Source organism: Streptomyces sp. NPDC028298, from assembly GCF_055565895.1.
Genome location: NZ_JBVHTL010000001.1, coordinates 1,231,528 through 1,325,661, shown reverse-complemented (window position 1 = coordinate 1,325,661; position 94,134 = coordinate 1,231,528). Strand labels below are relative to the sequence as shown.

The following is a 94,134-nucleotide window of genomic DNA, read 5'->3' as shown; positions in this document are numbered from 1 at the left end:
AGCCCCCCCCCCCCTTCTCCCCCCCCCTCCCCCCCCCCCCCCCCCCCCCCACCCCCCCCCTCCCCCCCCCCCCCCCCTCCCCCCCCCCCCCCCCACGGCCGGGGACTTCGGGGAGGTCGCGAGCGGCTACGCGGTACGGGCGGCGTCCCGGCCGGCTCCGACGCACAGCGCCCAGATGACGAAGGCGTCGATGGCGATCAGCACGCTGGCCCACACCGGGGAGTACGGCAGCCACATGAAGTTGGCGACCATGGCCAGTCCCGCCAGGGTGATGCCGACGACGCGGGCCCACAGCATGCCGCGGAACACGGCGATGCCGGCGAGGACGACGAGGACGCCGAGGGTGAGGTGGATCCATCCCCAGCTCGTGAGGTTGAAGGTGTAGACGTAGTTGCCGGTGGTGACGAACACGTCGTCCTGCGCGATGGCGGCGATGCCCTGGAATATCGCCATCGCCCCTCCGAAGATCATCATGACTCCGGCGAAGGCGGTCCAGCCGGACACCCAGGCCCCGGAACCGCCGGCGGATTCCTGTCGGTGGTGCATACCCGTCGTAGCCATTGCGAGCTCCTCGTGCGTAGACCTCGCCACTGACCGGGCGACGGCCGGTGGCCCACATTTCAGCTTGCCACGGGAATGACGGACCGGCAGATCGTCGAAAAGCGCGCCCGGCCGGGACGAGATCGACGTGCGGGTGAATGGGTTCGGTGCTCCAATGGTTCTGCCCGGTGCGCCGAGTCGAATTCGGCGCCGGTTCCGTATGCACTCGTGCCCGGAAAGGAAACCACCGTGCCAGGTCTCCTCCGCGGGGTCGCCCGCACCGCCGTGGTGGCCGGTACGGCCACCGCCGTCTCGAACCGTGTGTCACGTCGTCAGCAGGGACGATGGGCGCAGCAGGAAGCACAGCAGCAGTACCAGTACCAGGAGCAGCAGGCTCCGCCGCCGCCTCCGCCCCCCGCGCCGGGCGACGAGATGACCAGCAAGATCGATCAGCTCAAGCAACTGGGGGACCTCAAGGCCCAGGGCGTGCTGACCGAGGCCGAGTTCGAGGCGCAGAAGGCCCGGATCCTCGGCTGACCCGTGAACGCCCGGTCGAGGCGCCCCGTCGAGGTCCCCTGACAACCCGGCGAGGAACCCCGGCTGGGACCGGCTTCGCGAACACCGGCCCCTGGCCGGTGTTCGCGGGCCCCTGCCTTCAGCGGCCCGCCGGGTGACCGTCCTCGGACCCCTGCCGTCCCGCCGCGTCGCCACGCCAGGCCGCCGCGTCGCCACGCCAGGCCGCCGCGTCGCCACGGCAGGCCGCCGCGTCGCCACCGTCAGGCCGCCTCGACGGCCGTCGCCGGCCACCTTCGCCGGCAGCCGCCTCCGCCGCCGACGTCAGCCCACCCGCCGGCCGTTCTCCAGTTCCGCCGTGCCCGAGCCCTCCGCCAGGACGTCGAGCGCCGCGAGGACCCGGCGGCCCGTCGCGCCCGACAGATGGCTCGGCACGTCCTCACGCGGCACCAGCCGCCAGGACAGCAGCTCCTCCTCCTGCAGCCGGATCGACTTGAGCTCCCGGTCGTCCAGCACCCCGCCGTCGTACAGATAGGCCACCAGCGGCGGTCGCTCCGGTCCGAGGATCCAGTCGACCGCCAGCAGCCGTCCGAGCTCCACGTCCAGCCCGATCTCCTCGGCCGTCTCGCGGCGCGCCCCCTGCCGAGGGCTCTCGCCGTCGTCCGACTCCACGGTCCCGCCCGGAAGCGTCCAGCCGTCGCGGTAGTTCGGTTCGACGAGCAGCACCCGCCCCTCTGCGTCACGGAAGAGCGCGGCGGCCCCGAGGAGGACACGGGGCAGGCCGGCGATATAGGCGGCATAGTCCGAAGTGCTCACCCCGGAAGCGTAACGAGAAGCCCGCTCAGGCCTCGACCAGCGCGACCGTGCGTGACGCGAGCTCGGTGATCCGCACCCCGTCGAAGCCGAACACCGCGCTGCGGACGGTGTCCTCCAGCGGGTCCTTCCACTGCGGCGGAATCGCCCGGGCACCGCACAGGACGCCCGCGACGGAGCCGGCGGTCGCGCCGTTCGAGTCGGTGTCGAGGCCGCCGCGGACCGTCAGCGTGATGGTGCGGGTGAAGTCGCCGTCGCCGTACAGCAGCCCGGCGGTCAGCACGGCCGCGTTCGGGACCGTGTGGATCCAGCCCATCCCCGCGGTCTCCTCGGACACGGCGGTCAGCGTGTCCTCCCAGGACATCCGCGTCTCGTGGAGCGCGAGCACCCGGCGGACGGTGCGGGACAGCCGGCTGCTCGCGGGGATCACGGTGAGCGCCGTCTCCAGCGCGCCCCGCACGGAGGGGGTGGTGAAGGCGGCGGAGATCAGCGCCGCCGCCCACATCGCGCCGTACACGCCGTTGCCGGTGTGGGACAGGACGGCGTCACGGCGGGCCAGGGAGGCCGCGCGCAGCGGCATCCCCGGTGACGTCCAGCCGTAGACGTCGGCGCGGATCAGCGCGCCGATCCACTCCTGGTACGGATTCTCGTACGTGGCCGTCACCGGCGGCTTCAGGCCCTGGGCGAGGTTGCGGTAGGCGGCGCGCTCCGCCGTGAACGTCTGGAGGTACGGAAGCCGCGTCAGCCACAGATCACCGACCTGCTCGGTGCTGAACGAGAAGCCGTACGTCTCCAGCAGGTCGAGTCCGAGGATCGCGTAGTCCACGTCGTCGTCGCGGCAACTGCCGTGGATGCGGCCGCGTACGCACTCGCGCCACTCGGGCCGCAGCTCGAACTCGCCCCACCCGCTGTCGCCGTCGCCGTCGTCGGCGGGTCCGGGGAGATAGTCGGTCAGCGGCAGGGCCGCCGTCCGCCGCAGATAGCGGTCGATCCGGTCCCGCGTCCAGTGGTCGCCCTGCTCGACCGGCTTGCCGAGCATGTTGCCCGCGATCCGGCCGAGCCAGCCCCCGAGGACGCGGTCGGCGAGGTCGGTGCCCACAGGGGTCATGGCTCAGGTCTACCCAATCGCGGGCGGTCCCGCAGGCTGGGCAGGGGCATGACGGCGAGGGGCCGCTCCGGTTATGGTCGCAGCGGCGCGACTGCCTTGACGTGTGCAAGGCCCGGAAGCAAGGGGAATGCAAGGTGGCGGACGCTGCTGTGGATCGGACCCCGCGTGTGCTCATCGCGGCGGACAAGTTCAAGGGATCACTGACGGCCGTACAGGTCGCGGAGCGGGTGACGGCCGGACTGCGCAGGGTCGCGCCGCACGTCCGGGTCGAGTCGCTGCCCGTGGCCGACGGAGGCGACGGCACCGTCGACGCCGCCGTCGCGGCCGGGTTCGAGCGCCACGAGGTGCGCGTCGCCGGACCGCTGGGCGACGAGGTGACCGCCGCGTTCGCCCTGCGCGGGCGGACCGCGGTCGTGGAGATGGCCGAGGCGAGCGGGCTCCAGCGGCTGCCCCGGGGGGTCCTCGCGCCGCTCTCGTCCTCGACGTACGGCACCGGGGAACTGCTGCGCGCAGCGCTCGACGCCGGTGTCGACACCGTCGTCTTCGGCGTGGGCGGCAGCGCGACGACGGACGGCGGCGCGGGCATGCTCTCGGCGCTCGGCGCGCGCTTCCTCGACGCGCGGGGTGAGCCGGTGGCTCCCGGCGGCGCCGCGCTGGCCGACGTGCAGAGCGCCGATCTGTCCGGCCTCGACGACCGGCTCGCCGGGGTCGACCTCGTTCTCGCCAGCGACGTGGACAACCCGCTGACCGGACCGAAGGGCGCCCCCGCCGTCTACGGTCCCCAGAAGGGCGCCGGTCCCGACGACGTGGCGGTGCTGGACATCGCCCTCGGTCACTTCGCCGGTGTCCTGGAGAAGGAGATCGGACCGAAGGCCGCCGGGTACGCGACCGCGCCCGGCGCCGGTGCCGCGGGAGGGGTCGGCTACGGGGCGCTGGTCCTCGGCGCCCGCTTCCGGCCCGGCATCGAGGTGATGCTCGACGTGCTCGGTTTCGCGCCCGCGCTGGAGCGCGCCACGCTGGTGATCACCGGTGAGGGCTCGCTGGACGAGCAGACCCTGCACGGCAAGGCGCCGGCCGGGGTCGCGGCGGCCGCCCGTGCGGCGGGCAAGGAGGTCGTCGCGGTCTGCGGCCGCCTCGCGCTCCCGCCCGAGGCGCTCGGCAGGGCCGGCATCCGGCGCGCCTACCCGCTGACGGAGGCCGAGCCCGACATCGCCCGGTGCCTCTCCGAGGCCGGACCGATCCTGGAACGGGTGGCGGAGAACATCGGCCGCGACTTCCTGCTCTGACCCGCGCACACCCGACGCCTCAGACGCTCGACGTCTCAGACGCTCGACGTCTCAGACGCTCGACGTCTCAGACGCTCGACGTCTCAGACGCTCGACGCCCCGCACGCCCGACGCCCCGCACATCCGGCGGCACGCACCCGACTCCCCGTGCACCCGATTCCCCGGCGGCCGGCGCTCCGGTTCTCGGACCCGGCCGGTGGCCCGGCAGCCCCGCGGCACGGGTGCCCCCGGGGCGTCGGTGCCCGGGGCGTCGGTGCCCGGGGCGCCGGGTGCTCCCGGCTCACCGTCCCGGGGTCGCGCCCGCGGCCGTCGTCGCGCCCGCCAGCCGGTAGGCGTCCAGGGCCAGTGTCATCTCGATCAGGTCGCGGGGGCGGGCCAGTGAGCGCGAGGTGAGCTGCTCCAGCCGGCGCAGGCGGTTGAAGACGGTGTTGCGGTGGCAGTACAGGCGTCCGGCCGCGCGCCCGGCGGAGCCCTCGCAGGCCAGCCACATGTCCAGCGTCTCGATCAGCACCGCCCGGTCCCCGGGTTCGAGCTCCAGCACCGTGCCGAACACCTCCGACACCAGCCGGCCCGCCAGCTCCGGCTGGCTCACGACGAGCGCCGTCGGCATCCGCTGATCGAGGCGTACGACACCGGTCGCGTCCGGCGGACAGGTGCGCAGCGCCAGTTCGGCCCACCGCCGGGCCCGCCCCAGTTCGCCCAGACCCGACACCACGGGACTGATGCCGCCCGGACCCGACCGCCGGCCGTCCAGCAGCCGGGCCACTCCGTCCAGGCCCTGCCCCGCGTCCAGCGCCACCACGGCGATCTCGCAGTCGGCCCGCATCCGCCAGATGAACCGCAGCCCGGCGCCCAGCACCGGCCGGACGCAGGCGTCCCGTCCGTCGTGGCGTTCCGTCCGCAGCACGACGACGGCGTACGGCCCGTGCTCGGGCAGATCGAGACCGGCCGCCGCCCTGGCCGCGAGCCCCGGGGCCTGATGACCCTCCAGCAGCGCGTCGAGCAGGGCCTGCAACTGCTCGTCCGTGCGCCGCCGCAGCTCCCGTTCCGTGGCCAGGTAGGACTCCGAGGCGGTCGCGGCCTGCGCGTCCACCGCCGACCACACCATCGTGGCGCACCGCATGAGCACCGCGAGCCGCTCGGGCTCACGGCTCGCCGCGCTCTCCATCAGCGCGTCCCACACCAGATAGCCCGCGGCACGGTAGGCGTGCACGAGGAGTTCGAGCGGCAGCCCCTGCTGGGCCCGCCTGCGCCCCGCCTCCTCGGCGTGCTCCAGATCGCGGCGCGGTGAGTCCCGCGGCGCGGAGATCGCCTTGATGCCGATGCGCATCGCGGTCTCCGCCTCCCGCCACTGCTGGTCGTACGGCAGCACCTGTCCGTAGACGGGGGAGTACTCGGTGAGCTGCCTGACGTGCTCGTCGACGAGCTCGGGCAGCCGTTCCAGCAGAGCCCCACACGACTCCGCGAGCAGCTTCCAGTCATGACCGGTCCGCGGTCTGCGCCCTCCCATGGCCGGAGGATGCCACCGCGACCCGGGGTCGCACAGGCCCCTGACACGCGGTGTTGTGCGCGTGCACAACGGGCGGGCGCCACCGGTGGGCTCCCGCCGCGTATCGGCCGCGGCCCGTGGACGGGGGTGCCCGCCGGTGCTGAGGTGAGCGCCACACCGAGCGAGGACAAGGGAGATGCCATGGGCGGTTCCGCTCTGCACGTGCGGGATCTGTCGGTCGGATACGGCCCCGTACGCGCACTGCGTCATGTGTCGTTGGAGGTGCCCGAGGCGGCCGTGGTGACGGTCCTCGGCGGCAACGGCGCGGGCAAGTCGACGCTGCTGCGGGCGGTGTGCCGAACCCTCTCCTTCCACGGGGGCGCGGTCACCGGCGGCACGGTCACGCTGGGCGGGCGCCCGCTCGACCGGCTGCCGCCGGACCGGGTGGTGGCCGCCGGGGTGTCCCAAGTGCCCGAAGGGCGGCGGGTGTTCAGCCGCATGACGGTCGCGGACAATCTGCGCGCCGGAGCCCTCGGCGGCACCGGCGGCCGCGTCGGCAGAAGCCGCGCCCTGCGACGGGTGCACGAACTCTTCCCGGTCCTCGCCGACCGCGCGGGCCAGCGGGCGGGACTGCTGTCCGGCGGTGAGCAGCAGATGCTCGCGGTCGGGCGGGCGCTCATGGGAGCCCCGAAGGTGCTGCTGCTCGACGAACCCTCCCTCGGGCTCGCCCCGTTGATGGCCGCGCGGATCGCCGACACCGTGCGGGAGATCAACGAGCAGGGCACCTCCGTCCTGCTCGTGGAACAGAACGCCGCCCTCGCCCTGCGGCTCGCCTCCACCGCCTACGTCCTGGAGGTCGGCGAGGTCACCCTGTCCGGTCCCGCCGACGAACTCGCCGCCTCGGACGAGGTGCGCCGCCGCTACCTCGGCGTGGTCGACGAGGACGCCGCCGCCGACGGCGCGGCCTCCTCCGCCGGCCTTCCGTCCCTGTCCCGCTGGAAGGGGTGAACCCACCGTGGAAGAACACGACGACACGGCGGCCGTGCCCTCCGGCATCCCGCCGCTCGTGGTCCGGGACGTGACCGTCCGCTTCGCCGGGCTGACCGCGCTCGACACGGTGGGCTTCACCGTGCGGCCGGGCACCGTGCACGCCCTCATAGGACCGAACGGCGCCGGGAAGTCCACCTGCTTCAACGTGCTGTCCGGTGTGTGCCGGCCCGCCTCCGGAAGCGTCCGTCTGGGGGAGCACGAGCTCACCGGACTGCCGCCCCACAGGATCGCCGGGCTCGGCGTGGCCCGGATCTTCCAGAACCTGGCCCTGCCCCCGCACGCCACCGTCGAGGACTGTCTGCTGCTCGGCCGGCACCGGCTGACCCGCGCCGGATTCCTCGCCGCCGGTCTGCGGCTGCCCTCGGCGGCCCGCGAGGACCGGCGCCACCGCGAACGCGTCCGCGAGATCGCCGCGTTCGTGGGCCTGGAGCGGCAGCTCGGCCGGCCCGCGGGTTCGCTCCCGTACGGACAGCAGAAGCTCGCCGAGCTCGCCCGGGCGCTGTGCATGGAACCCCGGGTCCTCCTGCTGGACGAACCCGTCGCTGGCATGACCGCCGACGAACGGCGCCGTACCGCCGCGGTCGTCGCGGGGGTCCGCGACAGCCTCGGCATCTCGATCGTGCTCGTGGAACACGACATGGGGGTGGTGATGCGGCTCGCGGACGCGGTGACCGTACTCGACTTCGGGCGCCGGATCGCCGACGGCGCCCCCGCCGACGTACAGAACGATCCGGCCGTCGTCCGCGCGTACCTGGGCGAGCACGCCGAACCGGAGGAGACCGCGTCATGAGCACCTTTGCCGAACTCCTGCTCAACGGACTGTCGTTGGGCTCCGTCTACGCGCTCATCGCGCTCGGATTCGTCGTCATCTTCCGGGCCACCGAGGTCGTCAACTTCGCGCACGCCTCCCTGCTCCTGGCGGGCGGCTACGTCACCGCGACGCTCCACGACGACATCGGTTTCTGGCCCGCCCTGCTCGCCGGGGTCGCGGGCGCCGCGGCGGTGGGCGCCGCCGTCGAGTTCCTGGTCATGCGCCGCTACCGGGGCTCCGACCAGAGCGTCCTCGCGATCGTCACCATCGGCGTCGACATCCTGCTCACCACCGAACTCACCCGCCGCATCGGCACCGACGTCCTGGCGCTCGGCGACCCCTGGGGCGACGCCGTCCTCACCGTCGGCCCCGTCTCCGTCGCCCACACCCGGATCGCGGCCTTCGTCACCGCGTCCCTGCTCATCACGGCCTTCCTGCTGGCATTCCGGTACACGTCCTGGGGCGTGGCCACGCGCGCCGCGGCCGAGAGCCCGGAGACCGCGGCCCTGATGGGCGTCCGGCTCGGCCGGGTGTCGCTGGGGGCCTGGGCGGTGGCCGGTGGCCTCGCGGCCGTCGCCGCGCTGTTCCTGACCGTCTTCCCGACACCCGGGCTGGAACGGGCCACCTCGCTCGCCGCGCTCAAGGCCTTCCCCGCGGCCATCCTCGGCGGCCTCGACTCGACGACCGGCGCGCTGGTCGGCGGACTCCTCGTCGGCGTCACCGAGTCCCTGGCCACCGGCTACCAGAGCGACCTCACCTTCCTCGGGCGCGGTCTCGGCGACCTCGCGCCCTACCTGGTGATGGTCGCGATCCTGCTCATCCGGCCCGCCGGGCTGTTCGGCACGAAGGAGCTCGCCCGTGTCTGAGGTCCTCACCCACGACGAGGCGGGCAGCGCGCCCCGCCCCGCCCGCCGCCGCACCGTCCGGCTGCCCGCGGCCCGTACCGCGGGCGGCGCCGCCGGAGCCGTCCTGCTGCTCGCCCTGCCCTTCTACGTCGACCGCTTCTGGCTGCAGGCCGGACTGTTCGCGATGGCCGCCGCGATCGGCGCCATCGGCCTGAACCTCCTGACCGGCGCGACCGGGCAGCTCTCCATGGGGCACGCGTTCTTCCTCGCGGTCGGCGCGTACGGCTACTGCGTGTTCGCCGCCGACGGGGGCGACGGGCTGACCGGGCTCGGCCTGCCCGCCTGGCTCGCCGCCGTCCTCGCCGTGGCCGTCTCCGGGATCGCCGGAGGCCTGTTCAGCCCGATCGCGGGACGGCTGCGCGGCGCCTACCTCGGCATCGCCACGCTCGCCCTGATCTTCATCGGCCAGCACGTCCTGTTCAACGCCCGGGATCTGACGGGCGGCTTCAACGGCCGCGACGTGCCGCCGCTGAGCCTCTTCGGCCTCACCTTCGACGACCGCGAGCTGGTCGTCGCGAACGTGCCCTTCGGCTCGGCCGAGAAGCTCTGGTACGTGGGGCTGCTGCTGCTCCTCGGCTGCGGACTGTTCGCCCGCGGGGTGCTGCGCGGCCGGCCCGGACGGGCGATGAACGCGATCCGCGACCACCGGATCGCGGCCGGGGTGATCGGCGTGCCCGTCGCCCGCTACCGCGCCGGGGTCTTCGTCCTGTCCTCGATGTACGCGGGCCTGGCCGGGGTGCTGCTCGCCCTGGTCTTCCAGCGCACGGTGCCCGACTACTTCGGGATCACCCTCTCGCTCGACTACCTCGCCATGATCGTCATCGGCGGGCTCGGCTCGGTGACGGGAGCGGTGGCCGGGGCCGTGTTCGTCTCGCTGCTGCCCCAGGTGCTGACCCGCTACAGCGACACCCTCCCCCTGGTCTCCGACCCGGGCACGGGCGGCATCGCGCCGGGCGAGGCGGCCCGGTACCTGTACGGCGCCGCCGTCGTGGCGGTGGTGCTCTTTCTTCCGGGCGGCCTGGTCAGGGTGGCCGCCCGGCTTCGCGTCACGCCCCGTCCCGGGGTCACTGAAGGGGAGGAACGATGAGAACGACACACACCGCGAGGCTGGCCGCGGGGGCGCTGGCCGCCCTGCTCGTGCTGGCCGGATGCAGTTCCAAGGCCAAGAGCGGAGACGACGGCGAGAAGGCCGCCGGCGGGGTGAAGACCGGCGAGGGGATCTCCGGGAAGACGATCAGCCTCGGCGTGCTCACCGACATGAGCGGTGTCTACGCCACGCTCGGCAAGAGCGTCACCCAGGCCCAGCAGCTCTATGTGAAGCAGACCAACGCCGCCGGCGGCGTCTGCGGCTACAAGCTGGCGCTGACGGTCCGCGACCACGGCTACGACCCGCAGAAGGCCGTCTCCGGCTACACGGAGCTGGCACCGAAGGTGCTGGGCTTCACCCAGTTCATCGGCTCGCCGTTCGTCGCGGCCGTCAAGCAGCGCATCGACGGCCAGGACAAGGCCCTGGTCCTGCCGCAGGCCTGGTCGGCCACCTTGCTGGGCAGCCCGTACATCCGGCCCATCGGCTCCACGTACGACATCGAGACGATCAACGCGATCGACTTCCTGATGAAGGAGAAGGGGCTGAAGAAGGGCGACAGCATCGGCCATGTGTACTTCGAGGGCGACTACGGCGAGAACGCGCTGACGGGCTCCCGGTACATGGCGAAGCAGGCGGGGCTCAAGGTCGTCGAGCAGAAGATCAAGCCGACCGACAACGACATGACCGGCCAGGTCGTCGCCCTGAAGAAGGCAGGGGTGAAGGCCGTCGTGATCAGCGCGGGCCCGCGGCAGGCGGCCTCGCTCGTCGGGGTCGCGGCGGCCGTCAAGTTCGACGTGCCGGTGATCGGCAACAACTCGGCGTTCGCCCCGCAGCTCCTGGCCACCGCGGCCGCCCCTGCCCTGGAGGCGAACTACTACGTCGCGAACCCCTCGCTGCCGATCGGCGCGGACACCCCGAAGGCCAAGAAGCTGGTCGCGGACTACCGGGCGGCCTATCCGAAGGACTCCCTGGACAACGGCGTGGTGGCGGGCTGGACGGCCGCGTCGGCGTTCGGCGAGGCGCTGAAGAAGGCCTGCGCCGCCAAGGACCTCACCCGTGAGGGTGTCGACAAGGCCCTGCTGACGATCAAGGGCTTCGACCCGGGGTTCGGCATCCCGCAGGACTTCACCGACCCGAAGGCGGCCTCGTCGAAGGAGAGCGTCATCCTGCAGCCCGACAAGAACGCCGTGGGCGGGATGAAGGTCGTCCGTGAGGCGGAGGCCTCGTCCGTGGCACAGGGGTACACACCCGGCGCCTGACCCCGGCGCACGCCCGGCGCGTGATTCCCCGCGCCCCGGCGCGCGGGGCGCGGGGCGCACGGAGCCGGAGGAGTCCGGGCAAGCGGAAGGGCCCCGAACCGAGTGGTTCGGGGCCCTTCCGTGTCGTTCAGGGTGTTACGGGAGCTGTGCGGCTCGCGCCTCACGGCGGTTGCCCCGGAAGTTGTTCACCCGGCGGGCCGTGGCGAACAGCGGGATGACCGCGCCCATGACGAGCTGCAGCGCGCAGCCGGTCTGGAGGAGGAGCTGGCCACCGGGAGCGTCGAACGCCCAGGCCGCCAGGAGCGCCATCGAGAGCACGATCCACGAGAGCATCGCCACCGCGAGGCGGCCCCGCGGCTTGGGGTACTCGACCCGGCTCACCATCAGCCAGGCGGTGCCCATGATCGCCAGGAGCGTGGCGACGAAGGGCAGCTCCAGCAGGATGATCGAGACCACCGTCAGCGCGCCGAACGGGCTCGGCATGCCCTGGAACGTGCCGTCCTTCACCGTGACGCAGGAGAATCTCGCGAGCCTCAGCACCACGGCCAGGAGCACCACGATCGCCCCGACCGCCGCCACCTTCTGGTAGGCGTCGTCCGCGACCATGCCGTAGACCAGCACGAAGTACGCCGGCGCGAGGCCGAAGCTGATCAGGTCGGACAGGTTGTCCAGCTCGGCGCCCATGGGGGAGGAGCGCAGCTTGCGGGCCACCAGGCCGTCGAACAGGTCGAAGACCGCGGCGCAGAGCATGAGGATCACGGCCGTGGCGGCGGAGTGACGGGCCATGCCCGACTCGTCGCTGCCCGTGAGGTGCGGGATCAGGATGCCGGTGGTGGTGTAGTACACCGCCATGAAGCCGCAGGTGGCGTTGCCGAGGGTGAGCGTGTCCGCTATCGACAGGCGGAGCGAGAGAGGCATCTCCTCCTCGTCGTCCACCTCATCGGCCTCCGGCACCCAGCCGGCCTGTGTCTCGGGATCAATCACGGTCAATTCGAGTCACCCCAGCCACGGTCTTCTGACCGACCTCCACGTCGACCTCGACACCCTCGGGGAGGTAGATGTCCACGCGCGAGCCGAAGCGGATCAGACCGATCCGGTCACCCTGCTCGACCTTCGTCCCCTGCGGGATGTAGGGCACGATGCGGCGGGCGACGGCGCCGGCGATCTGGATCATCTCGATGTCACCGAGCTCGGTGTCGAAGTGCCAGACGACGCGCTCGTTGTTCTCGCTCTCCTTGTTGAACGCCGGAACGAACCCACCGGGGATGTGCTCGACCGACGTCACCGTGCCGGAGAGTGGCGCGCGGTTGACGTGGACGTTGAGCGGGCTCATGAAGATCGCGACGCGGGTGCGTCCGTCCTTCCACGGCATGATGCTCTGCACCACACCGTCGGCGGGCGAGATGACACGGCCCTGCGTGATCTCGCGCTCGGGGTCGCGGAAGAACCACAGCATCCCGGCCGCGAGTGCGGTGACGGGTACGGCCACGGCCTTGGCCGCGCCGGAGCGGCGCGAACGGGCCAGGCTGAGTGCTGCGGTGGCAACGGTCGGGAGAAGCCACGGCGATGCTCCGCGCGCGAGGCGGACCCGGCCGCGAGGTGCAGAGGTTTGGCTGTGGGGCATGGATGACCTTCGTAGCGGATGATGCCGCGCTCGAACGGGGGACGGCGGCTTTCACGCGATCGTACCGGTCGCAGACCGCAACTGGGCAAGCCAAGATGCGGAGTCGACGGCTGAGGAGAGCTGACGGGGTGTGATCTTCTTCGCGAAGAAAACACCCCGAACCCGGACATCTAGCCCTGGAGTCGATACTCTTCGAGCAGTCGGCGCCCGATGATCATTTTCTGGATCTCGGCGGTACCTTCGCCGATCAGCAGCATCGGTGCCTCACGGTAGAGGCGCTCGATCTCGTACTCCTTGGAGAAGCCGTAGCCGCCGTGGATCCGGAAAGCGTCCTCAACGACCTCTTTGCAGTACTCGGAGGCGAGGTACTTCGCCATCCCTGCTTCGAGGTCGTTTCGTTCCCCGGAGTCCTTTTTGCGAGCCGCGTTCACCATCATTGCATGGGCGGCCTCGACCTTGGTAGCCATCTCGGCCAACTTGAACTGGATCGCCTGGTGCTGGGCGATCGCCTTGCCGAAAGTGTGACGTTGCTGGGCATATGAGACGCCGAGCTCAAATGCACGCTGTGCGACACCGCAGCCACGAGCCGCGACATTGACGCGGCCGACCTCGACTCCGTCCATCATTTGGTAAAACCCTCGGCCGGTGGTGCCGCCGAGCACCCGATTGGCCGGAATGCGCAGTCCGTCCATGATGAGTTCGGTGGTGTCGACCCCCTTGTAACCCATCTTGTCGATCTTCCCGGGGATGGTGAGGCCCGGACGGACCTCTCCGAAGCCCGGCTCCTTCTCCACGAGGAAGGTCGTCATCGACTTGTGGGGCGCCGTGCCCTCGGGGTGTCCTTCGTCACTTCTGACCAGAACGGCCACCAGGGTCGAGGATCCGCCGTTCGTCAGCCACATCTTCTGGCCGTTCAGGACGTACTCGTCGCCGTCCTTGACCGCCTTGGACGTGATGGCCGACACATCCGAGCCGAGCCCCGGCTCCGACATCGAGAAGGCGCCGCGCACCTCGCCGAGCGCCATACGGGGCAGGAAGTGGTCCTTCTGCTCCTGCGTCCCGTGCTGCTTGAGCATGTACGCCACGATGAAGTGGGTGTTGATGATGCCGGAGACCGACATCCAGCCGCGGGCGATCTCCTCCACGCACAGCGCGTAGGTGAGCAGCGACTCGCCCAGGCCCCCGTACTCCTCGGGGATCATCAGACCGAACAGACCCAGCTCCTTGAGTCCGTCGACGATCTGCTGGGGGTACTCGTCGCGGTGCTCCAGCTCGGTGGCGACCGGGATGATCTCCTTGTCCACGAAATCGCGGACCGTGGAGAGGATCTCCTGCTGCACATCGGTCAGACCGGCGGTCTGGGCGAGTCGCGCCATGACTACTTCTCCGTCTTCTTCTCCGCCGGGGCGGTGAGTTCGGGCCGGCCGGGCTGCTCGCCGCCGCGCTCCTTGATGTACGTCTCGGTGGGGACCATCACCTTGCGGCGGAACACGCAGACGAGCGTGCCGTCCTGCTTGTAGCCCTTGGTCTCCACGTAGACGATCCCGCGGTCCGACTTGGACCGGGAGGGCGTCTTGTCGAGGACCGTGGTCTCGCCGTAGATCGTGTCGCCGTGGAAGGTCGGCGCCACGTGCTTGAGCGACTCGATCTCCAGGTTGGCGATCGCCTTGCCCGAGACGTCCGGCACGGACATGCCCAGCAGCAGCGAGTAGATGTAGTTGCCGACGACGACGTTCTTGCCGAAATCGGTGGTTTTCTCCGCGTAGTTGCTGTCCATGTGGAGCGGGTGGTGGTTCATGGTCAGCAGACAGAAGAGGTGGTCGTCGTACTCCGTGACCGTTTTTCCGGGCCAGTGCTTGTAGACCGCCCCGACCTCGAACTCTTCGTAGGTGCGTCCGAACTGCATGGTGCTCAGGCCTCCGGGGCTTCGAACGAGGTGGTGCGCTGCATGCCGGCGGCCCGGCCCTTGCCCGAGATGACGAGCGCCATCTTGCGGCTGGCCTCGTCGATCATCTCGTCGCCGAGCATCGCGGAGCCCTTCTTGCCGCCCGCCTCGGACGTGTAGTAGTCGTACGCGTCCAGGATGAGCTCGGCGTGGTCGAAGTCCTCCTGCGAGGGGGAGAAGATCTCGTTCGAGGCCTCCACCTGACCCGGGTGCAGCACCCACTTGCCGTCGAAGCCGAGCGCGGCGGCGCGCTGGGCGACCGCGCGGTAGCCGTCGATGTTGCGGATCTGGAGGTAGGGACCGTCGATCGCCTGGAGGTTGTTGGCGCGCGCGGCCATCAGGATCTTCATCAGGATGTAGTGGTAGGCGTCCGCCGGGTAGCCGGGCGGCTGCTCACCCACGACGAGCGACTTCATGTTGATCGACGCCATGAAGTCGGCCGGGCCGAAGATGATGGTCTCCACACGCTGCGAGGCGGTGGCGATCTCGTTGACGTTGTTCAGGCCCTGGGCGTTCTCGATCTGCGCCTCGATGCCGATCTTGCCGACCTCGAAGCCCATCGTCTTCTCGATCTGCGTCAGCAGGAGGTCGAGCGCGACGACCTGCTGAGCCGTCTGGACCTTCGGCAGCATGATGCAGTCGAGGTTCTGCCCCGCGCCCTCGACGACCGTGACGACGTCGCGGTACGTCCACTCGGTCGTCCAGTCGTTGACGCGCACGACCCGCGTCTTGCCGGTCCAGTCACCCTCGTTGAGGAACTTGACGATGGTGTGCCGGGCGTCGGGCTTGGCCAGCGGCGCGCACGCGTCCTCCAGGTCCAGGAACACCTGGTCCGCGGGCAGCCCCTGGGCCTTCTCCAGGAAGCGCGGGTTGCTGCCCGGCACGGCGAGGCAGGAGCGCCTGGGACGCAGACGGTTCACGGGCGTGGTCATGCGGGGACCTCCAGGGGGTCGAGCTTGTTCGCTTTCCGGATCTCGTCGACGATACGGCCGATGATTCCGGTGATGTCGAAGTCCTTCGGTGTGAAGACCGCGGCCACTCCCGCGGCCCTGAGCTGTTCGGCGTCGGCGTTCGGGATGATCCCGCCCGCGATCACCGGAATGTCGGCCGCACCGGCCGCGCGCAGCTTCTCCAGGACGTCCGGCACGAGCTGGGCGTGCGAGCCGGACAGGATGGACAGGCCCACGGCGTGCACGTCCTCGGCCACGGCCGCGTCCACGATCTGCTCGGGGGTGAGCCGGATGCCCTGGTAGACCACCTCGAAGCCGGCGTCACGCGCCCGCACGGCGATCTGCTCGGCGCCGTTGGAGTGTCCGTCCAGGCCCGGCTTGCCCACCAGGAAGCGCAGGTTGCCGGCGCCGAGGTCCTTGGCGGTCAGCTCCACCTTGCGGCGCACCAGCGCCAGCGCGGTGCCCTCCTCGGCGGTCACCGCGACGGGCGCGGACGAGACACCGGTCGGGGCGCGGAACTCGCCGAACACCTCGCGCAGGGCCCCGGCCCACTCGCCGGTGGTGACACCGGCGCGGGCGCACTCCAGGGTGGCCTCCATGAGGTTGGCGGTGCCCTTCGCGGCCTCCTTCAGCCGCTCCAGCGCCTTGCACGGGCGCGGGTGGTTGAAGGGCGGCTGGTAGCGCGTGTCGCGCCAGGTCCCGAGCGCGGAGATCACCCGGGCCTCGACCGCCGGGTCGACCGTCATGATCGCCGCGTCCAGGTCGGCCGTGAGCGGGTTCGGCTCGGTCGACTGGAAGACGTTGACGCCGACGATCTTGTCGGTGCCGCCCTCGATCCGGCCCCGGCGCTCGGCGTGCGAGGAGACGAGCTGGGACTTGAGGTAGCCGGACTCGACGGCGGCCATCGCGCCGCCCATCTCCTCGATCCGCGCGATCTCGGCCAGCGACTCCTCGACGAGGGCGGTCACCTTGGCCTCGATGACGTGCGAGCCCTCGAAGATGTCCTCGTACTCCAGCAGGTCGCTCTCGTGCGCCAGGACCTGCTGGATGCGCAGCGACCACTGCTGGTCCCACGGGCGGGGCAGGCCCAGCGCCTCGTTCCAGGCGGGCAGTTGGACGGCACGCGCGCGGGCGTCCTTGGACAGGGTGACGGCCAGCATCTCCAGCACGATGCGCTGGACGTTGTTCTCCGGCTGCGCCTCGGTCAGACCGAGGGAGTTGACCTGGACGCCGTACCGGAAGCGCCGCTGCTTGGGGTTCTCGATGCCGTACCGCTCACGCGTGATCTTGTCCCAGATCCGCCCGAACGCCCGCATCTTGCACATCTCCTCGATGAAGCGGACACCCGCGTTCACGAAGAAGGAGATGCGGGCCACGACATCGCCCTTGCGGTCCTCGGCGATCTGCCCGGACGCGAACACCGCGTCCAGGACGGCGATCGCGGTGGACATCGCGTACGCGATCTCCTGGACCGGCGTGGCGCCCGCTTCCTGCAGGTGGTAGCTGCAGATGTTGATCGGGTTCCACTTGGGGATGTGGTTGACCGTGTACGTGATCATGTCCGTCGTCAGACGGAGCGAGGGCACCGGCGGGAAGACGTGCGTCCCCCGCGAGAGGTACTCCTTCACGATGTCGTTCTGGGTCGTGCCCTGGAGCTGCGTGATGTCCGCGCCCTGCTCCTCGGCGACGACCTGATAGAGCGCCAGCAGCCACATGGCGGTGGCGTTGATGGTCATCGAGGTGTTCATCTGCTCCAGGGGGATGTCCTGGAACAGCCGGCGCATGTCACCGAGGTGCGAGACGGGGACACCGACCCGGCCGACCTCGCCGCGGGCGAGGATGTGGTCGGGGTCGTAGCCGGTCTGCGTCGGCAGGTCGAAGGCCACGGAGAGCCCTGTCTGCCCCTTGGCGAGGTTGCGCCGGTACAACTCGTTGGACGCCTCGGCCGTGGAGTGGCCGGCGTACGTGCGCATGAGCCACGGCCGGTCCTTCACCCTCTGCCCGTCGGCTGTCTGACGCTCTGTCATGGTGGACCTCAGACGTTCCGGAAGCGGTTGATGGCGTCGATGTGCTGGGCGCGCTTCTCGTGGTCGCGGACCCCCAGGCCCTCCTCGGGCGCCAGCGCGAGGACGCCGACCTTGCCCTGGTGGAGGTTGCGGTGCACGTCGTAGGCGGCCTGCCCGGTCTCGTCCAGGGAGTAGACCTTGGAGAGCGTCGGGTGGATCTTGCCCTTGGCGACGAGCCGGTTGGCCTCCCAGGCCTCGCGGTAGTTCGCGAAGTGCGAGCCGATGATCCGCTTCAGCGACATCCACAGGTAGCGGTTGTCGTACTCGTGCATGTAGCCCGAGGTCGAGGCGCAGGTGGTGATGGTGCCGCCCTTGCGGGTGACGTAGACCGAGGCGCCGAAGGTCTCGCGGCCGGGGTGCTCGAAGACGATGTCGATGTCCTCGCCGCCGGTGAACTCGCGGATGCGCTTGCCGAAGCGCTTCCACTCCTTCGGGTCCTGGGTGCTCTCGTCCTTCCAGAACTTGTAGCCCTCGGCGCTGCGGTCGATGATCGCCTCGGCGCCCATCGAGCGGCAGATGTCCGCCTTCTGCTCGCTGGAGACGACACAGATCGGGTTGGCGCCACCGGCGAGCGCGAACTGCGTGGCGTACGAGCCCAGTCCGCCGCTCGCGCCCCAGATGAGCACGTTGTCGCCCTGCTTCATGCCGGCGCCGTTGCGGGAGACGAGCTGCCGGTAGGCGGTGGAGTTCACCAGTCCGGGCGCCGCGGCCTCCTCCCAGCTCAGGTGGTCCGGCTTCGGCATGAGCTGGTTGGACTTGACGAGCGCGATCTCGGCGAGGCCGCCGAAGTTGGTCTCGAAGCCCCAGATGCGCTGCTCGGGGTCGAGCATCGTGTCGTTGTGGCCGTCCGAGGACTCCAGCTCGACCGACAGGCAGTGCGCGACGACCTCGTCACCGGGCTTCCAGGAGTTGACTCCCGGGCCGGTGCGCAGGACGACGCCCGCGAGGTCCGAACCGATGATGTGGTACGGCAGGTCGTGGCGCTTGCTGAGGTCGCTGAGCCGCCCGTAGCGCTCCAGGAAGCTGAAGGTCGACACCGGCTCGAAGATCGACGTCCAGACCGAGTTGTAGTTCACGGAGGACGCCATCACGGCGACCAGGGCCTCGCCCGGGCCGAGTTCCGGCACCGGCACGTCGTCCAGGTGGATCGACTTGCGGGGGTCCTTGTCGCGGCTGCTGAGGCCGGCGAACATCTCCGTCTCGTCCTTGTGCACGGTGATCGCGCGGTAGGAGTCGGGGAGCGGAAGAGCGGCGAAGTCGGCGGACGTGGCCGTCTGCGACTGAATCGCGTCCAGGATTTCCTTCACGGTGTTGCCTCCGGCGAGATGGGGTCTCCCCTGGTCGAGCGAAGTCGAGAGCTTGGGGATGTTCCGAGGGAGAACGCTGAGGGGTACGTCGGTGCTGCTGCTGAGGGGTGTGCCGTCGGTCCGGCGGAGGTGGTGCTGTGGCAGCGCTGTGGTTGGCGCAGGAGGTTGCCTGTGACGCAGGCGTCCGGGCGCGCAGGCCATGGGGCTTGCGGGGACAGCCGGCGTACGAATGGTCTCTGCACGCCGGCCGCCCGGACACATTCAACGTATGGCACGCCGTGTCACCTGACAAGGCACGGAGTGCCAGAAGTTGCGCTCAGGTGAAATCTTTACGTAACACGTGAGCGATGATCGATCAGATCGGGCCGCAAAACACTCAAACCAGGGCACAAAAAACGCCGGACGCGCTCGAAGTGAGCGTGTCCGGCGCGTGGTCGGAGAAAGGGGCCGCCCTGGGGCGGCGGGTCGCTACGACCGTTCCTTGAGGGCCTGCTCGATGGTGCGCATCACCTGGTCCAGCGGGGCGTCGACACGGGCGACGGTCACCAGGACGTCCCCCTCGGTGAAGGACGACGCCGGTGCCGGTCGCGGCGCGGTCTCCCGTCCCGCGCCGATCCCGGTGCCGAAGGTCTTGCGGACGATGGCGAAGGCGTGGTCGAGCTGGGACTCCACGTCGCCCTGCCCGCCGGCCCGCAGCCACCGCCGCAGGACGTGGTTGTGGGCCGTGACCACGGCCGACGCGGCGACCTCCGCGAGCAGCGGATCGTCGTTGGCGTCGTCGTCGTGCGCGTGCTCGTCGAAGTGGCCGAGGAGATAGCGGGTGAAGAGCCGCTCGTAGCGGGCCACCGAGGCGATCTCGGCCTCGCGGAGCGTCGGCACCTCGCGCGTCAGCTTGTAGCGGGAGACGGAGATCTCCGGCTGGGCCGCGTACATCTTCATGACTTCCTTGATGCCGCGGCACACGGTGTCGAGCGGATGCTCGTGCGCGGGGGCCGCGTTGAGCACCGCCTCGGCCCGGATCAGGGTGTCGTCGTGGTCGGGGAAGATCGCCTCTTCCTTGGAGCGGAAGTGGCGGAAGAACGTCCGGCGGGCCACTCCGGCCTGGGCCGCGATCTCGTCGACGGTGGTCGCCTCGTACCCCTTGGCGGCGAACAGCTCCATGGCCGCGGCCGCCAGTTCCCGGCGCATCTTGAGGCGTTGGGCCGCCGCGCGACTGCCCGCGGCGCTCTCCGGCGCGTCGGGCGTGGCTGGTGTACGTGAGGACCTGGCGGGCTGGGACATGCCCCGAACGTACTGCATGTGCGCAGGAGAGCGCTCATGACCGGGGATCCCCCCGCCCGGGAAGGGCGGGGGGTGTCCGGCGTGGCCCAGCAGTCCGCCCCAGTCGGCGTCGTCCGCGAACCGGTCGCCCGGAACCTCAGCGGCGGGCATATTCGCGGAAGCCGCGGCCCGTCTTGCGGCCGAGGCAGCCCGCGGCCACCAGGTGCTCCAGAAGCGGGGCGGGGGCCAGCCCCGGGTCCCGGAACTCGCGGTGCAGGACCTTCTCGATGGCCAGCGAGACATCGAGCCCGACCACGTCGAGCAGTTCGAACGGCCCCATCGGGTAGCCGCCGCCCAGCTTCATCGCCGCGTCGATGTCGTCCAGCGTGGCGTAGTGCTCCTGCACCATCTTGATCGCGTTGTTCAGGTACGGGAAGAGCAGCGCGTTCACGATGAAGCCGGCCCGGTCGCCGCAGTCCACCGGGTGCTTGCGGATCTTCGCGCAGACCTCGCGCACGGTGGCGTGCACGTCGTCCGCGGTCAGCACGGTCCGCACGACCTCGACGAGCTTCATCGCCGGGGCCGGGTTGAAGAAGTGCATGCCGATGACGTCCTGCGGGCGCGAGGTGGCGCGGGCGCAGGCGACGACGGGCAGCGAGGAGGTGGTGGTGGCGAGGATCGCGCCGGGCTTGCAGACCTTGTCGAACGTGCCGAAGAGCTGCTGCTTGATCTCCAGGTCCTCGGCGACCGCCTCCAGGGCCAGGTCCACGTCGGCGAAGTCGTCGTAGCTGCCGGTCGGCGTGATCAGCTCCAGGGTCTTCGCCGCCGCCTCGGCCGTCATGCGGCCCTTGTCGACGGAACGGGAGAGCGACTTGCCGATGCGGGCCTTGGCGGTCTGCGCCTTCTCCTCCGTACGGGCGGCGAGGACGACCTCGTACCCGGCCTTGGCGAAGACCTCGGCGATGCCGGAGGCCATCGTGCCGGAGCCGGCGACACCCACCGAGCGGATCGTGCGGCCCTCCGCCAGGACGGAGCCCTCCAGCGGCGTCAGCGCGTCCCGCACGACGGCGTCGCTGCCCGGGGCCTCGTACGAGTAGAAGCCGCGGCCGGACTTGCGCCCGGTCAGGCCCGCCTCGCTGAGCTGCTTGAGGATGGGCGCGGGGGCGTGCAGCCGGTCGCGCGACTCGGAGTACATCGCCTCCAGGACGGTCCGCGCGGTGTCCACGCCGATCAGGTCGAGCAGCGCGAGCGGGCCCATGGGCAGTCCGCAGCCGAGCTTCATCGCCGCGTCGATGTCCTCGCGGGAGGCGTACTTCGCCTCGTACATCGCGGCGGCCTGGTTGAGGTAGCCGAAGAGCAGTCCGTCGGCGACGAAACCGGGGCGGTCGCCCACCGCGACCGGCTCCTTGCCGAGCTCCAGGGCCAGATCGGTCACCGCGGCCACGGCGGTCGGCGCGGTGAGCACCGAGGAGACGACCTCGACGAGCTTCATCGCGGGCGCCGGGTTGAAGAAGTGCAGACCGAGCACGCGCTCGGGGTGCGCCGAGTCGGCGGCGAGACGGGTCACGGACAGGGCGTTGGTGCCCGTCGCGAGGATCGCCTCACGGCGCACGATGCCGTCGAGCGCCCGGAAGACCTGCTGCTTGATGTCGTACGACTCCGGGGTCACCTCGATGACGAGGTCGGCGTCGGCCGCGGCCGCGAGGTCGGTGAAGGTGCGGAAGCGGGCGAGGGCGTCCGTGCGCTCCGCGTCGCTCAGGTGCTCGCGGCGCACGGCGCGGGCGGTGGAGGCTTCGAGGGTGGCCACGGCCTGTGCTGCGGCGGCTTCGCTGATGTCGATGCCGATCACGTCACGGCCGGCCCGGACCAGGACCTCGGCGATGCCGGTTCCCATGGTGCCGAGGCCGACGACGGCGACGGTCTTGAGCGGGGACAGAGGGGTGTCGGACAGGGGAGTGGCCATCGCGGGACTCCTGGGAGAGGTGACGACTGAGGAGCGCACGCGGGTACGCCGACAGGCGCACACCGTGCGGAGGTTGCGGGTGTTTCCGGGCTGACGAGCGCACACGCCCGGTGCCGTCCCGGGGGTGCCGACGAACGGGCGCCCACGGGCGGTGAAAGCCGACCGGCCCTGTCCCGGAGCCATGTCGTACTGAGAGGTACCTGAAGTACCGAACCGACTGCGCTCACGGTGGCTGCGTCACCAGGCCACCGAGAGGTGAGACACGAGTGGGTAACTCGCTCGTCTGAGCTTAACCCGCCGGTAACGAGCGCGCCAGCCCCCGACTTTGTGATGTACGTCCCCGCACGTCACCCGCTTGCCTAAGCTCGCCCCATGGACGAAGCGTTGCGATCGCTCACGGAGCGTCTGCGGACCGAGGCCGGGTCCGGCGCATCGGCGGCCTACGAACGTCTGGCCGGGACGGGGGATCCCGAGGTGCTCGCCGCGGCGCTGACCGAGCCGGGACAGCCGCTCTGGGCGCGGGAGTTGGTCGCCTTCCGGCTCGGCACGGCAGGGGACCGGCGGGCCTTCGAGGCACTCGTCCTGCTGCTCAACCACCGCGATCCGCAGCGCTGCGCGTCCGCCGCCCACGCCCTGGCCCGGCTCGGCGACCCGCGCACCGCCCGCGCCGCCGCGGCGCTGGCCACCAACGAGCTGCGGGTCGCGTACGCGCTCCAGCCGGTGCGGCTCCTGGTCGAACTGCGCGCGCCCGAGGCCGTACCCGCGCTGATCACCACCCTGGAGCGCAGGCTGCGCCCGCACGACCCCTACCGCAAGGTCGCCCTCGCCTGCGCGGAGGGCCTGGGCGTCCTCGGCGACGCGCGGGCCAGACGGGTCCTGAACGAGGCGCTGGCCCACCCGGCGCTCGCGGAGACGGCCGTGCGCGCGCTGGCCCGGCTGCCCGACGGGCAGGTCTAGGACCCTTCAGAGGGTGACTCCGCCGGTGTCCGCGCCCGGGCGGGGCCGGTGCCGGTCAGTACGCGGGCGTAGCGCACCTCGGGCACCGCGACCCCGGCCGCCTCGAAGGGTTCCTCGGCGCCGTCGGGGCCGAAGCCGGCTCTCTCGTAGAAGCGGCGGGCCGGGGCGTTCTCCTTGAGGACCCACAGCAGCATGCGCTCGCGCCCGGCCGCCGTGCAGCGCTCCACCGACTCCCGCAGCAGGGCGTGCCCGATCCCCTGGCCCAGCACATCCGGGTGTACGTAGATGGCGTACAACTCGACGTCCTGGGACCGGACTTCGTCGTCGCGGTGCGGTCCGTGGCAGGCCCAGCCGACCACGGATCCGGCGCGCTCCGCGACCAGGTTCACGACGGACCCGTCGCCCTGTTCGAGGCGGGCGCGCCGGCGTGCCGCGTCCTCGGTCACGCTGAGTCCGTCCAGGTACGACTGCGGGATCAGGCCCTTGTACGCGTGCTGCCAGCCGCGCACCCGGATCTCGGCCACGCGCGCGCAGTCGTCGAGGGTCATCTCGCGGACCCGGGGCCCGTCGGGGGCGAAGGCGGTCGTCGGCTCGTTCATGGGTCCATCGTGGACCACGGGTCCGACAGCGCCCCCGACGGGCTTGCGGGTCAGGGAGGGTCAGCCCCGGTGACCGAGCATCCGGTGCAGGGTCGAGCCCTGGGACGAGGAGGACAGGGCCTTCGCGGCCAGCGGCTTCGGGTCGGGCAGCGCCTTGCACACCGCGTCGGCCTCGCCGCCGCCGCGCGGCACCTTGCCGTCGGTCAGATAGGCCGCGAGGTACTTGTCGAGGCAGGCGTTGCCGCTCAGCGTGATGCCGTGGTTGCCGCCGCCCTGCTCGACCACGAGGCTGGAGCCGCGCAACTGGTGATGGACGGTCACCCCTCCCTCGTAGGGAGTGGCCGCGTCGTCGGTCGCCTGGAACAGCAGCGTCGGAGGCAGCTTGCGGTTGGAGATGTCCACCGGCCGCAGCGAGTCCGTGGACCAGAACGCGCACGGCGCGTTGTACCAGGCGTTGTTCCAGGCCATGAACGGCGCCTTGTCGTACACCGCCCAGTTGTCCTTGCGCCACTGGCTCCAGTCGCGCGGCCAGGACGCGTCACGGCACTGGACCGCCGTGTAGACGCTGTAGCCGTTGTCGCCCGAGGCGTCGACGGCGCCGAAGTTCTCGTACGCCTCGACCAGCGCGTCCGACTTCTTGTCGTTCACGTAGGACGCGAACGCCTCGGCTAGGTAGGGCCAGTAGCCGTTGTAGTAGCCGCCCGGGATGAAGGTGTCCTCCAGCTCGGAGGCGCCCACCTTGTTCTCGGCGGGTTCCTTGGCGAGCGCCGCGCGCATCGCGTACCACTTGGTCTCGACGGCGGCCGGGTCGGTGCCGAGCTTGTAGACGGCGTCGTTCTTCGCGACCCACGCCAGGAACGCCAGGTGACGGTCGTTGAAGGCGTAGTCCTGGCTGATGTTGTCGTCGTACCACACCCCGGTGGGGTCGACGATGGAGTCGAGGACCAGCCGGCGCACCCGCTGGGGGTAGAGCTTGGCGTACACGGCGCCCAGGTAGGTGCCGTACGAGTAGCCGAAGTAGTTGATCTTCTTGGCGCCGAGGGCGGCCCGGATCGCGTCCATGTCGCGGACCGCGCTCACCGTGTCGAGGTACGGCAGCAGGTTCTCGTACTTCTTCGCGCACGCCACGGCGAAGTTCCTCGCGCGGGCGAGGTTCGCCTTCTCGAGGGCCCGGGTGCTCGGGACGGTGTCGGGGCGGACGGGCTTGAAGTGTCCGGGCTCGCAGTCGAGGGCCGGCTTGCTCTTGCCGACACCGCGCGGGTCGAAGCCGATGACGTCGTACTGCGCCGCCACGGCCTCGGGCAGCGCGGAGGCGACGAAACCGGCCAGCGTGAGTCCGCTGCCGCCGGGACCGCCCGGGTTCACCAGCAGCGGTCCCTGGTACGTCTTGGCGGTGTGCGGGACACGGGACAGGGCGAGGGTGATCCGCTCGCTGTAGGGGTTCGAGTGGTCCAGCGGCACCTTCACGGACGCGCACTGGAGCGTCGGATAGTCGCTGGTGCCGCACTTCTTCCAGACGGGCTCGGCGGTCCGGGTGGTGGGTGGCGCGGCGCCGGGGCCGGTGCTCGCGTCGGCGGGGATCGACGTGATCATCCCGGCCAGCACGACGGCCGCCCCGCACAGCGCGGCTGCGTGTTTCTTCACAAGGCCTCCCAGGACGGAGGAATCTGAGCCGTGCACGCCACGGCCTTCGCCGTATCGTGCCGGGCGGTGGTCCTGGAAGAACGTGTTCCGGCGAGACTCGACCCGATTGGATGGCCCGATGCGCTCGGATGCCGTCACGGGCCGTACCGGCGGCCCTTGGGGGAGGCGGTCGGGCGGGGGCGCGCGACAGTGCGCCGTGACGGATCGTCATCGGCCCTCAGAGCAGGGTCAACTGCGTCGGTTCCGGGGTGACGGGAGCCGGGGCTTCCACGGGCCCGGGCGGGGTGATCCGGCGGGGCATTCCCGCGCGCGAGGGGCCGATGCCGTACTCCTGCGCCAGCTCGTGGACCTGACGGGTGATCCGGCGCTGGTACCACTTCGGGGCGTACGCGCCCTCCGCGTACAGCCGCTCGTACCGCCGTACGAGATGCGGGTGGTGGTGCTCCAGCCAGGCCATGAACCATTCGCGGGCGCCGGGCCGCAGATGCAGCACCAGAGGGGTCACCGAGGTGGCTCCCGAGGCGGCGATGGCCCGCACCGTGGCGCGGAGCTGGGCGGGGTGGTCGCCCAGGAAGGGGATGACGGGGGCCATGAGGACACCGCAGCCGATGCCGTTCTCCGTCAGGGCGCGGACGACGTCCAGGCGGCGCTCGGGGGCCGGTGTGCCCGGCTCCACGGTGCGCCACAGCTCGCCGTCCGTGAAGCCGACGGAGACCGAGATCCCGACGTCGGTGACCTCGGAGGCCTGTTTCAGCAGGTCGAGGTCGCGCAGGATGAGTGTGCCCTTCGTCAGGATCGAGAAGGGGTTCGCGTGGTCGCGCAGGGCCGCGATGATGCCCGGCATGAGCCGGTAGCGGCCCTCGGCGCGCTGGTAGCAGTCGACGTTGGTGCCCATGGCGATGTGCTCGCCGTGCCAGCGGCGCGAGGCGAGCTGGCGGCGCAGCAGTTCCGGAGCGTTGACCTTCACCACGATCTGCGAGTCGAAGCCGAGGCCGGTGTCGAGGTCCAGATAGCTGTGCGTCTTGCGGGCGAAACAGTAGACGCAGGCGTGTGAGCAGCCTCGATAGGGGTTGACGGTCCACTCGAACGGCATCCGGGAGGCCCCCGGCACCCGGTTCACGATCGACCGTGCCCGGATCTCGTGGAACGTGATCCCCCGGAACTCGGGCGTGTCGAACGTCCTCGTCGTGACCGCGTCCGCGCCGAACAGGGCGGCGTCCCGGGCGGGGCCCCCGGCGGGGTCCGCTGTCAGGTTCTCCCAGCGCATGGCGCCTCCTAGGTAGTACTGGACAGAGAATAGAACACATGTTCCCTTGATCGTGCGACCTGATTCCCGACGCGTTCCGCGCGCGCCCACGGGCACCCCGATTTGGGCGGCCGGGGCACCGGGTGGTTGGCTGGCCGCACATCCCGGGAACCAAGTGCTGGAGGAAGTGCCATGGCGCAGGTCGAGGCCACGACGGAGCGGGTCATCGCGGCGGACGCGGAGGCGGTGTTCGACGCCCTGGCCGACTACAGCGGCACGCGGCCGAAGCTGCTGTCCGAGCACTTCAGCGAGTACGAGGTCCGCGAGGGCGGCGACGGCGAGGGCACCCTGGTGCACTGGAAGCTCCAGGCCACCAGCAAGCGGGTCCGTGACTGCCTGCTGGAGGTGAGCGAGCCCACCGACGGCGAGCTCGTCGAGAAGGACCGCAACTCCTCCATGGTCACCACCTGGCGTGTCACCCCGGCCGGCGAGGGGAAGTCGCGCGTCGTGGTCACCAGCGTCTGGAACGGCGCGGGCGGCATCGGCGGCTTCTTCGAGCGGACCTTCGCGCCCAAGGGCCTCGGCCGCATCTACGACACCCTGCTCGCCAACCTCGCCACGCACACCGAGAAGTGAGCCCCGCCCTCCGGGGCGAAGCGGTTCCCGGAGGCTCAGGTACGGCCTCCGGGCGGCGACTTGACGGTCGAGACCGCCAAGAGGCCGCCCCCGAAAGCGTGTTGTGCCCTCACCGTTTCGGGTGGATCTCCCTCCTGTGCGGCGCTATGCCGTAACTCGTCACGCTTGCCGGAAGTTGTCGCGATTGGCGGCAATTGTGCGGCGGGCGCGACGAGGGGAGCGGACACATGGGCGGGATCACTTCGGTGCGGGACGAACCGGCCCTCGCACCCCCGCGCGACCCGGCTCCGCCCGCCGCCGAGCCCGTCGGGCCGACCCCGCGCCAGGTACGGCTGATCTTCTGCGGACTGATCCCGGCCCTGCTCCTCGCCGCGCTCGAGCAGATGATCGTGGCCACCGCGCTCCCGAGGATCGTCGGAGAACTGCACGGCCTCGACCGGATGTCCTGGGCGATCACCGCCTACCTGCTCACCTCCACCGTCGGACTCCCCGTCTACGGAAAACTCGGCGACCTCTACGGCCGCAAGGGCGTCTTCCAGTTCGCCATCGCGGTCTTCGTCATCGGCTCCGCGCTCGCCGGACGGGCCCGGACCATGGACCAGTTGATCGCCTTCCGCGCGGTCCAGGGCGTCGGTGCCGGCGGGCTCATGATCGGCGTGCAGGCGATCATCGCGGACATCGTGCCGCCGCGCCGCCGCGGCCGGTTCATGGGCCTGATCGGCGCCGCCTTCGGGCTCGCCTCGGTCGCGGGACCCCTGCTCGGCGGCTACTTCACCGACCATCTGTCCTGGCGGTGGTGCTTCTACGTCAACGTGCCCTTCGGCCTGCTCACCCTGGCCGTCGTCACCGTCGTCCTCAAGCTGCCGAAGCCCGCCGTCCGCGGGCGGGTCGACGTCCTCGGCGTCCTGCTCCTCGCCGCCGCCTCCACCTGCCTCGTCCTGCTGACCAGTTGGGGCGGCACCCAGTACGCGTGGAGCTCACGGACCGTCCTCGCGCTGGCGGCCGGCGCGGTCGCGACGACGGCGCTCTTCCTCGTCGTCGAGCATTTCGCGGTCGAACCCCTCATCCCGCTCAGGCTGTTCAAGGACCCCGTCTTCAACGTCACCGCGCTCGTCGGCCTGGTCGTCGGCGCCGCGCTCTTCGGCGCCGCCGGCTACCTCCCCACGTTCCTGCAGATGGCGGACGGCGCCGGCGCCACGGAGTCCGGGCTCCTGATGCTCCCCATGATGGGCGGCATCGTCGTCGCCTCCGTCGTCTCCGGGCAGATCGTCAGCCGCACCGGCCGCCACAAGGTGTTCCCGGCCCTCGGCTGCGCCCTGGCGGCCGCCGGCATGGGGCTCCTCTCTCGCCTCGACGCCGACACGCCCCGGCCGCAGTACAGCCTCTGGATGGCGGTCCTCGGTGTCGGCATCGGCATGGTGATGCCCGTGCTGGTGGTCGCCGTGCAGAACTCCGTACGGCCCGCCGACCTCGGCACCGCCACCAGCGCCAACACCTACTTCCGGCAGATCGGCGGCAGCGTCGGCGCCGCCGTCTTCGGCACGCTCTTCGCCCACCGGCTGGCCGACGCGCTCGCCCACCGCCTGCCCCCGCGCGCGGGGAGGGCGGCCCCGGACCCCGAGTCCATCACCCCGCAGGCCGTCCACGCGATGCCCGCCGCCCTGCGCGCCCCCTACATCGGCGCCTACGTCGAGGCGATGCCGAGGATCTTCCTCTACCTCGTCCCCGTCCTCGTCCTCGGCCTGCTCATCGCCTGCTTCCTCAAGGAGAGACCGCTGGTGTCCCACAACGCATCCGCCGCAGACCCGGCCGCCGCGCGGACGAACGACCGGATCCCCCAGGCCCGTTCGGGGTACGCCGCCGGGCTCCCCGTCTGCGGCACCGTGCAGCACCCCGACGGAACCGCCGTGGCACGCGCCGCGCTCACCCTCATCGACATCGGCGGACAGCAGATCGGCCGGGGCGCCAGCGCGGAGGACGGCCGGTACGCGCTGTCCACGCCCGGGGCGGGCTCGTACGTGCTGATCGCCGCGGCAGGCGGGCACCAGCCGCAGGCCGTCTCGGTCACGGTCGGCGAGCGGCCGGTCGAGCTCGACGTCGTGCTGGGCGGCGCCGGACGGCTCACCGGCAGCGTCCTGACCGCGGACGGCACCCCCGTGCGCGAGGCCACCGTCACCCTCACCAACGTCCACGGCGAGGTGGTCGCCACCACCCGCAGCGGACGCGAGGGCGGCTACGTCATCACGGAACTGGTGGCCGGCGAGTACACCCTCGCCGCCGGCGCGCCCGCGTTCCGGCCCGCGGCCCTCCCGGTGACCGTCCACGCGGCCCACGAGACCCGCCAGGACGTCGAACTCGCCGGTGGCGCCGTGCTGCGCGGTACCGTCCGGGCGGGCGGGGGACGGCCCGTGGAGGACGCGCGCGTGACCCTGCTGGACGCCGCGGGCAACGTCGTCGACACCCTCACCACCGGCCCGGACGGGACGTTCCGGTTCATCGACCTGTCGTCCGGCGAGTACACCGTCATCGCGGCCGGCTACCCGCCCGTGGCCACCGTGCTCCAGGTCGCCGGAGGCGGCCGCACGGAGCACGACCTGCTGGTGGGACACGAGGACTGACGCGCGCCCCCGCCCGCCGGCCGGGCCCGACAGGCGCCCGGGCGGGCACCCCGCGCGCCGGAGCCGCCGCTGCCGACGCCAATTCCCGCGTTGTCGCACATCGCGACGAGCCGCCGCCGTACGGTGGTGGAGGCCGACCAGATCATGCGGAGCCGTGGGGAGAGAGGGCCTGGGCCATGGACCGTGGCACCGAAGCGGGCGCGACTCCCGGCCCCGGAGCCGGGAACGGCGTGGCGGAGCACGCCGACGCCGGACGCATCCCGCTGGCCGTGGTGGTCGTGGACCGTGACGGACTCGTCTCGCACTGGAGCAGCGGCGCACGACGCCTTTTCGGCGCCCCCAAGGAAGAGGCGCTGGGCCGCCACGCGGCGGACCTGCTCCCGGTCTCCGGGGCGCTCCCCGAGGACGCGGGCGCGACTCCCCTGGGGAGCCGCGCCACGTACGACGGACTCGGCCCCGGCCTGGAGTCCTCCCTGGACGGACATCTCTCCTATCCCGCCGCCGGACGCGCCCGGCTCACCACCGCCCGTCCCGAGCGGATCGACGTCCTGTGGTGGGCCTACCCGCTGGTGGGCCCCGGCCCGGAACGGCTGCTCGTGCTCGCCGCGGACGCGGCCGCCATGCGGCACGAGGACGACGACGTCTCCTTCGAGCGCATCGCACCGGGCTTCGCGCTGCACACGGACTTCCCCGGCGCCGAGGAACTGGCCCGCCGGCTCCCCGACATCCTGCCAAGCATGAGCGTCGGCGAAAGCGCCCGCATCGTCTCCCAGGTGCTGGAACTGGGCTATCCCGTCCTGGAGTTCAGCCAGAACGACCGGGTTCCCGTCACCCCCGACTGGGGCGTGCCCCGGCGCGCGGAGCGCAGGGCGCGCCGCGAGCGGGCCGTCCGGGCCGCGGCCTCCGGAGCGCCCCTGCCGCAGGACCTCCCGGACGACGAGGGCGAGGACCTCGAGTACGTGGCGGTGCGGGAGCGCCTGGAGTTCCTGAACGAGGTCAGCGGGCGCATCGGCACCTCCCTCGACCTGTCGCGGACCATCGTGGAGGTCAGCCGGGCCGTCGTGCCGCGCTTCACGGACGTGGCGGGCACCTATCTGCGCGAGCAGGTCGTCGCCGGTGAGGGCTTCCCTGAAGGCGTCCCCGACACCACCACCATGTGGCACCGGGTCGCCCTGGAGCACACGGACGAGCCGGGCCGCTGGGACGACGTCGTGCCGGTCGGCGAGGCCATGCCCTTCCCGGCGCACACACCCTTCTTCCAGTGCATGACCACCGGCGAGCCCGTCCTCGTGCCGCGCATCAGCGAGCAGATGGGCCACATGATCGCCGCGCAGTTCGAGAAGCGCGACATCAGGCCGCTCATCACCGGCCGCTCCATGCTCGTCGTGCCCCTCAAGGCCCGGCAGGTGGTGCTCGGGTTCATGATCCTGCTCCGGCACCCCGAGCGGGTCGAGTTCAACGACATGGACCGGGTCACCGGCGCCGAACTCGCCGCCCGTGCGGGCCTGGTGCTCGACAACGCGCGCATGTACACCTATCAGGAGAGCGTCGCCGAGACCCTCCAGGACAGCATGCTGCCGACCATCGAACCGCGCATGGCGGGCTGCGACATCGCCACCCGCTATCTGCCGGGAACACTCCTCGGACGCGTCGGCGGCGACTGGTTCGACTCGGTGAAGCTGCCCGGCTCGCGCACCGCCCTGGTGGTCGGGGACGTCATGGGCCACGGCCTCAACTCCGCCGCGATGATGGGCCAGTTGCGCACCGCCGTGCAGACCATGGCCGCGCTCGACCTGCCGCCCGCCCAGCTCCTGCGCAACCTGGACGACCTCGCCCAGCGCCTCGGCGACACCTACCTCGCGACCTGCCTGTACGCCGTCTACGACCCGATCGCCGGGATGCTGCACCTCGCCAACGCGGGCCACATCCCGCCGGTCCTGGTCCGCGCCGCGGACGGCCGCAGCGAGCTGCTCGACCTGCCGACCGGGGCGCCCATCGGCGTCGGCGGAGTGCCCTTCGAAGCGGTCCGCGTCCGGGTGCGGCCCGGGGACCGGCTCGTGATGTGCACCGACGGACTGGTCGAGGTGCGCGGCGAGGACATCGGTGTCGGCCTGGCCACCCTGTGCGAATCGGCCGCCCACCCGGCCGCCTCCATGGACCAGGCCTGCGACACCATCATCCGGGCCCTCAACACCCGCGGCGGACGCAAGGACGACGTCGCCCTGCTGATGGCCCGGCTCTACGGCATCGGGCCCGAGGCCGTCGCCGAATGGCGCCTGGCGCTCGACCCGGCGGAGGCCGGCCGAGCGCGCGCCGTGGTGCGCGAACAGCTCCACGAGTGGGGGCTGACGGCTCTCGCCGACAACGCGGAGCTGATGGTCGGAGAGCTCGTCACCAACGCCGTACGGCACGCGCACAGTCGCCGGATCGAGTTGCGGCTCGTCCGCGGCGACACCCTGCTGTGCGAGGTGGACGACGACGACCACACGCTCCCGATCCTGCTCAGCGCCGGTCCGGGCGACGAGTTCGGACGCGGACTGCGGCTCGTCAGCGCGCTGTCCCGCGAGTGGGGCGCCAGCCGCACCGGCGCGGGCAAGACCGTGTGGTTCGAACTGACGCTCCCGCGCGGCTGATCCGTTCCCGCCGCCTCCCGCACGCCGGCGCGGTTCCGGTGGGCGAAGGGGTACGGGGTTCGAATGAGCGGTGAAGGAATGCGCCGGCGGCTTGTCGGCGCACGCCCGGCGCGGTAGACCGATCAGGCCCGCCGGGTGCCGGCGGGCGCGGTCGCGACCCGGGGAGCGGGCATGAGCGTGAGCAGTCGGTACAGGGGGGCCTGGGAGGGCTTCTGGCGCGAGGCCCCCAGCGGGCAGGGCGGAGTCCTCTGGGACGCCGAGCCGGCGCTCACCGCCGCGGTCCACCTCGCCCACTTCGAGCCCCATCTGACCGCGCCGGACCTGCCCCTGGTGGACCTCGGCTGCGGCAACGGCACCCAGACCCGCTTCCTGTCCGACCGGTTCCCGCAGGTCGTCGGCACCGACCTCGTGCCCGCGGCGCTCGACCACGCCCGCGACGCGGATCCGGCGGGCCGGGCCCGCTACCGGCTGCTCGACGCGGCGGACAAGGCCGAGACCGAGGCGCTGCACGCGGAGCTCGGCGACGCCAACGTCTACATGCGGGGCGTGCTCCACCAGTCGGAGCCCGACGACCGGCAGCCGCTCGCGGACGGCCTGGCCGTCCTCGCGGGCGACCGGGGCCGGGTGTTCCTGGTCGAGCTCGCCGAGGCCGCCGGTCCGATCCTGCGCGCCCTCGCCCGGAGCGAGGACGGTCCTCCGGCCAAACTGGCCCCGGTGTTCCGGCACGGCATCGCCCCGGGCGAGGTCGAGGACGCCGCGGTCCCCGAGCATCTGCGCCAGGCCGGCCTCACCGTCCTCGCGAGCGGTGAGCTCCCGCTCTTCACGACCGAGCACACGCCCGACGGCACCCTCATCGAACTTCCGTCGCGGTGGCTGGTGGCCGGACGCCCCGGGTGACACGCCGGCCCGGACCGGCAGGAGTTGTCCACAGGCTCTGCCGGGTCCGGGCCGAAGCGCGTACGGTTTCGGCATGAAGATCCTCATCAGCGCCGACATGGAAGGCGCCACGGGTGTGACCTGGCCGGCCGACGTGTTGCCGGGGACTCCCCAGTGGGAGCGCTGCCGCGCGCTGTTCACCTCGGACGTGAACGCCGCGGTGCTCGGCTTCTTCGACGGCGGCGCCGACGAGGTGCTGATCAACGAAGCGCACTGGACCATGCGGAACCTGCTGCTGGAGCGGCTCGACGAGAGAGCGGAGATGCTCACCGGGCGGCACAAGGCGCTGTCCATGGTCGAGGGCGTCCAGCACGGGGACGTGGACGGCATCGCGTTCGTCGGCTACCACGCGGGCGCGGGCATGGAGGGCGTCCTCGCCCACACCTATCTGGCGAACTCCATCACGGGTGTGTGGGTCGACGACGTACGGGCCAGCGAAGGCCTGCTGAACGCGCGCGTCGTCGCCGAGTACGGCGTGCCGGTCGTCCTGGTCACCGGCGACGACGTGGCCTGCGAGGACGCCCTGGGGTACGCGCCGGAGGCACTGAAGGTCGCCGTGAAGGACCATGTCTCGCGGTACGCGGCCGTGTGCCGCACCCCGGCCAGGACCGCGGCGGACATCCGGGCCGCGGCCAAGGAGGCGGCCGCCCTCGCGGTGCGGCACGAGCCGGTCGCCGGCGGGCCGTTCACGATCGCCCTGGAGTTCGACGCCGAGCATCTGGCCATGGCGGCCACCGTCGTCCCCGGGGTCGGCCGTGTCGGTGAGCGCAAGATCGCGTACACCAGCGACACGATGTACGAGGGGATTCGGACCTTCAAGGCGGTCACCACGATCGTCTCGGCCGCGGTGGAGGAGCAGTATGGCTGACGAACGGGCACTGGACGAGGTCGTCCGGTTCACCTCGGACCTCATCCGCGTCGACACCACCAACCGCGGCGGCGGGGACTGCCAGGAGCGCCCGGCCGCCGAGTACGCGGCCGCGCGGCTGGCCGAGGCGGGCCTGGAGCCCACGCTCCTGGAGCGCACCAAGGGGCGTACGAACGTCGTGGCCCGGCTGGAGGGCACCGACCCGTCCGCCGACGCCCTGCTCGTCCACGGTCATCTGGACGTCGTGCCGGCCCAGGCCGAGGACTGGAGCGTCCACCCGTTCTCCGGAGAGATCCGCGACGGCGTCGTCTGGGGACGCGGCGCGGTCGACATGAAGAACATGGACGCGATGATCCTCGCCGTCGTCCGCTCCTGGGCGCGCGAAGGGGTACGGCCCCGCCGCGACCTGGTCATCGCCTTCACCGCGGACGAGGAGGCGAGCGCCGAGGACGGCTCGGGCTTCCTGGCCGACGAGCACCCCGGCCTCTTCGAGGGGTGCACGGAAGGCATCAGCGAGTCGGGGGCGTTCACCTTCCACGACGGCAGCGGACGGCAGCTCTATCCGATCGCCGCGGGGGAGCGCGGCACCGGCTGGCTCAAGCTCACCGCGCGGGGACGGGCGGGACACGGCTCCAAGGTGAACCGGAGCAACGCGGTGACCCGGCTGGCCGCAGCGGTCACCCGCATCGGCGCCCACGAGTGGCCGCTGCGCGTCACCCCGACCGTGCGGGCCGCCCTGACCGAACTCGCCGCCCTGTACGGCGTGGACGGCGGCCTGGACGACGTGGACGCCCTCCTGAGCAAGCTCGGACCGGCCGCGGCGCTGGTGGAGGCGACCGTCCGCAACAGCGCCAACCCGACGATGCTGAGCGCCGGTTACAAGATCAACGTGATCCCCGGGGAGGCCGTCGCCTACGTGGACGGCCGCTATCTGCCGGGCGGCGAGGACGAGTTCCGCACGACCATGGACCGGCTCACCGGACCGGACGTGGAGTGGGAGTTCCATCACCACGAGGTGGCGCTCCAGGCGCCGCTGGACACGCCGACGTACGCGCGGATGCGGGCGGCCGTCGAGGAGTTCGCACCCGAGGGCCATGTCGTCCCCTACTGCATGTCGGGCGGCACGGACGCCAAGCAGTTCTCCCGCCTCGGCATCACCGGCTACGGCTTCACGCCGCTCAAGCTCCCCGAGGGCTTCGACTACCAGGCGATGTTCCACGGAGTCGACGAGCGCGTCCCGGTCGAGGCGCTCCACTTCGGCGTCCGCGTCCTCGACCGCTTCCTGCGCACGGCCTAGGGGGACGAGATGCAGACCACGCCATACGGCTCATGGCCCTCGCCGATCGACGCGCGGCTCGCCGCGGCGCACGACGGCCATCCCGAGTTCGTCGGTTTCGTCGGCGACGAGGCCTGGTGGACCGAGCCCCGGCCTGCCGAGGGCGGGCGGCGCACACTCGTGCGGCGGACGGCGGACGGCACCGAGGAGGCGGTCCTCCCCGCCCCGTGGAACGTCCGCAGCCGCGTCATGGAGTACGGCGGCAGCCCCTGGGCGGGGGTCATGGGCCCCGAAGGCCCGCTCGTCGTCTTCGTCGACTTTGCCGACCAGCGCCTCTACCACTGGGAACCCGGGAGCGAACCGCGCCCGCTGACACCTCTCTCGCCGGTGGGAGGCGGACTGCGCTGGGTGGACCCGCAGTTGCGCCCCGAGCTCGGTGAGGTCTGGTGCGTCATGGAGGAGTTCACCGGCGGCGGAGCCACCGACGTGCGCCGGGCCCTCGTCGCGGTGCCGCTGGACGGATCGGCGGCGCGGGACCGGGCCGCCGTGCGTGAACTGTCCGACGGGCGGCACCGGTTCGTCACCGGCCCCCGGCTCTCCCCGGACGGCCGGCAGGCGGTCTGGCTCGCCTGGGACCACCCCCGGATGCCGTGGGACGGCACCGAGGTGATCCTCTCGGACGTCACCGAGGACGGCACGCTGTCCGCCCCGCGGCCCGTCGCGGGCGGCCCGGAGGAGTCCGTCGCCCAGGCCGACTGGGCGGCCGACGGCACGCTCCTGTTCGTCAGCGACCGCAGCGGCTGGTGGAACCTCCACCGCCTGTGCGCGGACGGCGAGGCGGTCGCCGTCTGTCCGCGCGAGGAGGAGTTCGGGGGACCGCTCTGGAAGGTCGGCCTCCGGTGGTTCGCACCGCTGGAGAGCGGACTGGTCGCCGTCGTGCACGGACGGGGCACCACCGCGCTCGGGATCCTGGACCCCGAGACCGGCGAAGTCGTCGACGCGGCCGGACCCTGGACCGAGTTCTCGCCGACGCTCGCGGTGCACGGCAGCAGGGTCGTCGGTGTGGGAGCCAGCCCCCGCAGCGCCCACGAGGTCGTCGAACTGGACGCCCGCACCGGGCGGGCCCGGGTGATCGGCGCCGCGCACGACGACCCGGTCGACCCGGCCTACTACCCGGAACCCCAGATGCGCACCTTCGTCGGCCCCGCCGGCCGCGAGGTCCACGCGCACATCTACCCGCCGCACCACCCCGGCCATGTGGGCCGCGCCGACGAACTCCCGCCGTACGTCATATGGGTCCACGGCGGCCCCACCAGCAGGTCGCCCCTGGTGCTCGACCTGGAGATCGCCTACTTCACCTCCCGCGGCATCGGGGTGGCCGAGGTCAACTACGGCGGATCGACCGGCCACGGACGGGAGTACCGCAACCTGCTGCGGGAGCAGTGGGGTGTCGTCGACGTCGAGGACTGCGCGGCCGTCGCGCTCGCCCTCGCCGAGGAGGGCACCGCCGACGGGCGGCGGCTCGCCGTTCGCGGCGGCAGCGCGGGCGGCTGGACCACGGCCGCCTCGCTGGCCACCACCGACGTCTACGCCTGCGGCACGATCCTCTACCCCGTGATCGACCTCACCGAATGGGCCTCGGGGGAGACCCACGACTTCGAGTCGCAGTACCTGGAATCGCTCGTCGGCCCGATCGCCGAGGTACCGGCCCGGTACACCGAGCGGTCGCCGTCCACGCACGCCGACAAGATCACCGCGCCCTTCCTGCTGCTCCAGGGGCTCGAGGACGCCGTCTGCCCGCCCGTGCAGTGCGAGCGGTTCCTGGCCAGGCTGGAGGAGCAGGGCCGCCGGGTCCCGCACGCCTACATCGCCTTCGAGGGCGAGGGCCACGGTTTCCGCCGCGCGGAGACGATGGTGCGTGCCCTGGAGTCCGAACTCTCCCTGTACGCCCAGGTCCTCGGGCTGGACCCGCCCGGCATCCCCACCCTGGAGCTGTCCAAGTGAGGCGGCCCGGCAACCGGAGACACAGGAACCCGAGGGACCTGAACGCCGGCACCGGGCACCTGGATCGCGACACCGGCACCTGAACCCTTGAATCCGAGCTGTCGGCCGTGAACACCCGCACACGAACCACCGGCACATGAACCACGCGCACGCCAACCACCGGCACCGGCACATGAACCACCCGCACACGAACCATCAGCACCTGGAGCCCCACGCGTGACCCGAACGACCGCACCGATCACCGCACTGACCAGGCCCGCGCGGCTCGCCGCCGGGGCCAGGGTCGCGGTCGTCGCACCCAGCGGGCCCGTCCCCGAGGAGCGGCTCGAAGCCGGCCTCGACATCCTGCGCGGCTGGGGCCTCGACCCGGTCGTGGCACCCCATGTCCTGGACCGGCACAACGAGTTCGCCTACCTGGCGGGGACGGACGCGGACCGGGCCGCCGACTTCCAGGCGGCCTGGTGCGACCCCGACGTGGCCGCGGTGCTGTGCGCCCGAGGCGGCTACGGCGCCCAGCGCATGATCGACCTCCTCGACTGGGACGCCATCCGCGCCGCGGGTCCCAAGGTCTTCGTCGGCTTCAGCGACATCACCGCCCTGCACGAGGCGTTCGCCACCCGGGTGGGGCTCGCGACCCTGCACGGCCCGATGGTGTCGTCCCTCGGCTTCGTGAAGAACGAGCGGTCCCAGGAGCATCTGCGGGCGACCCTCTTCGAACCCGAGTCGGTCCGGACCATCGCCTCCTCCGAGGCCGCTCCGCTCGTGCCCGGGAAGGCCCGCGGTGTCACGCTCGGCGGCTGCGCCAGCCTGCTGGCCGCCGGGCTGGGCACCCCGCACACCCGTGCCGGGGCCCGCGGCGGGCTGCTCCTGATCGAGGACGTCGGCGAGGAGGCCTACCGCCTGGACCGGATCCTGACCCAACTGCTGCGCAGCGGCTGGCTCGACGGAGTCGCCGGCGTCGCCCTCGGCTCCTGGGCGGACTGCGGCCCGTACGACAGACTCCGCGCGGTGTTCGCCGACCGGCTCGGCCCGCTCGGCGTCCCGGTCGTCGAGCACGCCGGGTTCGGGCACGCGGAGGGGACGCTGACGATGCCGTTCGGAGTCCGCGCCGAGCTCGACGCGGACGCGGGGACACTCACCCTGGACGAGCCCGCGCTGCGCTGACAGATGAAGCTGCCGCCGCGTCGGTGATCGCGTAGGGTGACCGGATGCCTGAGAACGTCGGCTTTCTCGCCGAGGGCCCCCGTGTGGGCATCCGTCACTTCACCATCGAGGACGGCGCGGAGTTCACCGCTCGGGCCAGGGAGAGCAGGAGCCTGCACCACCCCTGGCTCTTCCCGCCCGGTGACATCGACGCCTACGCCGTCTACGCCGGCCGGCTGATCAAGGATCCGACCAAGGCCGGGTTCCTCGTCTGCGAACGGGACGGCGGGGGCATCGCCGGTTTCATCAACATCAACAACATCGTCCTGGGCGGCTTCCTGTGCGGTGCCCTCGGCTACGGCGCCTTCGCCCACGCGGCAGGGCGCGGGCTGATGACCGAGGCGCTGGGCCTCGTCGTGCGGTACGCCTTCGGGGAGATGGGCCTGCACCGGCTGGAGATCAACGCGCAGCCCGGCAACGCGGGGTCGATCGCGCTGGCCCGCACCTGCGGCTTCCGCCTCGAAGGCTTCTCGCCCGCCTTCATCCACATCGACGGCGCCTGGCGGGACCACGAACGGTGGGCGATCACCGCGGAGATGGTCAAACCCGGCTGACCGGCCGCGCCTTTGCGCAATCCTGACCCGATTCCGATGAGCGGACACCCTGGTCAGCGGGCCGATCTCCCTGTTCCATGGTCGTCGTGACGACGATCCGACGTGACGTACTGGCCCTCCCGGCGGCGGAACTGGGCCCGAGCAACCCGCTGCCGCCCCTGCGGACCCTCGACGAGATGCACCAGATCGACGACCGCGACCGCGTCGGCCTGCCGGGCGACATGGCCCGGCAGATCGGGTACGAGCCGCTGCGCAGCGTGCTGCCCGAACGCATACGCGACGGGTACGAGCGAGAAAGGGCGCCGCGCGAACTCGACACGATCGTGATCGAGAACGACCGGCTGCGCGCCACCGTGCTGCCCGGCTACGGGGGCCGCATCGTCTCGCTCTTCCACAAGCCCACCGAGACGGAACTGCTCTACACCAACCCGGTGCTCCAGCCGGCCTGCTTCGCGCTCAACGGCGCCTGGTTCTCCGGCGGCATCGAGTGGAACATCGGCGCCACCGGGCACACCACCCTGTCGTGCTCACCCGTCCACGCGGCCCGCGTCCCCGCCCCCGACGGCGGCGAGATGCTGCGCCTGTGGGAGTGGGAACGACTGCGCGACCTCCCCTTCCAGGTCGATCTGTGGCTGCCGGAGGGCTCCGACTTCCTGTACGTCGGCGTCCGCGTGCGCAACCCGCACGAGAGGCCCGCCCCGCTGTACTGGTGGTCCAACATCGCGGTCCCCGAGGAGCGCAGGGTGCTCGCCCCCGCCGAGGAGGCCTGGCACTTCGGCTACGAGCGACGGCTGCGCCGGGTACCCGTGCCGGAGTACGACGGGACCGACCGGACGTACCCGCTCAACAGCGTCTTCCCCGCCGACTACTTCTACGAGGTGCCCGACGGGCGGCGCCGCTGGATCGCCGCGGTCGACGGCTCGGGCGAGGGCCTGGTCCAGACGTCCACCGACGTGCTGCGCGGGCGCAAGCTCTTCGTCTGGGGCTCGGGACCCGGCGGCCGGCGCTGGCAGGAGTGGCTCACCGAGCCGGGGACCGGCGGATACTGCGAGATCCAGGCCGGGCTGGCCCGTACGCAGCTCGAACACGTACGGCTCGAGGCCGAGAGCGACGTCTCCTGGCTGGAGGCGTACGGGCCGCTGTCGGTCGGCGCGGAGACGGCGCACGGAGCGGACTGGGAGGCCGCGCGGGCCGAGGTGGAGAGCCGGCTGGAGGGCGTCCTCGCCCGCGACGCGGTCGACGCCGCGTACACCGCCTGGCTCCCGCACGCCGACACCGCGCCCGGCGAGGTCCTCGCCGTCGGTTCCGGCTGGGGCGCGCTCGAAGTGCTGCGCGCCGCCCACAAGCTGCCCGGGACGCCCTTCGAGGAGAGCACGCTCGGCGCGGACCAGGAGCCGTGGCGGGAACTGCTCAGCTCCGGCGCCTTCCCCGAGCTCCGGAAGGTCGGGCCGCCCGGCGAGACGCTGGTGGCCTCGCACTGGCGCGACATGCTGGAGACGGCGCCCGCCACCCCGGCCGCCGAGTACCACCTCGGCGTCGCCCAGTGGCATGCCGGAGACGTGGCCCAGGCCGTGCGGAGCTGGGAGCGGGCCCTCGAACTCGCGCCGTCGCTCTGGCCGTTGCTGCGCTGCCTCGCCGTCGCCGACCAGGAGGCGGGCAACGACGAGCGGGCCGCGGACCGCTACGCCGAAGCCTTCGACGACCTGTGCCGGGAGCGGCGCGACGACGGGGAACGGTGGACCGCCGTGACCGCCGCGCTCGGCCGCGAGGCCATCGAGGCCCTGCTGAAGGCGCGCCGTCCGGCGCAGGCGCGTGCCGTGTGGGAGCGGCTGCTTCCCGGGACCCGGGACCGTGGCAGGTTCCGGCTCGTCGAGGCCGAGCTGCTGCTCGCCGAGGGCCGCCGCGAGGACGCGCGGGCGATCTTCGACGCGGGCTTCGAGGTCGCCGACCTGCGCGAAGGGGCGGAGACCATCGACCGGCTGTGGTCCCGCATCGCCGACGAGCCGCTCCCGGCGCGCTACGACTTCCGCATGCGGCCACCGGCGACGCCTTGAGGGCCCCGGCCCGGGGCCCCCGTGAGGACGGCCTCGGGTTCCCGGTGACGACGGCCCAGGGATCCCCTTGACGACGGCCTCGGGTTCCCCGTGACGACGGCCTCGGGTGCGCCACCGCCGGGTGGTGTACCCGAGGCCCGTCGCGTCCGGCGGCCGGAACCGCTCAGCCGCGGCGGTCCGCGTACTCGTACACCGAGCCGTCGGGATGGACGGCGATGAGGTTGCGGCCCGCCGGTGTCCCCACCGGGCCCGCGACGACCCGGGCGCCGAGGTCGGTGAGGACCCGGCCGGTCTCCTCCACGTCCTCGACGGCGATCGTCGCCGCGACCTTGCGCAGCACGTCGAGCTCGGACGCGGGCCCGCTCATCAGCAGAAAGCAGCCGACCGCCGCGACCGACACACCGCCGCGCTCGAAACGGAGCGCTCTGCCGCCCGCCAGCCGTTCGTAGAAGGGGACCGCGGTCTCCAGGTCGTCGACGCAGACGCGCAGCGTGGCTCCCAGAATCTCCATGAGGACGAGCCTAGTTGGGCGCGCACGGCACGGGAGATCGATTCGGACGATCGCTCCCGGCACCCGGTCGGCTCCGCCGGCTCCGCCGGGTGTCCGGCCGCCCAGGTGCCTCGGGCCGACGCCTCCGGCTGCCGGAGACCGACGAGCCCGGTGTCCCGGGCCGACGACCCCGGGTACCGGGGGCCGTGAGTCGCCGGGCATGCCCGTGTTTGGGCGCCCGGCTCGGGGGGACGCGGAAAGCCCGTACGGCGGGCGGAGACCGGCCTCACCCGTGCCGACGAGGAGGGGCCGGAGCACCGAGCTGTCCGGAAACCGCCGGACGCAGGGAAGGAACACGATGAACACACGCGAGCTCAACGACCTGGCCCGGCAACTGCGCGTCGACAGCGTCCGGGCCGCCGACGCGGCGGGTTCGGGACACCCGACGTCGTCCATGTCCGCCGCCGACCTGATGGCGGTCCTGCTGGCCAACCACACGCGCTACGACTTCGAGCGCCCGCGGCATCCCGGCAACGACCGTTTCGTCCTCTCCAAGGGACACGCCTCACCGCTCCTGTACTCCGCGTACAAGGCGGCCGGCGCGCTGAACGAGGCCGAACTGCTCACCTTCCGCAAGGCCGGCAGCCGGCTCGAAGGGCACCCCACCCCCCGGCAGCTCCCGTGGGTCGAGACCGCCACCGGCTCGCTCGGCCAGGGACTGCCCGTCGCGGTCGGCATCGCGCTCGCCGGGAAGCGCCTCGACCGCACCGGATACCGCGTCCGGGTGCTGTGCGGCGACAGCGAACTCGCCGAGGGCTCGGTGTGGGAGGCCGCCGAACACGCGGGGTTCGAGCACCTCGACAATCTGACCGTTATCGTCGACGTCAACCGCCTGGGCCAGCGCGGGCCGACCCGGCACGGACACGACCTCGACGCGTACGCGCGCCGGTTCGCGGCCTTCGGCTGGCACACCGTCGAGGTCGACGGACACGACGTGGACGCCATCGACCGGGCCTTCACGGAGGCCGACTCCACCGCCGGACAGCCCACCGTGATCCTCGCCCGCACCCTCAAGGGCAAGGGCGTGGCATCGGTCCAGGACCGCGAGGGCATGCACGGCAAACCGCTGCCGGACGCCGAGGCGGCGATCGCCGAACTCGGCGGGGTGCACGACCACCGGGTCGCGGTCCAGCCGCCGCCCGCCGCCCGGATGCTGCACGCCGTACGCTCCGGCCACCTCGACCTGCCGCGGTACGAGACCGGTGACGAGGTCGCCACCCGTGACGCCTTCGGGAAGGCGCTCGCCGCGCTCGGCGGCGCCCGCGGCGACGTCGTGGCGCTGGACGGCGAGGTCGGCGACTCGACCCGCGCCGAGTTCTTCGCCAAGGAACACCCCGAGCGCTACTTCGAGTGCTACATCGCCGAGCAGCAGCTCGTCGCCACCGCCGTGGGCATGGCCGCGCGCGGCTGGGTGCCGTACGCCTCGACGTTCGCGGCCTTCCTCACCCGTGCCCACGACTTCGTGCGCATGGCCGCCGTCAGCGGTGCCGGCATCAACCTCGTCGGCTCCCACGCGGGCGTCGCCATCGGCCAGGACGGACCTTCGCAGATGGGCCTGGAGGACCTGGCGATGTTCCGGACCGTGTACGGCTCGACCGTGCTGTACCCGTGCGACGCCAACCAGACGGCCAAGCTCGTCGCCACGATGGCGGGTCTGGAGGGCGTCCGCTATCTGCGCACCTCGCGCGGGGAGGGCCCCGTCATCTACAGCGCCACCGAGGAGTTCCCCGTCGGCGGCAGCAAGGTGCTCCGCGCCTCCGCCGACGACCGGCTCACGCTGGTCGCCGCCGGTGTCACCGTCCACGAAGCGCTGGCCGCCGCGGAGGCGCTCGACCGCGAGGGCATCCAGGCCCGGGTGATCGACCTCTACTCGGTGAAGCCGGTGGACCGGGAGACCCTGCGCGAGGCCGCCGAGGAGACCGGCTGCCTGGTCACGGTGGAGGACCACCGTGAGGAGGGCGGTCTCGGGGACGCGGTCCTCGACGCCTTCACCGACGGCCGCCCCGTGCCCCGGCTGGTACGCCTCGCCGTCCGTACGATGCCCGGCTCCGCGAGCCCGGCCGAGCAGCTCCACGCGGCGGGCATCGACGCCGAGTCGATCGCGGCGGCGGGCCGTCTGCTGGTCGAGACGGCCGTGGTGCGCTGACCGGTGTCCGGAGGGCACCATGGTCAGTACGCCGCGGGGGGTGCGAGTGGAAGCGCGGGAGGAGATTCATGAGCGCTCTGCGCTATGTCTACGCGATCTGCCGCCCCTTCCCGGCGGCGCTGTCGGCCGAGCTGACCGGGGTCGGCGGCGTCCCGCCCAAGCTGCTGCGCCACGGCGATCTGATCGCCGTGGTCGGCTCGGTCCCGGAGCGGGACTTCGCCGCCGAGCCGCTGCGCCGCCGACTGGAGGACGTCCACTGGCTGGAGGCGACGGCCCGCGCCCACCAGGGCGTCCTCGACGCGCTCACCGCCGTCACCAGCCCGCTGCCGCTCCGGCTCGCCACCGTCCTCAGGGACGACAGCGGAGTGCGCGTGATGATCGACGAACGCAGGGAGGACTTCCTGCGGACGCTCGACCGGCTCGACGGACGCGTGGAGTGGGATGTGCGGGTGTACGCCGACGCCGCCCCGGAACAAGCCGAGGCGTTCACGCGCCGGCTGCACCGCACACTCTCCGAGTGCGCCGAGGAGAACCGGCTGCTGACCCCGACGAACCCGGCCTCGTCCCGCCAGGCGCCTTCCGGGGAAGAGGGGCGGCACGTCCTCGACGCGGCCTATCTGGTGCCGCGCGCGGACTCGGGGGAATTTGTGGAACGGCTGAACAGTGAGGGAGAGGAGGCGGGGATCCGGGTGGAGCTGACCGGACCGTGGGCGGCGTACTCCTTCACGGGATCCACGGGTCTCACCGGGTTCACGGGCGTCACCGGGTTCACCGGTCTGCCGAGCTGTACGGGCCGTACAGGCTGAGCGGCGCGGACCGCGCGGTCCGCGCGGCCCGGGGCCGGGGTCGGGGCGCCCCCCGACCCGGACCGCGCGCGGCCGTTCGCCTCGCGGACCGCGTCCCGGCGCGCGCCCGTTCCCTCGGCTCTCCCGGGCGGGAGCGGCGTCACGCCGCCTTTCGGCAGAGGATCTCCCCGTGCAGCACGGAGAACCAGCCGTCCTCCTGCCGTCCCCACCGCCGCCAGGCGTCCGACACCGCCCGCAGCTCCTCCGTCGTCGCATGGCCTCCCTGCGTCGCGCGCTCCGCGTACGCCGAGGCCACCGTGCGGTCGGCCCACAGTCCGCTCCACCACGCCCGTTCGTCCTCGGTGGCGAACGTCCAGGTGCTCGACGTGGCCCGGATGTCCCGGATCCCGGCGGCCAGCGCCCACGATTTGAGACGGCGGCCCGCGTCGGGCTCGCCCCCGTTGGCGCGGGCCACCCGCAGGTACAGGTCCTGCCAGTCGTCCATGCCCGGCACCGCCGGATACCAGGTCATGGCCGAGTAGTCCGAGTCGCGGACCGCGATGATCCCGCCCGGCCTGGTGACCCGGTGCATCTCGCGCAGCGCCTGGACCGGATCACCCACGTGCTGGAGCACCTGGTGGGCGTGGACCACGCAGAACGTGTCGTCCGGATACTCCAGTGCGTGGACGTCGGCGACGGCGAACTCGACGTTCTCCAGACCGCGTTCGGCCGCCGTCCGGCGTGCCTGGTCCAGGATGCCGGGGGCGTGGTCGACTCCGGTGACCCGGCCGTCCGGCACCCGTTCGGCCAGGTCCGCGGTGATGGTGCCCGGTCCGCAGCCGATGTCCAGGATCTTCATGTGCGGCTTCAGGGAGTCGAGCAGGTAGGCCGCCGAGTTGGCGGCGGTGCGCCAGGTGTGCGAGCGGAGCACCGACTCGTGGTGGCCGTGCGTGTAGACGGCCGTCTCCTGCGGTTTCGACTGTGACTGAGCCATGACCGATCCCCTTCTCGTCGTACGGGCCTCCCGGGCGTGTACGCACTCCCCGAGGCGATGTCATCACCGTACGCGGTCATGCCGAATGATGAGACCCGCATCTTGCTATGTGGACAAGGGGATTGGGGTGCCTGGTCAGTCGGCGGGACGCGGACGCAGGCGGCACACGGTCAGGGGGCGGGGAGCGGGCATGCGTGGCAGGCGGTCAGTGGGCGGGACGCGGGCATACGTGGCAGGCGGGGAGCGGGAGTACGCGGCAGACGGTCAGTGCGCGGGACGCGGGCGGTAGACGGTCAGCGCCTCACGGCTCTTGCGCAGCGTCACCTCGCCGCCGACCTCGGTGACCTCGCCGTCGTAGGCCAGCAGCGTGCCGGGTGCGACACCCTCGATGCTCAAGCGGCCCACCCGTACCGCCGCGTGCGCGGGCGAGCGGGTGAGCGGCCCCGCGAAGGCCGCGGCCAGCAGCCGCATCGCGGGATGGCGGCCCCCGTGCACGACCCGGACGTCGAGGCGGCCGTCCGCGAGGTCGAAGCGGCGGGCGGGGGCAAGGCCCATCCGGTGGTAGGTGCCGTTGCCCGCGAACAGGAGCCACAACGGGTGGCTGCGGCCGCCGAGTTCGGCCCGCAGCGGGTGGTGGTCGGCGCGCAGCACACGGAGCGCGCCCAGCACGCCGGCGGGCCAACTGCCGATCACCTTGGACCAGTTCTCCCGCTCACGCACCAACTCCGGGTAGATGCCCAGGCTGCAGGTGTTGAGGAAGATGCCGCTCCTGTCGCCGGACGCGAACCGGCCCACGTCGACCCGGACCGCCTCGCCCTCCCGGAGTGCGCGGACCAGATCGCGTTCGCCCTCCACACCGAGGTCGTGGGCGAAGTGGTTGAGCGTGCCGCCCGGCAGGACGGCCAGGGGAAGGCCGTGGCGCAGGGCCACCTCGGCCGCGCTGTTCACCGTGCCGTCGCCGCCGCACACACCCAGCACGAGGGCCCGGGCCGCCGCCTTCTCCAGCTCCTCCTGAATCTCGTGGGGCTCGCATTCCACGATCTCCGCCCGCGGCAGCGCGGCCGCCAGCGCCCCGACCCGCTCCACCGTGCCCGAGGCCCTGTTGGCCACCATGACCAGCCCCTCGCCCTCACCGTCGGCCAGCGCGGGCGCGTCCGTGCGCGGACGGCCGGGCGGGGTGAGCCCGTCCCGGGTGGGCACCAGCGCCCGCACCGCGTACGCCGCCCCGACGCCCAGGGCCGCGCCGGCCACGACGTCGCTCGGGAAGTGGACACCGGTGTAGACGCGGGACAGCGCCACCGCGGCGGCCAGCGGCGCGACGGCCGCGCCCCAGCCGCGGGACTCCAGCGCCACCCCCGTCGCGAACGCGGCGGCGGACGCGGCGTGCCCCGACGGGAACGACGTGGTGATCGGCTGCCGCTTGAGCTGCCGGACGGCGGGGACCGCGTCGAGCCCCGGGCGCGTGCGGCGCACCGAGCGCTTGCCGACGGTGTTGATCGTGGCGGAGGCCAGGGCCAGCGAGGCGACTCCCCGTGCCGCGGCCCGGCGGGCCCGCGGGGTGCGGCTCGCGGCCACGGCGGCGGCCGTCGCGAACCACAGCACTCCGTGGTTCGCGCCCCGGCTCAGCCGCGGCAGCACGGGGTCGCCGCCCGGCCAGTGGCGTGCCGCGACCGCCTCGAAGAGCCGGCAGTCCAGGGCGAGGAGGCGGTCCCGAAGGGCGTGGCGGCCCGGTACGAGGGCGGTCAGGTCGACATCCGGGGTCGTGGTCATGCGGCTCCGTCTACCCCGGATCAGGCGCTTCCCGCCCCCGCTCCCCGGGCCCGTCCTCGCATACCCGTTTGCCCAGCGCCCCCGCTCCCCGGAGAATGCCTGCCCATGGGACATCTCGAAGCCGCACACCTTGAGTACTACCTTCCCGACGGGAGGGCGCTGCTCGGCGATGTGTCGTTTCGGGTGGGGGAGGGCGCCGTCGTGGCCCTGGTGGGTCCGAACGGCGCCGGCAAGACGACGCTGCTGCGGCTGATCTCGGGCGAGATCAAACCCCACGGCGGGACCGTGAACGTCGGCGGCGGGCTCGGGGTGATGCGCCAGTTCGTGGGGTCCGTACGCGACGAGACGACCGTGCGCGAGCTGCTCGTCTCCGTGGCCCCGCCCCGCATCCGCCAGGCCGCCGAGGCCGTGGACGCCGCCGAGCACGCGATGATGACCGTGGACGACGAGGCGGCACAGCTCCGCTACGCGCAGGCGCTGTCCGACTGGGCCGAGGTCCGCGGATACGAGGCCGAGACCCTCTGGGACATGTGCACGATGGCCGCCCTCGGCATCCCCTACGAGAAGGCCCAGTGGCGCCTGGTGCGGACCCTGTCCGGAGGCGAGCAGAAGCGCCTGGTCCTGGAGGCGCTGCTGCGCGGCACCGACGAGGTGCTGCTCCTTGACGAGCCGGACAACTACCTCGACGTGCCCGGCAAGCGCTGGCTCGAGGAGCGCCTCAAGGAGACCCGCAAGACCGTCCTGTTCGTCTCCCACGACCGCGAACTCCTCGCCCGTGCCGCCGAGAAGATCGTCAGCGTCGAGCCCGGCCCGGCCGGCGCGGACGCCTGGGTGCACGGCGCCGGTTTCGCGACCTATCACGAGGCCAGGCGGGAGCGGTTCGCGCGCTTCGAGGAGCTGCGCAGGCGCTGGGACGAGAAGCACGCACAGCTCAAGAAGCTGGTGCTGAACCTCCGTCAGGCGGCCGCCGTCAGCCATGAGATGGCCTCCCGCTACGCGGCGGCTCAGACCCGGCTGCGCAAGTTCGAGGAGGCCGGACCGCCTCCGGAGCCGCCGCGCGAGCAGGACATCAAGATGCGGCTGCACGGCGGGCGGACCGGTGTGCGGGCGGTGACCTGCAAGGGGCTGGAGCTCACCGGCCTGATGAAGCCGTTCGACCTGGAGATCTTCTACGGCGAGCGCGTCGCCGTCCTCGGCTCCAACGGCTCGGGGAAGTCGCACTTCCTGCGGCTGCTCGCGGGCGGCGACGTGGCGCACACCGGCGAGTGGAAGCTCGGCGCCCGCGTGGTCGCCGGCCACTTCGCGCAGACCCACGCCCACCCGGAACTGGAGGGCCGCACGCTCCTGGACATCCTGTGGACCGAGCATTCGCAGGACCGCGGGGCGGCGATGTCCCGGCTGCGCCGCTACGAGCTGACCGCCCAGGCCGAGCAGCGCTTCGAGAAGCTGTCGGGCGGCCAGCAGGCACGTTTCCAGATCCTGCTCCTGGAGCTGGAGGGCTCGACGGCCCTGCTGCTGGACGAGCCGACCGACAACCTCGACCTGGAGTCCGCGGAGGCGCTTCAGGAGGGCCTGGAGGCGTACGAGGGAACGGTGCTGTCGGTCACCCACGACCGCTGGTTCGCCCGCTCCTTCGACCGCTACCTGGTCTTCGGCTCGGACGGCCGCGTACGGGAGACGCAGGAGCCGGTCTGGGACGAGCGCCGCGTGGAACGCGAGCGGTAGGCGACACCTGGGGCGCGAGAGGTAGGCGGCGCCAGGGGCGCGAGAGGTAGGCGGGCACCAGGGGTGCGCGGCAGGTGGGCGCTCGGGCGCGAGCGGCGGGAGGGCGGGAGCCGAGCCCCCCGCCCGCGCCGCGGTCCCCGCCCGTCCTGCGTCCCCCGCCTGCGCCGCGTCCCCGCCCGCGCCGCGTCCCTTCCGCACCGCCCGACCGCCCCGCCCCGCCCCGCGCCCCGGCCCGGACGCGGGGGCGTCGGGCACGTTCCGGGGAGGCCCGGCACCCCGGATGTTCGTAGAGTGGAGGGAGTGGGTCTCGATCCACGGCTCCCTCCCGGACGCCGCTCGGGCAGTGTCTGCCCCGCGCGGAGGCCCGGACCGCACCGACGGCCACGACGAGCGGGGTGGCACCATGACCGGAGTCGACCCGGGCCGGCTGGACGATCAGCAGCTCATGAAAGAGCTGGAGGCCATCCACCGCACCCGCCACGACACGCTGTTGCACGGCTCGAACGACGCGCTGCACACCCACAACGTGCGCATGGCCCAGTTGGAGGGCGAGTACCTGCGCCGCCACCCGCGACGGCCCGTCGCGGCGGCACGTACCCGTGACGGCGCCCGGGAACGCGGACCCGCGGGGGTGCCGCCGGCATGACCGAACCGCATCCTGTGCTGGCCCGGCAGGCGGAGGCCCTGGAGCTCTTCGGCCGCCGGGTCCACGCGGTCCGCGACGACCAGTGGCAGGCCCCCACGCCCTGCTCCGCCTGGAGCGTGCGCGACCTCGTGGGCCATCTTGTCGCCGAGCAGGCCTGGGTGCCCGCTCTGGTCCGTGACGGCGAGAGCGTCGACTCGGTCGGCGACCGTCTGGACGGCGATCTACTCGGGGCCGACCCCGTCGCCGCCTGGGAGGCCGTGGCCGACGCCTCCCGAGCGGTGTTCGCCGAGCCCGGCGCGCTCGACCGCACGGTCCATCTGTCCTTCGGCGACATGCCGGCGGACGACTACTGCGCGCAGCTCGTCACCGACCTGACGGTCCACACCTGGGACCTGTCCCGCGCCATCGGCGCCGACGAACAACTCCCCGAGAACCTTCTGTCGTTCGCGGTCCGGGAGGTCACCCCGCACGCCGCGGAGCTGGAGAAGTCCGGACTCTTCGCCGCCCCGGAGGAGCCCCCGCCCGGCGCGGACGTCCAGACGAAACTCCTCTGCCTGGTCGGACGCAGGCCCTGATCGGAGCCGCGTAAGAGGCCCCGGAAGGACGCGCGCGCCGAAGTCGGGGAGAATGGAAGGGCGTTTGCCCCGCATGGCGCGGGGCAGACGCAGTTGCAGTGCTTCGGACAGGAGGCACGTCCGTGGGAGCGGCCAGCCGCGCCATGGGTGTACTCGTCCGGAGCACGGGTGCGTTCCCACGATGACTGTCCATCACATGGCACCATCAAGGGAGTTGCGACGCACCATGCGAACCCAAGCGAGCGCGACGCACCATCCGCACGACGACGCCCCCGACACCGGGGAGGCATTCCGCAGGCTCGCCATGCTCCCGCCCGGAGAGCAGCGCGACGCGCTGCGTTCCGAGATCGTCGAATCCTGGCTGCCGATGGCCGAGCGCCTCGCGGGCCGCTTCCGCAGCCGTGGCGAGAGCTACGAGGACCTGCGCCAGGTCGCGGCGCTCGGCCTGGTCAAGGCCGTCGACCGCTACGACCCCGAGCTCGGCAACGCCTTCGAGAGCTACGCGGTCCCGACGATCACCGGCGAGATCAAGCGTCACTTCCGTGACCACATGTGGACCCTGCACGTGCCGCGGCGGGTCCAGGACCTGCGCAACCGGGTCCGGTTCGCCGCCCAGGACCTGTCCCAGACCATCCCGGGCCGCAGGCCCACCGTCGCCGAGATGGCCGAGCACGCCCGCATGAGCGAGGACGACGTCCGTACGGGCCTGGAGGCGCTGGAGAGCTTCACCGCGCTCTCCCTCGACGCCGAACTGCCGGGCAGCGAGGACGGCTACTCGCTCAGCGACGCCCTCGGTTCGCCCGATCCGGCCCTCGACACCGTCATCGACCGCGAAGCCGTCAAACCCCGGCTCCAGGCCCTGTCCGAGCGGGAACGCGCGATCCTCTACATGCGGTTCTTCAGCGACATGACCCAGAGCCGTATCGCCGACGAACTGGGCATCTCCCAGATGCACGTCTCCCGCCTCATCAGCCGCTGCTGCACCCGGCTGCGGGACCAGATCATGCGCGACGCGGCCTGAGAGCCGGCTCCGGTCCGAGTCCCTTCCGGCTCCGGTCCGAGTCCCTTCCGGCTCCGGTCCGCTCCGGCTCCGGTCCGCTCCGGCTCCGGTCCGGGTCCGTTCCGGCTCCGGTCCGGTCTCGGCGGCGTCCGTGCCGTCACCCGCTCGGGCCCCCGCTTTCCCGCGAATGGTGCCCGGCCGTTCGCGCCCGGCGGTACGGCGGGCTCTGATGGCTCCGAGGGACACGACGGCCGTGGCTCTCGGACCGCAGCCCGCCGAAGGAGCCCCGCTCATGCGCCGTACCGCCCGTGTCCTGTACGCCACCGCCCTGGCCGGCGCCGCTCTCGGCGCCGCCGCGTCGGGAGCGGCCGCGGATCCGGCCGCGGAGGTCAGTCCGGGCTCCGTCGAACCCGGCGGCACCGTCACCGTCACGGTGAGCTGCGACGCGATCGGCGGGACCCTGCCCGACTCCATCGACGCCAGTTCCCAGGGCTTCCAGGACGGCAAGGTCCAGCTCCACCGTGTCGAGGGCGCCGACCCGGCCGCCGCGGGCGCCGCCTCCTACAGCGGAACCGCCCACGTCGCCTCCGGCGAGCCCGATCCGGGCGCCGACCCGGCCACGCGAGGCTCCGACGATCCGGGGCCCGGCCTCGACGGGCTGAGTTCCGGCGCGTCGAGCGCCTCCGACGCGAAGAACTCCGGCGGCGCGCGAGCGGAGGTGTCCGCGGACGCGCGTACGGACGCGGTGAACCCCGCCGCCGGGAGCTCGGACACCGTCGGGCCCGACGCCCAGGCGCCCGGTTCCGGCGCCGACGACCCCGCGGCCCACGACGCGCTGATCCCCGGCACCGACGCCCAGGACACGGCCGCTCCCGACCCCCTCGGCCCGGACGCGCTCGGCGCGGATCAGCTCGGCCCCGACTCGGTGGGCCCCGACGGCCTGGGCCCTGACACCGTGGGCCCCGACACGGTCCCCGAGCCGGCCGGCCCGGACACCGTGGGCCCCGCCGCCACGGCTCCCGGCAAGGAGGTCCCGGACGAGGCGGCCCCCGGCACCGGGGACGGCGACGGACGGTGGAACGTCGGCGGCGTCTGTCCCGCGCCCCCGGGCGGTCACGGCAAGCAGTGGACCGCGTCGTACTCCGTGGGCCGCGGCCCCACGGCGACCCATGTGCCCGACAGCGGGACCGGCACCGTGGCGGCCGAGCCGCCTACCGGCCGGCAGGGTGTGCACGCCGGTGAGGGCGGTGTGTTCACCGACTCCGTGCCGGCCCTGGTCGCCGGTGGGGTGCTGATCGCCGGCGCCCTGGGAGCCGCCGCCCACCGGCTGCACCGACTGCGCCGACGACGGAGCTGGCACCTCTAGTCGTACGAGGGGACGAGGGGACGAGGGCACCGGAACCGCACGGGCAGGCAGGCTCCGGAACAGGGAACGGCGGCATCCACGGTGCGGAGGCAGTATGCGGCGGACGGACCCCGAAGGCCACGGACCGGTCCGGTACGGTCCGCCCCTGCCCGACCAGGGCCTGCCGGTGCTGCCGGAACTCCGCGCCGTGCTGGCCGCCGCCGCGGACCGCTCCGCCGCCGAGCCCTGCGGCGGCGGCCCCGTGCTCCTCGACGCGGCCAGCGGCTACTGGACCCGGCGCGGACTGCGCGCCGCGCCCGACCGGGTGGCGGCCGCCCCCGGAGCCGCCGCGCTGCTGCTGGCCCTGACCGGGGCGCTCGGCGGCGACATCCTCGTGAGCCGCCCGTGTGCCGCGTGGTGGGCACCGCAGGCACGCCTGCTGGGCAGATCCGTGTTCCATGTGGCGACGCCCGCCGAGTGCGGGGGCGTCCCCGATCCGTACGCCCTCCTGGAGACGGTCCGCAGGGTCCGGGCCGAGGGCGGCGACCCTCGGATGCTCCTGCTGTCCGTCGCCGACGACCCGACCGCCACCGTCGCCCCGCCCGAGGTGGTGCACGAGGCCGTGGAGGCCGCGGCCGGCGCGGGGCTGCACATCGTCAGTGACGAGACCTGGCGCGACACCCTGCACGAGCCGCGGGACACCGTGCTGGTCAGCCCCGCCGAGATGCTCCCCGACGACGTCTGCGTGATCACCGACCTCGCGGGTGCCTTCCTGCCCCAGGGCTGGCCCGCCGCCGTCGCCCGCTTCCCCGACAACGAGGCGGGCGCGGCCCTGCGTTCCCGCGTCCTCGACGTGCTCACCGTGCTGGGCGCGCGCGTCGCCGAACCGGTCGCGGCGGCGGCCGCATACGCGCTCGGCGAGCCCGCCGCGATCACCGAACGGCTCACCGCCGCCGTACGCCTGCACGCGCGCGTGGCCGACGCCGTCCACCGCCTGATCACCGCCGCCGGTGCCGTCGCGCGCCCCCCGCAGGCCGGCCGGCACCTGTACGTCGACCTCGGCCCGCTCCGCTCGGCCCTCGGCGCGCACGGCGTCGGCGACGCGCAGGACCTGGAGGACTGGCTCTCCACCCGGCTCGGCCTGCCCGCGCCGGGCGGACACCGCTTCGGGGACGACCTCGCCTCCCTGCGCTTCCGCCTCGGCACCGGACCACTGCTCGGCTCCACCGACGAGGAGCGGGAGGAATCCCTCGACTCCGAAGCGCCGCTGGAACTGCCGCACGTGCACCGCGCGTTGACCCTCCTGGGGTCGGCCTTCGACGATCTCCGCGACGACGCTCAGCGACGGGAGCCTCCTCGATGACGCAGCAGTCCGAGTCGACCACGAGCACGAAGCCCCAGGGCACCGGCGATCCCGTACCCGCCGTCGCCCCCGTGCCGGGGCACCCCGCCGTCCTTCCTCCATCCCCTCCTTCTCCGCCCGCCCCGCCGCTCGCCGAGCCCCGTCCGCTCGGCGAGCGGCGTGTCTGGCCCCGGTCCTTCGTGGACCGGCTGACCGCGCCGCTGCCCGGGCTGCGGGCCTTCGCGCGGCTCGCCCGCGAGGGCGCCCTGCGGCCGTCCGCGGACGGGCTCGCCGACATCCCGCTGCTGCCCTTCGAGCCGGGACCGCTGCCCGACGTCGACGCCCGCACCACCGCCGTCTCCTGGGCCGGGCACGCGAGTTGGGTGATCCGGATCGGCGGTCTCACCGTCCTCACCGACCCGGTCTGGTCCCGCCGCATCGTGGGAACCCCGGCCCGGATCACCCCGGTCGGTGTGGCCTGGAGCGCGCTGCCACGCGTCGACGCGGTCGTCATCAGCCACAACCACTACGACCACCTGGACGCCCCGACCCTGCGCCGACTCCCGCCTGACACACCGGTGTTCGTCCCGGCCGGGCTCGGACGCTGGTTCAGGCGAAGGCGGTTCAGCCGGGTCACCGAACTCGACTGGTGGGAGGCGGCCCAACTCGAAGGTGTCCGCTTCGATTTCGTCCCCGCCCACCACTGGTCCAAGCGCACCCTCACCGACACCTGCCGCTCCCTGTGGGGCGGCTGGGTACTCACGGCCCCCGAGGGGCGGCGCGTCTACTTCGCGGGCGACACCGGTTACGGCCACTGGTTCACCCGCATCGGGCAGCGCCACCCGGGGATCGACCTCGCCCTCCTGCCCATCGGCGCGTACGACCCCCGCTGGTGGCTGAGCGACGTGCACTGCGACCCGGAGGAGGCCGTGCAGGCGGCCGTCGACCTGCGCGCGCGGAGGATGGCCCCGATGCACTGGGGCACGTTCGTGCTCTCCGCCGAGCCCGTCCTCGAACCCCTGCGCCGGGTGCGGGCCGCGTGGGAACGGGCGGGCCTGGCCCGGGAGAACCTGTGGGACATGGCGGTGGGAGGGTCCCGGGTACTGGAGTGAGGCCCCTCCGGCCGCGGCCCGCGGGAGAACCGTCCCCGCCACGCCCTGCCGGAGTGGCCGTCCCCGCCTGCGCCCTGCGGGAGAGAGGGGCGGCCGTCCCCTCGTGGGAAGCGCCCAGCCCGTCCTACGAGGCCTTCGTACGGCGGAACCGGCGCCACACACTCGGCGCCACGCTGATCGCGACGGTCAGCGCCACCGCGGCCACCACGCCCTGCCACGGCTCGGGGAAGAGCGAGCCGCCCAGGATGCCGATGACCTGGTAGGTGGCCGCCCACGCGAGGCAGGCCGGGACGTCTCCGCGGGCGAAGACCCGCAGCGGCATCCTCGCGAGCAGACAGGCCAGCATCACCGGGATGCGGCCCGCCGGCACGAGACGGGACAGGACGAGCACGGCGATACCGTGGTCGTCGAGCTTCTCCTGCGCCTGAGCCAGCCGGTCCTCGGGAGCGCGGTCCCGGATCGCCTCCAGCCAGCGCGACCCGTTCTGCGAGCCCATGCCGCGGTGCCCGAGCCAGTAGAGCGACATGTCGCCGAGGAACGCGGCGACCGAGGAGACCAGGAACACCGTCAGCATGGCGAAGGGCGACTCCTGATGGAAGGCCACCACCGCCGCCGAACTCACCAGCGCCCCCGTCGGCACCACCGGCACCAGAGCCCCGATCAGCACCAGCAGGAACAGCGACGGATAGCCGATCGCCTGCTGAGTGGACTCCGGGGGCACGGCCGGGGCCGCCGCGGCCAGGAAGATCACCGAGCGGCCTCCGGACGTACGCTCTCGCCCTGACTCAGCAGATGCACCGCCACCTGGGGCGCGCGCTCCGCCGCCAGGCGCACGAACTCCTCACCCGGCGCATGGAATTCATGAGGGCGCACGGCATCCATCCCGATGGGCCAGAACGTGCCGTAGTGCACCGGCACGGCGCTGCGCGGACGCAGCGCGGCGAGCGCCTCCGCGGCGCGCCCCGCGTCCAGATGTCCCTCGCCGAGATACGGGCCCCAGCCGCCCACCGGCAGCAGGGCCACGTCGACCGGACCGACCTCCTCGGCCATCGACGCGAACAGCCCGGTGTCCCCGGCGAAGTACGTCCGCGCCTCTCCCTCGATCACGTACCCCACGGCGGGGGAGCGGTGCGGTCCGATCGGCAGCCGGCGCCCGTCGTGCCGGGCCGGGACCGTGCGTACGGCCAGGTCACCGACCCGGGTGCGGTCACCGGGCGCGACCTCCGTGAGCCGCAGATGACGCAGCTTGCGCAGCCCGGGCACCGACCGCGGGGCACCGTGCGGCACGAGCAGCCGGGTGCCCGGGGCCAGCCGTGCCAGCGAGGGCAGATGCAGATGGTCGGCGTGCAGATGGGAGATCAGCGCGACGTCCGCGACCGCGGCCGGGGGAGGGGGCGGCGCCCCGCGCCTGCGCCGCAGGTGCGCGAGCCGGCGCGCGAAGAGGGGATCGGTGAGCACGCGTGTCCCGGAGTCCTCCAGCGTGCAGGTGGCATGCCCCCACCAGGTGATCTCCACCGGCACCTCTTTGCCTCCTTCGCACGACTCCCCCCGAGCCTACGGGCAGGAGTAGGGTCTGCGGCGAAACCAGGAGGTGAGGGGGGACACCATGAGAGACGCACGCGGTGCCTCCGGCGCGCACGCCCTCGTGGGCCCGCACGAGCACGGCGGCCCCCTGCCGCACCCCTCGTCGCTCCGGGTCACGGCGATCGCGAGCCTGACCCCTCTGGAAGAACTCGACGAGGACCCCTTCCTCGTCGACTCCCGCAGCCAGCACGCGATGTGCGCCCGCTGGGCCGCCGAGCACGGCTACGTCGTCACCCGGGAACTCCTCGTACGCGGGCTGCGCCCCGACCACCGCAGCCTGTGGGCGGACGTCGAGGCCGGTCTCGTGGACCTGTTCGTCGCGCCCAGCGCCCGGGTGCTGGAGCGTGCCCTCGCCTCGGTGGAGGAGTTCACCGCCGAGTGCGCCCGCCGCGGCGTCCGGGTCGAGACCGTCGGCACCGCCGAACCCTCGTACGACGCCCAGATGAAGGCCAGGGTCCACCGCCGGCTGTCGATGCCGACCGCCGGCTACGACGGCCGCTGAACCCGCACCCGCCCCGCCGGTCATCTCGGCCGCTGAACCCTCACCCCCCGGCCGGCTACGACGGCCGCTGAACCCGCACCCGCCGCCCGGGCGAGCCCGCCGGGGCATCACCCGGGCACCCGCGCGCGGGCACTTCTCGCGGCTCTCGGGGACTTCCGGGGATCTCCGGCCGTTGTGACAGGGTGGGAGCAGGCCGCGCGGACCGGGCGGGCCGGGACGTGAGGTGGACTGGGCGTGGACAAGGGACGTTGGCGGCGCCTCGCCAGCGCGGCCGGGCGCAGCATCACGGTGTGGGCCGTGTCCACACTCACGATGCTCGTCCTCGCCGGTCTGCTGCCCGACTTCCGGCTCCAGTCGGAGAGCGGGGACAGCGCGACCAGGATCGCCGTCACCGCGGCGGCCGGCGCCGGTGTCTTCGGCCTCCTCTCGGCACTGGTGTGGCCCCTGCTCGTCCGGGCCCTGCTGCTCGTCCCCGCCCTGGTGCTCGGCCTGCTCGTCTTCTTCCTGAACGGCTCGCTGCTGCTGATCGCCCTGCGGCTCAACCCCTCCGGGAGCAGTGAGGCGGCCCCCGAGACCGCCGTGGTCGTGGCCGCCGTCATGTCGGCCGTCGCCTCGGCCACCGGCGCCGCCCTCGCCGTCCGGGACGACGACGCGTACCGGCGCCGCCTCTACCGGCTCGCCGACCGGCGCCGCAGACGCGCCGCCGGACGGCCCGGCCCCTCGACTCCCGGCGTGGTCTTCCTCCAGCTCGACGGCGTCGGACACGACGTACTGCGGGACGCGATCGGCAAACGGCTCATGCCGACCGCCGCCCGGTGGCTCGAAGGGAGCCGTCCCAGCCACCGGCTCACCCCGTGGAGAACCGACTGGTCCAGCCAGACCGGCGCCAGCCAGCTCGGCATCCTGCACGGCACCAACCACGACGTCCCCGCCTTCCGCTGGTACGAGAAGGACACCCAGGAGGTCATGGTCTGCAACCGGCCGACCGGCGCCGCCGAGCTCCAGCGGCGGGCCGTCGCGCGCACCGGCGACGGCGGCCTGCTCACGGCCGATGGCGCGAGCCGGGGCAACCTCTTCGGAGGCGGGGCCGACGAACTCGCGCTCGTGCTGTCCGTGGCCGCGCGCAGGGGACGGGAGAACCGCTCACGGGCCGGGTACTTCGCGTACTTCTCAGACCCGGCCAACGCCGTCCGTACGGCCATGTCGTTCGTCGCCGAGGTCTTCCGGGAGACGGGCCAGTCCACCCGGGCCCGACTCCAGCGGCGACGGCCCCGCGTCAAACGCGGCGGGCTGTACCCGCTCGTCCGCGCCTTCGCGACCGTCGTGGAGCGGGACGTCGTCGTCGCGGCCGTGATCGGCGACATGCTCGCCGGGCGCAACGCCGTCTACGCGGACCTGGTCGCCTACGACGAGGTGGCGCACCACTCGGGACCGCGGAGCCGCGACGCCGAGCGGATCCTGGAGCGGCTCGACCGTTCGCTGGCGCTGATCGAGAAGGTCGCCGAGCACGCCCCGCGGCCGTATCGGGTCGTCGTGCTCTCCGACCACGGTCAGAGCCCGGGGGAGACCTTCCTGACCAGGTACGGCCTCAGCCTCGGCAATCTGGTCCGGGCCGGCTGCGGGTTGCCGGTGCCCCGCAAGGCCCGGCGCACCCACAGCGGTGCCGAGGCCCGGACCGCCGTGCGGGCCGCGCTGCGCCGGCCGGTGGAGGAGCGCGAGGAGCGGCGCGAACCGGTGGGGCGGCGCTCCGAGCCGCTGGTCCTGGCCTCCGGGAACCTCGGACTCGTCTCCTTCCCGGACGTTCCGCACCGGATGAGCCGGGAGGAGATCGACCGGCGTCACCCCGCGCTGCTGTCCACGCTCGCCAACCATCCCGGCGTCGGCTTCCTCCTGGTGCGCAGCGAGGAGCACGGCGGCCTCGTGCTCGCCGCGCACGGCGTCGAGGTGCCGGTGGACCGGCTCGACGACGAACACCCGGGCCCGCTGGCCGACTTCGGCCCCGGCGCCGCCGCCGCGGTGCGGCGCACGCACACGTTCCCGCACACCGCCGACATCATGGTCAACTCCTGGTACGACCCCGTCGAGGGCGAAGTCCTCGCCTTCGAGGAGCAGATCGGCTCGCACGGCGGGCTCGGGGGCGCGCAGGGGCATCCGTTCCTCCTGTCCCCGCTGACCCTGTCCCCACCCGTCGGCGCGGACACGCGAGGGGCCGGCGGGGACACGCAAGCGGTCGGCCCGGACGACGGGCTCGTCGGTGCCGAGCGGGTGCACGACGTGCTGCGGCGCTGGCTGCGCGAGTGCGACGGCTCCCACGTCCCCCTTCCGTCGAGTGGGGACGAGCGGGCCGCCTGAGCGGGAGTCCGGCGCGAGAGGACGAGCGGCGGCGACGGACCGGCCGAAAAGGGGCGTGTGCGACGGAAAATGGGAGGCGGCGGGCGCACCGCCGTGTCCACACTGTGGGCATCGCACGCCGCGTTGTCGCGCGCGTCCCTCCCCCGTCTCCCATCTCCCCCGTCTCTCACATCTCGTGCGCGTCTCACGTCTCACGCGCCCCCCACGTCACCCTCGCCTCGCACCTCGCTCTCGTCCCTCACACCCCTCTCGTCTCTCCCACGCCCTCAAGGAGCCCGCCTGTGCAGGCAGCCGTCACCGTCACTCCCTCCCGTGTCCCGGAGCTGCTTCTCGGTCTCGCCACCGTGCGGCCGGTCTTCCTCTGGGGTGCCCCCGGCATCGGAAAGTCCTCCCTGGTCAGGGAGTTCGCCGAATCGCTCGGGCTGGAGTGCGTGAGCCTGCTGGGTACGCAGCTCGCGCCCGAGGACCTGATCGGTGTGCCGCAGATCCGCGACGGGCGTTCCGTGTTCTGTCCGCCGCAGGCCATCGCCCGCGACGAGCCGTACTGCCTGTTCCTGGACGAGCTGAACGCGGCGACCCCCGACGTGCAGAAGGCCTTCTACTCGCTGATCCTGGACCGCCGCATCGGCGACTACGAGCTGCCCAAGGGCTCCATCGTGATCGGCGCGGGCAACCGCGCGACGGACAACGCCCTGGCCCGCCCGATCGCCTCGGCGCTGGTCAACCGCCTCACCCACGTCCATCTGGAGGCCTCTCCGAAGGACTGGCTCGTCTGGGCCGCCGCGAACGACATCCACCCCTGGGTGCTCGACCACGTCACCGACCGCCCCGACCACCTGTGGTCCAAGCCGCCGAAGACCGAGGAGCCCTTCTCCACGCCGCGCTCCTGGCACATGCTCTCCGACGCGCTGCGCTCCTTCGGCGACGCGCTCGACGAGGAGACCCTGAAGGTGATCGCCCACGGCACGCTGACGCCCGCGCACGCGGTCGCGTTCTGCGGCTACGTCAAGATCGTGCGCAGCCGTTTCGGCATCGAGGCCATCCTCAAGGGCGACGCCCGCTGGCCCAACCGCATCGAGGACCGCGATCTCCTCTACTACCTCGCGGAGTCCTTCCGCGGCCGTCTGATCAAGGAACTCCCGGCCGGCCGGGACCACATCCCGGCGAGCGCCCGCCAGACGGCGTACCGGGCCAAGTCCCTGCTCATCCAGCTCGCGGAGATATCCGTCGAGGTCGCCCAGACGGTCATCGCCTCGGACGCCGACGGCAATCCGGTCCTGCCGGCGTGGTTCCTGGTGGAGGCCGCCCGGGACATGCCGCGTCTCGTGGAGGCGCGGCGGTGAGCCGTTCCCGCAAGCCCGGGCCCAAGAAGACCAAGCCCGACCCCGCCGCCGAGGCGTTCGCCGAGGGGATGCGGCTGGTCCGGGCCAACCCGGCGCTGGACGCGGTGGACTTCCGCATCTGCCGGGAGGAGAAGTGCGACAGAGTCCCCACGGACGGGCTCGTGGTCGTCAGCTCCAACGGGATCGTGCACGTCAATCCGGTTCGGCGCGCCGACCCGGTCGCCTGGGCCTGGGCCGTGGCGCACGCCGTCATCCACCTGGGTTTCGGTCATCTCCCGGCCGCGGCCGGCGAGCGCGAGCAGCCCGACCGCTTCGACCTCGCCGCCCGCTGCGTGGTGGTGAACCGCTTCCTGCGCGGCTTCTCGGCGCGGCTGACCCCCGAGGAGCTCCCGGACTCCTACCCCGACGGGGACGAGGAACGGCTGGCCGCGGCCTGGCGCCGCGACGGCATCCCGGCCCGGTACGAGCACTGCGGTACGGCGGGCGGAGCCCCCGACCAGGTGCTCGTGCCCTGGAGCACCTGGCGCGGAGGGGTTCCGGCCGACTGGCAGGTGGCCTTCGCGCACGCGCTGACCCGCACCGTGGCCGCCACGATGGACGTGGCGGGCGGACGGCGCGCCTCCCTGGGCGAGGGCCCCACCCCGCTCCGGCCCTGGGAGCGCGCGCTGAGCTGGTTCGTCTCCTCCTACCCGCTGCTCGGCGGGCTCGCCGCCGGCATCACCCTCGTCGCCGACGCCGAACTCGCCCGCGCCCACGGCATCTCCGTCGCCGCCGTGGACACCGGGGCGGCCGAGATCTACATCAACCCGCTGCGGCAGTTCGACGACGAGGAATGGCGGTTCGTCCTCGCCCACGAGATGCTGCACGCCGCCCTGCGCCACGGTGACCGCTGCGGCACCCGGGACCCGTACCTCTTCAACATCGCCGCCGACTACGTGATCAACGGCTGGTTGTGCGAGATGCAGGTCGGCACGATGCCCGAGGGCCTGCTGTACGACCCGGAGCTGAAGGACCTCTCCGCCGAGGAGGTGTACGACCGGATCGCCGGCGATCTGCGCCGCGCGCGCCGCCTCGCCACCCTGCGCGGCAGGGGAGCGGGCGACATCCTGGGCGGACCGCTCGGCTCGCCGCGCGACTACGTCGACCTCGACGAGTTCTACCGGCGCGGCCTGGCCCGGGGCCTCGACCTGCACCAGCAGCAGGAGCGCGGTTTCCTCCCCGGCGGCCTGGTCGAGGAGATCCGCGCGCTCAGTCATCCACCGCTGCCCTGGGACGCCCGACTCGCCCGCTGGTTCGACGAGTTCGTGCCCCGGCCCGAGCCGCTGCGCTCGTACGCCCGTCCCTCCCGGCGGCAGGCGTCCACCCCGGGCATCCCGCGCGCGGGCCGCTGGTTCCCGCCCGAGGAGATCGCCCGCTGCACCTTCGGCGTCGTCCTCGACACCTCCGCCTCCATGGACCGCACCCTGCTCGGCAAGGCACTGGGCGCCATCGCCTCGTACGCCGAGGCCCGTGACGTTCCGGCCGCGCGCGTCGTGTTCTGCGACGCCGCCCCGCACGACGCGGGCTATCTGCCCGTCACGGAGATCGCCGGACGCGTACGGGTGCACGGACGCGGCGGCACCGTGCTGCAGCCGGGCATCGATCTGCTGCACCGGGCCGACGACTTCCCGCCCGGCGCGCCCGTCCTGGTGATCACGGACGGATACTGCGACGTGCTCCGGGTACGGCGCGAGCACGCCTATCTGATCCCGCACGGCGCACGGCTCCCGTTCACCGCGCGCGGACCGGTCTTCCGGGTGAGCTGAACCCACCGCCGCGGCGCGCCGCCGGGTCCCTCCACGGACGCCGGTGACGAAATCCCGGACACGCACCGGCAGGTCGCCGCCCGAACCGCGGGGTACGGCGGGCCCAGGTGTGATCGGATGGAGGCACGGACCCCGGCAACGGGACCACACCCGAAAGGAATCATCGTGGCAACCACGCGCACCGCACACACCGTGTGGGAAGGCAACCTGCTCGAGGGCAACGGCGTCGTCACCTTCGACTCCTCCGGCATCGGCCAGCAGCCGGTGACGTGGGCGTCGCGGGCGCAGGACGCCAACGGCAAGACCAGCCCCGAGGAACTGATCGCGGCCGCCCACTCGAGCTGCTTCTCCATGGCGCTGTCGCACGCCCTCGCGGGTGCCGGCACCCCGCCCACCAAGCTCCTCACCAACGCCGACGTCACCTTCCAGCCCGGCGAGGGCATCACCGGCATCCACCTCACGGTCGAGGGCACGGTGCCGGGCCTCGACAACGACGGCTTCGTCGCGGCGGCCGAGGACGCCAAGAAGAACTGCCCGGTCAGCCAGGCCCTGACCGGCACGACGATCACCCTGTCGGCGAAGCTCGCCTGACGCACGTACACCGGTGCCGCGCCCTCCCGGTGGGGGCGCGGCACCGGCGTGTCCGCCCCCGTACGGCCGTCCGCGCCATTGACAAGCGAGAACACAGGTTTTGTGCTTGAGGGCGGGCAGAGCCGGGGCGGAAGGGGACTGACATGGGACGTGCGGTCGGGATCGATCTCGGTACGACGAACTCGGTGGTGGCCGTCCTGGAGGGCGGTGAGGCGACGGTCGTCGCCAACGCCGAGGGAGCACGCACCACGCCCTCGGTGGTGGCCTTCGCCAAGAACGGCGAGGTGCTGGTCGGCGAGGTCGCCAAACGGCAGGCCGTGACGAACGTGGAGCGCACCGCGCGGTCCGTGAAGCGGTACATGGGCGACGTGAACTGGCGGTTTCCCGAGAAGGGCGCTGTCGACGGCACCCGCTACCGCGCCCAGGAACTGTCCGCGCGGGTCCTGCAGAAGCTGAAGCGGGACGCCGAGGCCTACCTCGGCCAGGACGTCACGGACGCCGTGATCACCGTGCCCGCGTATTTTGACGACGCCCAGCGCCAGGCCACGAAGGAGGCGGGCGAGATCGCGGGCCTGAAGGTCTTACGGATCATCAACGAGCCCACCGCCGCGGCCCTGGCCTACGGGCTCGACCGCGGGGAGGAGCAGACCGTCCTCGTCTTCGACCTGGGCGGCGGTACCTTCGACGTCTCGCTCCTGGAGATCGGCGACGGTGTGATCGAGGTCAAGGCGACCAACGGTGACACCCGGCTGGGCGGTGACGACTGGGACCAGCGGGTCGTCGAGCACCTCGCCCAGCGCTTCAAGGCCGCACACGGCATCGATCTCGGACACGACAAGATGGCACTGCAACGGCTGCGCGAAGGCGCCGAGAAGGCCAAGATCGAGCTGTCCTCGTCCACCGAGACCAGTGTCAACCTGCCCTACATCACCGCCACCGCCCAGGGCCCGCTGCACCTCGACGAGAAGCTGACGCGCGCCCAGTTCCAGGAACTGACGGCCGACTTGCTCGACCGCTGCCGGACGCCCTTCCACCAGGCCGTCAAGGACGCCGGTGTGAAGCTGTCCGCGGTCGACCACGTCATCCTGGTCGGCGGTTCCACCCGGATGCCCGCCGTCTCCGACCTGGTGAAGGAACTCACCGGCAAGGACCCGCACAAGGGCGTCAACCCGGACGAGGTCGTGGCCCTCGGCGCGGGACTCCAGGCCGGCGTGATCCGCGGCGACGTGAAGGACGTCCTGCTCCTCGACGTCACCCCGCTGTCCCTCGGCATCGAGACCAAGGGCGGCATCATGACCACCCTCATCGAGCGCAACACCACGATCCCCACGCGGCGTTCGGAGATCTTCACGACGGCCGCCGACAACCAGCCCTCGGTCGGCATCCAGGTCTACCAGGGAGAGCGCGAGATCGCCGCGTACAACAAGAAGCTCGGCGTCTTCGACCTCACCGGTCTGCCGCCCGCGCCGCGCGGGGTCCCGCAGATCGAGGTCGCCTTCGACATCGACGCCAACGGGATCACCCACGTCTCGGCGAAGGACCTGGCCACCGGGCGCGAGCAGAAGATGACCGTGACCGGCGGCTCCGCGCTGCCCAAGAACGACATCGACCGCCTGGTGCGCGAGGCCGAGCAGTACGCCGAGGAGGACCGGCGCAACCGGGAGGCGGCCGAGACCCGCAACCACGGCGAGCAACTCGTCTACCAGACGGAGAAGTTCGTCCGCGAGAACGACGAACGCATCCCGGCGGACACCAAGGCCCAGGTCGCCTCGGCGGCCGACGAGCTCAAACAGCTCCTGGCGGACTCCTCCACCGACACCGCCGCGCTGCGCGGCGCCATCGAGCGGCTGGCCGGCGTCAGCCAGCAGATGGGCCAGGCCATGTACGCCCAGGCCCAGCAGCGTTCGGCCCCGCAGGACCAGCCGCCCACCGAGCAGGCCCCCGGCGACGACGACGCCGTGGTGGACGCGGAGATCGTGGACGAGGACCGCGAAGGGGACTCCGGGGGCACCCGGGGCGGATCCCCGGGACCGGGGGCCGCTCAGTAGCGGTCGCGGAACTCCCGGAGGATCTCCTTGGTGCGCTCGGCGGAGGCGGAGTGGGCCGACATGTGGTCCAGCACCTCCAGATGCAGAGCGACCTCCTCCCGCGCGTCGAGATAGAGAGCGCCGGTCACGTACTCGCTGTAGACGATGTCCGGCAGCTCTCGCTCGGCGAAGCGGAACAGCGCGAAGGACGTGTACGTCCCCGGGTGCGGCCCCGCCGCGTACTCCGCGACCTGGAGCGTGACGTGATCGAGCTCGACCCATTCGAGGAGCCGGTCCATCTGCTCGCGCATGACCTCACCCCGGATGCTCACCGGACGCAGCAAGGCCGTCTCGTCCATGATCACCCAGAGGTGGGGCGGGTTCTCACGGGTGAGCAGCGCCTGCCGCTTCATGCGCAGCGCCACATGCCGGTCTATGGCGTCGGCGCCCGTCTGCCCGACCGTCCCGGCCTCCAGCACGGCCCGCGCGTACTCCTCGGTCTGCAGCAGCCCCGGCACGAAGTGCGGTTCATAACTGCGGATGAGCCGTGCCGCGCCCTCCAGGCTGACGTGCATGCTGAACCAGTCAGGCAGCACGTCGTGGTACCGCTGCCACCAGCCCGGCTCGTTGGCCTCCTCGGCCAGCGCCACGAAGGTCTCGACCTCGTCGTCGGCGACGCCGTACGTCGTCAACAGGACCTGCACGTAGGGGATCTTGAGGGCGACCTCGGCCATCTCCATCCGGCGCACGGTCGCCGGCGCGACCCTCAGGACACGCGCCGCCTCTTCCCGCTTCAGGCCCGCGGTCTCGCGCAGCTCCTGGAGCCGTCGGCCCAGGACCACCTGCCCCACCGTGGGCGCCGGCCGCCGCTCACTCACGCCACGCCTCCCCACGCGCCGAAGTATGCGTGCAGTGTGCCATGTCCGTGCGGAACCATCATCGTTTGGCCTCAACCCGACGTCATTCAGCGTGATATGACGCCTCGTAAGCCTCTGCCGAAGCCTCTGTCGCCCTCTTCCCGCACCACCGTCACCGGTCGTCGGCGGCCGTCACCGTCGTCGCCGGCTCCTCGCCCGTCCGGTGGGCGAGCCGTCACGAGTGCAGCGCGTGCAGGTACTTGCCCGTCGCCGGGTCCGCCGGGAGGAACGTCTCGATGGCCAGCTCGGCGACCGTCACGTCCATCGGGGTGTTGAACGTGGAGATGGACGAGATGAACGACAGCACCCGGCCCTCGTGCTCGATCCGCAGCGGGAGCGCGAAGTGGGGGGCGGGACCGAGCGACTCGTCGTCGTCCGCCTCGGCGTCCCGGTCCGGGACCGGATACGCCGCCACCTCCTCGTACAGCGCGCGCAGCGGCTCCGAACGGCGCAGGGCGATCTGCCGGTCCATCTGGGCGAGCAGGTGGTCCCGCCACGTGCGCAGATTGCGGATGCGCGGCGCCAGGCCCTCCGGGTGCAGCGTCAGCCGCATGGCGTTGAGCGGCGGCACGAGGAGCCGCTCCGGGACCCCGTCCAGCAGCAGGGCGATCCCTCGGTTCGCGGCCAGCACGTCGTACGTCGCGTCGACCACCAGCGCCGGATACGGCTCGTAGCCCTGGATCAGCCGCTCCATGCCCTCGCGGAGCGCGTCCATCGACGGGTCGTCCAGCGGGGTCTCCGCGTAGCGCGGGGCGTAACCGGCCGCGAGCAGCAGCCCGTTGCGCTCGCGGACCGGCACGTCGAGGTGCTCGGCGAGCCGCAGCACCATCTCCTCGCTCGGGCGCGAGCGGCCCGTCTCGATGAAGCTGATGTGCCGGGCCGAGGAGTCCGCCCGCAGGGCCAGTTCGAGCTGGCTCACCCGCCGCTGCTCCCGCCAGCCGCGCAGCAGCGGCCCGACCCCGTTGTCCTTGGCGGCACTTGGGGTGGGTGTCCTTGGGGTGAGGGCCGGACCGGGCGGGTCGATGCTCATAGGAGGACGGTAGCCGAGGCGAGGCACGCGAACGACCTGGGAAACCGGTCCCGGGCCCGCCCCGGGGACCAGCCCCGGGGACCCGTTCCGGGAATCCCCGCCTGGGCCCGACCCGGGTTCGGCCCGGGGCGGCGGAGGCCGCCGACCGCGCGCGGCACGGGTACGGGGCCGCCTGCCCGTGTCGTCGACCGCGTATGAGTACGCGGCTGTCTGCTGGTGTCTTCGGTCGCGCACGGATGTGCGGCTGTCCGCTGGTGCTGTCGGCCGTGCAGGGATGTGCGGCTGTCCGCTGGTGCTGTCGGCCGTGGACGGATGTGCTGCCGTCTGATGGTGCTGTCGGCCGCGCACCGGCACGCGGCTGTCCGCCGGTCGCGTGGGCCGCGTACGCATGCGACGGCAGCCCGGCGGCCCGGCCGCCGTCGCCGGGGGACGGCGGCCGGCGGGGTAGCCCGTTCGGCCGTCGCCGCCGAGCCGGGGTGCCCGCCGCGCCCTGCCGAGGGGTGGGCGCTGTGGCACGCTGGGCGAGGGCCCGCTCCGGGCGTCGCCGGCCGCCGGTCCGACCCCCGCGCCCCACCCCGGACCGACCGTCCCGCGCCCCGTCCCGGACCCACCGCCCCGCACGCCCCACCCGCCGTACGAAGGGATCACGTCCATGGCCGTCGAACCGCTGGAGCCCAAGGAGATCGAGGAACGGCTGGCGGAACTGCCCGGCTGGTCGCTGGACGGCGACCGGCTCTCCCGCACCTACCGGCTCGGCACACATTTCGCGGCGACCGCGATGGTCGTGCACATCGCCCAGGTGCAGGAGGAACTCGGCCACCACTCCGACCTCACCCTCGGCTACAACACGATCGTCCTCACCGTGAACACCCACAGCGTCGGCGGCGCCGTCACCGTCCTCGACTTCGATCTCGCCCGCCGGGTCGAGGCGCTCGCGCCGGGGCACGGGGCGAGCTGACGTCCGTGCTGAACTACGACAAGGAAGCGGACGGCTACGACGCGACGCGCGGCGGCGCACCACGGGCCGCCGCTGCCGCTGCCGCCGTCCTCGCGCTGGTCCCCGACACCGCCCGCAGCCTGCTCGACGTGGCCTGCGGCACCGGCATCGTGACGAGCGGGATCGCCGCCGGACGGCCCGGCCTGCGGGTGACGGGGGCGGACGCGGCCCACGGCATGGCGCGCCGGGCGGCGGAACGCCTCCCGGGAGCGGTCGTCCGCGCCGACGGCCGCCGACTCCCCTTCCCGGACGGCTCGTTCGACGCCGTGTGCGCAGTCTGGCTGCTCCATCTGCTGGACGACGCCGGGCCCGTCGTCGCCGAGGCCGCACGCGTCCTGCGTCCCGGCGGTGTGTTCGTCACCACCGTCGACAAGGCCGCGGCCCACCATGTCGGCAGCGACATCGACGCGTTGACCGCGTCCTGGAGCGCCGAGCACGCCGAGGACGCGAACGAACGCGTCACGGCGTACGCCGCCGGGCACGGCCTGGTCCCGAGCGGTACGGCCCTCTTCCGCGGTCACGGCCAGGGTCGCACCCCGCGCCGCGTGGCCCAGTACATCCGCGACGGCCGTCTCTACGCGGCCGGCGGGCCCGGGCTGGCCGAGCGGGTCGAGACCCTGCCGGGTCCCGACGTCCCTCGCCGCGAACCGGACTTCACCCTGCGGGCCTTCCGCAAGGAGTGATCCGGCCCCGGTCCCCGCGGGCCCTCCGCGAGCGGCGAACGTGCGGGGACCCCGGCCGGCACCTGACGTCAGCCGGTCTCCCTCCGGGTGAAGTCCATGATCCAGTTGGTCAGCCAGGTCTTCTCCCCGTCCACGGAGAACGCCTGCTCCCAGCGGGCCGTCGTCGCCGAGATCCCCGACCACACGAACCGCACCCGCACGTCTTTCCCGTCATGGGTGTCGTCGCCGTGGAACTCGCCGCGCCCGTCCGGCCCGAACCGCCCGGACACCGGCGGGAACAGCCGGCCGCTGCGGCTGGACGACCAGTTCAGCGACCACAGTTCACTCTCCACGTCGAAGAGCCGCAGCGTCAGGCCCGTCCAGCCCTGGCTCGGCACCTCCATCTCGTCGATGTTCGCCGCGCCGCCGAACAGGGAACGGCAGTGGGTGACCGCCGGAAACTCCTCCCAGGTGCTATCCGGGTCGAGGAAGTCGGTACGGCGGCGGTGGGCCACGTCCCAGTCGCCGTGGAAGAAGTCGAAGTCCCGCGCGGCGGGGGCGTTGTGGCGGACGTCGTTCATGTGCGGTCTCCCGTGGTTCCTTCGGGCAGCGAGTCGGCCAAGTAGGCGTCGAGGTCGGGCACTTCGGAGGCGAGCAGGTGCCGTACCCAGGCGTTCCGCTCGTGCAGGATCGGCGGCAGTTCCCAGACGCAGCCGATCCACGGGCGTTCCGTGACGACGAAGTTCGTCGGGTCCCGGTCGGGGCAGCCGAGCACGGGCTGGCCCGCGGCGGCGGCCCGGAAGTGCAGGACGTTGTCCCAGACCCAGCTGTACGCGCAGAGATAGGCGCTGCCGTCGCCGCCCCGGTGCAGGACGGTGAACGTGGCGGGCGGGGTGCCGTCCGGCTCGGGAAGCAGCCGCGGCAGCACCGCGTGGGCCGCCCGTTCGACCTCCGGCTCGATACCGGCGGGGTCCGCGGTCACGTGGTACCGCTTGATCCACCGACCCGCCGTCTCGATGGGCGGCGGCACGGTCAGGAGCTTCTCCCGGAACGGTGCGGGGACCGGGGCCGGGGTCGGGGACGCGCCGGAACCGGCGGAAGTCCCGGAGGACGCCGGTCCGGCGGGCGCCGCGGGGACCGCGCCGGGTGTGGAGGTGGCTGAAGTCATGGCAGGACGCTAGGGCCGCTTCACTGACATCCTGTGTCAGTGAAGTCCAGCCGTCTCATCTCGATCCTCCTGCTGCTCCAGACTCGCGGCAGACTCACCGCCGCCCAGCTCGCCGAGGAACTGGAGGTCTCGGTCCGGACCGTGTACCGGGACGTGGAGGCGCTGAGCGCTGCGGGCGTCCCGCTGTACGGGGACGCGGGACACGCGGGCGGCTACCGCCTGCTCGACGGCTACCGCACCCGCCTCACCGGCCTCACCACCGAGGAGGCCGAGGCGCTGTTCCTCGCCGGGGTCCCCGGGCCCGCCGCCGAACTCGGACTCGGCGCGGTGCTCGCGGCCGCCCAGCTCAAGGTGCGTGCCGCCCTCCCGCGTGAACTGCGCGAGCACGCGGACCGGGTGAGCGGCCGCTTCCACCTGGACGCGCCGGGCTGGTACGCGGACGCCGACGCGACCCCGTACCTCACCGCCGTCGCCGACGCCGTCTGGAACGGCCGGGTCCTGGACATCCGCTACCGCCGCTGGCGCGAGCCCACCGATGTGGAGCGGCGCCTGGAACCGTACGGGCTCGTCCTGAAGGCCGGTCGCTGGTACGTCGTCGCGGGCCCGGGGCCGCGCACCTACCGCGTGGACCAGATCCTCGAACTCCAGGCGTCCGAGGAGGAGTTCGTCCGGCCTGAGGGATTCGACCTGGCGGCGTACTGGACCGCATATCAACGGGGCTTCCACGAAAGGCTGCACCAAGCCGAGGCGGTCGTGCGGATCGCGCCCGGCACCCGCCTGAGCGGTCCGGCCGGCCAGGCCGTGGCAACCGACGGGCGTACGGACGACGAGGGCTGGACCCGGGCGACCGTCCCCGTCGAGTCCCTGGACCAGGCCCACGACGACTTCCTGCGCCTCGGGACGGCAGTCGAGGTCCTGGAACCACCCGAACTACGCGCCCGCATCGCCGAGACGGTGGCGGAACTGGCCCGCAGATACGCGTAGAGAGCGCTCGCCCCGAAACTCGGCCCGGGCGGTCGTGTCCCTCGTCGTCTTGCACTGGGTTATGGGGCCGGCTTGCCGGCACCGAGCCAGCAGCCTGAGCCCGTTGTCAGTGGCGGCTCGTAGAATGGTTGCCAACACAACGACTAGCAAGTCGGGTTGTTGCTGATGCCCCGCCGGAGTGATGCCCGGCGGGGCTCGCTGCTGTCATGGGCGGTTGTCGTATCCACGCTCGACCAGGTAGGCGGCGGCGTCACTGTTCTCGCTGAGCCAAGCTCGCATACGTGCGGCCGGTGCTTCAGGCAGGCCTTGGCTCGGCTCGTCGTCCCACCCGCAGGACCGTGAGATAGCGGCGGGTCGCCCTGTCGTTCATCCGGGTTCGGATGTGTTCCGCGATCGCGTCGAGCAGGGGCTCGCGGGTGGCCGGGGTGAGCCGTCTGTACGGTGATGTCGAGCGGAGGAGATCCGCGAAGCCGGTTCCGTCGAGCCGCTGGACCGTCGGGTACCAGCGCACCGTTGTCGGGCCGAACAGGGGTCCTGGGTCCTCGACCAGGCCCCAGCCGGTGTCGGTGGCGCGCACTTCGTCCTCCAGCGGGGGATGGCCCCAGTCGGGGTTCCCGGGGGCGAACCGCTCGTGGAGGGCGGAGGTCTCGGCGTAGACCTCCGGTTCTCCCGGTCTGCGGACGACGACGTGGCCGAGCAGCGCCGCCCAGCCTCCGGGCCGCAGCACCTCGTAAGCCCGCGGCCAGCCGATCGCCGGGTCGACCCAGTGCCAGGACGCCGCGGCCACGAGGACGTCGAAGCGCCGCCCGCGGTCGTCCCACTCCTCGAACGTCGACGTCTCGATCCCGACGTCGAAGTCGCCGAGGGCCGCGAGCCGCCGACGGGCGAGCGCGGCCATGCCCGTGCCCGGTTCCACGGCGGTCACCGAGCATCCGAGCGCCGCCAGGGACCGCGTGGCGTGACCGGTGCCGCAGCCCACCTCCAGCACCGACGACCCCGCGTCCATGCCGGTGAGGGCCGCGAGGTCCGCGAACAGTTCGTCGGGGTATCCCGGCCGGACCCGGTCGTAGAGCTCCGGCACCTCGTCGAACACCCGGCCGAGGCCGAGCCGGTCCCTGCGCGTCCTCTGCTCATCGGTCACGAAGGCACAAACTAGGAGGCGCCGCCGCCGGCCGCCACCGGTTCGCCCGGCGACCCACACGACTCACACGATCGATTTTCGGCCGGACCCTATTGCTGTGGCCGGTTCCTGATGCATGGTGTGCGTGTGACCTTCCCGGCCCTTCAGGACCGGGACCGCCACCCCTCGGACCCCGCCCGAGCTGTGCTCTTCACGGGTCCGCCGCACCTCCCGGCTCCCCACGGGAGGCTCCGCGGCTGCCCGCGACCAGCCGGGCCGGGCTCCGTGTCGGCCGGGTGGTCCGCGGCGGCGCAATCCCGTCAGCTGTACGTCCAGCGCCAGCCGCCGGAGCGGTACGCGCACGTGATCCTGGTGCCTCCCGCCGTGGTCGTCGAGGCGCCGTGGTCGCTGTTGCGGCAGTACTGGCCCGCCGAGTAGCAGTTGCCGGCGTTCGAGGTGATCGAGCAGGTGCTGACGCTCGTTCCGCCGCCGGTGCTTCCGCTGCTGCCGGAGCCGCTGCCCGAGGCCGCGTGCGCGGTGACGGTGACCTTCACCTTGACCGTCTTCGTCGCGGTCACGGTCGGAGCCGGTTCCGGCTCCGCGGTCACGGTCGCGGTAGCCGTCGCCGTGACGGTGACGGTGGGCCGTGCCTCGGCGGCCGCGACCTTCGTGGTGTCGCTCTTGTCGTCGCTGCTGCCACTGCCGCAGGCGCCGACGCCGAACAGGACCGCGACGGCGACCACCGGCAGCAGGTGGCGCCTGCGTGCCCTGCGAGCTCTCGCCGGCCCCGGCGTGAACCCGGGTGCTACGGGCGGCTGCTCGTGCTCACGCGATGGCTTGTTGTGCGACATGGTCCCCCCAGGGATGGATCGTGATGGGGCGACGATATCGGGGGATGTGAAGACGGTGTGAGGCTTGCGTGAAGGAGGTGACGTAGTCGTGATCATCAAGGGGGGTGGGGCCGGGCCGCCCGGGGGCACCTGTCCACCGGCACAGGCCGGTGGACAGGTGCCCCGAAGGTCATGGCACCGCGCGCTCAACTCACCGCACAGGCCCGATCCCCCAGCCTGAACACCGACGGTTTGGTGTTCGACCCCGTCCAGCTCCCCGTGAAGCCGAAACCGACCGTCGAACCGGCGGCGACGTTCGCGTTCCAGCTCACGTTCTTGGCCGTCACGGCCGCGCCCGCCTGGGTGTAGTCGGCGTTCCAGAGCTGGGTGATCTTCTGGCCGTCGGTGAAGGACCAGCCCAGGTTCCAGCCGGTCCAGGCCGAGGAGCCGGTGTTGGTGAGGGACACGTCCGCCTGGAAGCCGCCCTGCCACTGGTTCGTGATCTTGTACGTCACCGTGCAGGCCCCGGTGGACGGCGGCGTCGGGTCCGTACCGCCGCCCCCGTCACCGCCCCCGGCGTCCGAGGTGTCGCCGTAGACGATCCCGCGTCCGTTCGTGGCCACGTACACGCGCCCGTAGACCCGCGGGTCCCCGGTGATGGCTGCGCCGGTCCAACCCCACTGGTGGGCGTCGTCGTTGACGCGGGTCCAGCTCGCGCCCTTGTCCGTCGAGCGGAAGATCCCGCGTACGCCGCCGATCTTGGCGCTGGTGTAGAGCGTCTGGTACGAGGAGCCGGTCGCCGCCTTGCCGAAGCCGACGGTGTCGGCCTGGTCGACGTTCGACAGCTTGGTGAAGGCCGCCCCGCCGTCCGTCGAGTGCCACAGCCCGTACGCGCCGTCGCTCGCGCCGCCCGCCAGCCACACATCGCCCTTGGTGCCGGGCAGGGCTTTGAAGCGCACGCTGTCCCCGGCGGGGAGGTTGGCGGCCGCGGACGCCGTGAAGGTCGCTCCGCCGTCCGAACTGACGTAGAACTTGCCCGACTTGAAGCCGTAGAAGGTCCTGGGGTCGCCCCGGTCCGACTCGACGATCGCGCCCGCCGGGATGCCGCTCGACGCGGACCACGACGTGCCGAACCCGGTGGTGTACTGCACCCCGGTGCCCGCCGGGCTCCACACGAAGCGGCCGCCGTCCGCGGCCGCGGCGACCGTGCCGCCGCCGGTCACGCCCGAAGGGTCGCTGCCCGCGAACCAGTTGGCGCCGTTGTCCGTCGAGAAGCCGATGTGCGGCCCGGAGTCGAGGTCGCCGACCCGGACCACCGTGTTCGGGTTGGTCTCGGCGTAGTCGAGGCTGGTCGTGGAGGTGAGGTTCGGCGATGTGTACATCATCGACGGGACCTTGGTGAGATCCGTGTGCCGGAAACCGCCGATGTCACCGAGCGCGCTGAGCAGCGGAGCACCCGACGGGGGAGAGGCGAGGTCGTTGACGGCCGTCTCCTCCAGACCCTGGACCATGGGCTTGACGGTGAACTGGCTCCCGGAGTCCCAGTTGGTGAGGTTCTCGGTTCCGTAGATCGTCGCGCCCGTCCCGTACATCATGCGGGCCGAGTCGAACGGGTCGATCTCCAGGCCCTCGGTCATCCAGCCGAGTTTGGGGGCCTGTTCGGGCGGCGCGGGATTCGCGCCGAAGGTCAGCCACGGCACGGACGAGACGTCCATCGTGTAGCGGTTGGAGCGGTTCGGGTACGACGTGTAGTCCCAGGCCTTGGTCCAGGTCCCGCCGCTGTCCGTGGACCGGAAGATCTGCGTGTCCGGCCACCAGGAGCTGTACGCCGTCGCCATCACGGTTCCCGGGTGCTGCCGGTCGACGGTCAGCCCGCTGAAGCCGTAGTAGGTGTCGGCCTCCGCCACCGGGCTGATGTCCGTCCACGTCCCGGTCTTCGTCGCGTACCGCCACAGCCGGCCCTTGCCGCCGTCGTACGGTCCGCCCTTGTCGCTGTAGGCGAGATAGAGGTAGCCGTTCGCGGCGTCGAGGACGCCCTTGTGGGCGAGGTACCCGGTCGGCTGTCCGGCGAGCCGGGACCAGGTCGCGCCGCCGTCCGTCGAGCGGTAGACCGCGTTGTCCTTGTCGGCGACACCCACGTAGATCGTCTGCGTGGCGCTTCCCCGGGTGCCGGTGGACTCGTCGAAGGTGACCCACACGACGCCCTGGTTGTCGGAGGCGTAGCCGCTGGTGTCGGTCGAGTCCTGGACGTAGTTGCCCGGGTTCGGGAACGCCGTGACCTGCGACCAGCTCACCCCGGAGTCCGTGGAACGCCACAGGCCCTTGCCGCTGGGCGCGCCGAGGTAGAGGACGCTGTTCTTGGCGGGGTCGACGGCCAGCCGCTCGCCCATGCCGCGTCCGGGCATGTTGCCGCCCAGCTTGAAGGGCAGATCGGTCTTCTGCCAGCTCGCCCCGCGGTCGGCGGAGCGCAGCACGGCCCCGTTCGTCGGGTCCCAGTCGTTGGTGTACGTGCCGACCGCCGCGTACACCTTGTCCGGGTCGACGGAGTCGGAGGCGAGGCTGACGACGCCGGTGTGGCCCCACTCGTTCCAGCCGACCGAGTCCAGCAGCGGGGTCCAGCTCTTCGTGGCCTGGACCCAGCGGTAGGCGCCGCCGATGTCCGTGCGGGCGTAGGCGAGGTTCTTCTCGGAGCGGTTGAAGACGATGCCGGGGACGAAGCCTCCGCCGTCGACGCGGGCGTTCTTCCAGGTGTACGTGTCGGCCGCGACCCTTGCCGTGGGGGTGTTCGCGGCCGTCTTCGTGGGGGTGCTCGCGGCCAGGGCGGGCGGGGTGCCGGCCAACAGGCCGGCGGCCAGGGCGAGTACGGCCGTGAGGATGCGTGTTCTTCGCACGGGGGGAGTCCTCTCCGGTGCACAGGAGGAGTGGGGATGGGGCGGAGCGAGCCGGGAAGAGGGGGCAAGTGACGGCCGGGCGGCCCTCGTTGTGGTGAGGGACCGCCCGGCCGGTGGTCCTGCCGTCAGGGACAGGACCGCGTACCCGGAGCCACAGCGGGGACTATTCGAGAAGCTCCGCGTACGAACCCATGGCGAGGGCGATGTCCGCCTGCGCCCAGAACCGGTGGTACGTGAAGGACGGCGCGGCGCCGCCCGCCAGATAGGCCTGGATCTTCGACCAGGCCGGGTCGTTCTTGTAGAAGGACCGCAGCGAGGCGAACGTGGACGACGAGTTGATCGCGTCGCCGTTCGGCATCGTGCCGGTGAACGTGCTCGGCACGTACACGCTGTCGTTGAAGCGGTTGTAGTCGGCGCGCGTCTCCGGAACGGCTATGCCCAGACCGTCCTGGTAGTTGTTCCACATGCCGTCCAGAAGCGCCTTGGCCGTCGTCTTCGCCTGGGTGTTGCCGGACTTGGCGGCGTAGTACGACAGGGTCTTGGCGTACGCGGCGGCCACCCCGACGTCGTTCGTGTAGTCGGCGACGGTGACGTGAAGTCCGCTGTTGGCACCGGGACTCGACGCGTTCCAGGTGTCCGGCGCACCGGACCACTGGAGGGTGGAGGGGATCTGGTAGGTGCCGTCCGGGTTGATCGTGGTCTTGGACAGCGCCCACGTGACCCACTTGTCGAGGACAGCCTTGGCGCTCGCGTTGCCCGTCTGCTGGTAGTACTCGGCGACGCGCTCCATGGACCACGCCTGGAAGCCGAACCACTGGTTGGACGGCGGATCGTGGTACACCGGCTGCTGGTCGTAGTACATGCCGTAGAAGGTCGGCGTTCCCGTGGGAGGTGTCGCGTAGCGGCCCGCCCAACTGTTGGTCGCGCCGCCCGCGATGGCGCCCTCGCTCGACTGGAGCCAGCGGTAGAACTCCAGTTGCCGGGTGAGGGAGGTGCCCCAGTCCGCCGCGCCTGTCGAGGACTTGGGCTTCAGGTCGGCGTTCGTGCTGAGCGCGTACGCCGCCAGGGGGTTCTGGTAGCCGCCGTGGACGTGGCTGGAGCCGATCCGCCAGGCCCAGCCCGCCGAGGTGTCGGTGGCGCCGCCCCATGCGTAGTACCAGGAGAGCAGATAGGAGGAGGCGTCCTTGCCGGTGCCGGCCGCGCAGGTCGACGGTCCGACGCAGTTGCCTATCTTCTTGAAGTACTTGTCGTACATGGCGTAGCGCAGATAGTCGCCCATCTTCGCCGCCTTGCCGACGGTCGCCGACACGTCCGCGCTCCTGCCCTGGGCCTTGGCCCACACGTCGGCCCAGTACGCGGCCTGCACCGCACGCGCGTCGGCGTCGGGGGCGTCGGTGTACTTCCACTGCTTGGCGTACGAGGAGTCCCCGGTGAACAGGTCCAGGTAGCCGTTCTTCCCGCCGTACTTGAAGGCGTCGCAGGTGGGCTGCGGAACCGTCTCCCACACCGACTCCTGCGCGCCGCGCTGGAAGGTGTTGATGTACGACGGACCCGTGGCGGTGGGACCGGCCTCGCACTTGCCGGGTTCGTTCCCGTAGCCGTAGGTGTTGTCCACGTCCTGGAGCCAGTGCATGCCGTACACGTCGTCCGTGCCGTACGCGCTCTTCAGCTCGCCGGCGATCGGGTCCGTGCCGACGGAGACTCCGGTGTCGAGCTTGGCCGGGTACTCGTTCGGGGTGTCCAGCTCGGGCGCGTAGGTGGCCGGCTTGGACGCGTTGTAGAACGAGTTGGTCGGCTGGTCGGCGTGCGTGGGGATCATGTACGTCTCCATGGTCGTCCACGCGGCGTTGAACTTCGACCAGTCGCCGGTGACCTTCCCGTACATCGCCTGGAGCCAGATCAGATAGCTGTACGCCTCCGACGTCGTCTCATGGCCCTGGTCCGGCGCCTCGACGATCAGCGTCTCCACCGAGTGGTAGGGAATGCCCTCGGGGGAGAAGTAGCCGTTCGCCGGGTTGGTGATCTTGCCGTAGAGGTCCAGGAAGCGCGCGTCGTACGCCTTCGTCGCGGCCAGTTCCGTCACGGTCACCGTGGCCTTGGCCTGACCGGTCGCCGAGGCCGTGAAGGTCGCGGACCCGGTGCCCGAGGCGTCGGCGGTGATCGTCACCGTCTGGGCGGTGTTCCAGTTGGACGGCGTGAAGGTCAGACTCGAACCGCCGGTCACCGACAGCCCGGTGTTCCCGTCCGTCCGGGCCACCGCCACCGTCACGTTGGCGCTCGGCTGGGTCGAGAGCTTGACCGTGAACGTTCCCGACTTGCCCTGCTGGACGCCGAGTTGGATCGGTGACGCGACGATCGCCGGTCCCGCGGCGACCGTGATGCCGGCCGGTACGGAAGCCGCCGACGCGCCCAGACTGTCGTAGGCCTTCGCGACGATGGAATGACTGCCCACGGCCAGTCCGGACGCCGACAGCGTGTACGGCGAGCTGGTGTCGGTGCCGAGCAGGGTCGTGTCGTCGTAGAACTCGACCTTGGAGATGGTCGCGCCGTCGGCCGCCGCCGCGGTCGCGGCCATCGGGACGGCGTCGCCCTGGGTGTAGACGGCGCCGGCCGCCGGGCTGGTCAGCACGGTGATCGGCGGCTGGTGCGCGCCGGTGCAGGTGGTGCCGTTGACGGCGTAGGACGCGGGGGCCGCGTTGGTGCCGCTGTAGGTGAACTGCGCGCCGGTGGTCACCGCGGTTCCGGCGCCGATCGTCCCGTTCCAGGCGGCGTTCTTCACGGTGACCGTCTTGCCGGACTGGGACCACGTGCCGTTCCAGCCGTTGGTGAGCGTCTGGTTGCCCGTGTAGGCGTAGGTCAGGGTCCAGCCGTTGATGGCGTCGGCGCCCCGGTTGGTGATCGTCAGATCAGCCGTGAAGCCGGATCCCCAGTCGTTGGTCTTGTAGTCGACGCTGCACTGAACCGTGGCCGCGTGTGCGGGAGTCGTACCGGTCGCCAATGTCGTGAGCGGGAGGGCGAGTGTCGCCACTACGGCGGTCCACAACCGTCGTGACCTGCGACGACGTCTCCATCGAGGGCTCGGATCCATGGTGCTGGTTCCTCCTTGCGGCTCGGAGAATGGGGGGAGGAGCAACAAGCCTTGAACCAGTGGGAGCGCTCCCATATTGGAGAGAGGGGTGTGAGCGGTCAAGGTGCTTGAAGAGTCGAAATGATTCGACAGATCAACTGCGTGACCCCTCTGGGCAACGCGGGCACTTGGCGCTAGCTTCGTCCGCACCAGTGGGAGCGGTTCCATCAGTCGACGCGTCCGTCACGGCGCGTCAGAGCTGCAAGGAGTCGCTTCATGCGTCACCCCCCGCGTCTGTCGCTCTTGGTCATCGGCGCCGCCGTCGCCCTCGTCGGCACGGTTGTCGCGCCGGTCGTCACGGCCTCGGGAGCAACTCCCGCGTGCACGGTGGAGTACTCGGTCACCGGCCAGTGGGACACCGGCTTCCAGGGCGCCGTGAAAATCACCAACAACATGGCCGCGCTGAGCGGTTGGAGCCTCGGCTTCGACTTCCCGGCCGGTCAGAAGGTCACCCAGGGCTGGAACGGCAAGTGGTCCCAGTCCGGTACGACGGTCACCGTGGTCAACGAGAGCTGGAACGGCTCGCTGGCGAGCGGCGCGAGCGTCAGTGCCGGATTCCTCGCGTCCTGGTCGGGAAGCAACGCGGTGCCGACGGCCTTCCGGCTCAACGGCACCACCTGCAACGTGGACACCCAGCCGACACCCACTCCCACACCCACGCCCACCGATCCGCCGCCGACCGGCGGCGAGGCGCCGAAACTGCACGTCTCGGGCAACAAGCTGGTCGACTCGGCGGGTGCCACCCGCCGCATGCTCGGCGTCAACCGCTCCGGCGGCGAGTTCATGTGCGTCCAGGGCTACGGCTTCTTCGACGGTCCCGTCGACGACGCCTCCGTCAAGGCGATCGCCGACTGGAAGGCCAACACGGTCCGCATCCCGCTGAACGAGGAGTGCTGGCTGGGGCTTTCCAACATCAAGCCGGAGTACGCGGGCGCCCACTACATCGCCGCGGTCAAGGACCTGGTGGCCAAGGTCGAGGCGCACGGCATGACGCCGCTCGTCGAACTGCACTGGACCTACGGCCAGTACACCGGCAACTCGGCGGGCTGCTCCGACGTGCACGCCACCTGCCAGAAACCGATGCCCGACGCCCAGTACACCCCGTCCTTCTGGTCCTCGGTCGCGAGCACCTTCAAGGACGACCCGGCCGTCGCCTTCGACCTGTTCAACGAGCCCTATCCCGACCGCGCGACCTCCACGACCACCCAGGCGTGGACCTGCTGGCGCGACGGCGGCACCTGCCCCGGCATCTCCTACGAGGTCGCCGGAATGCAGGACCTGGTCGACGCGGTGCGCGGCACCGGCGCCAAGAACCTGATCCTGGCCGGCGGTCTCGCGTACTCGAACGACCTGAGCCAATGGCTGACGTACAAACCCAGTGATCCCACGGGCAATCTCGTCGCCGCGTACCACGTCTACAACTTCAACACCTGTGCGAGCGAGAGCTGCTGGAACTCCACCCTGGCTCCCGTCGCCGCCCAAGTCCCGCTGGTGGCGGGCGAGATCGGGGAGAACACCTGCTCCCACGCGTTCGTCGACACCGTCATGAAGTGGTTCGACGACCGGGGGCTCTCGTATCTCGGCTGGACCTGGAACACCTGGGACTGCTCCTCGGGTCCGTCGCTGATCTCGAACTACGACGGAACCCCGACCGCCTACGGCATCGGGCTGCGCGACCATCTGCGCGCTCTCAACGGCTGACGGCGGGCACCGGGAAAGGCGGGCGCCTCCGGATGTCCGGAGGCGCTCGACTTTTTGCCGTTCGGGCAACACGACTGGCCGTTTCCGGGAGTGGCGGAGCAGGCTGTCCTCATCCCGAGAGAGAGGCTTGCCCCATGGCACAGGACCACGACCACGAGCACGGCAGCGGCCCGGCACACCCCCGGGGCGGGGCTCACGGCCACGGCTCGCACCACGGCTCCGCGCCGGGCCAGGGGCACGGCGCCGGCCACGACCACACCCACATGGACTTCGGCCAGATGCTGCCCATGCTGGTGCAGGAGGCGGAGCTGTTCACCCCGGCCTACGTCCAGGCGGCCGAGTGGCTGCGGGAGCAGCGGCCCGATCCCGGGCTGATCGTGGACGCCGGAAGCGGCCCCGGTGTGATCTCCGGCCTGCTCGCGGAGAAGTTCCCCGGTGCCCGCATCGTCGCCGTGGACGGCGCCGAACCCCTGCTGGTGGAGGCCCGCGCCCGCGCCGAGCGGCTGGGCTTCGCCGACCGGTTCAGCACGATCGAGGCCGAACTCTCCGAGGGCGTCGGGGACCTGGAGTACCCGGCGGACCTGCTGTGGGCCAGCAGGTCGCTGCACCACGTCGGCGACCAGCGGGCGGCGCTCACCGGTTTCGTCCGGAGCCTGGCACCCGGTGGCACCCTCGCCCTGCTGGAGGGCGGCCTGCCCACGCGTTTCCTCCCGCGCGACACCGGCATCGGCCGGCCCGGTCTGGAGGCCCGCATCGACGCGGTGCACGACGAGTGGTTCACCCGGATGCGGGCCGAGCTGCCCGGATCGGTGGCGGAGACGGAGGACTGGCCCGCCCTGCTCACCGCCGTCGGGCTGCGCCACACGGCGACCCGCACCTTCCTGCTCGACCTGCCCGCCCCGATCTCGGACGAGGCCCGCGCCTTCGTCGTCACCGCGCTCACCCGCAGGCGTGAGGGCCTCGCCGAAGGCCTCGACGCCGAGGACCTCGCCACGCTCGACCGGCTGCTCGACCCGGAGGACAAGGCGAGCGTGCACCACCGTTCGGACCCGTTCGTCCTGACCGCGATGACGGTGTACGTGGGGGTCAAGCCCGAGTAGTCACGGCGACCGCCGGCCGGCCGCGAGCGCGGTCGGCGGGCCTTGACATCGAGCGCGCTCCAAGTGATGAACTCCCGGAGTTCGAGGCACAGTCGGCCGGCCGCGGGGCCGGACACCCCAGGGGGTACACCATGACCGATTCTCCCGTCGCGCTCATCACCGGGGGCGGAAGCGGCATCGGAGCCGCGGTCGCCCGCCGGCTGCTCGACGCCGGGCACCGGGTGGCCGTCACCGGGCGCGGAGAGGAGCGGCTGAACGCCTTCGCCGAGGAACTCGGCCGCCCCGAAGGGCTGTTGACGCTCGTGGGGCACGCGGCCGAGTACGACCAGGTGCGGGCCGCGGTCGAGGCGACGCTCAAGGAGTTCGGGCGCCTCGACACCGTCGTCGCCAACGCCGGGTTCGCCACCCACGACACGGTCGCGGACGGGGACCCCGCCGGCTGGTCCGAGATGGTGCTGACCAATGTGCTGGGGCCCGCGCTGCTCATCAGGGCGTCCATCGACGCGCTGAAGGAGTCCCGCGGCCGCATCGTGCTGATCGGCAGTGTCGCCGGGCACGTGAACACGCCCGGCAACATCTACGGCGCGACCAAGTGGGCGGTGACCGGGCTCGCGGAGAACACCAGGCGCCAGGTCACCGAGTACGGCGTGGGCGTCACGCTGGTCTCGCCCGGCCGGGTGGAGACCCCGTTCTGGGACAGCTACGGCAGCCTGCCGCCGGGGCAGCTCCTGACGGCGGAGCAGCTCGCCGACTCGATCGTCTGGGCGGTCGGGCAGCCGGCGGGCGTCGACGTGAACACGGTGGTCGTCCGCCCGATCGGCCAGCCCGTCTGATCCGCCCGCGGGGCGTTCCCGCCCCGCGGGCCGTCTCCGTCCCCCGCTCGTCAGTTGTTCGCGAGGAACTGCCGGGCCAGGGAGTCCCCGAGCGACACGGCCGCGCTGTGGCTCTCGATGGGGGACACCTGCGAGTTCTTGAACAGGATGTACGTCACTCCGCTGTCGGCTCCGCCCGTCTCCGGGTCGGGGTCGATGCCGAGCGCGTTGGCCGTGGCGTACGACGCCTCACCGATGATCTGCGTCGGTCCGGTGTCGCCGACGACCGCGTACTCGACCTTGCCGTTGTAGACGACGGCGACCACACCGCCGCCCTTGATGCCCGAACTCGTGTACTTCCAGATGCTGCTGGAGCTCGGCACGACGACGTAGGGCAGCGTGTCGGCGCGCAGCGCCCGGCCGTCGGACTGATGGAAGGCGGTGTCGTCCTGGAACCAGGGGTCGGTGCCGGAGCTGCACTTGGCGGTGACCTGGCCGTCGCAGTCGATGTCCATGTCGGCCTTCCAGAACACGGCTCCGTTCTTGCCGCAGACGGGGATCGTGGCCGAGGTCTCCTCGTCCGTCCGGTACTTGCCGTTCGAGATCTGCGAACAGGACGTCACCTTGGCCAGGAGGGCGGCCGCGCTGACCGAACCCTCCTGTGCCGAGCGGGGTGCGGTGGTTCCGGAGGCGCTGGCCGGGAGCGTGGCGAGGGCGAGCAGTGCCGCTCCGAAGGCCGCGGACAGGGTCAGTGTTCGAGTGCGCACTGTGGGGGAACCCTTCTGTTAGGAAACTTTCCTTACCGGGTTCGTCCACGGTGGCCCCGTTTGCATGAGCGCGTCAAGGCTTGAGTCCCGGTTGGTCCGGTCCAAGGGCGTTAAAAAAACCCGCGGCCCGGATGCGGTGAGCATCCGGGCCGCGGGCCGCTGCCGGTCGGGCCGGCGCTTCGGTGCCGGCGGGCCGGTCAGCCGATGTCGAACGCGGCCGGGTCGGGCCCCAGCCGGCGGTCCTCGTTCAGTGCCGAGATCGCCGCGATGTCCTCGGTGTCCAGGGAGAAGTCGAAGACGTCGATGTTCTCCTTGATCCGGGACGGGGTCACGGACTTCGGGATCACGACGTTTCCGAGCTGGAGGTGCCAGCGCAGGACGATCTGGGCCGGGGTGCGGCCGTGCTTCTGGGCGATGGCGACGATCGCCGGGACCTCCAGGAGGCCCTTGCCCTGGCCCAGCGGAGACCAGGCCTCGGTGGCGATGCCCTGCTCGGCGTGGAACTCACGGGCCGGGCGCTGCTGGAGGTGCGGGTGCAGCTCGATCTGGTTGACCGCCGGGATGACGGACGTCTCCTCGATCAGCTTCGCCAGGTGCTCCGGGAGGAAGTTCGAGGTGCCGATGGCCTTGGCGCGGCCGTCGGCGTAGATCTTCTCCAGGGCCTTGAACGTGTCGACGTAACGCCCGCGGGCCGGCGTCGGCCAGTGGATCAGATACAGGTCGACGTAGTCCAGGCCGAGCTTCTCCAGCGAGGTGTCGAAGGCGCGCAGCGCGGAGTCGTACCCCTGGTCGCTGTTCCAGAGCTTGGTGGTGACGAAGAGCTCCTCGCGGGCGATGCCCGAGGCGCGCACGGCCTTGCCGGTGCCCTCTTCGTTGCCGTAGATCGCCGCTGTGTCGATGCTGCGGTACCCGGACTCCAGTGCGGTGGCGACCGCCCGCTCCGCCTCGTCGTCCGGCACCTGCCAGACACCGAAGCCGAGCTGGGGCATCTCGACGCCGTTGTTCAGGATGATCGGGGGGACCTTGCTCACGAGCTCTCGATCCTTAAGTCGTCGGGTGGTCTTCGTATGGTCAACGATCACGGGCCGTGATGCATTCCTGACCGGGCTCAGGGCGCGTGGAATCGAAGATTGGCTGAAATAGTCCGATCAATCACGCCGGTGTCCGTGCCGCAGGGCGATACGGGCTTGTGCCAGCTCCGTGTCCCGCCGCGTGATCCCGAACGACCGGCCCTACGTCCGGTAGAGCGCCTCGACCTCGGTCTCGTACGCCTTCTCGATCGCCTTGCGCTTCAGCTTCAGCGACGGCGTCAGCAGGCCGTGCTCCTCGGTGAACTGGTTGGCCAGGATCCGGAAGGTGCGGATCGACTCGGCCTGCGACACCAGCGTGTTGGCGGCGACCACGGCGCGCCGCACCTCGGTCTCCAGATCGGGGTCGCGCACCAGATCCCCGGCCGACAGCGGCGGCTTGCCGCGCATCTGGAGCCAGTGCTCGACGGCCTCGGAGTCGAGGGTGACGAGCGCGGCGATGTACGGCCGGTCGTTGCCGACCACTATGCACTGCGCGACGAGCGGATGGTCGCGCACCCGCTCCTCCAGCGCGCCCGGCGAGACGCTCTTGCCGCCGGAGGTCACCAGGATCTCCTTCTTGCGCCCGGTGATGGTGAGGTAGCCGTCCTCGTCCAGGGAGCCGAGGTCGCCGGTGGCCAGCCAGCCGTCGTGCAGGGTCGCGTCGGTGGCCTTGTCGTTGTTGAGGTAGCCCTGGAAGACGTTGCCGCCGTTCAACCAGATCTCGCCGTCGTCCGCGATGTGCACGGTGGTCCCGGGGATCGCCTGCCCGACGGTGCCGAACCGGGTGAGCTCGGGCGGATTGGCGGTGGCGGCCGCCGTGGACTCGGTGAGCCCGTACCCCTCGTAGATGGTGATGCCCGCGCCCGCGAAGAACAGCCCGAGCTGCCGGTCCATCGCCGAGCCGCCGGACATCGCGTGTCTGACCCGGCCGCCCATCGCGGCCCGGACCTTGGAGTAGACGAGCTTGTCGAGGACCTGGTGCTGCATGCGCAGGCTCGCCGAGGGGCCGGGCCCGGTGCCCCAGGCCTTGGCCTCGACGGCGTCCGCGTAGCGCACGGCGACGTCGACGGCCTTCTCGAAGGGCCCCGCCTTGCCCTCCCGCTCGGCCTTGCGGCGCGCGGAGTTGAAGACCTTCTCGAAGATGTACGGCACGGCCAGGAAGAAGGTGGGCCGGAAGGCGGCGAGGTCCGGCAGCAGCGCGGACGCGTTGAGCTGGGGCTGGTGCCCGAACTTGACCCGCCCGCGGAACGCGGCGATCTGGACCATCCGCCCGAAGACGTGCGCGAGCGGCAGGAACAGCAGGGTGCTCGCCTCGTCGCCCCGCTTGGAGTGGAAGACGGGTTCCCAGCGCTTGATGACGGTGTCCGCCTCGAACATGAAGTTCGCGTGCGAGATGACACAGCCCTTGGGGCGCCCCGTGGTGCCCGAGGTGTAGATGATCGTCGCGATGGATTCGGGCGTGACGGCGCGGCGGTGGCGGTGCACCACCTCGTCGTCGAGGTGCGCGCCGGCCTCGTACAGCTCATGGACCGCGCCCACGTCGAGCTGCCACAGCTTGTGGAGCTGGGGGAGCCGGTCGACGACCGTGGCGACGGTCATCGCGTGGTCCTCGTGCTCCACCATGACCGCCGACACCTGCGCGTCGTGCAGCATCCAGAAGACCTGCTCGGCGGAGGAGGTGGGATAGATGGGCACGACCTGGGCGCCGATCGTCCACAGGGCGAAGTCGAAGAGGGTCCACTCGTAGCGGGTGCGGCACATGATGGCGACCCGGTCGCCGAAGCGTATGCCCTGGGACAGCATGCCCTTGGCGAGCGCCAGGACCTCGTCCCGGAACTCCGCCGAGGTGACGTCGCGCCACTGTCCCTGCTCGTCCTTGCGGCCGAGCGCCACGTGGAGCGGGTCCACCCGGGCATACTCGAACACGGCGTCGGCCAGGCCGCCCACCGGCGGCGCCGACGCCAACGGGGGGTTGGTGAACTCGCGCAATACCGCTCCTCGTGGCCTCCGCACAGCGCCGTGAAAGCTACCCCACCACGCGAGCGGACGGGAGGGGGCTCGAACCGCCGAGGGGTGCGGCGTCCGCACAGGTCAACCACGGAAATGCCGCACAAGGGGAAGGGTCGGACAGAATCCCTTACGGTTCCGTAGGTTTCGAGTCCGTAATCTCCACGGAATCGGCACGAGCCAGGACGGGGATCAGGGGCCCTGGAGAGCCGATCCGGAATGCCTCGCTCCGGGCGATTCGCCCCCCGCGGAACCCCGGCTCCGCACGCCGCCGACCCGCCGGTCCCCGGCTCCGCTTACGCTGCGGACCCGCCGGTCTCCGGCTCCGCCGACCCGCCGACCCGCCGACCCGCCGACCCGCCGACCCGCCGACCCGCCGGTCCCCGGCTTCGCCTACGCCGCCGACCCGCCGGACCCCGACCCGTCGAACCCCGGCTCGCTCGCCGCCGGACCCTAGCCGCGCTGCCCTCGGTGCAGCCGGTCCCCGCCCGCGAGGATCGCCGCCGCGAGCGCGTCCGCGGCGTCCTGCGCGGACGGCCGCCGCCGGCCGTGCACCAGTACGAAGTCGACCTCGCCGAGCTCCGGCAGCCCCGCTCGCTCCGGCACCCGCACCAGGCCGGGCGGCACCAGCCCCCGCGAGTGGGCCATCACACCCAGGCCTGCGCGAGCCGCCGCGATCAGCCCGTTGAGGCTGCCGCTGGTGCAGGCGACGCGCCACGGCCGCCCCTGGCGCTCCAGCGCTTCGAGGGCGAGCGCGCGGGTGATGCCCGGGGGCGGGTAGACGATCAGCGGGACCGGACGGTCCGGGTCGAGCCGCAGCCGCTGGGCGCCGATCCACACGAGACGGTCGTGCCAGACGAGCTCGCCGCGCGGATCCTCCGGCCGCCGTTTCGCCAGGACCAGATCGAGGTGCCCGGCTGCGAGCTGTTCGTGGAGCGTGCCGGACAGCTCCACCGTCAGTTCCAGGTCCACCTCGGGGTGGTCGGTGCGGAACCCCTCCAGGATCTCCGGCAGCCGGGTCAGCACGAAGTCCTCGGACGCGCCGAAGCGCAGCCGCCCCCGCAACCGGGTGCCCGTGAAGAACGCCGTCGCCTGTTCCTGCACCTCCAGGATCCGCCGCGCGAACCCGAGCATCGCCTCACCGTCCTCGGTGAGCTCGACGGAGTGGGTGTCGCGGGCGAAGAACTGCCGTCCGGCGGCGTCCTCCAGCCGGCGCACGTGCTGGCTGACCGTGGACTGGCGCACCCCCAGCCGCCTGGCGGCCCGCGTGAAGCTCAGCGTCTGGGCCACCGCCAGGAACGTACGGAGCTGGGAAGGGTCGTACACGGGCCCACGTTATCGCGATACGTGATGACAGTCAGAGCGGTATGACGGATTCCCGATCGCGGCCCGGGAGGGGACGATGGAGAGGGCACGATCCGCCGACGACGATCACCCGCACCGAACCGAGCAACCGAGCAGTGGAGCACCGTGAAACGCCTGCAGTGGCCGAGCTGGATGCCGGTCGACCCCTACATCCTGCTGCTGCTCGGGACCGTGGGCCTCGCCGCCCTGTTCCCGGCGAGCGGAACGGCGGCGGACGTCGCCTCGGGCGCGTCCACGGCGGCCATCGCCTTCCTCTTCTTCCTGTACGGCGCTCGCCTGTCCACCCGTGAGGCGATGGACGGCCTCAAGCACTGGCGGCTGCACGGTACGGTCCTGATCTGCACCTTCGTGGCGTTCCCGCTGCTCGGCCTCGCCGCCCGCGGCCTGGAGCCCGTCCTCCTGACCCACGACCTCTACACCGGCCTCCTCTTCCTCACGCTCGTCCCCTCGACCATCCAGTCGTCGATCGCCTTCACCTCGATCGCCCGCGGCAACGTGCCCGCCGCCATCTGCGCGGGCTCCTTCTCCTCCCTCGCGGGCATCGTCGTCACCCCGCTGCTCGCCGCGCTCCTCCTCGGCGGCAGCGGCGGCGGCTTCTCCACGGACTCGGTCGTCAAGATCGTGCTGCAACTGCTGGTGCCGTTCCTGGCCGGACAGCTCCTGCGCCCGTGGATCGGCGGCTTCATCACCCGCCACAAGAAGGTTCTCGGCTACGTCGACCGCGGATCCATCCTGCTCGTCGTGTACACGGCCTTCAGCGAGGGAATGGTGCGGGGCATCTGGAGCCAGGTCAGCGCGGCGCGGCTGGCGGGGCTCCTCGTCGTCGAGGCGCTGATGCTCGGCGTCATGCTCCTCCTGACCTGGTACGGCGCGAAGGCCCTGCGCTTCGACCGCGAGGACCGGATCGCCATCCAGTTCGCCGGGTCCAAGAAGTCGCTCGCGTCGGGCCTGCCCATGGCCGGTGTCCTGTTCGGTGCGCACGCCTCCCTCGCCGTGCTCCCGCTGATGCTCTTCCACCAGATGCAGCTCATGGTGTGCGCGGTGATCGCCAAACGCCGGGCCCGGGATCGCGAGGTGAGCGGCCGCCCCGGCCCGGACCGGCCGTCCGGTGGCGCGGCGGGGACGGGAGGTACGGGCGAAGGAGCGGGCCGGGCCGCCGGCCCGGCCCGCTCCGACGGCCTCCGGGTCTCCCCGGCCGCGACGGCGGGACGCTAACCGTCCTTGGCGACCCGGTCCAGGGGAAGCCACAGGACGGTGTCCCGGGTCACCTTCCGCGAGGGCGGCGCCGACAGCTCGTCGTCGCTCAACGCGCGGTCGTAGACCCGCACGTCGTCGATCGCCCCGGTGAAGAAGGCCCGGCTGTCCATCCGCTGGCCGATGTGCACGCCGAACGGCGAGTTCCGGCTCACCGATCCGGGCACGTCCGCCGTGCTGACGGTCGTCCCGTCGAGGAACAGGGTGAGCTGTCCCCCGCCGCGCCGCAGCGCCAGATGGTGCCACTGGCCGTCGTTGAAGGAGCTCGTGGTGCGCACGAACGCCGTGGCCGGGGCCGACGCGCCGTTCCTGGTGGTGATCAGCCCGGTGATCCGGTTGGAGGCGGGTTCCCCGCGCAGCCACACCTGCGGCTGGCTCGTACCGATCCCGCCCATCCACAGCAGGGGCTGTTCACCGCTGGTGGCCGTGTAGCGGAACCACAGGGACGCCGTGAAGTCCTTCGTCCCCAGCGGCAGCCGGTCCTGATACGGCAGTCGTACGGCGTCGTCGGTGCCGTCGAACTCCAGCCCGCCCCCGAGCACGCCGGCGGTCTCGCTCGGGCCGCCGAGGACCGCCGCCCGCCGGGTGAGCGGAGCGAGGTCGGCCGTCGTCGGGTCGGGGCCACGGCGCGGCTGGAGCCAGTCCTCGGTGAAGCGGGCGAAGCGGATCTCGTCGCGCGCGTCCACCGCGCCGCCCTCGTACAGCAGGCCCACGGTGTCGCCGTCGACACCCACCAGGTCGGAGTAGCCCGACCAGTCGGTGGTGACGACCGTCCCGCGGTCCACGCTGTCCCAGGTGCGTCCGCCGTCGTAGGAGGAGCGGATCGCCATGGTGCGGCGGCGGTCCGGGTCGGCGGGGCAGGAGAGCAGGATCCGGTTCCCGAAGCGCAGCGTCGAGCCCTGCACCTGGGGCGCGTAGAGGTCGGGGACGTCACGGAAGGGGGCCGCGAAACTGTCGCCGCCGTCCCGGCTGACCGCCTGGGTGCGGTGGCCGAGGTCGGTCCCGTCCTGCTCGCGGCCGCTGATCAGGAGCGATCCGTCGGCGCGCTCGGTGAGGGTCATCTCGGACGGCTTCTGCCGGAAGGTGCCGTCGGCCGCGATCGGCCAGGAGTCGCTCGCCCCGATGTCCCAGTGCTCGCCGCCGTCGTCGCTGGTGATGAGGGCGGCGTTGTTGGCGGTCACCCGGGTGCCGTCCCAGGTCTCGGTGTTGACGGCGAACACGAGCCGGCCCGCGTGCCGGCCGCGGGTGAGCTGGACGCCGTGGACCGGGCCGGTGGCGTACCAGGAGTTCCAGTTCGCGGGCAGGATCTCGGAGCTGAGGTCGCGCGGCTGCGACCAGCTCAGACCGTCGTCGTCGCTGTACTGGAGATGCGGGGTGCGGTCGCAGGGGACCGTGCAGCTCGCGCTGTCCGTACGGCCCGTGTTGTAGGTCTCCGCCAGCACGATCCGGCCGGTCTCGCGGTCCACGACCGGGGTCGGGTTGCCGTGGGTGTCCCCGTTCCCCTCGTTGACGACCTGGAGCGGGCCCCAGGTGCGGCCGCCGTCGGCGGAGCGCTTCACCACGATGTCTATGTCGGCCGCGTCACCGCAGTTGAGGACGCGTCCCTCGGCGAACGCCAGCAGAGTTCCCCTGGTCGTCCGGACGACGGAGGGGATGCGGAAGCAGGCGTATCCCGGATCCTGCGAGGCCTTGAAGAGCACCTGCTGCTCGAACGCCGGTGCGACCGGCACGGGTTCGGCTCGCGCCGTGCCCGGGAGCGCGATCAGCGCGGCGATGCCGAGGAGCGCGGCGGAGAGGGATCTCAGACGGGTGGCGAGGCGTGACGGCATGGTGCGACCTGCCCTTCGTACGACGGCTGGGCAATCCGGATTCTAAGGACATCCCACGTCCAACGTTCGCGCCGCAGAGGCTACTTGGGCCCTCAGGCACCCCACAAGGAGCATGCACCGGTCGTGTTCACGCCAGAATTCGGCGCCCGTGTGTCCGCCCGGCGAGGAGCAGTTCACGGGCTTGTCGATCCGGATTTCCGGTACGGACGGCTGATGCGGGCTAACGTTCCGTCATGACCGCACCCGAAACCGAACCCCGCCTCGCCCTCGACCCGGCGCGCACCGCACTCGTGCTCGTCGATCTGATGGAGCGCATCGTGGCGTTGCCCCTGGAACCGAACAAGGGGACCGAAGTTCTCGCCACCGCCGAGGAGTTGGCGGAAACCTTCCGCAAGGCGGGCGCGCTCGTCGTGCTCATCCGGGTCGAGCGGTCCGGGGTCGCGGAGCAGCCGCCCGGGAGCGGCCTGGTCGCCGGGCTCGTCGCGGAGGGCGACCTGGAGATCGTGAAGCGGACCATCGGCGGGTTCCAGGGCACCGGCCTCGACGAGCACCTGCGTGAACACGGCGTCTCCACCCTGGTGTTCGGCGGGATCGCCACCAACCTCGGGGTCGAGTCGACCGCGCGCGCCGCCGGCGACCTCGGCTACGACCTCGTCTTCGTCGAGGACGCGATGGCCGCGTTCACCGCCGCCGAGCACGACGCCTCCGTCCGGCTGGACTTCCCGCGCCTCGGCACGGTCGTGACCGCGGACGAGGTGCGCTTCCCGGTTCGCTGAGTCCGGGCACGGGCGAAGCCCGTCACGGCGGCGGCGGTGGACCGGGACCGAGGCGGGGCCCCTCCGGCGCAGGGGGCGCTCCCCGCCGTCCGGGGCCCCGCCGCCGTGCCGCGGGGGGGGCGGTGTCAGCCCTGGCCGGCCGCGGCCCGCAGGGTGATGCGGTGCTCGCCCGCGTACACGTTCATGTTGGCGCCGCGCAGGAAGCCGACCAGGGTCAGGCCGGTCTCCGCCGCCAGGTCGACGGCCAGCGACGAAGGAGCGGAGACGGCCGCCAGCACCGGGATGCCCGCCATCACCGCCTTCTGCGCCAGCTCGAAGGACGCCCGGCCGGAGACCAGCAGGACCGTCCGGGAGAGCGGGAGCGTGCCGTTCTGCAGCGCGCGGCCGACCAGCTTGTCGACCGCGTTGTGCCGGCCCACGTCCTCCCGTATGTCGACCAGCTCGCCCTCCTCGGTGAACAGGGCCGCCGCGTGCAGACCCCCGGTCCGGTCGAAGACCCGCTGGGCCGCGCGCAGCCGGTCGGGGAGGCTCGCGAGCAGGCCGGGTTCCAGCCGTACCGGGGGAGTGGTGCCGCCCTCCGTGTCGTCGATGCTCCAGCGGGCCGTCGTGCGGACCGCGTCCAGACTGGCCTTGCCGCACAGGCCGCACGAGGACGTCGTGTACACGTTGCGTTCGAGCGTGATGTCCGGGACGACGAGACCGGGCGCCGTCCGCACGTCGACGACGTTGTACGTGTTGGAGCCGTCCTCCGTGGCTCCCGCGCAGTACACGATGTTCTGGAGTTCGTCGGCACGCCCCAGCACGCCTTCGCTGACCAGGAACCCCGCGGCCAGCGCGAAGTCGTCGCCCGGGGTGCGCATGGTGATCGCCAGAGGCTTGCCGTCGAGCCGGATCTCCAGTGGCTCCTCGGCGACGAGCGTGTCCGGGCGGGAGCTCACGACTCCGTCCCGGACGCGGATCACCTTGCGTCGTTCCGTGACTCGTCCCATGTCCTGATCAGTCCCGCTTCCATGCGTTCGGCCGGCCGGATCGGCCCTCGCGATCGCCGGGTGGCGTTCGGGTCACCCGGGCGTGCCGCGAGGGCGACCTTCACGTACTCATTGTCCTGCACCCGCGGAGCGGGCCGCAGGGAGCCTCGCCGTGCGGCCCGCTCCGCGTTCACGCCGCCGTCCGCAGCGCGAGCAGGTCCGAGATGGCGTGGACGGTGCGCAGCGTCGGGACCGGGACCCCGGTGATCTCCGCGAGTTCCACGACGGCCGCGAGCAGCACGTCGAGTTCCAGCGGTTTGCCGCGTTCCAGGTCCTGGAGTGTGGAGGTGCGGTGGTCGCCGACCCGCTCGGCCCCCGCGAGGCGCCGCTCGATGGACACCCCCACCTCGCAGCCGAGTGCCTCCGCGACGGTCAGCGTCTCGGTCATCATGATCTCGATGACCCTGCGCGTCCCGCCGTGCAGGCACATCTGCCGCATCGTGGCGCGGGCCAGCGCGCTGATGGGGTTGAAGGAGATGTTGCCGAGCAACTTGAGCCAGATGTCGTTGCGCAGGTCCGCTTCGACCGGGCATTTCAGGCCGCCCTCCCGCAGGGCGTCGCTGAACGCCCGGCAGCGCGGCGAGAGGGACCGGTCGGGTTCCCCGACGGAGAACCGGGTGCCTTCGAGATGGCGGACGACGCCCGGTGCCGCGAGCTCGGTCGCGGCGTAGACGACGCACCCGACGGCCCGCTCGGGGGCCAGGACCGCGCTGACCGCGCCGCCCGGGTCCACGCTCTCCACCCGGTGGCCGTCGTAGGGTCCGCCGTGCCGGTGGAAGTACCACCAGGGAATGCCGTTCTGGGCGGCGACGACCGCCGTCGTGCCGTGCAGCAGGGGCTCGATCAGCGGCCCGCACGCCGCGTACGAGTTGGCCTTGAGGCCGAGGAAGACGTAGTCGACCGGCCCGATCTCGGCCGGGTCGTCGGTGGCGTGGGCCCGCGCGGTGAAGTCCCCGCGTGGACTGAGGACTTGGACGCCGTGCTGCCTCATGGCCGCCAGATGCGGTCCACGTGCGACGAGATGCACGTCGGCGCCCGCGCGGTGCAGAGCGGCGCCGACGTAGGCGCCGATCGCACCGGCGCCGAGAACTGCGACTCTCACTGTGTGGCGCTCCGTTCGGTCGAGGGTACCGAGGAACTGCCGAACTCTGTCGACGAAATATTGTCTACAGGATGGAATGAGGGGCGACAAGGGTGCGGGCCGTACCGGCTGCTGCGCGCCAGGGTCCGCTCCGGTGACCGTTCGTCGCGTCAGGGATACCGCTCACCGCATACGGTCGACGAGTTCGTGTCACCCCGCT

Annotated in this window: 77 protein-coding genes; 41 read left to right on the top strand and 36 right to left on the bottom strand. The window is 72.0% G+C overall.

The features are described 5' to 3' along the window. Positions 1 to 126: 126 nt before the first annotated feature. A complete protein-coding gene (locus ACZ4TO_RS05885) occupies positions 127 to 561 on the bottom strand; it encodes a DUF7144 family membrane protein (RefSeq protein WP_382795132.1) in 435 nt (144 codons plus the stop codon). Between the two features lie 228 nt (positions 562 to 789). Between ACZ4TO_RS05885 and ACZ4TO_RS05880 the strand changes: the two genes are divergently transcribed. Further along, positions 790 to 1,077: an SHOCT domain-containing protein gene (locus tag ACZ4TO_RS05880; RefSeq protein WP_382795135.1), complete on the top strand. Its 288-nt coding sequence runs from the start codon at positions 790 to 792 to the stop codon at positions 1,075 to 1,077. A 300-nt stretch (positions 1,078 to 1,377) separates the two neighbouring features. Here the strand turns inward: ACZ4TO_RS05880 and ACZ4TO_RS05875 are convergent, their stop codons facing one another. Further along, positions 1,378 to 1,869 (bottom strand): NUDIX domain-containing protein, encoded by a 492-nt coding sequence (locus ACZ4TO_RS05875; RefSeq protein WP_382795138.1) that lies wholly within the window; start codon positions 1,867 to 1,869, stop codon positions 1,378 to 1,380. Positions 1,870 to 1,894: 25 nt separating this feature from the next. Further along, a complete protein-coding gene (locus ACZ4TO_RS05870) occupies positions 1,895 to 2,974 on the bottom strand; it encodes an ADP-ribosylglycohydrolase family protein (protein WP_382795141.1) in 1,080 nt (359 codons plus the stop codon). A gap of 134 nt (positions 2,975 to 3,108) precedes the next feature. On the opposite strand from ACZ4TO_RS05870, the gene ACZ4TO_RS05865 reads away from it, so the two are divergent. Further along, positions 3,109 to 4,260 carry a glycerate kinase gene (locus ACZ4TO_RS05865; protein ID WP_382795144.1) on the top strand — a complete coding sequence of 384 codons (1,152 nt, stop codon included), beginning with the start codon at positions 3,109 to 3,111 and terminating at the stop codon, positions 4,258 to 4,260. 280 nt (positions 4,261 to 4,540) lie between these two features. Here ACZ4TO_RS05865 and ACZ4TO_RS05860 read toward each other — a convergent pair whose 3' ends face one another. Then, complete coding sequence (locus ACZ4TO_RS05860) at positions 4,541 to 5,770, bottom strand: PucR family transcriptional regulator (protein ID WP_385049009.1); 1,230 nt, start codon at positions 5,768 to 5,770, stop codon at positions 4,541 to 4,543. A 180-nt stretch (positions 5,771 to 5,950) separates the two neighbouring features. Between ACZ4TO_RS05860 and ACZ4TO_RS05855 the strand changes: the two genes are divergently transcribed. From ACZ4TO_RS05855 to ACZ4TO_RS05835, 5 genes are read left to right on the top strand one after another with little or no spacing between them, the layout of a single operon-like run. After that, the gene (locus ACZ4TO_RS05855) at positions 5,951 to 6,757 is read left to right on the top strand and encodes an ABC transporter ATP-binding protein (protein ID WP_382795150.1); all 807 of its coding nucleotides are present in this window, start codon (positions 5,951 to 5,953) and stop codon (positions 6,755 to 6,757) included. Between the two features lie 7 nt (positions 6,758 to 6,764). After that, complete coding sequence (locus tag ACZ4TO_RS05850; RefSeq protein WP_468023524.1) at positions 6,765 to 7,589, top strand: ABC transporter ATP-binding protein; 825 nt, start codon at positions 6,765 to 6,767, stop codon at positions 7,587 to 7,589. After that, positions 7,586 to 8,476, top strand: a complete 891-nt coding sequence (locus tag ACZ4TO_RS05845) for a branched-chain amino acid ABC transporter permease (protein WP_468023523.1) — start codon at positions 7,586 to 7,588, stop codon at positions 8,474 to 8,476. Before ACZ4TO_RS05850 ends, ACZ4TO_RS05845 begins: the two co-directional genes overlap by 4 nt. Beyond that, complete coding sequence (locus ACZ4TO_RS05840; protein ID WP_382795159.1) at positions 8,469 to 9,602, top strand: branched-chain amino acid ABC transporter permease; 1,134 nt, start codon at positions 8,469 to 8,471, stop codon at positions 9,600 to 9,602. Before ACZ4TO_RS05845 ends, ACZ4TO_RS05840 begins: the two co-directional genes overlap by 8 nt. Next, on the top strand, positions 9,599 to 10,861 hold the full coding sequence (locus ACZ4TO_RS05835) for an ABC transporter substrate-binding protein (RefSeq protein WP_385048996.1): 1,263 nt from the start codon (positions 9,599 to 9,601) through the stop codon (positions 10,859 to 10,861). Before ACZ4TO_RS05840 ends, ACZ4TO_RS05835 begins: the two co-directional genes overlap by 4 nt. A gap of 135 nt (positions 10,862 to 10,996) precedes the next feature. Here ACZ4TO_RS05835 and pssA read toward each other — a convergent pair whose 3' ends face one another. From pssA to ACZ4TO_RS05790, 9 genes are all read right to left on the bottom strand, one after another. Then, positions 10,997 to 11,815, bottom strand: a complete 819-nt coding sequence (gene pssA / locus ACZ4TO_RS05830) for a CDP-diacylglycerol--serine O-phosphatidyltransferase (protein WP_382795415.1) — start codon at positions 11,813 to 11,815, stop codon at positions 10,997 to 10,999. A 22-nt stretch (positions 11,816 to 11,837) separates the two neighbouring features. Next, a complete protein-coding gene (locus ACZ4TO_RS05825; protein WP_328552592.1) occupies positions 11,838 to 12,485 on the bottom strand; it encodes a phosphatidylserine decarboxylase in 648 nt (215 codons plus the stop codon). A gap of 170 nt (positions 12,486 to 12,655) precedes the next feature. Next, the gene (locus tag ACZ4TO_RS05820) at positions 12,656 to 13,861 is read right to left on the bottom strand and encodes an acyl-CoA dehydrogenase family protein (protein ID WP_103551079.1); all 1,206 of its coding nucleotides are present in this window, start codon (positions 13,859 to 13,861) and stop codon (positions 12,656 to 12,658) included. 2 nt (positions 13,862 to 13,863) lie between these two features. Beyond that, positions 13,864 to 14,391, bottom strand: a complete 528-nt coding sequence (locus ACZ4TO_RS05815) for a MaoC family dehydratase (RefSeq protein ID WP_037621470.1) — start codon at positions 14,389 to 14,391, stop codon at positions 13,864 to 13,866. A gap of 5 nt (positions 14,392 to 14,396) precedes the next feature. After that, positions 14,397 to 15,362, bottom strand: coding sequence for an HpcH/HpaI aldolase/citrate lyase family protein (locus ACZ4TO_RS05810; protein WP_326784643.1), 966 nt, complete (start codon positions 15,360 to 15,362; stop codon positions 14,397 to 14,399). Beyond that, positions 15,359 to 17,407, bottom strand: a complete 2,049-nt coding sequence (locus ACZ4TO_RS05805; protein WP_382795168.1) for a protein meaA — start codon at positions 17,405 to 17,407, stop codon at positions 15,359 to 15,361. The genes ACZ4TO_RS05810 and ACZ4TO_RS05805 overlap by 4 nt, the downstream gene beginning before the upstream one ends. A gap of 8 nt (positions 17,408 to 17,415) precedes the next feature. After that, entirely contained in the window at positions 17,416 to 18,753 is a 1,338-nt protein-coding gene (gene ccrA / locus ACZ4TO_RS05800; RefSeq protein ID WP_382795171.1) for a crotonyl-CoA carboxylase/reductase, read from the bottom strand. Between the two features lie 468 nt (positions 18,754 to 19,221). Continuing rightward, positions 19,222 to 20,034, bottom strand: coding sequence for a TetR family transcriptional regulator (locus ACZ4TO_RS05795; RefSeq protein ID WP_382795174.1), 813 nt, complete (start codon positions 20,032 to 20,034; stop codon positions 19,222 to 19,224). A 136-nt stretch (positions 20,035 to 20,170) separates the two neighbouring features. After that, entirely contained in the window at positions 20,171 to 21,976 is a 1,806-nt protein-coding gene (locus ACZ4TO_RS05790) for a 3-hydroxyacyl-CoA dehydrogenase family protein (RefSeq protein WP_382795177.1), read from the bottom strand. A 372-nt stretch (positions 21,977 to 22,348) separates the two neighbouring features. On the opposite strand from ACZ4TO_RS05790, the gene ACZ4TO_RS05785 reads away from it, so the two are divergent. Continuing rightward, positions 22,349 to 22,933, top strand: a complete 585-nt coding sequence (locus tag ACZ4TO_RS05785; RefSeq protein ID WP_382795180.1) for an adenylosuccinate lyase — start codon at positions 22,349 to 22,351, stop codon at positions 22,931 to 22,933. On the opposite strand, the gene ACZ4TO_RS05780 is transcribed toward ACZ4TO_RS05785, so the two are convergent. The 3 genes from ACZ4TO_RS05780 to ACZ4TO_RS05770 form a co-directional block, all read right to left on the bottom strand. Then, the gene (locus tag ACZ4TO_RS05780) at positions 22,930 to 23,532 is read right to left on the bottom strand and encodes a GNAT family N-acetyltransferase (protein ID WP_468023522.1); all 603 of its coding nucleotides are present in this window, start codon (positions 23,530 to 23,532) and stop codon (positions 22,930 to 22,932) included. The two genes, ACZ4TO_RS05785 and ACZ4TO_RS05780, sit on opposite strands and share 4 nt — an antisense overlap. 60 nt (positions 23,533 to 23,592) lie before the next feature. Then, a complete protein-coding gene (locus tag ACZ4TO_RS05775; protein ID WP_468023521.1) occupies positions 23,593 to 25,176 on the bottom strand; it encodes an alpha/beta hydrolase in 1,584 nt (527 codons plus the stop codon). Between the two features lie 217 nt (positions 25,177 to 25,393). Beyond that, positions 25,394 to 26,443 (bottom strand): Rv2578c family radical SAM protein, encoded by a 1,050-nt coding sequence (locus tag ACZ4TO_RS05770; RefSeq protein ID WP_468023520.1) that lies wholly within the window; start codon positions 26,441 to 26,443, stop codon positions 25,394 to 25,396. Between the two features lie 171 nt (positions 26,444 to 26,614). Here ACZ4TO_RS05770 and ACZ4TO_RS05765 point away from each other — a divergent pair, with 171 nt between their 5' ends. From ACZ4TO_RS05765 to ACZ4TO_RS05720, 10 genes are all read left to right on the top strand, one after another. After that, the gene (locus tag ACZ4TO_RS05765; protein ID WP_382795191.1) at positions 26,615 to 27,058 is read left to right on the top strand and encodes an SRPBCC family protein; all 444 of its coding nucleotides are present in this window, start codon (positions 26,615 to 26,617) and stop codon (positions 27,056 to 27,058) included. A gap of 227 nt (positions 27,059 to 27,285) precedes the next feature. Beyond that, the gene (locus ACZ4TO_RS05760) at positions 27,286 to 29,676 is read left to right on the top strand and encodes an MFS transporter (RefSeq protein ID WP_468023519.1); all 2,391 of its coding nucleotides are present in this window, start codon (positions 27,286 to 27,288) and stop codon (positions 29,674 to 29,676) included. Positions 29,677 to 29,852: 176 nt separating this feature from the next. After that, the gene (locus tag ACZ4TO_RS05755; RefSeq protein WP_468023518.1) at positions 29,853 to 32,309 is read left to right on the top strand and encodes an ATP-binding SpoIIE family protein phosphatase; all 2,457 of its coding nucleotides are present in this window, start codon (positions 29,853 to 29,855) and stop codon (positions 32,307 to 32,309) included. Between the two features lie 171 nt (positions 32,310 to 32,480). Further along, positions 32,481 to 33,206 carry a class I SAM-dependent methyltransferase gene (locus ACZ4TO_RS05750; protein ID WP_468023517.1) on the top strand — a complete coding sequence of 242 codons (726 nt, stop codon included), beginning with the start codon at positions 32,481 to 32,483 and terminating at the stop codon, positions 33,204 to 33,206. Between the two features lie 73 nt (positions 33,207 to 33,279). Next, positions 33,280 to 34,113, top strand: a complete 834-nt coding sequence (locus tag ACZ4TO_RS05745) for a M55 family metallopeptidase (RefSeq protein ID WP_382795202.1) — start codon at positions 33,280 to 33,282, stop codon at positions 34,111 to 34,113. After that, positions 34,106 to 35,410: a M20/M25/M40 family metallo-hydrolase gene (locus ACZ4TO_RS05740; RefSeq protein WP_382795205.1), complete on the top strand. Its 1,305-nt coding sequence runs from the start codon at positions 34,106 to 34,108 to the stop codon at positions 35,408 to 35,410. The genes ACZ4TO_RS05745 and ACZ4TO_RS05740 overlap by 8 nt, the downstream gene beginning before the upstream one ends. Positions 35,411 to 35,419: 9 nt before the next feature. Further along, positions 35,420 to 37,393: an LpqB family beta-propeller domain-containing protein gene (locus ACZ4TO_RS05735; RefSeq protein ID WP_468023516.1), complete on the top strand. Its 1,974-nt coding sequence runs from the start codon at positions 35,420 to 35,422 to the stop codon at positions 37,391 to 37,393. Between the two features lie 237 nt (positions 37,394 to 37,630). Next, the gene (locus ACZ4TO_RS05730; RefSeq protein WP_468023790.1) at positions 37,631 to 38,557 is read left to right on the top strand and encodes a S66 peptidase family protein; all 927 of its coding nucleotides are present in this window, start codon (positions 37,631 to 37,633) and stop codon (positions 38,555 to 38,557) included. A gap of 44 nt (positions 38,558 to 38,601) precedes the next feature. Continuing rightward, the gene (locus ACZ4TO_RS05725; protein WP_382795211.1) at positions 38,602 to 39,150 is read left to right on the top strand and encodes a GNAT family N-acetyltransferase; all 549 of its coding nucleotides are present in this window, start codon (positions 38,602 to 38,604) and stop codon (positions 39,148 to 39,150) included. 77 nt (positions 39,151 to 39,227) lie between these two features. Continuing rightward, positions 39,228 to 41,204 carry a DUF5107 domain-containing protein gene (locus ACZ4TO_RS05720; RefSeq protein ID WP_468023515.1) on the top strand — a complete coding sequence of 659 codons (1,977 nt, stop codon included), beginning with the start codon at positions 39,228 to 39,230 and terminating at the stop codon, positions 41,202 to 41,204. A 163-nt stretch (positions 41,205 to 41,367) separates the two neighbouring features. On the opposite strand, the gene ACZ4TO_RS05715 is transcribed toward ACZ4TO_RS05720, so the two are convergent. After that, on the bottom strand, positions 41,368 to 41,715 hold the full coding sequence (locus ACZ4TO_RS05715) for a VOC family protein (RefSeq protein WP_382795216.1): 348 nt from the start codon (positions 41,713 to 41,715) through the stop codon (positions 41,368 to 41,370). On the opposite strand from ACZ4TO_RS05715, the gene ACZ4TO_RS05710 reads away from it, so the two are divergent. Both ACZ4TO_RS05710 and ACZ4TO_RS05705 read left to right on the top strand, forming a co-directional pair. Further along, positions 41,714 to 43,900 carry a transketolase gene (locus ACZ4TO_RS05710; protein WP_468023514.1) on the top strand — a complete coding sequence of 729 codons (2,187 nt, stop codon included), beginning with the start codon at positions 41,714 to 41,716 and terminating at the stop codon, positions 43,898 to 43,900. The two genes, ACZ4TO_RS05715 and ACZ4TO_RS05710, sit on opposite strands and share 2 nt — an antisense overlap. A 68-nt stretch (positions 43,901 to 43,968) precedes the next feature. Further along, a complete protein-coding gene (locus ACZ4TO_RS05705; RefSeq protein ID WP_468023513.1) occupies positions 43,969 to 44,706 on the top strand; it encodes a GvpL/GvpF family gas vesicle protein in 738 nt (245 codons plus the stop codon). A 139-nt stretch (positions 44,707 to 44,845) separates the two neighbouring features. Here ACZ4TO_RS05705 and ACZ4TO_RS05700 read toward each other — a convergent pair whose 3' ends face one another. Together ACZ4TO_RS05700 and ACZ4TO_RS05695 are read right to left on the bottom strand one after the other, a co-directional pair. Continuing rightward, the gene (locus tag ACZ4TO_RS05700) at positions 44,846 to 45,679 is read right to left on the bottom strand and encodes a class I SAM-dependent methyltransferase (RefSeq protein ID WP_382795223.1); all 834 of its coding nucleotides are present in this window, start codon (positions 45,677 to 45,679) and stop codon (positions 44,846 to 44,848) included. A 264-nt stretch (positions 45,680 to 45,943) separates the two neighbouring features. Then, positions 45,944 to 47,449: a phosphatase PAP2 family protein gene (locus ACZ4TO_RS05695; RefSeq protein WP_468023512.1), complete on the bottom strand. Its 1,506-nt coding sequence runs from the start codon at positions 47,447 to 47,449 to the stop codon at positions 45,944 to 45,946. Positions 47,450 to 47,554: 105 nt separating this feature from the next. Between ACZ4TO_RS05695 and ACZ4TO_RS05690 the strand changes: the two genes are divergently transcribed. The 7 genes from ACZ4TO_RS05690 (at position 47,555) to ACZ4TO_RS05660 (ending at position 55,194) form a co-directional block, all read left to right on the top strand. Further along, positions 47,555 to 49,174, top strand: a complete 1,620-nt coding sequence (locus ACZ4TO_RS05690) for an ABC-F family ATP-binding cassette domain-containing protein (protein WP_468023511.1) — start codon at positions 47,555 to 47,557, stop codon at positions 49,172 to 49,174. Between the two features lie 403 nt (positions 49,175 to 49,577). Further along, complete coding sequence (locus tag ACZ4TO_RS05685; RefSeq protein ID WP_355771041.1) at positions 49,578 to 49,820, top strand: DUF6158 family protein; 243 nt, start codon at positions 49,578 to 49,580, stop codon at positions 49,818 to 49,820. After that, positions 49,817 to 50,395, top strand: a complete 579-nt coding sequence (locus ACZ4TO_RS05680; protein ID WP_468023510.1) for a TIGR03086 family metal-binding protein — start codon at positions 49,817 to 49,819, stop codon at positions 50,393 to 50,395. Before ACZ4TO_RS05685 ends, ACZ4TO_RS05680 begins: the two co-directional genes overlap by 4 nt. Before the next feature lie 226 nt (positions 50,396 to 50,621). After that, complete coding sequence (locus ACZ4TO_RS05675; protein ID WP_382795235.1) at positions 50,622 to 51,416, top strand: RNA polymerase sigma factor SigF; 795 nt, start codon at positions 50,622 to 50,624, stop codon at positions 51,414 to 51,416. Between the two features lie 271 nt (positions 51,417 to 51,687). Further along, positions 51,688 to 52,761, top strand: coding sequence for a hypothetical protein (locus tag ACZ4TO_RS05670; RefSeq protein WP_468023509.1), 1,074 nt, complete (start codon positions 51,688 to 51,690; stop codon positions 52,759 to 52,761). A gap of 94 nt (positions 52,762 to 52,855) precedes the next feature. Next, on the top strand, positions 52,856 to 54,103 hold the full coding sequence (locus ACZ4TO_RS05665) for an aminotransferase class I/II-fold pyridoxal phosphate-dependent enzyme (protein WP_382795240.1): 1,248 nt from the start codon (positions 52,856 to 52,858) through the stop codon (positions 54,101 to 54,103). Beyond that, a complete protein-coding gene (locus tag ACZ4TO_RS05660; protein WP_468023508.1) occupies positions 54,100 to 55,194 on the top strand; it encodes an MBL fold metallo-hydrolase in 1,095 nt (364 codons plus the stop codon). The genes ACZ4TO_RS05665 and ACZ4TO_RS05660 overlap by 4 nt, the downstream gene beginning before the upstream one ends. A 124-nt stretch (positions 55,195 to 55,318) precedes the next feature. Here ACZ4TO_RS05660 and ACZ4TO_RS05655 read toward each other — a convergent pair whose 3' ends face one another. Together ACZ4TO_RS05655 and ACZ4TO_RS05650 are read right to left on the bottom strand one after the other, a co-directional pair. Continuing rightward, on the bottom strand, positions 55,319 to 55,945 hold the full coding sequence (locus ACZ4TO_RS05655) for a DedA family protein (protein ID WP_385048950.1): 627 nt from the start codon (positions 55,943 to 55,945) through the stop codon (positions 55,319 to 55,321). Beyond that, positions 55,942 to 56,715: an MBL fold metallo-hydrolase gene (locus tag ACZ4TO_RS05650; RefSeq protein WP_468023507.1), complete on the bottom strand. Its 774-nt coding sequence runs from the start codon at positions 56,713 to 56,715 to the stop codon at positions 55,942 to 55,944. Before ACZ4TO_RS05650 ends, ACZ4TO_RS05655 begins: the two co-directional genes overlap by 4 nt. An 85-nt stretch (positions 56,716 to 56,800) precedes the next feature. Between ACZ4TO_RS05650 and ACZ4TO_RS05645 the strand changes: the two genes are divergently transcribed. The 6 genes from ACZ4TO_RS05645 to dnaK all read left to right on the top strand — a co-directional run bounded on the left by ACZ4TO_RS05645 (position 56,801) and on the right by dnaK (position 65,419). Then, on the top strand, positions 56,801 to 57,280 hold the full coding sequence (locus ACZ4TO_RS05645; protein WP_468023506.1) for a recombinase family protein: 480 nt from the start codon (positions 56,801 to 56,803) through the stop codon (positions 57,278 to 57,280). 312 nt (positions 57,281 to 57,592) lie between these two features. Beyond that, positions 57,593 to 59,632 carry an alkaline phosphatase family protein gene (locus tag ACZ4TO_RS05640; protein WP_468023789.1) on the top strand — a complete coding sequence of 680 codons (2,040 nt, stop codon included), beginning with the start codon at positions 57,593 to 57,595 and terminating at the stop codon, positions 59,630 to 59,632. Between the two features lie 281 nt (positions 59,633 to 59,913). Further along, positions 59,914 to 60,975 (top strand): ATP-binding protein, encoded by a 1,062-nt coding sequence (locus tag ACZ4TO_RS05635; RefSeq protein ID WP_385048944.1) that lies wholly within the window; start codon positions 59,914 to 59,916, stop codon positions 60,973 to 60,975. Between the two features lie 68 nt (positions 60,976 to 61,043). Continuing rightward, complete coding sequence (locus ACZ4TO_RS05630; protein ID WP_468023788.1) at positions 61,044 to 62,780, top strand: vWA domain-containing protein; 1,737 nt, start codon at positions 61,044 to 61,046, stop codon at positions 62,778 to 62,780. A 165-nt stretch (positions 62,781 to 62,945) separates the two neighbouring features. Beyond that, on the top strand, positions 62,946 to 63,371 hold the full coding sequence (locus ACZ4TO_RS05625) for an OsmC family protein (RefSeq protein WP_261705012.1): 426 nt from the start codon (positions 62,946 to 62,948) through the stop codon (positions 63,369 to 63,371). Positions 63,372 to 63,514: 143 nt separating this feature from the next. Continuing rightward, positions 63,515 to 65,419: a molecular chaperone DnaK gene (gene dnaK / locus ACZ4TO_RS05620; protein ID WP_468023505.1), complete on the top strand. Its 1,905-nt coding sequence runs from the start codon at positions 63,515 to 63,517 to the stop codon at positions 65,417 to 65,419. Here the strand turns inward: dnaK and ACZ4TO_RS05615 are convergent. Next, positions 65,413 to 66,276, bottom strand: coding sequence for a helix-turn-helix domain-containing protein (locus ACZ4TO_RS05615; protein ID WP_382795261.1), 864 nt, complete (start codon positions 66,274 to 66,276; stop codon positions 65,413 to 65,415). The genes dnaK and ACZ4TO_RS05615 overlap by 7 nt on opposite strands. 214 nt (positions 66,277 to 66,490) lie before the next feature. Beyond that, positions 66,491 to 67,345 (bottom strand): helix-turn-helix domain-containing protein, encoded by an 855-nt coding sequence (locus tag ACZ4TO_RS05610; RefSeq protein ID WP_382795264.1) that lies wholly within the window; start codon positions 67,343 to 67,345, stop codon positions 66,491 to 66,493. Positions 67,346 to 67,997: 652 nt separating this feature from the next. Between ACZ4TO_RS05610 and ACZ4TO_RS05605 the strand changes: the two genes are divergently transcribed. Beyond that, the gene (locus tag ACZ4TO_RS05605) at positions 67,998 to 68,303 is read left to right on the top strand and encodes a 4a-hydroxytetrahydrobiopterin dehydratase (protein ID WP_382795267.1); all 306 of its coding nucleotides are present in this window, start codon (positions 67,998 to 68,000) and stop codon (positions 68,301 to 68,303) included. A 5-nt stretch (positions 68,304 to 68,308) separates the two neighbouring features. Further along, positions 68,309 to 69,025 carry a class I SAM-dependent methyltransferase gene (locus ACZ4TO_RS05600; RefSeq protein WP_468023504.1) on the top strand — a complete coding sequence of 239 codons (717 nt, stop codon included), beginning with the start codon at positions 68,309 to 68,311 and terminating at the stop codon, positions 69,023 to 69,025. A gap of 68 nt (positions 69,026 to 69,093) precedes the next feature. On the opposite strand, the gene ACZ4TO_RS05595 is transcribed toward ACZ4TO_RS05600, so the two are convergent. Both ACZ4TO_RS05595 and ACZ4TO_RS05590 read right to left on the bottom strand, forming a co-directional pair. After that, positions 69,094 to 69,585, bottom strand: coding sequence for a hypothetical protein (locus ACZ4TO_RS05595; RefSeq protein WP_468023503.1), 492 nt, complete (start codon positions 69,583 to 69,585; stop codon positions 69,094 to 69,096). After that, complete coding sequence (locus tag ACZ4TO_RS05590; RefSeq protein WP_468023502.1) at positions 69,582 to 70,172, bottom strand: hypothetical protein; 591 nt, start codon at positions 70,170 to 70,172, stop codon at positions 69,582 to 69,584. Before ACZ4TO_RS05590 ends, ACZ4TO_RS05595 begins: the two co-directional genes overlap by 4 nt. Positions 70,173 to 70,211: 39 nt before the next feature. Here ACZ4TO_RS05590 and ACZ4TO_RS05585 point away from each other — a divergent pair, with 39 nt between their 5' ends. After that, a complete protein-coding gene (locus ACZ4TO_RS05585; protein ID WP_468023501.1) occupies positions 70,212 to 71,156 on the top strand; it encodes a helix-turn-helix transcriptional regulator in 945 nt (314 codons plus the stop codon). Positions 71,157 to 71,451: 295 nt separating this feature from the next. Here the strand turns inward: ACZ4TO_RS05585 and ACZ4TO_RS05580 are convergent, their stop codons facing one another. The 4 genes from ACZ4TO_RS05580 to ACZ4TO_RS05565 form a co-directional block, all read right to left on the bottom strand. Beyond that, on the bottom strand, positions 71,452 to 72,297 hold the full coding sequence (locus ACZ4TO_RS05580) for a class I SAM-dependent methyltransferase (RefSeq protein WP_468023500.1): 846 nt from the start codon (positions 72,295 to 72,297) through the stop codon (positions 71,452 to 71,454). 299 nt (positions 72,298 to 72,596) lie between these two features. Next, positions 72,597 to 73,127: a hypothetical protein gene (locus tag ACZ4TO_RS05575; RefSeq protein WP_468023499.1), complete on the bottom strand. Its 531-nt coding sequence runs from the start codon at positions 73,125 to 73,127 to the stop codon at positions 72,597 to 72,599. 185 nt (positions 73,128 to 73,312) lie between these two features. After that, positions 73,313 to 75,997 carry a cellulose binding domain-containing protein gene (locus ACZ4TO_RS05570; protein ID WP_468023498.1) on the bottom strand — a complete coding sequence of 895 codons (2,685 nt, stop codon included), beginning with the start codon at positions 75,995 to 75,997 and terminating at the stop codon, positions 73,313 to 73,315. Between the two features lie 163 nt (positions 75,998 to 76,160). Then, entirely contained in the window at positions 76,161 to 79,085 is a 2,925-nt protein-coding gene (locus tag ACZ4TO_RS05565) for a glycoside hydrolase family 48 protein (protein WP_468023497.1), read from the bottom strand. 255 nt (positions 79,086 to 79,340) lie between these two features. Between ACZ4TO_RS05565 and ACZ4TO_RS05560 the strand changes: the two genes are divergently transcribed. The 3 genes from ACZ4TO_RS05560 to ACZ4TO_RS05550 all read left to right on the top strand — a co-directional run bounded on the left by ACZ4TO_RS05560 (position 79,341) and on the right by ACZ4TO_RS05550 (position 82,758). Next, the gene (locus ACZ4TO_RS05560) at positions 79,341 to 80,825 is read left to right on the top strand and encodes a cellulase family glycosylhydrolase (protein ID WP_468023496.1); all 1,485 of its coding nucleotides are present in this window, start codon (positions 79,341 to 79,343) and stop codon (positions 80,823 to 80,825) included. 134 nt (positions 80,826 to 80,959) lie between these two features. Then, positions 80,960 to 81,925: a class I SAM-dependent methyltransferase gene (locus tag ACZ4TO_RS05555; protein WP_382795298.1), complete on the top strand. Its 966-nt coding sequence runs from the start codon at positions 80,960 to 80,962 to the stop codon at positions 81,923 to 81,925. Between the two features lie 131 nt (positions 81,926 to 82,056). Next, positions 82,057 to 82,758, top strand: coding sequence for an SDR family oxidoreductase (locus tag ACZ4TO_RS05550; protein WP_385049064.1), 702 nt, complete (start codon positions 82,057 to 82,059; stop codon positions 82,756 to 82,758). 50 nt (positions 82,759 to 82,808) lie between these two features. Here ACZ4TO_RS05550 and ACZ4TO_RS05545 read toward each other — a convergent pair whose 3' ends face one another. The 4 genes from ACZ4TO_RS05545 to ACZ4TO_RS05530 all read right to left on the bottom strand — a co-directional run bounded on the left by ACZ4TO_RS05545 (position 82,809) and on the right by ACZ4TO_RS05530 (position 87,907). Beyond that, entirely contained in the window at positions 82,809 to 83,504 is a 696-nt protein-coding gene (locus ACZ4TO_RS05545) for a glycoside hydrolase family 75 protein (protein WP_468023495.1), read from the bottom strand. 197 nt (positions 83,505 to 83,701) lie between these two features. Then, the gene (locus tag ACZ4TO_RS05540; RefSeq protein ID WP_468023787.1) at positions 83,702 to 84,493 is read right to left on the bottom strand and encodes an aldo/keto reductase; all 792 of its coding nucleotides are present in this window, start codon (positions 84,491 to 84,493) and stop codon (positions 83,702 to 83,704) included. 243 nt (positions 84,494 to 84,736) lie between these two features. Continuing rightward, positions 84,737 to 86,563, bottom strand: coding sequence for an AMP-dependent synthetase/ligase (locus ACZ4TO_RS05535; protein ID WP_382795306.1), 1,827 nt, complete (start codon positions 86,561 to 86,563; stop codon positions 84,737 to 84,739). 471 nt (positions 86,564 to 87,034) lie between these two features. Next, positions 87,035 to 87,907 carry a LysR substrate-binding domain-containing protein gene (locus ACZ4TO_RS05530; RefSeq protein WP_382795308.1) on the bottom strand — a complete coding sequence of 291 codons (873 nt, stop codon included), beginning with the start codon at positions 87,905 to 87,907 and terminating at the stop codon, positions 87,035 to 87,037. Positions 87,908 to 88,051: 144 nt separating this feature from the next. Between ACZ4TO_RS05530 and ACZ4TO_RS05525 the strand changes: the two genes are divergently transcribed. Further along, entirely contained in the window at positions 88,052 to 89,161 is a 1,110-nt protein-coding gene (locus ACZ4TO_RS05525; protein ID WP_468023494.1) for a bile acid:sodium symporter family protein, read from the top strand. On the opposite strand, the gene ACZ4TO_RS05520 is transcribed toward ACZ4TO_RS05525, so the two are convergent. Then, entirely contained in the window at positions 89,158 to 91,029 is a 1,872-nt protein-coding gene (locus ACZ4TO_RS05520; protein WP_382795313.1) for an exo-alpha-sialidase, read from the bottom strand. The genes ACZ4TO_RS05525 and ACZ4TO_RS05520 overlap by 4 nt on opposite strands. A gap of 233 nt (positions 91,030 to 91,262) precedes the next feature. On the opposite strand from ACZ4TO_RS05520, the gene ACZ4TO_RS05515 reads away from it, so the two are divergent. Continuing rightward, the gene (locus tag ACZ4TO_RS05515) at positions 91,263 to 91,805 is read left to right on the top strand and encodes an isochorismatase family protein (protein ID WP_385049078.1); all 543 of its coding nucleotides are present in this window, start codon (positions 91,263 to 91,265) and stop codon (positions 91,803 to 91,805) included. A gap of 125 nt (positions 91,806 to 91,930) precedes the next feature. Here the strand turns inward: ACZ4TO_RS05515 and fdhD are convergent, their stop codons facing one another. Both fdhD and ACZ4TO_RS05505 read right to left on the bottom strand, forming a co-directional pair. Next, positions 91,931 to 92,794: a formate dehydrogenase accessory sulfurtransferase FdhD gene (fdhD, locus tag ACZ4TO_RS05510; protein WP_385049081.1), complete on the bottom strand. Its 864-nt coding sequence runs from the start codon at positions 92,792 to 92,794 to the stop codon at positions 91,931 to 91,933. 169 nt (positions 92,795 to 92,963) lie between these two features. Continuing rightward, positions 92,964 to 93,935, bottom strand: coding sequence for a 2-dehydropantoate 2-reductase (locus ACZ4TO_RS05505; RefSeq protein WP_382795321.1), 972 nt, complete (start codon positions 93,933 to 93,935; stop codon positions 92,964 to 92,966). Between the last annotated feature and the right edge of the window lie 199 nt (positions 93,936 to 94,134).

Bases quoted from the DNA above. Each gene is read 5' to 3' on its own strand.
- ACZ4TO_RS05885 (WP_382795132.1), bottom strand. From the start codon at position 561: ATGGCTACGACGGGTATGCACCACCGACAGGAATCCGCCGGCGGTTCC.
- ACZ4TO_RS05870 (WP_382795141.1), bottom strand. From the start codon at position 2,974: ATGACCCCTGTGGGCACCGACCTCGCCGACCGCGTCCTCGGGGGCTGG.
- ACZ4TO_RS05860 (WP_385049009.1), bottom strand. From the start codon at position 5,770: ATGGGAGGGCGCAGACCGCGGACCGGTCATGACTGGAAGCTGCTCGCG.
- ACZ4TO_RS05855 (WP_382795150.1), top strand. From the start codon at position 5,951: ATGGGCGGTTCCGCTCTGCACGTGCGGGATCTGTCGGTCGGATACGGC.
- ACZ4TO_RS05845 (WP_468023523.1), top strand. From the start codon at position 7,586: ATGAGCACCTTTGCCGAACTCCTGCTCAACGGACTGTCGTTGGGCTCC.
- ACZ4TO_RS05835 (WP_385048996.1), top strand. From the start codon at position 9,599: ATGAGAACGACACACACCGCGAGGCTGGCCGCGGGGGCGCTGGCCGCC.
- ACZ4TO_RS05825 (WP_328552592.1), bottom strand. From the start codon at position 12,485: ATGCCCCACAGCCAAACCTCTGCACCTCGCGGCCGGGTCCGCCTCGCG.
- ACZ4TO_RS05820 (WP_103551079.1), bottom strand. From the start codon at position 13,861: ATGGCGCGACTCGCCCAGACCGCCGGTCTGACCGATGTGCAGCAGGAG.
- ACZ4TO_RS05815 (WP_037621470.1), bottom strand. From the start codon at position 14,391: ATGCAGTTCGGACGCACCTACGAAGAGTTCGAGGTCGGGGCGGTCTAC.
- ACZ4TO_RS05810 (WP_326784643.1), bottom strand. From the start codon at position 15,362: ATGACCACGCCCGTGAACCGTCTGCGTCCCAGGCGCTCCTGCCTCGCC.
- ACZ4TO_RS05805 (WP_382795168.1), bottom strand. From the start codon at position 17,407: ATGACAGAGCGTCAGACAGCCGACGGGCAGAGGGTGAAGGACCGGCCG.
- ACZ4TO_RS05795 (WP_382795174.1), bottom strand. From the start codon at position 20,034: ATGTCCCAGCCCGCCAGGTCCTCACGTACACCAGCCACGCCCGACGCG.
- ACZ4TO_RS05790 (WP_382795177.1), bottom strand. From the start codon at position 21,976: ATGGCCACTCCCCTGTCCGACACCCCTCTGTCCCCGCTCAAGACCGTC.
- ACZ4TO_RS05785 (WP_382795180.1), top strand. From the start codon at position 22,349: ATGGACGAAGCGTTGCGATCGCTCACGGAGCGTCTGCGGACCGAGGCC.
- ACZ4TO_RS05780 (WP_468023522.1), bottom strand. From the start codon at position 23,532: ATGAACGAGCCGACGACCGCCTTCGCCCCCGACGGGCCCCGGGTCCGC.
- ACZ4TO_RS05770 (WP_468023520.1), bottom strand. From the start codon at position 26,443: ATGCGCTGGGAGAACCTGACAGCGGACCCCGCCGGGGGCCCCGCCCGG.
- ACZ4TO_RS05765 (WP_382795191.1), top strand. From the start codon at position 26,615: ATGGCGCAGGTCGAGGCCACGACGGAGCGGGTCATCGCGGCGGACGCG.
- ACZ4TO_RS05760 (WP_468023519.1), top strand. From the start codon at position 27,286: ATGGGCGGGATCACTTCGGTGCGGGACGAACCGGCCCTCGCACCCCCG.
- ACZ4TO_RS05755 (WP_468023518.1), top strand. From the start codon at position 29,853: ATGGACCGTGGCACCGAAGCGGGCGCGACTCCCGGCCCCGGAGCCGGG.
- ACZ4TO_RS05750 (WP_468023517.1), top strand. From the start codon at position 32,481: ATGAGCGTGAGCAGTCGGTACAGGGGGGCCTGGGAGGGCTTCTGGCGC.
- ACZ4TO_RS05745 (WP_382795202.1), top strand. From the start codon at position 33,280: ATGAAGATCCTCATCAGCGCCGACATGGAAGGCGCCACGGGTGTGACC.
- ACZ4TO_RS05740 (WP_382795205.1), top strand. From the start codon at position 34,106: ATGGCTGACGAACGGGCACTGGACGAGGTCGTCCGGTTCACCTCGGAC.
- ACZ4TO_RS05735 (WP_468023516.1), top strand. From the start codon at position 35,420: ATGCAGACCACGCCATACGGCTCATGGCCCTCGCCGATCGACGCGCGG.
- ACZ4TO_RS05725 (WP_382795211.1), top strand. From the start codon at position 38,602: ATGCCTGAGAACGTCGGCTTTCTCGCCGAGGGCCCCCGTGTGGGCATC.
- ACZ4TO_RS05720 (WP_468023515.1), top strand. From the start codon at position 39,228: ATGGTCGTCGTGACGACGATCCGACGTGACGTACTGGCCCTCCCGGCG.
- ACZ4TO_RS05710 (WP_468023514.1), top strand. From the start codon at position 41,714: ATGAGGACGAGCCTAGTTGGGCGCGCACGGCACGGGAGATCGATTCGG.
- ACZ4TO_RS05715 (WP_382795216.1), bottom strand. From the start codon at position 41,715: ATGGAGATTCTGGGAGCCACGCTGCGCGTCTGCGTCGACGACCTGGAG.
- ACZ4TO_RS05705 (WP_468023513.1), top strand. From the start codon at position 43,969: ATGAGCGCTCTGCGCTATGTCTACGCGATCTGCCGCCCCTTCCCGGCG.
- ACZ4TO_RS05700 (WP_382795223.1), bottom strand. From the start codon at position 45,679: ATGGCTCAGTCACAGTCGAAACCGCAGGAGACGGCCGTCTACACGCAC.
- ACZ4TO_RS05695 (WP_468023512.1), bottom strand. From the start codon at position 47,449: ATGACCACGACCCCGGATGTCGACCTGACCGCCCTCGTACCGGGCCGC.
- ACZ4TO_RS05690 (WP_468023511.1), top strand. From the start codon at position 47,555: ATGGGACATCTCGAAGCCGCACACCTTGAGTACTACCTTCCCGACGGG.
- ACZ4TO_RS05685 (WP_355771041.1), top strand. From the start codon at position 49,578: ATGACCGGAGTCGACCCGGGCCGGCTGGACGATCAGCAGCTCATGAAA.
- ACZ4TO_RS05680 (WP_468023510.1), top strand. From the start codon at position 49,817: ATGACCGAACCGCATCCTGTGCTGGCCCGGCAGGCGGAGGCCCTGGAG.
- ACZ4TO_RS05675 (WP_382795235.1), top strand. From the start codon at position 50,622: ATGCGAACCCAAGCGAGCGCGACGCACCATCCGCACGACGACGCCCCC.
- ACZ4TO_RS05670 (WP_468023509.1), top strand. From the start codon at position 51,688: ATGCGCCGTACCGCCCGTGTCCTGTACGCCACCGCCCTGGCCGGCGCC.
- ACZ4TO_RS05665 (WP_382795240.1), top strand. From the start codon at position 52,856: ATGCGGCGGACGGACCCCGAAGGCCACGGACCGGTCCGGTACGGTCCG.
- ACZ4TO_RS05660 (WP_468023508.1), top strand. From the start codon at position 54,100: ATGACGCAGCAGTCCGAGTCGACCACGAGCACGAAGCCCCAGGGCACC.
- ACZ4TO_RS05645 (WP_468023506.1), top strand. From the start codon at position 56,801: ATGAGAGACGCACGCGGTGCCTCCGGCGCGCACGCCCTCGTGGGCCCG.
- ACZ4TO_RS05640 (WP_468023789.1), top strand. From the start codon at position 57,593: ATGCTCGTCCTCGCCGGTCTGCTGCCCGACTTCCGGCTCCAGTCGGAG.
- ACZ4TO_RS05630 (WP_468023788.1), top strand. From the start codon at position 61,044: ATGCGGCTGGTCCGGGCCAACCCGGCGCTGGACGCGGTGGACTTCCGC.
- dnaK (WP_468023505.1), top strand. From the start codon at position 63,515: ATGGGACGTGCGGTCGGGATCGATCTCGGTACGACGAACTCGGTGGTG.
- ACZ4TO_RS05610 (WP_382795264.1), bottom strand. From the start codon at position 67,345: ATGAGCATCGACCCGCCCGGTCCGGCCCTCACCCCAAGGACACCCACC.
- ACZ4TO_RS05605 (WP_382795267.1), top strand. From the start codon at position 67,998: ATGGCCGTCGAACCGCTGGAGCCCAAGGAGATCGAGGAACGGCTGGCG.
- ACZ4TO_RS05595 (WP_468023503.1), bottom strand. From the start codon at position 69,585: ATGAACGACGTCCGCCACAACGCCCCCGCCGCGCGGGACTTCGACTTC.
- ACZ4TO_RS05590 (WP_468023502.1), bottom strand. From the start codon at position 70,172: ATGACTTCAGCCACCTCCACACCCGGCGCGGTCCCCGCGGCGCCCGCC.
- ACZ4TO_RS05575 (WP_468023499.1), bottom strand. From the start codon at position 73,127: ATGTCGCACAACAAGCCATCGCGTGAGCACGAGCAGCCGCCCGTAGCA.
- ACZ4TO_RS05565 (WP_468023497.1), bottom strand. From the start codon at position 79,085: ATGGATCCGAGCCCTCGATGGAGACGTCGTCGCAGGTCACGACGGTTG.
- ACZ4TO_RS05560 (WP_468023496.1), top strand. From the start codon at position 79,341: ATGCGTCACCCCCCGCGTCTGTCGCTCTTGGTCATCGGCGCCGCCGTC.
- ACZ4TO_RS05555 (WP_382795298.1), top strand. From the start codon at position 80,960: ATGGCACAGGACCACGACCACGAGCACGGCAGCGGCCCGGCACACCCC.
- ACZ4TO_RS05550 (WP_385049064.1), top strand. From the start codon at position 82,057: ATGACCGATTCTCCCGTCGCGCTCATCACCGGGGGCGGAAGCGGCATC.
- ACZ4TO_RS05540 (WP_468023787.1), bottom strand. From the start codon at position 84,493: ATGCCCCAGCTCGGCTTCGGTGTCTGGCAGGTGCCGGACGACGAGGCG.
- ACZ4TO_RS05520 (WP_382795313.1), bottom strand. From the start codon at position 91,029: ATGCCGTCACGCCTCGCCACCCGTCTGAGATCCCTCTCCGCCGCGCTC.
- ACZ4TO_RS05515 (WP_385049078.1), top strand. From the start codon at position 91,263: ATGACCGCACCCGAAACCGAACCCCGCCTCGCCCTCGACCCGGCGCGC.
- fdhD (WP_385049081.1), bottom strand. From the start codon at position 92,794: ATGGGACGAGTCACGGAACGACGCAAGGTGATCCGCGTCCGGGACGGA.